The sequence below is a fragment of the Acinetobacter sp. COS3 genome, from assembly GCF_000475335.1.
GTDB classification, from domain to species: Bacteria; Pseudomonadota; Gammaproteobacteria; order Pseudomonadales; family Moraxellaceae; genus Acinetobacter; species Acinetobacter venetianus.
Map to the genome: position 1 here is coordinate 1 of NZ_AXCD01000023.1, position 82864 is coordinate 82864.

At 38.2% G+C, this 82864-nt stretch carries 78 protein-coding genes; 26 read left to right on the plus strand and 52 right to left on the minus strand.

What is annotated here, in order from left to right; translation table 11 throughout:
* Positions 1-99: 99 nt before the first annotated feature.
* Positions 100-570, minus strand: coding sequence for an Lrp/AsnC family transcriptional regulator (locus IO68_RS26110; protein WP_026094107.1), 471 nt, complete (start codon positions 568-570; stop codon positions 100-102).
* 109 nt (positions 571-679) lie between these two features.
* On the opposite strand from IO68_RS26110, the gene rarD reads away from it, so the two are divergent.
* Positions 680-1579: an EamA family transporter RarD gene (rarD, locus tag IO68_RS26115; protein ID WP_023013472.1), complete on the plus strand. Its 900-nt coding sequence runs from the start codon at positions 680-682 to the stop codon at positions 1577-1579.
* Between the two features lie 81 nt (positions 1580-1660).
* Here rarD and IO68_RS26120 read toward each other — a convergent pair whose 3' ends face one another.
* On the minus strand, positions 1661-2665 hold the full coding sequence (locus IO68_RS26120; RefSeq protein ID WP_023013473.1) for an AraC family transcriptional regulator: 1005 nt from the start codon (positions 2663-2665) through the stop codon (positions 1661-1663).
* A gap of 126 nt (positions 2666-2791) precedes the next feature.
* Here IO68_RS26120 and IO68_RS26125 point away from each other — a divergent pair, with 126 nt between their 5' ends.
* A complete protein-coding gene (locus tag IO68_RS26125) occupies positions 2792-3493 on the plus strand; it encodes an NAD(P)H-dependent oxidoreductase (RefSeq protein WP_023013474.1) in 702 nt (233 codons plus the stop codon).
* A gap of 65 nt (positions 3494-3558) precedes the next feature.
* On the opposite strand, the gene IO68_RS26130 is transcribed toward IO68_RS26125, so the two are convergent.
* Positions 3559-4305 carry a TenA family transcriptional regulator gene (locus IO68_RS26130; protein WP_004879466.1) on the minus strand — a complete coding sequence of 249 codons (747 nt, stop codon included), beginning with the start codon at positions 4303-4305 and terminating at the stop codon, positions 3559-3561.
* Between the two features lie 342 nt (positions 4306-4647).
* Between IO68_RS26130 and IO68_RS26135 the strand changes: the two genes are divergently transcribed.
* Positions 4648-5877 (plus strand): GGDEF domain-containing protein, encoded by a 1230-nt coding sequence (locus IO68_RS26135; protein WP_004879465.1) that lies wholly within the window; start codon positions 4648-4650, stop codon positions 5875-5877.
* Positions 5878-5978: 101 nt separating this feature from the next.
* Here the strand turns inward: IO68_RS26135 and aroC are convergent, their stop codons facing one another.
* The 7 genes from aroC to IO68_RS26170 form a co-directional block, all read right to left on the minus strand.
* A complete protein-coding gene (gene aroC, locus IO68_RS26140; protein WP_023013475.1) occupies positions 5979-7070 on the minus strand; it encodes a chorismate synthase in 1092 nt (363 codons plus the stop codon).
* 15 nt (positions 7071-7085) lie between these two features.
* Positions 7086-8096, minus strand: a complete 1011-nt coding sequence (gene prmB / locus IO68_RS26145) for a 50S ribosomal protein L3 N(5)-glutamine methyltransferase (protein WP_023013476.1) — start codon at positions 8094-8096, stop codon at positions 7086-7088.
* A gap of 124 nt (positions 8097-8220) precedes the next feature.
* Positions 8221-9426: a tryptophan synthase subunit beta gene (trpB, locus tag IO68_RS26150; RefSeq protein WP_019384427.1), complete on the minus strand. Its 1206-nt coding sequence runs from the start codon at positions 9424-9426 to the stop codon at positions 8221-8223.
* A gap of 36 nt (positions 9427-9462) precedes the next feature.
* Complete coding sequence (locus IO68_RS26155) at positions 9463-10650, minus strand: vWA domain-containing protein (protein WP_007483280.1); 1188 nt, start codon at positions 10648-10650, stop codon at positions 9463-9465.
* Positions 10651-10662: 12 nt separating this feature from the next.
* Entirely contained in the window at positions 10663-11514 is an 852-nt protein-coding gene (locus IO68_RS26160) for an AAA family ATPase (protein WP_007483281.1), read from the minus strand.
* Between the two features lie 35 nt (positions 11515-11549).
* Positions 11550-11936 carry a hypothetical protein gene (locus IO68_RS26165; protein ID WP_007483283.1) on the minus strand — a complete coding sequence of 129 codons (387 nt, stop codon included), beginning with the start codon at positions 11934-11936 and terminating at the stop codon, positions 11550-11552.
* Positions 11929-12234 carry a YcgL domain-containing protein gene (locus IO68_RS26170; protein ID WP_004879455.1) on the minus strand — a complete coding sequence of 102 codons (306 nt, stop codon included), beginning with the start codon at positions 12232-12234 and terminating at the stop codon, positions 11929-11931. Before IO68_RS26170 ends, IO68_RS26165 begins: the two co-directional genes overlap by 8 nt.
* Before the next feature lie 196 nt (positions 12235-12430).
* On the opposite strand from IO68_RS26170, the gene IO68_RS26175 reads away from it, so the two are divergent.
* Positions 12431-13165, plus strand: coding sequence for a class I SAM-dependent methyltransferase (locus tag IO68_RS26175; RefSeq protein WP_023013477.1), 735 nt, complete (start codon positions 12431-12433; stop codon positions 13163-13165).
* Positions 13166-13185: 20 nt separating this feature from the next.
* Here the strand turns inward: IO68_RS26175 and IO68_RS26180 are convergent, their stop codons facing one another.
* From IO68_RS26180 to IO68_RS26195, 4 genes are all read right to left on the minus strand, one after another.
* Positions 13186-14328, minus strand: coding sequence for a ribonuclease D (locus IO68_RS26180; protein ID WP_004879448.1), 1143 nt, complete (start codon positions 14326-14328; stop codon positions 13186-13188).
* A 291-nt stretch (positions 14329-14619) separates the two neighbouring features.
* On the minus strand, positions 14620-15216 hold the full coding sequence (gene recR, locus IO68_RS26185; RefSeq protein WP_004879447.1) for a recombination mediator RecR: 597 nt from the start codon (positions 15214-15216) through the stop codon (positions 14620-14622).
* A gap of 92 nt (positions 15217-15308) precedes the next feature.
* On the minus strand, positions 15309-15638 hold the full coding sequence (locus IO68_RS26190; protein WP_004662103.1) for a YbaB/EbfC family nucleoid-associated protein: 330 nt from the start codon (positions 15636-15638) through the stop codon (positions 15309-15311).
* Positions 15639-15650: 12 nt separating this feature from the next.
* Complete coding sequence (locus IO68_RS26195) at positions 15651-16838, minus strand: O-succinylhomoserine sulfhydrylase (RefSeq protein ID WP_004879445.1); 1188 nt, start codon at positions 16836-16838, stop codon at positions 15651-15653.
* Positions 16839-16973: 135 nt separating this feature from the next.
* Between IO68_RS26195 and IO68_RS26200 the strand changes: the two genes are divergently transcribed.
* From IO68_RS26200 to IO68_RS26230, 6 genes are all read left to right on the plus strand, one after another.
* Positions 16974-18059: an alpha/beta fold hydrolase gene (locus tag IO68_RS26200; protein WP_007483294.1), complete on the plus strand. Its 1086-nt coding sequence runs from the start codon at positions 16974-16976 to the stop codon at positions 18057-18059.
* A gap of 3 nt (positions 18060-18062) precedes the next feature.
* On the plus strand, positions 18063-18935 hold the full coding sequence (locus IO68_RS26205; protein WP_023013478.1) for an NAD(P)-dependent oxidoreductase: 873 nt from the start codon (positions 18063-18065) through the stop codon (positions 18933-18935).
* Positions 18936-19171: 236 nt separating this feature from the next.
* Positions 19172-19879, plus strand: a complete 708-nt coding sequence (locus IO68_RS26215; RefSeq protein WP_023013480.1) for a hypothetical protein — start codon at positions 19172-19174, stop codon at positions 19877-19879.
* Between the two features lie 225 nt (positions 19880-20104).
* Positions 20105-20374, plus strand: coding sequence for a YARHG domain-containing protein (locus IO68_RS26220; RefSeq protein WP_004879438.1), 270 nt, complete (start codon positions 20105-20107; stop codon positions 20372-20374).
* Between the two features lie 78 nt (positions 20375-20452).
* Positions 20453-20866, plus strand: coding sequence for an HIT family protein (locus IO68_RS26225; protein ID WP_004879437.1), 414 nt, complete (start codon positions 20453-20455; stop codon positions 20864-20866).
* Between the two features lie 248 nt (positions 20867-21114).
* A complete protein-coding gene (locus IO68_RS26230; protein ID WP_004879436.1) occupies positions 21115-22200 on the plus strand; it encodes a porin in 1086 nt (361 codons plus the stop codon).
* A 96-nt stretch (positions 22201-22296) separates the two neighbouring features.
* On the opposite strand, the gene IO68_RS26235 is transcribed toward IO68_RS26230, so the two are convergent.
* Both IO68_RS26235 and IO68_RS26240 read right to left on the minus strand, forming a co-directional pair.
* Positions 22297-22902 (minus strand): YidB family protein, encoded by a 606-nt coding sequence (locus IO68_RS26235; protein ID WP_019384419.1) that lies wholly within the window; start codon positions 22900-22902, stop codon positions 22297-22299.
* 147 nt (positions 22903-23049) lie between these two features.
* On the minus strand, positions 23050-23511 hold the full coding sequence (locus tag IO68_RS26240; protein ID WP_023013481.1) for a DUF6231 family protein: 462 nt from the start codon (positions 23509-23511) through the stop codon (positions 23050-23052).
* Between the two features lie 38 nt (positions 23512-23549).
* On the opposite strand from IO68_RS26240, the gene IO68_RS26245 reads away from it, so the two are divergent.
* A complete protein-coding gene (locus IO68_RS26245; RefSeq protein WP_004879431.1) occupies positions 23550-24419 on the plus strand; it encodes a DUF2797 domain-containing protein in 870 nt (289 codons plus the stop codon).
* A gap of 34 nt (positions 24420-24453) precedes the next feature.
* On the opposite strand, the gene lpxB is transcribed toward IO68_RS26245, so the two are convergent.
* On the minus strand, positions 24454-25629 hold the full coding sequence (gene lpxB, locus IO68_RS26250) for a lipid-A-disaccharide synthase (protein ID WP_023013482.1): 1176 nt from the start codon (positions 25627-25629) through the stop codon (positions 24454-24456).
* Between the two features lie 243 nt (positions 25630-25872).
* Between lpxB and IO68_RS33635 the strand changes: the two genes are divergently transcribed.
* The 5 genes from IO68_RS33635 (at position 25873) to IO68_RS26270 (ending at position 30232) form a co-directional block, all read left to right on the plus strand.
* Positions 25873-26166 (plus strand): hypothetical protein, encoded by a 294-nt coding sequence (locus IO68_RS33635; protein ID WP_081110075.1) that lies wholly within the window; start codon positions 25873-25875, stop codon positions 26164-26166.
* A 2-nt stretch (positions 26167-26168) separates the two neighbouring features.
* Positions 26169-27725: a PepSY-associated TM helix domain-containing protein gene (locus IO68_RS26255; protein ID WP_031234815.1), complete on the plus strand. Its 1557-nt coding sequence runs from the start codon at positions 26169-26171 to the stop codon at positions 27723-27725.
* Positions 27722-28018 carry a hypothetical protein gene (locus IO68_RS26260; RefSeq protein ID WP_023013484.1) on the plus strand — a complete coding sequence of 99 codons (297 nt, stop codon included), beginning with the start codon at positions 27722-27724 and terminating at the stop codon, positions 28016-28018. Before IO68_RS26255 ends, IO68_RS26260 begins: the two co-directional genes overlap by 4 nt.
* 115 nt (positions 28019-28133) lie before the next feature.
* Entirely contained in the window at positions 28134-29021 is an 888-nt protein-coding gene (locus tag IO68_RS26265; RefSeq protein WP_004879426.1) for a sulfite exporter TauE/SafE family protein, read from the plus strand.
* A 119-nt stretch (positions 29022-29140) separates the two neighbouring features.
* Positions 29141-30232: a 3-deoxy-7-phosphoheptulonate synthase gene (locus IO68_RS26270; protein WP_023013485.1), complete on the plus strand. Its 1092-nt coding sequence runs from the start codon at positions 29141-29143 to the stop codon at positions 30230-30232.
* 26 nt (positions 30233-30258) lie between these two features.
* On the opposite strand, the gene IO68_RS26275 is transcribed toward IO68_RS26270, so the two are convergent.
* Entirely contained in the window at positions 30259-30558 is a 300-nt protein-coding gene (locus IO68_RS26275; RefSeq protein ID WP_023013486.1) for a hypothetical protein, read from the minus strand.
* A 93-nt stretch (positions 30559-30651) separates the two neighbouring features.
* Between IO68_RS26275 and IO68_RS26280 the strand changes: the two genes are divergently transcribed.
* The 3 genes from IO68_RS26280 to IO68_RS26290 all read left to right on the plus strand — a co-directional run bounded on the left by IO68_RS26280 (position 30652) and on the right by IO68_RS26290 (position 34799).
* Positions 30652-31152: a hypothetical protein gene (locus tag IO68_RS26280; protein ID WP_031234816.1), complete on the plus strand. Its 501-nt coding sequence runs from the start codon at positions 30652-30654 to the stop codon at positions 31150-31152.
* Between the two features lie 71 nt (positions 31153-31223).
* Complete coding sequence (locus tag IO68_RS26285) at positions 31224-33335, plus strand: TonB-dependent receptor (protein WP_023013488.1); 2112 nt, start codon at positions 31224-31226, stop codon at positions 33333-33335.
* Between the two features lie 3 nt (positions 33336-33338).
* Positions 33339-34799 (plus strand): PepSY domain-containing protein, encoded by a 1461-nt coding sequence (locus IO68_RS26290; RefSeq protein ID WP_023013489.1) that lies wholly within the window; start codon positions 33339-33341, stop codon positions 34797-34799.
* A 54-nt stretch (positions 34800-34853) separates the two neighbouring features.
* Here the strand turns inward: IO68_RS26290 and IO68_RS26295 are convergent, their stop codons facing one another.
* From IO68_RS26295 to ybaK, 20 genes are all read right to left on the minus strand, one after another.
* Positions 34854-35594: an adenosylcobinamide-GDP ribazoletransferase gene (locus IO68_RS26295; protein WP_023013490.1), complete on the minus strand. Its 741-nt coding sequence runs from the start codon at positions 35592-35594 to the stop codon at positions 34854-34856.
* Between the two features lie 98 nt (positions 35595-35692).
* On the minus strand, positions 35693-37276 hold the full coding sequence (locus IO68_RS26300) for a histidine-type phosphatase (protein WP_031234817.1): 1584 nt from the start codon (positions 37274-37276) through the stop codon (positions 35693-35695).
* 99 nt (positions 37277-37375) lie between these two features.
* Complete coding sequence (locus tag IO68_RS26305; RefSeq protein WP_023013492.1) at positions 37376-37975, minus strand: histidine phosphatase family protein; 600 nt, start codon at positions 37973-37975, stop codon at positions 37376-37378.
* A complete protein-coding gene (gene cobT / locus IO68_RS26310) occupies positions 37965-39035 on the minus strand; it encodes a nicotinate-nucleotide--dimethylbenzimidazole phosphoribosyltransferase (protein WP_023013493.1) in 1071 nt (356 codons plus the stop codon). Before cobT ends, IO68_RS26305 begins: the two co-directional genes overlap by 11 nt.
* A gap of 1 nt (position 39036) precedes the next feature.
* A complete protein-coding gene (gene cobU / locus IO68_RS26315; protein ID WP_023013494.1) occupies positions 39037-39555 on the minus strand; it encodes a bifunctional adenosylcobinamide kinase/adenosylcobinamide-phosphate guanylyltransferase in 519 nt (172 codons plus the stop codon).
* A gap of 2 nt (positions 39556-39557) precedes the next feature.
* Positions 39558-40181 carry a 2'-5' RNA ligase family protein gene (locus tag IO68_RS26320; protein ID WP_023013495.1) on the minus strand — a complete coding sequence of 208 codons (624 nt, stop codon included), beginning with the start codon at positions 40179-40181 and terminating at the stop codon, positions 39558-39560.
* A gap of 78 nt (positions 40182-40259) precedes the next feature.
* A complete protein-coding gene (gene mtlD / locus IO68_RS26325; RefSeq protein WP_023013496.1) occupies positions 40260-42389 on the minus strand; it encodes a bifunctional mannitol-1-phosphate dehydrogenase/phosphatase in 2130 nt (709 codons plus the stop codon).
* Positions 42390-42733: 344 nt separating this feature from the next.
* Entirely contained in the window at positions 42734-43354 is a 621-nt protein-coding gene (locus tag IO68_RS26330; protein ID WP_004879402.1) for a GNAT family N-acetyltransferase, read from the minus strand.
* Between the two features lie 130 nt (positions 43355-43484).
* Positions 43485-43829 carry a hypothetical protein gene (locus IO68_RS26335; protein WP_004879400.1) on the minus strand — a complete coding sequence of 115 codons (345 nt, stop codon included), beginning with the start codon at positions 43827-43829 and terminating at the stop codon, positions 43485-43487.
* Positions 43826-45349: a PepSY-associated TM helix domain-containing protein gene (locus tag IO68_RS26340; RefSeq protein ID WP_023013497.1), complete on the minus strand. Its 1524-nt coding sequence runs from the start codon at positions 45347-45349 to the stop codon at positions 43826-43828. The genes IO68_RS26335 and IO68_RS26340 overlap by 4 nt, the downstream gene beginning before the upstream one ends.
* Positions 45349-45642 carry a hypothetical protein gene (locus IO68_RS26345; protein WP_007483345.1) on the minus strand — a complete coding sequence of 98 codons (294 nt, stop codon included), beginning with the start codon at positions 45640-45642 and terminating at the stop codon, positions 45349-45351. The genes IO68_RS26340 and IO68_RS26345 overlap by 1 nt, the downstream gene beginning before the upstream one ends.
* Positions 45643-45722: 80 nt before the next feature.
* On the minus strand, positions 45723-47975 hold the full coding sequence (locus IO68_RS26350; protein WP_007483346.1) for a TonB-dependent receptor: 2253 nt from the start codon (positions 47973-47975) through the stop codon (positions 45723-45725).
* A gap of 93 nt (positions 47976-48068) precedes the next feature.
* Positions 48069-48686 (minus strand): RraA family protein, encoded by a 618-nt coding sequence (locus IO68_RS26355; protein ID WP_023013498.1) that lies wholly within the window; start codon positions 48684-48686, stop codon positions 48069-48071.
* 9 nt (positions 48687-48695) lie between these two features.
* Positions 48696-49445: a (2Fe-2S)-binding protein gene (locus IO68_RS26360; RefSeq protein WP_023013499.1), complete on the minus strand. Its 750-nt coding sequence runs from the start codon at positions 49443-49445 to the stop codon at positions 48696-48698.
* Positions 49446-49454: 9 nt separating this feature from the next.
* Complete coding sequence (locus IO68_RS26365) at positions 49455-51368, minus strand: IucA/IucC family protein (protein WP_023013500.1); 1914 nt, start codon at positions 51366-51368, stop codon at positions 49455-49457.
* An 8-nt stretch (positions 51369-51376) separates the two neighbouring features.
* The gene (locus IO68_RS26370) at positions 51377-53218 is read right to left on the minus strand and encodes an IucA/IucC family protein (protein WP_023013501.1); all 1842 of its coding nucleotides are present in this window, start codon (positions 53216-53218) and stop codon (positions 51377-51379) included.
* 18 nt (positions 53219-53236) lie between these two features.
* Positions 53237-54664: a DHA2 family efflux MFS transporter permease subunit gene (locus IO68_RS26375; protein WP_023013502.1), complete on the minus strand. Its 1428-nt coding sequence runs from the start codon at positions 54662-54664 to the stop codon at positions 53237-53239.
* Between the two features lie 20 nt (positions 54665-54684).
* Positions 54685-56118 carry a lysine N(6)-hydroxylase/L-ornithine N(5)-oxygenase family protein gene (locus IO68_RS26380; protein WP_023013503.1) on the minus strand — a complete coding sequence of 478 codons (1434 nt, stop codon included), beginning with the start codon at positions 56116-56118 and terminating at the stop codon, positions 54685-54687.
* A complete protein-coding gene (locus IO68_RS26385; RefSeq protein ID WP_023013504.1) occupies positions 56111-57895 on the minus strand; it encodes an IucA/IucC family protein in 1785 nt (594 codons plus the stop codon). The genes IO68_RS26380 and IO68_RS26385 overlap by 8 nt, the downstream gene beginning before the upstream one ends.
* Before the next feature lie 323 nt (positions 57896-58218).
* The gene (gene ybaK, locus IO68_RS26390) at positions 58219-58686 is read right to left on the minus strand and encodes a Cys-tRNA(Pro) deacylase (RefSeq protein ID WP_023013505.1); all 468 of its coding nucleotides are present in this window, start codon (positions 58684-58686) and stop codon (positions 58219-58221) included.
* A 168-nt stretch (positions 58687-58854) separates the two neighbouring features.
* On the opposite strand from ybaK, the gene IO68_RS26395 reads away from it, so the two are divergent.
* From IO68_RS26395 to IO68_RS26410, 4 genes are all read left to right on the plus strand, one after another.
* Positions 58855-59160, plus strand: coding sequence for a hypothetical protein (locus tag IO68_RS26395; protein ID WP_004879367.1), 306 nt, complete (start codon positions 58855-58857; stop codon positions 59158-59160).
* Positions 59161-59353: 193 nt separating this feature from the next.
* Positions 59354-60727: an ABC1 kinase family protein gene (locus tag IO68_RS26400; RefSeq protein ID WP_004879365.1), complete on the plus strand. Its 1374-nt coding sequence runs from the start codon at positions 59354-59356 to the stop codon at positions 60725-60727.
* Positions 60728-60962: 235 nt separating this feature from the next.
* Entirely contained in the window at positions 60963-62249 is a 1287-nt protein-coding gene (locus IO68_RS26405; protein ID WP_171068574.1) for an acyl-CoA dehydrogenase family protein, read from the plus strand.
* A gap of 22 nt (positions 62250-62271) precedes the next feature.
* Positions 62272-63471: an acyl-CoA dehydrogenase family protein gene (locus IO68_RS26410; protein WP_023013507.1), complete on the plus strand. Its 1200-nt coding sequence runs from the start codon at positions 62272-62274 to the stop codon at positions 63469-63471.
* A gap of 69 nt (positions 63472-63540) precedes the next feature.
* Here IO68_RS26410 and gorA read toward each other — a convergent pair whose 3' ends face one another.
* A complete protein-coding gene (gorA, locus tag IO68_RS26415; protein WP_023013508.1) occupies positions 63541-64893 on the minus strand; it encodes a glutathione-disulfide reductase in 1353 nt (450 codons plus the stop codon).
* Between the two features lie 161 nt (positions 64894-65054).
* On the minus strand, positions 65055-66299 hold the full coding sequence (locus IO68_RS26420; RefSeq protein WP_019384387.1) for an alkane 1-monooxygenase: 1245 nt from the start codon (positions 66297-66299) through the stop codon (positions 65055-65057).
* Between the two features lie 189 nt (positions 66300-66488).
* On the opposite strand from IO68_RS26420, the gene IO68_RS26425 reads away from it, so the two are divergent.
* Positions 66489-67421: an AraC family transcriptional regulator gene (locus IO68_RS26425; RefSeq protein ID WP_023013509.1), complete on the plus strand. Its 933-nt coding sequence runs from the start codon at positions 66489-66491 to the stop codon at positions 67419-67421.
* 43 nt (positions 67422-67464) lie between these two features.
* Here IO68_RS26425 and lpxA read toward each other — a convergent pair whose 3' ends face one another.
* From lpxA to rimO, 12 genes are all read right to left on the minus strand, one after another.
* Positions 67465-68253 (minus strand): acyl-ACP--UDP-N-acetylglucosamine O-acyltransferase, encoded by a 789-nt coding sequence (lpxA, locus tag IO68_RS26430; RefSeq protein ID WP_023013510.1) that lies wholly within the window; start codon positions 68251-68253, stop codon positions 67465-67467.
* On the minus strand, positions 68250-68735 hold the full coding sequence (gene fabZ / locus IO68_RS26435) for a 3-hydroxyacyl-ACP dehydratase FabZ (protein WP_004879353.1): 486 nt from the start codon (positions 68733-68735) through the stop codon (positions 68250-68252). The genes lpxA and fabZ overlap by 4 nt, the downstream gene beginning before the upstream one ends.
* A gap of 6 nt (positions 68736-68741) precedes the next feature.
* Complete coding sequence (lpxD, locus tag IO68_RS26440) at positions 68742-69812, minus strand: UDP-3-O-(3-hydroxymyristoyl)glucosamine N-acyltransferase (protein ID WP_023013511.1); 1071 nt, start codon at positions 69810-69812, stop codon at positions 68742-68744.
* 3 nt (positions 69813-69815) lie between these two features.
* A complete protein-coding gene (locus tag IO68_RS26445; RefSeq protein WP_023013512.1) occupies positions 69816-70304 on the minus strand; it encodes an OmpH family outer membrane protein in 489 nt (162 codons plus the stop codon).
* Between the two features lie 41 nt (positions 70305-70345).
* Positions 70346-72937 (minus strand): outer membrane protein assembly factor BamA, encoded by a 2592-nt coding sequence (gene bamA, locus IO68_RS26450; protein WP_023013513.1) that lies wholly within the window; start codon positions 72935-72937, stop codon positions 70346-70348.
* A gap of 32 nt (positions 72938-72969) precedes the next feature.
* The gene (gene rseP, locus IO68_RS26455; protein ID WP_023013514.1) at positions 72970-74325 is read right to left on the minus strand and encodes an RIP metalloprotease RseP; all 1356 of its coding nucleotides are present in this window, start codon (positions 74323-74325) and stop codon (positions 72970-72972) included.
* Positions 74326-74330: 5 nt separating this feature from the next.
* A complete protein-coding gene (gene ispC, locus IO68_RS26460; protein ID WP_023013515.1) occupies positions 74331-75527 on the minus strand; it encodes a 1-deoxy-D-xylulose-5-phosphate reductoisomerase in 1197 nt (398 codons plus the stop codon).
* Positions 75528-76352 carry a phosphatidate cytidylyltransferase gene (locus IO68_RS26465; protein WP_004879340.1) on the minus strand — a complete coding sequence of 275 codons (825 nt, stop codon included), beginning with the start codon at positions 76350-76352 and terminating at the stop codon, positions 75528-75530.
* A 3-nt stretch (positions 76353-76355) separates the two neighbouring features.
* Positions 76356-77105, minus strand: a complete 750-nt coding sequence (gene uppS / locus IO68_RS26470; RefSeq protein ID WP_007482227.1) for a polyprenyl diphosphate synthase — start codon at positions 77103-77105, stop codon at positions 76356-76358.
* Positions 77106-77109: 4 nt separating this feature from the next.
* Positions 77110-77664: a ribosome recycling factor gene (gene frr / locus IO68_RS26475; protein ID WP_007482228.1), complete on the minus strand. Its 555-nt coding sequence runs from the start codon at positions 77662-77664 to the stop codon at positions 77110-77112.
* 75 nt (positions 77665-77739) lie between these two features.
* Positions 77740-78468: a UMP kinase gene (gene pyrH / locus IO68_RS26480; RefSeq protein ID WP_007482231.1), complete on the minus strand. Its 729-nt coding sequence runs from the start codon at positions 78466-78468 to the stop codon at positions 77740-77742.
* A gap of 64 nt (positions 78469-78532) precedes the next feature.
* On the minus strand, positions 78533-79876 hold the full coding sequence (rimO, locus tag IO68_RS26485; RefSeq protein WP_004879334.1) for a 30S ribosomal protein S12 methylthiotransferase RimO: 1344 nt from the start codon (positions 79874-79876) through the stop codon (positions 78533-78535).
* 328 nt (positions 79877-80204) lie between these two features.
* On the opposite strand from rimO, the gene glnL reads away from it, so the two are divergent.
* Both glnL and glnG read left to right on the plus strand, forming a co-directional pair.
* Positions 80205-81314 carry a nitrogen regulation protein NR(II) gene (gene glnL, locus IO68_RS26490; protein WP_004879333.1) on the plus strand — a complete coding sequence of 370 codons (1110 nt, stop codon included), beginning with the start codon at positions 80205-80207 and terminating at the stop codon, positions 81312-81314.
* Positions 81301-82797 (plus strand): nitrogen regulation protein NR(I), encoded by a 1497-nt coding sequence (gene glnG, locus IO68_RS26495; RefSeq protein ID WP_007482233.1) that lies wholly within the window; start codon positions 81301-81303, stop codon positions 82795-82797. Before glnL ends, glnG begins: the two co-directional genes overlap by 14 nt.
* Positions 82798-82864 lie beyond the last annotated feature (67 nt).

Genomic DNA, 82864 nt, shown 5'->3' on the forward strand with positions numbered 1-82864 from the left:
TACATTACTTCGTATAATGTATATTATGTTAAATAGAATATTTGAGACTGTAGCCTACACAACACTGTAGCTAGCTTATGACCAAATCTTTGTTCTTTATTAACTTTCAGAGTTTATATTAGGAACATCTAAAGATACTTTTACCCGATCCAATACAACCGTTGTCTTAAACCATTCGACATTAGAATTATTGTGAAATAATTCATCACAAACCTCCTGAAAGCGCTTCATACTTGGTACTAATAAAACAAGCATAAAGTCTGCTTCACCAGTGACGTAATAACATTGTTGTATCTCCGAACTAGAAAAACTTTCTTTAATTACATCAAGATCTGTATTATGCGTTTTATTAAGCCTAACTTCGACGATAACTGTGATCACTTGATTAAGTTGATCTGGATCAAGTACGGCAACATTTCCAACGATATAACTGTTTTCACGCAACTTTTGAATACGCCGTTGTACCGAAGCCGTTGATAAATGCACAGCTTCTGCTAATTCACGTAATGGAATCAAGCAATCCTTTTGAAGCAGTTTCAGCAATGAATAATCGAATTTATCTAAAACCATATTACTCAGCACCATGAGAAATTTTCTCATTTATCTTAAGAAATTAGAGCCTAATTATCAATAAAACTGAAATAAAATATCGTTTAAATAATTCAATTAGTACATATCTATGCATACTCAATCAAATACAGTTCTTGGCATAACATTTAATGTAATTGCCTCTTTATTATTTGCATTAATGTTTGCATATACCACCCTACTCCATTCATTACAAGGAAATGAAATCTACGGTTGGCGTATATTACTCACATTACCATGTCTGACACTTTTCATTATTGTTCAAGGAAATTGGTCGCAAGTCATTACTATTTACAAACGCCTATACAACGAACGCTACTTCTTTTTAACTCGTTTTTTATCGTCTTTTTTGATTGGAATACAGCTTTGGTTATTTATGTGGGCACCTTGCAATGGCTATGGGCTTGATGTTTCCTTAGGCTATTTTATCATGCCAATTACTATGGTGATTTTGGGTCGTATAGCATTTAAAGACAAAATGTCACGTTTACAAAAATTATCCTGCATTTTTGCAATACTTAGCATTATTAATATGCTGGTTATATCAAAAACATTAACATGGCCAACTTTACTCATTTGCTTAGGCTATCCAGTTTACTTTTGGTTAAGGCAAAAGACCAATACCAATAATATTGGTGGCGTTTGGTTTGATATGGTGTTCAGCCTGCCAATCAGTCTCTTTTTCATATTACAAGGTGGAGTTTTTTTAGGTGAATTAGGCTCTATTTTTGACACGCTTTGGCTGGTTTTAGGTCTAGGACTCATCAGTGCACTAGCTTTAGGATTCCAATCTCTTTCGGCTCCTCATCTCAATCTTAGCCTTTTTGGTCTTCTAGTATATGTTGAGCCAGTATTATTATTGATGGTTTCTATCTTGCTTGGCGAAACAATCAAGCCAGCAGAATGGCCGACTTATATCGGAATTTGGTTAGCGGTTTGTGCACTCGTAGCTGAAGGCATTATAAGTTTAAGAAAAAAGCGTTTTGTCTAATTTTCAGAACAGATAGCATTCAAAATAAAGGGCTAATCTGTTCTTTTAACAGAGAAAATTTAACTGAATCAAAATTAAAGCTTATGCTTTTCTATAGATTGTAGGTGTTAAACCTACCCACTTCTTAAATGCTCTTGTGAAATGAGAAATATCTGCATAACCTAAAATATTAGATATTTCTTGGATAGATAACCTTGTACTTTTTAACAATTTCTCAGCGTACTCTCTACGAGCCTCAGCTAACACAATCTGAAATGAGGTTTCTTCAGATGCAAGCTGACGCTGCAAACTCCTAACAGATGTTTTTAGTTCTAGAGCTACTTGGTTCAAACTAACACTATAATCTTGAGAACCGTGAAGTAATTCTTTAACTAAAATTTTCGTGCTGTTTAGCTTCTCTTTTTTTATGATTTGTCGTTTTACATCACGCTCACATTGTTCCTTTAGCAACCTAAAAACCATTTCATCTGCTGTTGGCAACTGATTGGTTAAAAATGCTTTATCGAATATCAAGCAATTACTTTCTTGACTAAAGTGAGACTCAAAACCTAACAATTGATTGATATTACTAGAGTAAAATACATCAACCTGTGTGAAATTGGCTTGAATTTTAATATCAGTTTTAAGCAAATCTTTAATTAAACTGGCAAATCCTAAAATGGAAAATAATAATCCATTGTTACTTAGATTTTCTGAAATGAATGATTGATCAAAATAAATGTAGGCTTTGTTCTCTTTGATTTTTAAAACAGGCTTGAATACCGAGCAATGTAGTCCTATAAATTTTTCAAGTATTTTGATTGCTTGCAACAAATTTTCAGCAGCTACAGCCGCAACCCCAACATGACCATAGCAAGAAGCTTTCATAGACTTCGCCATATGAATAATCAGCAACTGATCCTCAGTGAAAATGATCGAACTATCAATTAATTCATTGAAAACATTTAGATTTACATACCAAAATGGGGCTTCTATATCTTTCATTTCAATATCGAAGTCACTCAATAATTGCTCTACTGAAAGATTTCTGGCCCTTAACGCATCAACTAACAGATTGACATAAGTACCAGGCAATTTAGCAGACATTTTTCTTCCTTGGAATTTTAATTGGCATAAAATGGTAAAAACTGGCGGTTCATGAACTATGCCAGTTTTTACGACTACGGCATAGTATTAGGAGTCAAATAAATTAATTACGACGGTATTCTATCTATGAATATTCTTATTGTTCATGCTCATCCTGAATCAAAATCCTTCACTACTGCATTAAAAGATAAAGCTCAGCATGTATTTGAAGAACAAGGCCATACAGTTGAAGTTTCAGACTTATATGCGATGAACTTTAATCCAATCGCCTCACAGAATGACTTTGCAAACCTTAACCAACCTGAATATTTTAACTATGCCTTAGAACAAAGACATGCTTACAAGCAAAATTCCCTAGCACCAGATATTCAAGTTGAAATCGAAAAAATTAAACGTGCCGACCTACTCATCTTTAGTTTTCCACTTTATTGGACATCTGTACCTGCTATCCTAAAAGGCTGGATTGATCGTGTTTTTGTTTCTGGTCTGTTTTATGGTGGAAAACGTTTTTACAATCATGGTGGTATGGCTGGTAAGAAAGCGATGCTATGTTTCACTTTAGGTGGACGCGATTATATGTTTGGCGAAAATGCGATACATGGTTCAATTGCAGAATATCTATCTCCCATTCAACGCGGAACACTTGCCTACGCTGGTTTTGAGGTACTACCACCCTTTATTGCTTACCATGTTCCTTACATTTCAAATGAAAATCGACAAAATATACTTATAAATTTCGAAGCCTATTTAAATGATCTACAGAACTTAGAACCATTAACATTTCCTTTAATAGAAAATTTTGATGAAAAAATGCGACCATTGCCTTGATGAGTAAGTATAAAAAAACTGTCACATAGCCCCCAACTATGCGACAGTTTTATCCTTAAATTCTTTTAATTCTTATGCTGTAGTTTATAGCACTCATCCAAAGCCAATTCATAATATGCCAGACCATCTTGAGCTGCTCTAAATGCTTTTTTCTGCAATACAGGATCTTTGTCACACAATCTTTTGATAAGTTCCATCGCTTCATATGGATGTAAATCATCATAATGTGCATGAGCTCGTAACCAAGCTAAAGATCTTTTATTAATATTGACTTCAGGGTGCTCTGTATATGTCTGTATACCTTTATATACTTGAATTGTCCAGTCACCTGTCGCCCATTCAATTGCGAGATTTGTAGCTGCGATACTTTCCGCTAAAGTGCCACGAAAATTCATATCCCATAGAAAGTGATTTACTGCATTCATGGCTGCTGGAGGTCTTACTTCATTCAGCATTTCGACTGTTAAACCGAATCCCCCAGCCCAATCCTGATACCAGTTCAAGTGACGCTCTTCCACTTTAATATTTTGAATGAGCCAATCTCTAGTCTCAGTTACGCCATCTAACGAAAATGCTGTCGCTTTTGCTAAAGCCCCAGCCATATACGACGGAAAATGAGCGACCAAAGGATAAAAATTTAAAAGTGCTGAACGGAAACACTCAAGGCTTAAAGTACCATTTGCCATGTCTAAGAATAGAGGGTGTTTACTAACCCGTTCTTTAGCTGGCACAAGATCATCCCAAAAACGCTGGGACCATTCTGAATGAGTCGTAATTTCTAGTTTTGTTCCATATTGATTCATAGCAGTCATTGCGATGCATCCTATTTCGTATGACTTAATTCAATCACGTTCCATGATTGTTGCTTTTTTATAAATTGTATCCTAATACAGCAAATATACAAACAATGTTATTTAATTTGTAACAGTTTTTATTCGATTCACCTTTATCAGGTTGAATAATTATATTATTTAGATGTAAAGTCTAGGTATATATTCGAAAAGTATATAAATTTCTAATAATAAAAAGTTGATTTGGGTAGTAAATAAATATTTTTTATTATCTAATACACATTTTATTTAATTGGGTGTAACGTAGTAAAAAGTAATCCCTATTTTACATTTATAAAAACATTGGGAGTGGTGAGAGATAAGATGAAGTTGAAAGCTTCCAATATATTGGGACAAGAACAAATCGACTTACTAATTTCTCGCGGGCTAAATTTAGTTTGGTTTCCTAAAGAATTAGAAGTAATTTATCGAGATCAGTACAGAAATGAAGCTGCACATGAGTTTCGCTATCGTGCGCCAATTATCTTAGGTTTATATTTATATCTTAGCTTTGGTACCTATCAAGTTTTACCAGAAGACCTCCGACTGACTTGGGTTGCCTTTTATGGTTGGGTTGGGGTCATTATTTCGATCGCATGGGTCCTCGCCTTTGTTCCAAAACTCAATAAATGGTTTGACCATTATGTGGGTTTAGGATCTATGGGTGCAGTAGCCATTACGTTCACCCTAATTAACGTTTTAGAGCAAGGTCAGAACAATGTTCTATTCCATGCAGCTATGATGTATGCAGTTGTCATCATTTACGGCTTTGTTGGAATGAGATTCTATACTGCGATTATCGCGGGTTGGTGTGGTGGTTTGATTGGTGTGATTGCAAGTACAGCACTAAGTGGTTCTATTGATTGGACTTTCTTGAACAGAACTTATACATTTAGTAGTTTTCTCGGCATGGCACTGGCCTATGCCACAGATCGTCAACATCGAGAAAATTATCTACAAAACTGCATGCTTGAATTAAACCGTCTAGAATTAATGCGTCAAGCTCAACAGCTTTCAATCCTATCTCAACAAGATGCATTAACTGGGTTAGCAAATCGTCGCTATTTGGATGAAGTGCTTGAAAATGAATGGAAACGTGCCATTCGCCATGAAGTTCCAATTACGATCATGATGATTGATATCGACTTTTTTAAACTTTACAACGATACGTTAGGACATATTCAAGGCGATCAATGCCTTCGCAGAATTGCAATCCTGCTCGGCTCAATCGCATCAAGAAGTGGTGATCTTGCTGCGCGTTATGGCGGTGAAGAGTTTTTGTTACTGTTCTCCATGACAGATAAAGAACAAGCAATTATCCAAGTTCAACGTTTAATGGAACTTGTCCGAACGATTGCGATTAACCACCCGAAAAGCAGTGTATCCAAGCATGTTACGATCAGCGTTGGCGTAGCTACGATGACTCCACATTTAAATGATAGTCTTTCGGAGTTTGTATCACAGGCAGATCATGCATTATACATCGCGAAAAGTAATGGTCGAAATCAATACCATATTGCAACTTCAGATAATGTCATTTCTGAGGCACTATAATATTTTAATTATTATTTAAAAATATTTAATAATTTTTTTATTTAAATTAATTTATCATTAAAAAGACCCACTGATAATATTTTACCAATGGGTCTATTATATTAAGGCTCGATTGGTTTAAATGGTGACAATACGTCAGCATTTTGTGCACGATTTCTCATAAAATGATCCATCAGAACAATTGCTAACATCGCCTCAGCAATTGGTGTTGCTCGCACCCCCACACACGGATCATGACGACCTTTGGTGAGTACATCAGTATTTTCACGGTCGATTGTAATCGTCTTGCCCGGTGTGGTAATACTTGCCGTTGGCTTTAATGCAATCGCAACACGAATTGTTTGTCCACTTGAGATTCCACCAAGGATTCCACCAGCATGATTCGCAAGAAAACCATCTGTGGTGAGTTCATCGCGCGTTTCATGACCAAACTGACCAGCAACAGCAAAACCATCACCAATCTCAACACCTTTTACGGCGTTAATGCTCATCATGGCATGTGCAATGTCTGCATCTAAACGATCAAAGACTGGTTCACCCCAGCCTACAGGTACTTTTTCAGCAATAATTTCTAATTTTGCACCACAACTTGTACCTTGCTCACGCAAAGAAGTGACGAGTTGCTCAAAGCGAGGAACCGCATCCACATCACCACAGAAAAATGGATTATTCGGCACTTCTGTCCAATCTAATTTCTCTGCGACTTCATTACCGATTTGTGTGACATGTCCGCGAATATCAATACCAAACTTTTCAGCTAAATATTTCTTAGCAATCGCACCTGCTGCAACACGCATTGCAGTTTCACGCGCACTAGAACGACCACCACCACGATAATCACGGAAACCGTATTTATGCGTATAAGTATAGTCTGCATGGCCTGGACGGAAAGTTTGAGCAATATTGCCATAATCTTTAGATTTTTGATCTGTATTACGTATCAATAAACCAATCGATGTACCTGTCGTTTTACCTTCAAAAACACCTGAGATAATTTCGACTTGATCAGGCTCTTTACGTTGTGTCGCAAACTTTGATGTACCCGGTTTACGGCGATCTAAATCTTTTTGCAAATCTTCTTCACAAAGTTCAAGACCCGGCGGCACACCATCGACAATTGCCATCAAACCAACACCATGTGATTCACCACATGTTGTTACTCGAAAGAGTTGCCCAATACTATTCCCTGCCATATTTTAGCCCCTTACTTAATTTTGAACTGATTGCTGAAATATTTCTTTATAACGGCGGCATTGTTCAGCAGTTAATGCAAAAATACCTGAACCACCTTTCTGGAAAGTTAACCAATGGAAGTCAACTGTATTGAAGTTCTGACGCATTGCCCATTCAGAATTACCCACTTCAATTACAATCAGACCATCTTCAGTTAAATAATCGGCTGCTTGAGCTAACATTTTGCGAACTAAGTCCAAACCATCTTGACCTGCTGCAAGTGCGAGCTCAGGCTCATGTAAGAACTCTTCTGGTAAATCAGCCATATCTTCAGCATCCACATACGGTGGATTGCTAACGATTAAGTCATATTGATTTTCAGCTGGAATTTTTGAGAATAAATCAGATTCAAGTAATGCGACTTGATATTGTTTATCATGATGTTCTGCATTGATTGAAGCAACTTCCAATGCTTCTTTTGAAATATCAGTCGCATCCACTTCTGCATCTGGATAAGCATAAGCAAGCGCAATTGCGATACAGCCCGAACCCGTACACATATCAAGAATACGTTGAGGTGTTTTAGGATTTTGGTTTTCTGGTAAGCTATTTAAGGCTTCCAACATTTGACCATTTTCATCTAAGCAATATGGTGCAAAACGTTGTTCAATCAATTCTGCTATTGGAGAACGCGGAATAAGCACACGCTCATCCACATAAAATGGCTTACTAAAGAAATAAGCAAGGTTTAATAAATAAGACGTTGGAACACGCTCATTGATACGGCGTTCTAATAAGCTGAGGAATTCGGCTTTTTCACTTGGTAAAAGCTTCGCATCTAAGATTTCAGCATCAGCGTTCCACTCAAGTGAAAGCGTTTGCAAGACAAGCGCCGAACTTTCTGCAAAATAATCTTCTGTACCTTGACCTAAGTGTGCATCGTATTGGCGAAGTGCTGTCACACCGAAACGGATGAAATCTCGAATGCTGACTAGGTTTTCAGCCGCTTCTTGTAAATGTTCAGGGCTGATTGTAGGTCGCTCCACTTAGGCGTCTCCAAAATGCGAATTGCAAAAACGCTTTATTCTAACGGGATTCAGCCTTATTTAACAGTAAAAAAACCGCCGATGATTAAGGCGGTTTTCGAGTTAATATCGTGGAATATTAGACTTACAAGCCTAATTTTTCAGCAACATAATCTGAGTCTTTATCGCCACGCCCAGATAAATTGACTACGATCTTGATATTTTTATCTAACTTTGGCGCTTCACGTAAAGCCCAAGCAACTGCATGTGAACTTTCTAAAGCAGGAACAATCCCTTCAACACGAGAAAGTGTCATAAATGCATCTAAACATTCTTGGTCAGTCGCTGTTTCATACTGTACACGACCAAGTTCTTTAAGATAACTATGCTGTGGCCCAACACCGGGATAATCCAATCCCGAAGCAATTGAATGCACAGGCAGTGGTTCACCTTTTTCATCTTCAAGCACGTAACAAGCCATACCATGGATCTGACCGGGTTTACCTAAAGTTAGCGTTGCGGAGTGTTTATCTGTATCCAAACCATGTCCAGCAGGTTCAACACCTACCAGTTTTACTTCTGGCGTATTCAAAAAGGCCGTAAAAGCGCCAATTGCATTTGAACCACCACCAACACAAGCCACTACATAATCAGGATGTTGACCAAAACGTTCATTTGCCTGAGTTTTAATTTCATTACCAATAATTGATTGGAAATCACGAACCATTTTTGGAAATGGATGTGGTCCAACCACAGAACCGATTGCATAAATATAGTTTTTCGGATCTTTTAAATATTCTTCGAAAGCACTATCTACCGCATCTTTTAGTGTTGCAGTTCCTTGTGTGACTGAAACAAGCTTAGCACCCAAAATTTTCATTTTCACGACATTTGGATGTTCTTTTTCAATATCGACTTGCCCCATATGAATCTCACATGGGATACCAACCAATGCACAAGCCGTTGCCAACGCGACACCATGTTGACCAGCACCTGTTTCTGCTATGACTTTGCTTTTACCCATATATTTAGCAAGTAAAGCTTCACCAAGACAGTGGTTAATTTTATGTGCGCCTGTATGATTCAGGTCTTCACGCTTTAAATAAATTTGCGCGCCACCAAGTTGTTCAGATAAGCGTTTTGCATGGAATAATGGACTTGGGCGTCCTACATAATTTTTGAACAGATCATTTAACTCATTTTGAAATTCAGCTGTATGACGAATTTCTTCATAAGCTGTATTGATCTCGTCCATCGCCTCTTTTAAATGAGGTGGAATAAATTGACCGCCGAACTCGCCAAAAAAGCCCGCTTCATTTGGTAAAGCTATCCCGTTAATATGATGTTCCATTCCAATTCCTGTTTTTATAAAGTATTAATATAAATTTTAGCGAGATAAGTATCGCGTCATATCCTCAATGCCTTTTAAAGTCATCGGATACATATGATCTTCAAAAGTTTCTTTAATCCATTGAATCGTTTGCGTGTAATGCCAATAGCCTTCCATCTCAGGATTAAGCCATGCTGTTTTATCAAAATGCTGACGCAAACGTCTCAACCATACTTCCCCAGATTCTTCATTCATATATTCAACTGAGCCACCCGCAGACTTTAATTCATAGGGAGCCATACTGGCATCGCCAACTACGATAACCCGATAATCACGTCCATAAGTATGGAACAAATCCCAAGTATTCATACGGGTTGAACTACGGCGATGGTTATCCTTCCACACATAATCATACAGACAGTTATGGAAGTAGAAATATTCTAAGGTTTTAAACTCCGACTTTGCCGCACTGAATAGTTTTTCACACTCAGCAATATAGGCATCCATCGAACCGCCCACATCAAACAACATTAAAATTTTGATACGGTTACGACGTTCAGGCACGAGCTGTACATCTAAGATGCCTTGTTTAGCAGTTTCACGAATCGTACCGTCTACATCTAACTCTTCTGCTGCGCCCTGACGTGCAAACTTACGCAAACGACGCAATGCAATTTGCATCTGACGTGTACCTAACACTTGATCATCATCAAGATTTTGGTATTTACGTTGTTCCCATACTTTTACAGCTGAACGTTTACGGCCCGGCCCACCAATTCGCACACCTTCAGGATGATCACCAAAAGCACCAAAAGGTGATGTTCCACCTGTACCAATCATGCGATTGCCACCCTGATGTTTTTTATGTTGTTCGCGTAAACGCTCTTCCAACATTTTCATCAGTTCTTCAAGCGAACCTGCTTTTTGTAGTTCGGCACGTTGTTCAGGTGTTAGATGTTTCTCGAGTAATTCAAGATCAAACCAGTCTTTTGGTAACTTATGAACTTGTTTCAGCAATTCGTCTAAATCAAAAGTATCGATGCCATCAAAGTAATCTTTCATAGCACGGTCAAACTTATCAAAGAAGCGTTCATCTTTGACTAAAACTGTTTTAGCCAATTGATAGAATTCTTCCTGATCAGCAAATACAAGACCTGAAGCAACTGCCTGATTGAGATCAATGAGTTCCCGAGTTGTTACAGGTACACCATATTTGCGTAAGGTGTAAAACAATCGCACAAACATTGGCAAACACTCTTAACGGCGTGACATAAATGCTAAACGTTCAAGCAATTGTACATCTTGTTCATTTTTAATGAGCGCACCATAAAGTGGTGGAATTGCCTTAGATTTATCGTGATTACGTAATACATCTTCAGGCATATCATCAGCCATCAACAAACTTAACCAATCAATCAATTCAGACGTTGATGGTGGTTTTTTTAGATTAGGAATTTCACGTAACTTAAAGAAGACTTGTAATGCTTCACTGACCAAGGTATTTGAAATACTTGGAAAATGTACAGCAATGATGTCACGCATCGTTGCTTCATCAGGGAACTCAATATAATGGAAGAAACAACGGCGCAAGAATGCATCTGGAAGTTCTTTTTCATTATTCGATGTGATGATCACAATTGGGCGCTGTGTCGCTGTAATTGTTTCACCTGTCTCGTAAACATAAAATGACATTTTGTCGAGTTCATGCAGTAAGTCATTTGGGAACTCAATATCAGCTTTGTCGATTTCATCAATCAACAAGACACAGCGTTCTTCACTGGTAAATGCTTCCCACAATTTACCCGGTTTAATATAGTTTTTAATGTCGTAGACACGATCATCACCTAACTGACTATCACGTAAGCGTGAAACAGCATCGTACTCATATAAACCTTGCTGCGCCTTAGTCGTTGACTTGATATGCCAAGTAATGAGCTTTAAACCAAGACTTGTCGCAACTTGCTCAGCAAGCAAAGTTTTACCTGTGCCTGGCTCTCCTTTAACCAAGAGTGGTTTCTGTAGAGCACGCGCAGCTTTGACTGCGAGTTTTAGGCTATCGGTAGCAATATATTGATCTGTACCAGTGAAGTGTTGTGTATCAGCAGACATTTAAAAACCTTATTTTTCTATATTTAACTTTGTATCTAAACTGTACTTGCAGTTTTATTGATCGTGTATTTTGACCAACAGAAACCAATGAGCAACCCAACACCGATTACAAATAGAATCAATGATGCATTTGCCCAAATAAGTGACTGTTCTTTGGTTAACACGCCAAACAGCAATCCAAAAATCGCAGGAGCCAACTCTGAATTTGGACCTTCAGAAACCGTTGGGGTAACTAAAATCGCAAACACAATAATCCATAAAACCCCACCAATAGGATTTGGAAGACGTGTCATCAAACGATACCAGCACCACAATGCGATGAGTGTTCCTGTCACATAAACAATGATCGCAACATTTTCTTCAGGAAACTGATCCAGTACTGAAAGAATATGCGACCATATAGCTGTTAGTGTCTCAAGCACCACGCAGACCCTCTGGTTCAACCGCATTTGGATTAATTAATCCTTCAGGCGGCATTTGAATGAAAAAGCCTTTCGTTTGTAAAGAGTCCAAAACATGTAGGACATTTACACGAGCAAGCTTACGTTCTGTGTGGAGTTCCAAATGCATGACAAAAGTCGCTTTACCAAATGCGGTTAAGACAGTCTCAGGAATAATTTCAAATGGGTTTTCCTGTTCTTTGTCATCAGGATAGTTTGGACGAGCAATATACATATACATTTCATCTTTTTTGCTCGATCTATAAATATCGCAGTGCATGTTTACTCACATCTATTAACAATCAAAGACAGCATACATCAAAATAAAAATGGATACATTAAGGATTGTTAACGCTTTAGTCGCCTTTTTCTCCTCTATAGAGAAAACGTAGCCTATAAAGTGAAAACAAAAGCATACAACGCTCTTTTATGACAAATGTGATAATTATCAAGCGATTTTAATTTGAATCTCTGATATGCAGCAAAATAAATACGACGATCCAAACTTCTTCACTGAATATGCAAAAATGCCCCGTTCTGTAGAAGGTTTAAAAGCGGCTGGCGAATGGAGCACATTTCAAACACATATGCCTAATTTGAAAGATAAGCGTGTGCTTGATTTAGGCTGTGGTTACGGTTGGCATTGTCAATATGCGGCAGAACAAGGTGCCTTATCCGTGATTGGTATAGATCTCTCTGCAAAGATGCTAGAAAAAGCTAAACGAATCACTACATCAGATCGTGTCACCTACCAGCAAACAGCAATTGAAACATTCCAAGCAGATACAGCATCATTTGATACAATTATCAGCTCATTAGCACTTCATTATATTCAAGATATCGATGCGGTATTTCAAAAAGCTGCCGATCTATTGAAGCCATTAGGAGAGTTTTACTACTCGGTTGAGCATCCTATATTTACAGCACGTGCTCAACAAGATTGGTTCTATGATGCTGAAAGCGCCGCTTTACATTGGCCAGTAGATCATTACTTCGAAGAAGGTCAGCGAAATACTCACTTCCTCGGTGCTGATGTCGTGAAATATCACAGAACCATTGAGACGCATATCATCGGATTATTAAAAGCGGGATTTGAGATCACTGCACTCATTGAACCAACACCACCAAAAGAAATGATTGAGCAAATGGGTTGGCAAAATGAGCTAAGGCGCCCAATGATGCTGATTATTAAAGCAAAAAAAAAGAGCTAGTTAATTAGCTCTTTTTTATACTACCTAGAAACCTTCATTTGCGTAGCTAGATAATCAATGTCTTGCTGAAGTAATTCGATCATTGGTTTGGTTAAAATATCGTATCGCCAGCCCAGTAAATAAGGTGGTAGGTCTTGCTCATCTAAATGAAACACAACGTGTTCATAAATTGCATTCAACCACTTCTTACGTAGCAACACTTCTTTAGGAATAGATGTTTGAGCAACTATCTGCTCTATCAATGCATCAATTTTAGGAGCAATTTCTTTTGAATTGCTTTTCACTGGACGCGCTATTCTTAATGGCCACTCAGCTTCAGGGGGTAAAAACTTGAGTAGATCTAGAATCATTTTACCATGCTCACGCACAACATTCGGGCGAATATCTTTCACTTGAGCAAGTTGGAAGTTATTGCGAGGGTTCTTTTCAACCAAATCAATCATAGTTGAATTTCTAAGAATAAAACTACGTGGTTGATTTAATGCTTTGGTAATTTGTTCACGCCAGATACTCAGTTGTTGTAACTGCATTAACTCACGGCGAGAGTGGCGGTAATTTCCAATATCTGTATATAGCTCAGGAAGTGGTGTTTCCATCGCGATATCTTTAGTTAAATTTTGGCAATCTTCCAACACATACTGATATAAACCTTTTGTTTGCAGATCATTTTTAACGGCATCAGCAAGTTTTACCAAATATAAAACATCATTCGCGGCATAACTCATTTGCTCTTGGCTCAATGGGCGAGCTAGCCAATCTGAACGCGTTTGATCTTTTTCAATATCTATATTTAAATATGTTTTAAGTGCATTCTGATAACTTACCTGTAAACCATGCCCAAGAAATGCCATGGCAACTTGAGTATCAAATACATTTTTGAGCGGCTTTTGATCTGCATAATGATAAATCAAATCAATATCTTCGCCACATGCATGGAAAATATTTTGTTGAGCAGCAAATAATTTTTGCCAGAAATGCTCGAGGTCTAAAGATGTTCCATCTAACAATACAACCTGACCATTCAAATTAATCTGACATACCCCTAATTTTGGGTAAAGGGTATCCACCTTAATAAACTCAGTATCAAGTGCATATGTGGAACATTGTTCCATCTGAGTGAGGAGAACAGCTAAATCTTTTTGCTGCTGGATAAACTGAAACATATTTGCTCAAGTAAAAAATAAAAGAACTACTCGCAATAGAACTGTAGAATTGCAGTTATTGCTTAACACAAGATCAAATGCAAAAAAATTTAATCAGTATTCCACATGCAAAACATAAAAGTACTCCTAAATCCATTTAACAAAAGCGAAAGTCCTTTTCGCTCGCCAATAGTGCCATATTTTAAAGTAAATATATCTACGATAATGTAAGACAAAATGTAAAATTTAATTATTTGTTTAAATTAACAGCATGAATTTAATGTAAATAAATAAAAATATCCGACAAAAGTATTATTTCATACGCATGCGGTTATGAACCGCCTGACTCAAGGTATGGCTGTCCACATATTCCAATTCACCACCTTGTGGTACACCTTGTGCAATTCGAGTCATATGAATCGGTAAATGCTTAGTTGCTTCAACCAAATAATGTGCAGTCGCTTGACCTTCAACAGTCGCATTTGTTGCAAGAATGACTTCTTCAATCGTTCCTTCGCTTAGACGCTGAATTAAATATGGAATACCAATTTCTTCAGGACCAATACCATCTAAAGGTGATAAATGCCCACCTAACACATGATATTTTCCACGAAAACTACCACTTTGCTCGATTGCCATAACATCTGCTGGAGATTCAACCACACAAAGTAATTGTTCATCACGCTCAACAGAAGCACAGATATCACAAATCTCATTCTCAGTTAGAGAATGACAAATACGGCACTCATGGATATGACTCGATGCTTCATGCAAAGCATGTGACAAAGCAAAAGCACCTTCACGATTTTTCATCAGTAAATGCAAAGCCATACGCTGTGCTGATTTTGGGCCAACACTCGGTAAAATACGTAATGCTTGAACTAATTGTTCAAATCGTTCACTAAACACAATTAGATTACTCGGTAAATTCTCCCCTCAGTCGTAAATCCCTCTTGATTCAAGAGGGATTTAGGGGGATTTAAAAATTAAAAAATGATGAATTAGAATAAACCAGATAAGCCTGGTGGTAAGCCCATACCAGAGTTTGCACCTTGTAACTTCTCTTCAGAAATTGCTTCAGCTTGACGTGCAGCATCATTCATCGCCGCTGCAATCAAATCTTCAATCATGTCCGCTTCGTCTTGTAATAAGTCTGGGCTAATTTCAATACGCTTAACGACATTACGGCAAGTCATGGTGACTTTAACCAAACCACCGCCAGCTTCAGCATGAACTTCTGTATTCGCAAGCTCTTCTTTGGCTTTTTTAAGGTTTGATTCCATATCTTTTTGCATGCGCTGAGCTTGCTGCATGAGCATATTAATATTCATAAGTCTCTCTCGTTAAACTAAATCTAGACCGCGTGATAAGTCGCGAATAATATCATTAATATCTTCTAAACCAACAGACACACGAATCAATCCTTCTTCGATTCCTGCTGCTTGCTTGGCTTCTGCGGACATTCTACCATGCGAGGTTGTTGCTGGATGAGTAATCGTTGACTTCACATCACCCAAATTACTTGTGATTGACAAGAAACGAGTATTATCAATCACTGTCCAAGCACCTTCACGCGCATTCTTTACCACGAAGGATACAACACCACCGAAACCTTTCTGCTGTTTTTTAGCAAGTTCATGTCCTGGATGATTTGGTAAGCCAGCGTAATATACTTTCTCAACTTTTTCATGCTGAGCAAGCCATTCTGCAAGCTTTTGAGCACTTTCACAATGCGCTTTCATACGTAGGCTGAGAGTTTCTAAGCCTTTCAAGAAAATCCAAGCATTGAATGGGCTCATTGAATTACCCAAAGTACGGATAACGCCATTCACTTCTTCAAGTAAATCATGTTTACCAACAACGGCACCACCTAAGGCACGACCTTGACCATCAATATATTTAGTCGCAGAGTACAATACCAAATCAGCACCAAATTTAATCGGTTGCTGTAAAGCAGGTGTACAGAAACAGTTATCTACAGCAAATAAAGCGCCATGTGCGTGAGCAATATCCGCAATCGCTTGCATATCACCTACTTGAGCCAAAGGATTTGATGGTGTTTCAATAAAAAGAATGCGCGTATTTGGGCGGATCGCATTTTTCCAGCCATCAAGATCATCTAAATCAACGAAAGTGACTTCTACAGCAAACTTAGCAACGTATTTTTCAAATAAAGCGATGATTGAACCAAACACAGCACGAGAACAGATCACATGATCGCCAGCTTTTAAGTAAGCCATGCACATTGCATGCACAGCCGCCATACCAGAACTGGTTGCAACCGCACGTTCCGCCCCATCCAATACCGCTAGGCGCTTTTCAAAAGCCTGAACTGTAGGGTTGGTATAGCGAGAGTAAGTATTACCAGCAACTTGTCCAGAAAACTTAGCAGCAGCATCAGCAGCACTTTCACAAACAAAAGATGATGTTAAAAAAATTGGTTCACTATGCTCACCCTCAAAAGTACGGTCATGGCCCGTACGAATTGCAAGAGTATCTAGCTGATATTCTAAATCATCGCTTGGATTCATCGTTTTGTATGCCTTATGATCATCGTGGTCGAATATGCCAACATTTTGAGCGCCTAAGGTATTTAAGGTCAAGGCATAAGATATAATTATCGCTTAGACTTCGTGCAATCTTGACTCATGATGAGACTATTAAAGATGAAATCGCTTGTGGAACAGCAAAAAATAAATTTTAAACATCTCGCGATGCGTGTTTTTGAATCGGACAAACTCGTATTGTCACAATCAACACCATACCAAGTGATTGCTCAGTTTAAACAAACTCGTGTTCGTTTTTATGCTTCTGAGAATAAACGCTATAAAGAGCCTTTGGTTTTCGTAGCACCGCTTGCAATCAATATGGATATCTACGACTTATATCCGTATCGTTCTCTAGTTAAACACTTCCAAGAAAGTGGTTATGACGTTTATCTTATTGATTGGGGCAAGTTGACCTACAAAAATTATCAAATTAACTTTCTGTCTTTTATTGATAAATTTATTCCACGCTGTATAGAAGCCATTCAACAACATTCGAAATCACAAAAAATATCTCTACACGGCTGGAGTATGGCAGGCATCTTTGTGACTTTATATACGGCTCGTCATCAACCCAATGCTGTTAAAAACCTGATTGTTCTGGGCAGCCCGATTGATAGCTATGCGTCTGGCTATATTGGCAAGCTATACAAAACGCTTGCCTACGTTACCTCTCGCAATCCAACTGTTAAAGATTATATTTATAATCGCTTACCAAAGTTGATGATTCATTCCCCAGGTTTCTTAAACTCATTAGGATTTAAATTACTAGACCCTAAAGGATGGCTGGATGGCAACATTCAACTTTTAAAGAATTTAGATAATTTAAAATTAGTACAAGAAGACGCAACACTCAGTCATTTCTTAAACAATATGATTGATTATCCTGGGGGTATTAATCAAGACATGCTATTTAATGTCTGGATGCAAAACCCGCTGAAAAACGGCGCTATCACCTTAAAGAATAAAACCATTGAGCTAAAAAATATTGATTGTTCGTTATTTGTCGGTGCAGGTAAAGGTGATCAAATGGTTACAGCAGATGCTGCATTTCCATTAACTCAGTTGACAAGTAGCCGAGATGTCACGTTTACTCTTATACCTGGCGGGCACTTAGGTTTAATGTCTAGTCAAAAAAGTTCAATCGAGTTCTGGCCAACACTGACTGACTGGTTAGCAGAACGATCAACTCCAATAAAAAGGTAAACTATGACTCAATCTGTTGCATTTATCGGTTTAGGCGCTATGGGCTATCGCATGGCAGCTCATTTACCAAAGTATTTCGAAAAGGTTTTTGTTTGGAATCGAAACTTTAGTAAAGCAGAACAACATGCAACGGAATATGGAACAACTGCTGTCGAACTTGCACAAGCAGTACAGGCTGACATCATTTTCTCGTGTCTACCAACAAGCGATGATGTTGAAGCGTTAATCAGTACTGTACAGTTGAAAGCAGGTTCGATTTGGATTGACTGTACGAGCGGTGTACCTGACTCAGCTCGACGCTTGACAGAAAAGCTAAAATCTCAAGGTGTGGACTTCTTAGATGCGCCTGTGAGTGGTCAAACCATTGGTGCAGAGAATGCAACACTTACTGTCATGGTCGGTGGCGATGTACAAGCATTTGAACGTGCTTATCCTGCGATGGCGGCTGTTGGTAAACTCATTCAGCATGTTGGCGAGTCTGGTGCTGGATTTGCAGTTAAAGCGATCAATAATATGCTGCTTGCGGTTAACTTATGGTCTGTTGCAGAAGGCTTTAGTACATTAAAAGCACACGGCGTTAACCTTGATGCAGCATTGAATTGTATAAATGCGTCTAGTGGTAAAAGTATGGTCACGGAGACCATTTTTCCACAACGCGTACTCAGCCGTGAATTTCCAGTAACCTTTGCTCTACCATTATTGGCTAAAGATACAGGTATTGCTTTAGATTTGGTGCATGATGCTAAGCTTCCTGCCCCGATTCTTTCTCTAACACAAAGTTTAATTCAAGCTGCGAATCTAACTTCAGAGCCAAATAGTGACTTCTCAGCAGCAGTGAAAATGTATGAATCGTGGAGTAAAATCACGCTTAAATAAAGCTGCATATGCTTTAGATTCTTTTGATTTAGATAAACTTTTAATTAGCACAAGTGCAATACTCAAACAGAATATTGCACATGCTTTTAGTTCATATTCATTACGCTTAATACAAATTTTTAAACATATTCTATTCATTTTCCTACTTACTCAAACTTTCCGATAATCAACCTTATTGAATATCTAATAAGTTAGTAGAATTAATTACAATGAAAACAATTAGCTAGATCAACATTATGAAGAAAGTAAATCTTTTGCTTCTTTTCACTCTAATTTTAATGCCTTTTGCATTTCAAAATTTGTATGCAAAGCAATATGTATTTATTGGATATGATAGTTTTTGTGGCTTACCAATCTTTACGGGGCAAAACCCACAAATTGCCACAGCTGAAAAAGACAGCTATGGCCGACCAATTATTCACATTGATCCTACAGCATTAGCTAACCTAACAAGCTCTCGAATTTTTACACTTGCCCATGAATGTGCACATCATAAGTTAGGACATACCTCAAGATTAGGAGAAATGGAGCGCTATCATGGAGGAACACGCAAACAAGAACTAGAGGCTGACTGCTGGGCAGCAAAACAATTAAGCCGATATGGACAATTTACCGACCTGCAATTCCAAACTTTAAAAAATTTAGCTGAGGGTCATTTTATAGCAAATGGCTATCCTTCTGGAGTTGAGCGAGCACAAAACATATATTCATGTGCTACAGGAACAATTGTAAGACATGATGCCTCACCGCGTTGCTCCAAAAAATTAGTACCTCAAACCGTTGTCGTTACTACTTACCAGATAATCCCCACTCAAGTACCTTGTTCACATGTGAGAATGGGACCTTACGGCCCTTTCGCTATACATCAATTTGATCTTATTCCAAGAAAAGTACCTATTCAAACACCTACAACAAAGATGGTAGAAGTGACTCAATGCGAATAAATCAATATACCGTAATATCAGGAGATATCACTTAAGATATTAAAAACAATACATTTATAATTTAATTCAAAAGGAAATTCCGTACTAAAATTACATACTGACTATAGAGTTTCATTGAAATTTCATTAAGAAACCTTATATTGGTATATACGTAGCGACCAAGCGCCATATGAAAATACTGTCATAAAGCTTTGGTTTATACCTTTTTGATTAGAGGAACACCTCATGAATAAGTTTACGGTTGCAGTTTGTGCTGGATTAATTACCCTCACAGGATTTAATCTTCAAGCAGCTACACCAGAACAAGAATGTAAAAAGTTGCAAGATGATTACAACTTAATCTACGCTTCTAAAGGATTCTGTTTCAAAGACGCAGACGCTAAAGCTAAATATGGCAACGAAAACTGCCATACAACAAAGCCAAAATTTTCTGACAAAGAACAACAGCGTCTTGATCAAATTAAAGAACGTCAGAAAGAACTTAACTGCAAATAATCTTTTCTCTTAGCTTTTCATTTAATTAATCTCTAAATGAAAAGCTAAATTGTTTTATACCCTATTAAAGGACTAATCATGGCGTACGATGACCAAAATATTTTCGCAAGAATCCTTCGTGGTGAATTACCTGCAATCAAAATTTATGAAGATGATCAGGTGCTTGCATTTATGGATATCATGCCACAAGCAGATGGTCATGCTTTAGTTATTCCAAAAACCCCAGCGATTAGCTTACTGGACTTACCTGCCGATGCAGCAGCCTATACCATTCAGATCGTTCAAAAGATTGCGAAAGCGATTGAGACAGGCCTTGATGCAAAAGGTATTGTTCTTATGCAACTCTCAGGAACAGCAGCAGGTCAAACAGTTCCACATGTACATTTCCATCTGATTCCAAGTTCAGTACATGAATTAGGCCGGCATGCGGCACAAATGGGTGATCAAGAAAAGATTAAAGTGTTAGCAGAAAAGATTAAAGCAGCACTTTAATATTTCACTGATATAATGCGAGGTTCTTACCTCGCTTTTTATTTAATGGTAAATAAATCAATAATTAATCAAATTATTACCAAATATAAATCGTAATAAAACTGTCATTTTTCCTTCACTTCGTTGTAACAAAGTTTGCCGATACTGCATACAAGTCAGTGAGCTGTGTAACTTTTTGTACATAAGCAAGCTTATAACAGTAACTAAGGCATATGCCATTTACAAAAAAGTGTTTTGGAGAAATCTCAATGAAAAAATTGCTTCTTGCTGCTACTGTAGCAACTTTAGCCATGAATGCAGCGCAAGCAGCACCAACATTGTATGGTAAGCTCAGTGTGACTTTGGACAATATTGACAACAACGGCTTTAAAGATGAAAGCGTAACAAAAGTAAATTCAAATGCTTCACGTATCGGTGTTAAGGGCGAAGAAAAATTAACTGACAAATTATCAGCTGTTTACTTAGCTGAATGGCAAGTAAATACTGATGGTGACGGTACTGATCTTGGTATGCGTAACCGTTACATCGGTATTAAATCTGATGGTATTGCAACATTAAAAGTTGGTCGTTTTGATTCATATTTCAAAACAGCTGCTGGTAGCAACCAAGATATCTTCAACGATCACAACGAACTTGATATGACAGCTGTTCTAGTTGGTGAGGATCGTTTGAACAACGTTATTGGTTTTGAGACTGATAAAAAATTATTAGGTGGCTTAGCGTTCAACATCATGTTCCAACAAGGTGAAGAATCTTCTGCTGCTGATAGCGCATCTAAAGGTAAAGAAGGCAGCCGTGATGGTTTCGGTGATGGCGTTTCAACATCTCTTACATACGAAAATAAAGACATCGGTTTAGCAGCAGCAGTTGCTGGAAACTTCGGTGTAGCTTCTAAATACAATGCTTACAGCCTATCTGGTATCTATACTGATGCAGTACGTGTAACAGGTTCTTTAGACTTAACTCCAGCTGGTGTTGATGGTTTAGTATTCGGTGCTTTATGGCAAACTGCTCAACCAACTGACGATACAGTATCAACTACAGATGGTACGACTGTAACTTCTTATAAAGGTTTACAAGAAGATGCTTATGGCGTAACTGCTGCTTATAAGATCCCTTCTACACCAATCAAGTTAAAAGCTGAATATATCTCTGCTACAACTGAATCAAATGGTCGTGATGATCGTAAACAAGATATGTATGGTGTTGGTGCTGACTACCAAATCAACAAACAAGCACGTTTCTACGGTGTTGTTGGTCAACAAAAACGTGATTGGTTAGCTAAAAACGATACTAAGACTGTTATCGGTTTAGGTATGGAATATAACTTCTAATTTGAAGTTATAGGCTAAAACCAAAAAATAAAAGGGCAAATGCCCTTTTATTTTCATTTCTATTTTTAAAAACAACTAAATTCAGAAGTAAAAAAATTATTTTAAGAAGCCACTCACCATATTCAAAACATTTTGAATATCATTATTTGCTTCTTGTTGGCTGGTATTGCTACCTTGCGGCGTCAAAGAATCAATAACTTGTGGAAGAACTGAAGCAATTGCACCATAAATTGCTTGCTTAGGGGCTTGTGCTTGTTGAGCAACTTGCTCAACATCTTGATCGTCAAATAGGCTTTGAATATTTTGTGTTGGAACATCCTGTGCATTCTGTTGCTGTGGATCTACCCAACTTTGCACTTGATTGGCTAAGCCTGCATTTTTTAGTTTATCTAGCGCTCCTTGCAGACCGCCTTGCTTTTGAATCCACGCCAGAACCAAAGGTAAAACAGCAATTAATAATGTTTGAGCCGTATTTCCACTTGTTGCATTAGTTTGTGTAGAAGAACTTCCACCACCTAATTGACCCAACACAGAGCCAAGTATCCCGCCTAATCCACCTTGTTGATTTTGAGTATTTTGCTGACCACCCATTTGACCGAGAACAGAACCTAAAATTCCACCTAAACCACCACCCTGATTAGATTGCTGACCGCCTAAAGCTTGCTTTGCTAAAATTTCAACAATATTTGTTAAATCTGTCATGACCCATATGTTCCTATTGGAATTATTTATTCCAAAAGAATACGCTGCTTTATACGGCCATAACAAAGATGAATTGTTAAATTTTGCAAGAACTTGCAACAATCTAGCGCAACTTCTATCTGGATAAATTTAAAAGCGTTTAATCGCCTACCAGCGGAATTTATCCCAGTTTTCAGGGTTTGCCCAAAACTTAGAGTTAAACCAGTCAGGTACATGCTTATAGGTCAAAATATTGAATTGCCACAGTGCAAAATCACTGTCATGTGCTGTTTTATCAATTAACTGCGTAAACCCAAGTGAACGAAGTAGCTTTTCATCGCTTAATTTACTGACAACAACAATTCGCTTTGCCATCAAATCACGCAATTTCACCAGTAACTGTGCTTTTTGCGTGTCATTGATACTTTGCATTTCATCTGTATCAAATAATACAAAACCTAAATCATAACGCTGCGTAAATGGCAGACTTAAAAAGTCAGTTACGTTAAAATGATGCCATTGAATTGAAGCATTCTGGTCAATCTGCTGACCTATACAAAGTGCAGTATGAATGGGCTGTTCTTGAGATAAATCGTCTAGCATAGAAGTGATGACATTCTGTTCAGCCATAACTGCAACCCTTGATTGAAAAAGATGAGAGTTTATTAATGGAACTACAAGGCATTTGTCACAAAATGCATGCAGCGCTCAAAACGCATAGTGTAACTGATCAATCAACAAGCAAGGCAAATGTTGAATATAAATTTATATTAGATCGTTCAGAAACTGACCTACCTTTTGTTTTAGGTCAAGAAATTGAGATCGAATGGACGGGGAATATTTATTGTACCTCATGTGGCGCAAAAACACCGAAGTCCTATTCACAAGGACATTGTTTTAAATGTTTTAAAACAAAGGCTGAATGTGACCTATGTATTATGAAGCCTGAAACTTGCCATTATCATTTAGGGACTTGCCGCGAAGATCAGTTCGCACATGATGTCTGTTTCCAACCGCATATTGTTTATTTAGCCAATTCAAGCGCTTTAAAAATTGGTATCACCCGTATCGTAAATATGCCAACTCGCTGGCTAGATCAAGGTGCTACGCAAGCATTGCCAATTTTAAAAGTCGGCTCTCGCCGCTTATCTGGTCATTTAGAAACTATGTTTGGTACACAAATCGCCGATAAAACGGATTGGCGTAAATTACTAAAAGGTGAAGCTGAACCTTTAAACCTCGTTGAACAACGTGATCAAATTATTGAAGAGTTTGCTCCAAAAATTCAAAGTATTCGTGATGAGTTCAGCCAAAACCTTGAATTCAATGAAGGTCTTGAGTTTCTCGAAAATGAAACTCCGCGAGAGTTCATTTATCCAGTAGAACAATATCCTGAAAAGATTAAATCCCTCAACTTGGATAAAACGCCTAAAATCCGAGGTGTTCTGCAAGGGATTAAAGGTCAATACTTATTACTGGATATAGGTGTCATCAATATCCGTAAATACACAGGTTATGAACTGATCCTGCGTGCTTAAACAAAAAAGGTGGCTCAAGTGCCACCTTTTTCTATTACGATGATAAACAATTCAAAATGGCATGTACTGGATCTTCAGTATTCCCTGAGATCAGTTGTTTATGCATACTCAAATGCTGCATCATTTGAATATGTGCTGTTTCATGATCCATCAACTTTTCTATTTCTATCGCCAAGTGTTGTGGCGTAGCATCCGCTTGGATCAACTCCTCGATGACTTTTTTACCCGCAATGATATTCGGTAAAGAGTAGTACGGAATCTTCACTAAGAACTTCGCAATAATATAAGTTAACCAGTTCAATTTATAGAATGTCACCATCGGACGATGCAACAACATTGCCTCCAAAGTCGCCGTACCAGAGGCAAGCGCCACAATATCACTTGCATTCATGACCATACGACCCACTTTTGACTCTGAATCGGTATTTTCTAATACATAAATTTTGTCTTTTACCGTGATATCTAAGCTTTGAATACCCTGCTCAATTTGCTCTTTTCTTGCATCATTAATGGCAGGAATGAGAAACTCAAGATCAGGGTACTTTCGATGCAAAATTTCAGCAGCGCCAGTCAGCAATGGCAATAATCGCTCGATCTCACCTCTACGACTGCCTGGTAACAATGCAACATGTGTTTTATGAACAGGCAATCCCAACTGTTGTTTAGCCTCAACATTTGGATTCTTGAGTGGTAATTGTTTTGCTAATGGATGACCAACAAATGCCGCTGGCACGCCATGATTTTCATAAAATGTTTTTTCAAATGGGAATAAACATAATACGAGGTCAATCGTCTTCTTAATGCCATGAACACGGCCTTGTCGCCAAGCCCAAACTGAAGGGCTCACATATTGCACTGTTTTAATTGGCAAATTCTTTTCTTTGATGGTCTTAGACAGACGTAAGTTAAAATCAGGCGCATCAATACCAATAAAAATATCAACTGGATGTTCAGTCCATCGCTCAACTAACCCATCCCTCACCGCAAATAATTTTTTTAAATCTTTGAGAACCTCTACTATTCCCATAACCGATAGAATTTCCATCGGATAATAGCTATGAAAACCTTCTGCAATCATTTGAGGGCCACCAATTCCCTCAAACTCAGCCTCGATCCCTTGCTCGCGAAAACTGCGCATGAGTTTAACACCTAGAGTATCTCCAGAAACTTCACCCACGACGATTCCAATTTTTAGTTTTTGCTTTACCAAGACCAACGCCCCATTTAAATACTGAGTAATTCTAACAAAATGATTTTACATCGAATCATAACATAGGAATCAATTTGTTCTTGATTGGTGAAAATGCTCCACTATCTAATTTAACTTTTAAAATTAAAAATAATATCTATATTTACGATAGCTGAGTAATTGCTTGAGTTTTATTTAGATATTAATATTAACAAGAATCATTTTCATATGTGATTTATTTCTATTATTCCCCTAAGACATGTTATGGCTAAATCAACCTCAATTAGCATCATCTATCGAATCAGTGTGTTTTACCGTTTCGCTTTTACATTTGTGCTTGGTTATCTTTGCACGATGTATTTATGTTCAAGCCTAACGACTCTATTCGCAAAAATTTTAGCTAAAGCAGAGGCGATTTATCTTGCTGCATTCCTGTCTATTCTGTTCTATGTAGCATTCATCATTATTAGCTTCTGTATCAACTCTTTATGGAAAATCACATTGATCAGTTTGATACTCGTAAGCTGCTTATTTGGTCTATCAATAGGTGTAAATTAACCATGCAAAACAAAGGCATTCGCCAGTCTATGGCTTGGTTACACACATGGACAGGTTTAATTTTTGGATGGCTGTTATTTGCCATTTTTTTGATGGGAACAAGCGCTTACTATCGTCATCACATCAACCTTTGGATGCAACCTCAGCTCGCACAATATCGAATAAATCAGGATGTCGCGGTTAAAACGGCGGTTGAATATCTAAATAAAAATGCAGCAGATGCTAAATCTTGGTATGTCAGTCTTGCCAATCAAGAAAATCCCGTGAATAAAATGTACTGGGAAAAAGCAACTGGAGGGTACGAAAGCAAAACATTAGACGCCAACACAGGCGAAGAATTAAAGTTATCAAATACTAAAGGTGGTGATTTCTTCTATAATTTTCATTTTCAGCTTTATGGTATGCCCGTATTAATTGGGCGTTTAATTACCAGTCTTGCTGCATTTATTATGTTAATTGCACTCATTTCAGGAATCATAACGCACAAAAAAATTATCACCGATTTCTTTACATTACGAACTTTCAAATCACAGCGCTCATGGCTCGACTTTCATAATGTCTCATCTGTACTAGCACTGCCCTTTTTCCTGACCATCACTTTCACTGGGTTAGCAATTTTCTTTTACCTCTACTTACCATTCGGAATGAAAAAATTATATCCAGATAATCCTTTTCAATATTTCACTGAAATTAGAACGATCAGTGTCAATAATAATCATAATGCTGATCCAATCAAAACTGAAATGCTGCCAATTCAAACGCTCTTGGAAAAAGTAAAACAACAATGGGGCGATCAAGCACTTGCAACTATAGAAGTGAAAAATCCAAATACGGATCAAGCGACGATCAGTTTTAAACAATTAGAAGATCACTCGATCACCTTAAATCAGCCCCAAATTACTTTTGATGCGACAGGTAATATCTTAGGAAATACAAAAAATAACAGTGCTGTAGCGACTCTAAATGCAGGTGTATATGGTTTGCATATGGCAACTTTTGCGCAGCCTTTACTGCGTCTAGCATTCTTCTGCTCAGGGATTTTAGGATGTTTGATGATTGCATCTGGCTTATTACTTTGGAGTTTGAAACGTCAAATCCAAAATAAATCTAATCAATTCCATTTAGGGCATTATTTGGTTGATCGTTTAAATATCGCGACGTTTATAGGCCTGCCAATTGCCATGTTCGCTTATATGTTTGCTAATCGATTTTTGCAAATCACCGAAACTACACCAAATTATGAGATATACAGTTTCTTTGTTGTATGGACGCTAAGTTTAATCATTGCGCTTTTCACCAAGAAACAATATTTATGGCAATTTCAAGTTGCTATTTTAGGCTTAGTCGCGATTGCCTTACCGATTTATGATTTAATTTATCTGCTCAATCATCAACTTGTTACTGATTTTCAAAGTTATTGGGCTTTTTTAAGAGTAGATTTATTCTTTATTTTATCTGCTGGATTTGCTTTATTTGTTTATAGAAATATCCATCCGATCCAACAAAAATCGGCACAAAAAATCAAAACGAAATTGGCACACACTGAGGCAAGCGCATGATCGTACTCAGCTTTTTACTTATCTTATTCGGTATGTTTGTGCTTTATAAATGTAGTGCAAAACAGATTAGCCAAGCATCTCTCAAACAACAACAAAGATTAATTCGTTTTAAAATGCAGTTTAGAGGATGTGCATTTATCTGTTTCTTAGTTGCTGGTAGCTTGCTTGCGCTTACGTATGGCCGTTCTATTGGATTTGTGAGTTGGTGGATTCTAGCGACACCTGTTACTTTTCTTATGGTTCTTCGCATAAATAAGGTGATGTCAAAACCGCAGAAGAAACTGAAGAATTAATGTGTTTAGAATTTCTTTAGCTTTTTTTTGCATAAGTAAATCACTATTCATCACAACGAGTTATCTAAAAAAGGCATAAGATATGCTGGTTTTTGCATAATTAGGCATATTGTCGATGTTTGGTCCTATTGAATTTATTATGGCTGGTGTCCTCGTTGGCTTCTGTGTAGGTATTACAGGTGTTGGCGGTGGTTCATTAATGACTCCCATTTTAATTAGCCTTTTTAAGATTGAACCACATATCGCTATCGGTACAGATTTACTTTATGCATCTATCTCTAAATTCTGTGGATCGGTGGTACATGCCAAAAAGCTCAATATTGTTTGGCCAATTGTTCTTTGGCTAGCTTTAGGTAGTATCCCAGCTTCATTTGCAACGTCTTGGGTGCTTGAACACTATCTAAGTCAATCAACTCACTATAAAGCAGTCTTAACTACAGTATTGGGCTTCATGTTGACTTTGACTGGTATTTCAATTGTCTTCCGCACTCAAATTGAAAAGTTTTTTGACCGTTTCCGTAATCGTGAACAAGCGAATATGGAAAGTGAACAACATGCGTTACAACATAAACGCTTGTATATTCTGATCATGGGCATCGTGCTCGGCATCTTTGTAACACTATCGTCTGTTGGCGCTGGCGCTTTCGGTATCATGGCATTAGTGATCATGTTTCCAAATCTACCAATGATTCGTATCATTGGTTCTGATGTAGTACATGCGGTTTTATTGACAGCCGTTGCTGGTTTAAGTCATATGTCATCTGGCAATGTCGACTTTACATTATTGATGTGGCTACTGGTTGGTTCTATCCCTGCGATCGTCGTTGGTACACTCATCAGCTCTCGTATGCCAGAACGCTTGATCCGTAAGATTCTTGGTATTACCCTATTTGCCTTAGGTGTTAACTTTATGGTGAACCCGATTAAAGCAAAACCAAAGCCAGTTGAAACTCATCAGGCTGTTGTAATTCAACAAACAAGCCATTCAACAACAACGGTTTAAGCCAATAAATGTCGATTGTTTCTGCACAAATTATGCGATTCGCTAGTTAATCAGTCGACATTTCGTGCTATATTCGTAGACAAAATAACCTCTTCTTTTAGATTAAATTTGTGACAGCAATGAATACTCTACAGTCAAATCCAGTTTCTCAGCCAGATATCGACGACGTTAATATTAAAAGCATTCAGACTTTGATTACTCCAGCGGAATTGAAAGCTGATCTTCCTTTATCTGAAGCTGCTTCTCAAACTGTATTACAAGGACGTGCAACTATACGTAATATTTTAGACGGCAATGACAAGCGTCTTTTTGTCGTGATTGGCCCTTGTTCAATCCATGATCCTAAAGCTGCGCATGAATATGCTGATCGTTTGAAAGAGTTAAGCGAAAAAGTTAAAGATACGCTTTATCTTGTAATGCGTGTTTATTTTGAGAAACCACGTACCACCGTCGGTTGGAAAGGTTTAATCAATGACCCTGACATGAATGACTCTTTCAATATTGAAAAAGGCTTACATATCGGTCGTGGATTATTGATTGATTTAAATGAAAAAGGTTTGCCATGTGCAACTGAAGCACTTGATCCAAACTCACCACAATACTATCAAGACTTGATTTCATGGTCTGCGATTGGTGCGCGTACTACAGAAAGCCAAACTCACCGTGAAATGTCATCAGGCCTATCATCTCCTGTTGGTTTCAAAAATGGTACAGATGGTGGCTTAACAGTTGCAACCAATGCAATGCAATCTGTTAAACATGGCCATAGCTTCTTGGGCCTAAATGAAAATGGTCAAGTTGCAATTATTAATACTAAAGGCAACCCTTACGCTCACGTCGTATTACGTGGTGGTAATGGTAAGCCAAACTATGATGCAACTTCTGTTGCCGATGCTGAAGCAGCTTTGGCAAAAGCTAAAGTTAGCAACAAGATCATGATTGATACTAGCCATGCCAACTCAAACAAAGATCCGTACTTACAACCTTTAGTTTTGAAAAACATCACTGAACAAATTCTTGATGGTAACAAATCAATCGTTGGGATCATGGTTGAGAGTCACCTTAAAGGTGGTCGTCAGGATATTCCTGAAAACCTATGTGATCTAGAATACGGTAAGTCAGTAACTGATGGCTGTATTGATTGGGATACGACAGAAAAAGCATTACTCGAAATGCATGAAGCATTAAAAAATATTTTGCCAAATCGTTAATCTTTAAATAGATGTAAAGCAGGCTCTCATGAGCCTGTTTTTATTTTTAAATTTTCTATTAGTTGAGGATGGCTTACTAAATCTTGAATGACATTCTCAATGTTTCTCTTATTTACGTTTGGAATGACTATTAAATTTTCTTGTAAAAAATATTGGCTCGAATTTAAATCATCATTTATTGTTTGCATTAAACGAACAGGGTCATAGAAACTTAATTCATAATTTTCATTTTTATACGTGAATACTAAAATGATCCACCCTTTAGATTCTATTATCCATTCTTCATCATCGAAAAAATCTGGAAAATTTATACGGTAATCTTGCATATATCTATATTCCTTAAATATGGGATTTGTTTTGAACTGTAATATTTTTTTAATTATACTGCTGCCACATTTCTACTACGACGCTTTGCTGATATGCAATCCAGTTTCCGTCAACATTTGCTAAAGTGGCGTGCCTCCCTAGGCGCGGTAACTTTGCTTTGTTTACTCTGGCATATCTTCTTGCCCACAATGGTGCATATAGGTGTCGTACCTGCGCTCTATGCAATGCCAAGCCATTGCCAAGTTACAGATATACAAAATAGCTTGATGGCTTCAGAAACACATTCAATTCATCATCACACGATGCATCATATGCAACACGAACAGCATATGCAGCATGCTGAGCATTCACATCTTAGTGAACATGCACAGGCTGTTTTTGCACTTGCAAGTCAAATCATGAAACATTGTCCTTTATGTTCTCATGGTTTAGATGCTGCTGTGATCGTACCATTACTTGCTTTTGTACTTATCTTTCTTTTGGCGTGGTTTAGCCGTGTACGCTGCCTTTGCTATACATGGACGGAAGATTTACATATACCCCGTATCTTCTACACACTTCCCTTAAAACAAGCCCCACCACTCACTTTATAAACCGCATTTTTACATCGTGTCCAGTAAACCACTGTGGTACAGCCCTGTTTATTGCTTTTATAGAGTTCAACATGACTACTCAATTCCGTTTGTCAGTATTAACCGCTGCTTGCCTTTCTGCGAGCTATAGTTCAATCATTTTTGCTGAAGCTACACCTTCTGAACAACCGCAAACATTAGCCACAATTGTGATCACCGCAAACCGTGAAGGTGAATCAATCAACAATACACCTGCTGCAATCAGTAAAATTAACGCTCAAGATATCGAAGATAAACATGCAACATTCATTGGACAAGTGCTTAATCAAGCACCTGGCGTCCGTATGAATGATCTGGCGAATGAACAACACATGATGTCCATTCGCCAACCGATTACTACTGCTGCGGTTTATCAATATTTAGAAGATGGCTTATCTATACGTCCTGTGGGCGTGTTTAACCACAATGCGTTATACGAAGTCAATTTGGCTGGGATCGATAATATAGAAATCCTACGTGGTCCAGCGAGTAGCTTATACGGCAGTAATGCGATTGGTGGAACGATTAACTTTTTAACTAAAGCACCAAGTTTAACGCCTACAGCAAATATAGGTTTAAGTGCCAGTTCTGAGGGATACCGCCGTTTAGATGCAGGTGCATCCAATACTTTTGATAGCGCCTATGGTGAACATGGCTTAAGGATTTCCGCATACGCGAGTGATCGTGGTAATAGCTGGCAAGATCACGCCGAAAGTAATAAACAAAGTGTGACTTTAAGGCATGATTGGCATATTTCAGATGCAACACAACTGAAAAATATTGTCAGTTATAACCATCTCAAAGCGGATATGACAGGTAGTTTAAATACAGATGACTATAACAAACGTCCAGGTTATAGCTATCAAACATTTACCTATCGTGAAGTTGATGCAACTCGTATTTCCTCGCAACTCAGTCATAGCTGGAGTGACCAACAACAAAGCCAAGCGACCTTGTATTATCGTGATAATACGACAGATCAGAATCCTAGCTATAACATCCGCACAGATATCAAAAATGGTAAGCCAACTGGCACTTATAGCGGTCAAACAACTTATAATGCATTTCAATCTTATGGTTTGAATTTACAGCACTCGATGAACTTCGACCAAGTAAAGTTGATCGTTGGTGCGATGGCTGATCACTCACCGAATCAAGCCAAAACCAACGATATAGAAGTGTTCCGTGATCCAAACACCTTAGTTTACACAGGTTATAAACAACGCCAATTACTTCGCGATTTTAATGTCGATGTCAACAACCAAGCTCTTTACAGTCAGATAAATTGGCAGGCAGTAGAAAATCTAAAATTAGTTGCTGGCGCACGTTATGACTGGATCAGTTATGACTATGATAATAAATTAACCCCCTCTAAAGTCACTGGTGCGCCTGATGAAAAACGTAACTTTCACAAAGCCAGTCCTCAATTAGGTTTTGTGTGGAATATAACCCCTGATATGGACCTTTATAGCAACTGGTCACAGGGCTTTGTTCCTCCAGAAGTGAGTAGCTTATATGGTGCAAACCTCGTGACACCTGATCTAAAAGAGGCAACATTTAACAATATTGATGCGGGATTGCGCTTTAAGCTTTTTGATGATCGTCTTGATGGAGAAATCACTTTATATCGCTTAAATGGCAAAGATGAAGTCATTAGCTATACCAAACCTGATAATACACGCGAACCACGTAATGCGGGTAAAACGCTGCACCAAGGTGTTGAAATTGGTGGGAGATGGAAAATTAGCGACTTGTATGATCAACGCCTGAAACTTTCTGGTAGTTGGGCAAAACATGAATACAAAGAGTTTCAGCCATCTAGTGTTTTAGATTACAGCGGCAATACCATGCCAAGCGCGCCAAAAACCTTTGGAACAGTCGAATATCAAATCAAACCTACGCCTGAACTTTCACTTTCGGCTGAAGGTGTTTATGTTGGTGCATACTGGGTTAACGATGCTAATACCGAAAAATATGATGGACATACCATTCTAAATTTACGTGCGAATTACCGTAAAGCTGCATATGAAATTTACGGACAAATTCTAAATGCAACGGATGTTGATTATGCTGAAAGCACTTCGTTTAGTAATAACCAAGTCAGCTATACCCCAGCTGCGCCTCGAACGTACTTAGTCGGTTTAAGCTATCATTTCGGGAAATAGAATATGAATGCCAAGCAACTTAAGAAGCTATTGTCTCTGCACCGTAGTTTTGGAACAGTTCTCGGCATTTTAGTTTTATTGTGGGCTTTAACTGGTGTGTTGCATCCTATTATGAGTGCAACACAACCTCAGCCTGTAAAACGAATGCCACCATCTCAACAACTTGATTTGCATGCTGCAATACCAGCAAATCAAGTATTACAGCAACAAAACATTCAACAGTTTTCAGCATTACAAACCATACAACTGACACCTGAGCAAGTTACCTATCGTATATTGAAACCAAAGCAGAATATTGCTGAATACTACGATAGCCGAACTGGTCAAATCATTAAAAATGCAGAACAATTTAATGTAATTCGATTAGCCAATTGGTACACAGGCTTATCGAAACGACAGGTTGTTTCAGCACAAATCATTACGAGTTTTAGTGATGATTATCCAAGTGTGAACCGTCTGCTCCCCGTTTGGCGTGTCAATTATGATAATGGACTTAGAGCCTATGTTGATCCGTCGCAATCAAGACTTGCAACATTATCAAATGATCAAAAAATGTGGATGGCGAAAATTTTCCGTTTAGGTCATACATGGACTTGGGGTGATCAACCTTGGAAAGGTCAATCACTGATTATGCAGTTCACCTTGATTGGAATCTTGTGCTTAGTTTTTATGGGGTTTAGATTATTTTTTAAAATTCACAATCGTAAAAACCATCGACTACGTCAAAAACCGATTCGATTTTTACATCGTTATCTAGCGATTAGCTTAAGTACATTTATCTTGTTATGGGTAATAAGTGGTTTTTATCATATTTGGAATAAAAAGTCTGAAATACCTGTATTTAATTCTATTTTTCATGCACAAGATTTAAGTCCTGACGCGTGGAAACGAGCTACACAACATCCAGTTCAGGGTCTAAGCATTGTACCTATTACATTTGGTCTAGATCGTAGTCATGCAGCGTGGTTAATCCAATCGGCAGGCAAACCTCAGTTGCAAGGAAGTATGACCGCAGCGAATGAACATGATCATCACCGTCACTCAAACGATACGGCACCCGCGATTGAAATGATTGATGCGCAGAGTGCGGAAGATTTAGATGTCCTTGAGCAAAGTAAAAACTTAGCAGCAAGTTACTTAAATCTATCTATTCATCAATTCAAACAAGCAACTTTGATCACAAGCTTTGGTGGTGAGTACGGTTTTATTAATAAACGCTTGCCTGTCGTGAAAGTAGAAACGAGTTTGAGTAATCAACTTCGAGTCTATATCGAGCCAAGTAGCGGTGTGATCGCAGCTCAAGTCACGCAACAAGATGCTTTGGAAGGATTTAGCTTTGCTTATCTACATAAATGGACATGGTTGCCGATAGATAAGACACTAAGAGATATTCTTCTACCAACCATTGCTGGATTGATTGCGTTGCTCGTCATTCTCGGTTTTTTCATTCGAGCTAAACGCTAACACCTATTAGACTAATCTTTCTTTGATCAGGGAGATTAGTCACTAAACTCGCATCTAAATATAAAAAGAACTCATCACCACAGTCATGATCAATCCCGTTTCAACCAATTCAATCGCTGCACCAACGGTATCACCTGTAATCCCACCAATTCTTTTTATAAATAATGATCGCAAAATAATCAGCAGAAAAATCAAACAGATAAAAACTGCAAATCCCAACCATTTATACAGACAAAGAAATGATAATGTAATGACAAAAACTATCCAACCAGCTACTTTAGGTAGATAATCGGTCAAAGAGCGGCCCAAACCCTTTTCACGTACATATTGTGTTGTTAAGAAAAGGAATAAAGGAACACAACGCCCTAATACGGGAAATATCAGCAAAAAGTAATTTAAATGCTGTTCTAGTAGCACATATAAAGCTGCAAACTTTAAAAGACAAACAACAATTAAACTGAGTACACCCATCGGGCCACACGTTGGGTCTTTCATTATTTCCAATGTGCGTTCTGGATCACCAAAACCACCCACCCAAGCATCAGCAGTATCCGCTAAACCATCAAGATGTAAACCGCCCGTTAGCCAAATCCATAATACAAGAATGATACTTGCAATGAGTAAGGTTGGAAGTTTGACCAAGAGAATTGAACAAGCAAATAAAATAAGACCGATAAGTAGACCAATAACAGGATAAAAAAGAATGGCTTGACCATTTTGTTTTGCACTTGGCATCGTTTTTAGTTCAACTGGTAGAACCGTCAAAAATTGCAAGGCAATCCAAAAAGGCATCATATTTAATCAGCTTCATTCAATAATTTTTTAATAGACAGATTATGAAGAAATAAAATTGGGAATAGCAAGCCTATTCCCAATCAAAAAAGATCAGTTGGTTATTGCATTTGATAGCATTGTTTTAATTTCAAATAGTCATAGTAGAAACTATTTGAGTTAGTACGCGCATAATCACATGATGACTTAAATAAGGTTTCTTTCTCGTTGTAGAACATTTTGACCAAGGTGCTCCCCTGAGCATTTTGGTAAATATCCCACTGTAAATTTGCCGCCATAGGAGACACCATTTCACCTCGCCATGCACTGTTGTCATAGCTATAGGTCTGACGTAACGGCAACGGTTGCATCATGTTATTTAATTCCAAACTTGTTGCCAATGGAATAATAATTTCAGCATGAGCGAATCTCAAAACAGCAAGATGCGACTGTTTTCTTTCAATAACTGCATCAACTTGGCTAAACAAATCCTGTTTTAATCCTTGCGCCATCGCACTTGTAACACCATTTGATTCGGTAAAACTTGGGCCTTTAGCATAAAAATCATCGGCATCGTTGAACTCTGCATAAAATTTTGCGGCATCCGCTGGCATGTATTTATCAAAACTCACGCCTTTAAGCTCAGACTGCATTCCACCTGAGATCGAATACAACTCATAAATATAAGCAGCCGCATTTACAGCACTAGCAATCTTATTCTTTCCTTTACCATTTTCAGTCACGGTTTCACCTGATGGAGCAGTAACGGTGTATGAGCCAGTGTTCGAAAAAATATATCCGCTTGTACCTAATTTTTTAATAAATTCAGGTTTAAAAATCGGTATTAATACACGCATTGCAACCTGTTCAGCACGCGTATTTTCAGCCAGTTCATCTAATTTATTAGCTAAATCAGCATCTTCTTCCTCAAACTGTTGATAAGCCTGACTTGCATCATAAATCGCTTGTTGCTGTACAGATAAAGGCTGTGTTAAATCTTGTTCTTGGTTCAAGCTGTGAAAGTAAAGTTTAAAACGGTCTACACCACCATCGTCAATCGTTGGAACACTACCACTGGCTAAACTGGTATACGAAAGCGGTGTAATTTGGTTTTTAAGTTCAGGCTGTTGTTGAATCAATTCATTTGTAAAGAATTTAGCACTATCTATTGCGCGATCTACACCAGAACTTTGTACTAAAATAGACGCTGGTTGAGCAGCTGCGGTTTTAAATAATGTGGGTAAACGTTGTAATAAACGATCCGCAATACCGCGATGTTCTTGAATCCCAACCATTGTTTCATTGCCATAACCAAACTGACGAATACCATCAATACCATAACCCAGCAAAATATTTGCTTTCATCATTGCTTCAATATCTGCACCCAGTTGCTCACCTAAAGGCGTTAATGCATTCTCGGCTTTGGCTTGTTTCCATAAATTATAAAGCGCTAAATCATATTTAATACTTGATAAACCTCTAGAGCCATGACGAGCAACTAATTCAGTGAATACTGCTTGATAACCTTCAGGAATTTGCTCATAGGTCTTTATTTCTTGCTGTGGTTGGTAAGGTGTTTTGGTTTGATAAAATTTAGATGAGCTATCTGTATCAGGAGTTTTTTGCGAATTTTGAGAATCATCACTATTACAAGCCGTCAATAAAATACTGAGACATAACACACTGCTTTTAAATAATATCTTCATAATTAATTTACTTATAGATAAAGAAATGTCATGTATCTTAGGCAGTGACAATGACAGCTCTATTACATCGTTAAAATAAAAAATATTAAAGAAAAGTGCTTAATCACGTTCAATAAACATCAATTGATCTAATGATTTTAATAATTCAATTTGATATAGATTGCCTAATTCAGCTGGCATTTTTAATAAATCATTGAGGTGTTGCTCTCTAGCGAGGCAGGTTAATAACTTGATGACACCACCATGCGTCACAACTAATGCATTTTTCCAATCTTCTGTTTGCATTTGAATTGAAATTTCTTCAAAACCAATCATCACGCGTTGCTTAAATTGGGCTAAAGACTCGCCATTTGGCGCGTGGTACTGTGTTGGAAACTGCCAAAAATTTGCCAATTGCTCTGGAAAATTTTCATAAATATGCTGAGTAGCTAATCCTTCCCAATCACCAAAGTTCATTTCCTTGATGTTCGAATTAACGATGAGAGGTCGTTGTATTTTTACAGCTAATCGTTCTGCAAACAACTGACAACGGCGTAATGGCGAAGTAAAGATGACATCCCAAGACGAACCATTGTCTATATTGCTCTGAATGGTTGATTGCATCTGCAACCAACCTTGTTCTGTCAGTTCATCATCGGTGTGGCCACGCAAGGTATGACTTAAAGTCGTTTCTCCGTGCCGAAGTAAATCAATCAGCAACCTTATCTCCTGATACAGCTGCTTCGGCAAAAGTTGCCATTTGATTATGTAAAGCGCAAGCAAGTTGAATCATTGAAAGCGCTGAACCTGCACCACTGCCTTCACCTAATCTCAAGTTCATTTTTAAAATCGGTCGCGCGTCTAACTCTTTTAAAATGCGTTGATGACCATACTCAGCAGATTGATGTCCAAACAACATCCACGCCCTTGTCTGAGGCTGGATTCGAACAGTACATAATGCAGCAACAGAACTGATGAAACCATCAACCACGATTGGCATTCCAATCTGTGCACAACGGAGATATGCACCTGTCATTGCTGCGATTTCTAAACCACCTACAGCCGCAAGTATTTTTAAAGCATCATCAGCAACATGTGCTGCATGTAACTTGACTGCTTGATTAATGACAGAAACTTTATGTGCAAGCTGCTGATTATTAATTCCAGTGCCAACACCTGTTAGTTGCTCAGCACTTTCATTCAATAACAGACTGGCTAATGCTGATGCAGAACAGGTGTTCCCAATACCCATCTCACCAGCAATAAAGATATCCGCCGCTTTAGCTCGAGCAAGATCAACACTCTCTTTCCCTAATCGCATAGCTGCAATGCATTCTTGCTCAGTCATTGCGGCTTGCTGTGCAAAGTTCGCTGTTCCAGAACGAATACAATGACGCTCAACGCCAGTATATTGGTAAGGCTCACCTACTGTTCCGCAGTCAATCACTTGCAACTGAGCTTGATGATGTTTCGCAATTACACTAATTGCAGCGCCACCTGAAGCAAAGTTTTGCAGCATTTGACGTGTGACAGCTTGTGGATAGGCTGAAATATTTTCCTCTACAACACCATGATCGCCTGCAAAAATCGTAATCCAAGGTTGTTGAATCTGTGGATGAACAGTTCCTTGTAAACTCGCAAGCTGAATCGCAATTTGCTCTAAATCACCCAATGCACCTGTAGGCTTAGTCAATTGTAGTTGACGTTGCTCAGCTTGTGATTGTGCCGCGATATCAGGCTGTTGAATAGATTCTAACCACCAAGAAGCTTGTTCAGACATGTTATTTCTCATCTTTTAAAATCATCGGAAAACCTGCGACACAAAACATCACTTTATTTGCGATTTGGCCTAAAGCTTGGTGTAAACGCCCTGCTTCGTCGACAAAACGACGGCTTATTTCACCCATTGGGACAACACCCAGCCCTGTCTCATTACTGACTAAAATAATGTGTGATTTTAATTTCGGTAGCACATTTAATAATTTTTCTGTTTCTATCTGCTGTAAGGCGATATCTTCTGATAGCAATAGATTGGTTAACCATAACGTCAGACAATCAACCAAAATGACATGGTTTTCTTGATCTAGCAGTTGAAGCTGATCAGCGAGTAATATGGGTTCTTCACATAAATGCCAATCTGCTGGGCGTTGTTGTTGGTGATGTTGAATACGTTGTTGCATTTCCTCATCTAAGGCTTGTGCCGTCGCAACATAAGTAACTGTCAAACCAGTATCTTTTGCAATTTGCTCAGCCAAACGGCTTTTTCCAGAGCGAGCACCGCCTAAAATCAGTTGTAACATATTTAACCTAATCTAATTTGGTGATAAGGATAAAGTAATCCTTGTAAAATCTGAGCTTTATAATAGCCGAAAGTTAAATATTTCACCTGAATTTTAAATGGTTTTATGGCAATGCTTTGAATACGATCCAGCACTAAATCACTTTGCCAAGCATCGTTATACAAACCTAAAGTAATATGCGGACAATACTCAAGTGCAGCTATTTCATCTGAATATTGAGCGAGTTGCTGGCGAATCTTAGCTAAAATTTTATTGTTATTTTCAGCTTGTAAAAATAATGCACTGCTGAAGCTATCCAACTGGGTAATTTCAAGTTCGAAAGGTTCTATTTCCAGCGAGTTTAATGCCTGAATCTGCTGCTTTAATGTATTAATTTCAAAGTCATCATCATAATGTGAAGATTTTGGCGTTAGAAATCCACAAACGAATAAAGTGATGTGGTACTGCCGTTGATTGGAATCGATCAACAAGTCTGAAAATTTTGTTTTAATATGATCTAAATACTGAATAACTTCTACTTGATCTATTTCGATATACCACACAGCAAAATCTGAACGACCATGATGCCATTCAGAATAATCACGGCGTTCAGTTGAAATGAGCTGAGTAGATGCTTGTAATAACACAACTTTAAATACTTATAGAAAGTTGTGTTATTCAAACATAAATGACTTTAACAATTAAAGTGCTTTTCGTGTATCGCTTTAGGCATATTCAGGATTAAGTTCTAAACTCAAAAAATCGAATTGAATACCTGTTTCTTTCAGTTCATTTTGGATGCCTTGCACGACCAAGCCTGACAAAACTTTCTTCTGGCTATCCGTAATATCCATCTGAGCAATGTTTTTGTGAAGATGTTGTGCAACCTCTTCACCATCAAAATTTAAATTTTTAAGTGCATAAACATAACCATACACCGCACCTTTCAATAAATTTTGATAAGGAAGTGCTTGATGAATATGATTTTCAATGCTTCCAAACACACGCTCATTAAAGTTAAGCTTTCGCAGCGGATCACGCGCGACACGTTCACATGGATCTTTATAAGCTGATCGACACGAGTTCAGGAAACTTTCAGCCATACGATCTAGTTCTTTGGCTTGATTCGGTACAATATTAACCAAACCTAGTTTCACTTCATCGACAACCTGTTCCGCATATTTCTTGATCTTTGAATCAGCCATTGCAATACCAATCATTTCATGGCCGATGGTACTTGCATACCATGCTAGCATTGCATGACAACCATTCCATAAACGGTTCTTAATGATCTGAATATCTGAAATTTGATCAACCAAAATCATTTGGCGCATCTTACTCAATAATGGACTGCGATTTTCAACATAAATCGGCATATCCGTTTCACTATGGAACAAGATTAAGTCCATATTTTGTAAGAACTGACCTGCTTGGAATTGTCCACGCATATCTTCCAGACAGTTAGTAATTTGCTGTTCTTGCTTTTCCGTTAAAGCAGTTTCATCCGAAAGCTCGATGGTTTCATCATTAAGATCAGACTGATACTGCTTAAACAGACGATGCTTAATATTTAACTGGCGATATAAAGCTTGATCGGTGAGTTTTGAAACCATTCTGTTCACGACGGTGTCACAGAAGTAATGTTCACTTAAAATGTGCTCAGCAATATCTTCATCTGTAATTTCAAGCAAAGCTTCTCGAATATTTTTTAAGACCAAATACTTGGCACATACTTTATTGAGAATGATCAGGAATGTGATTGGCTCATTGTTCTGCATATCCTGAGACATAAAACGCGCCAACAGCCCTTTAGCAATAATTTTTGCTTCAGATGCAATCGCCTGTTCTGGGAGACAAAGTGCGATTAAACTCGATTGCATATACATCTCGAGCATTTGTTGTTCATTATCAGCGTCAATCACGCTTAGATTTTCAATACGCTCATCATAAGAAGACTGACCATATCGAATACTATAACTGCCAAAGCTATTTACAGATTCAAGATATAAACGATTTCGCGTAGATGCTAACATTCGTTTTGGACGTGTGTAGCCATCCCAATGCGATAAAATTTGGGCAATATAACCACCACCAATTGCCCCGAAGCCATGAATACCAATAGTAAGCTGATTCAAACTTTGCGGAAATGGTTCTTGTAAATGTGGCATACCGATTTCGGGAGTATATTCATCCAAAGCATTCAAAAATTCATACATGTCTTGATAGTAGAATTTTGCTTTAGACAACATTCGGTCATTTGGTTCTTTAATATCTTTAAATAAAATCGTGATACCGCCTGCATCACTCGCAGAACAAATACCATTTTCAGAATCTTCAAACATTAAACATTGTTGTGGCTGTAGATTTAGTTTTTGTGCCGCTTTTAAAAAGATTTCTGGATGAGGCTTACCACGCTCTACTTCATCTCCACAAACCAGTAAATCGAAAAACTTATATACATTTGCATTAATTAAATATTCTTCAGCGATTGCTCTACGACTTGAAGTCGCAACAGCCATACGCAAACCAGACTTGCGTAGTCGCTCTAATACCTGAATGAGACCTTTTTTAATCGGTACACCATTCATACGAACTGATTCTAACTCTAATTCATCAGCGCGCTTTCTTATTTGCGCGTAAGGTACATCCTCACCATAGAACTTTTTCGCTAGTTCTTCAGCAGTTCGAGCACTCAGTCCCAAACATTGCATTAAATAGTCATCAGAAAATTCCTGTCCAATGAGCTCTTCTGAAGCTTGTTTCAATGTTTGAAAACGTAAACGTTCCGTGTCAAACATCGTCCCATCCATGTCAAAGAGCGCCCCTTGAACAGGATAATCATGAAAAATAAGCATTTGTACTCCTTTCTTTTACTATCGCTTTTTATAGATTAACTAAAAAATGAGCATAAAATCCGAATTGTAAATAAATGAAATAAATTTGATCAAAAAAGAATCAAATCATTTCAAACCCGCACTATAATTGTAATTTATGGGGAAGTTGACTTGCATAACCATATAAAATATGAATGCTATTTGATCATATGGATCAATCTACAGAGAGATTAAATATCTAAGGACTTCAGTTAAATTATGTTGATTAGACTTTAAAAAGTAAATAAATATCCAAAGCTATGATTATCACTGAGACATAGTTAACCCCCATGTCTCAGTTGCAGCACCTATATTATTTACGAGATTTAGGCTGGTTGAGCCTCTGATTGTTGTTGTGAAGCTTTGAAATAGCTCTCGAACTTATTATAAAAAGTCTCTCGATAACAGTAGTACAACATCGCCGTTTTTTCTGGCATTGGAATTAACCGCTGGCTTTCATAACACATTTCTTCAACTACAGCCGCATACGGCTTAACGGTATGATCAGGTTCACCTACAATTTTTTTTGCTTGCGAATGTTCAAAAATATAAAAACTTAGTAAACGAATGGTTGGACGTAAGAAACCTTTACCAAAAACTGACTTATCACCAAACAGTAAGTGCCAACCTAGATCTTGCTCATCTCCTTCGTAATAACGGCCTAAACGATCACGTTTCCCTTCATAAATTTCGGTATAACCGACATCTTTACCGTCAATCCCGACAATCAATAAACGTTGATGATCATCTGCCAGCATCTTGTCAAAATAAACCTGTAAATCTAGTTCTGACTTATTCAATTGCCACTGAGGAATCACATGCGGTTCATGCATCCATTGGTGTAAAAGCGGAATATCTTGCGGGTATTGTACTTGACGCAAATAGTATTGCGTTCCGTCTTCATAGTATTCGAAATAGTCTGGAAGTTTTTGTGAAAGCGTAAGCATTATATAGTTCCTTGCTTTTACCATTAAATGATAATAATAATCGTTTTCATTAAATGGTGGAATTTATTTTTCTTGTTTTTTGTTAATTTAATTTATTTATAAGAGCGTATTCGCTTCTACCTTGAAAAGCTTAAATAAACGCTAAAAGCTCTAGTGCTGTAAAAATAAAAGCGAAAATGATCGAACCTAACCAAATCAAAATGAAATATTTTCTAAATAGATAAAAACTAAGTACTTGTAAAAAAAATGCTGTTGTTAGTATCACGAATAGCCATGTTAAAGGTCCAACTGAAGAACCTTCATAATGACAATTCATTAGCAATGAAATCATCAAGAATAAAACTGTTAGCCAAGGCAAAACTCTTTTAAGATTTTGATTTAACCCATCGTATTTCAGATGCTTCTGACCAAACTGACTCAACATACAGCCCTGCATCACGGCAGCTAAGGACCAAAACAATGCTGCAAAACTCATTTTATCTCTCCAGATACTTTAAACTTTTTGAGATAGAACAGGATTGCTGCGATATAAGCCAAAGCAAGCAATAGAAAAGCAAGATCAACACCTGCCAACCACCACTGACCATGAACTGTACTATTTAATAAAGATGCTTCAGGCACGGTGATAAAACTAATGATTGGAATCATGAGCAAGACCAATGCCGTAATGATCAACAAAGATAAAATCGCTTTGCGAACACTTAAAGTTAAGCTGAATAACAGGCTCAAAATCCAAATCATAAAAAAAGTAGACACTTCATAGCTGCTTCTGCTTTCAAACGTTGCAGGCAATATTCGCCCAGCGAATAAATAAGCTGCGGAAGCCAAAGGAAGCCCTAAAAAGGTAAAGAAATTCAATTGTTGTACTAATTTATAACTAAAATGATTTTGGGCTTTGATTCGCTTCTTTTGCCATAGCAATGCTCCAGCTATCAACATTACACAGCCAATAATACCCATGCACGACAAAATAAAACGCATCCACATCGATGCAAAATAACCAAGATGAATGCCATACGTCGATGAAGCCAACTGAGCCACAGCACTTAAGTTTCTTGGCTGCTCAAGTAACTCAGCCGTATTTGCCGCAAAAATATATTGAGGTGTATTTAAGGTAATAATATTTTTATAGTTATATTCAAAACTAATCACCGCATCCGCTGTATTGGGTTTTCTTACTTCAAATTTATCTAAAAATGCCCCTGTTTGTGTCTGAGCTGGTAATTGCTCAATAAATTTTTTAAACGGCTGCATTGTTTTAGATGACGATGATGTAGAGGGTTTCGCCATCTCTATATACTGCATTTCATTATAAAATTGAGGAATGCCAGCTTTCCCATAATGCTGCGACAGTCCCCACGGCAATACTAGATAAAATAGAATCAATAAGCCTGTAAACCCCATAATCAAATAAAAAGGAAACGTCACAATGCCCGTTATATGGTGTAGGTCGAGTAAAGATCGTTGTCCTTTATAAGATCGGAAAACAAAGAACTCCTTGATAATTTTCTTATGGGTAATAATCCCTGAAATCAGGCTAATTAAAAAAATAATTGAAATAATAGCGACAATAAAACTGCCAATTTTGCTGGGTAGCGGATACAAGGTGTAATGCAATTTAAAGAATAAATCACCACCCAAAGTATCACGTACTGGATTCAGTAACTCGCCAGTGAGTGGATTCTGTAATTGTTGATACCGTCCATTTTCATCTTGCCATTGTAGTAAATTGACAGGCATTCGCTCGTTTGCAACAGTGACTCTCCAACGTTTCGCATCTTCAGCGTGCTGGTTAAGATAATTAAAAGCAGTTTGAGCGGACTGTTGAGTAGATGGAATATGTTGAATACGACTCATCGCTTCAGGTTGCGCCCAGACATTCAACTCTGTACGAAAATAAGCGACGGAACCTGTAAAAAATATAAAGAAGATGCCCCATAAAACAACAATGCCAAACCAGCTATGCACAATGGCTTGTATTTGACGAAAATTCATTAGGTCATTCCCCATCTGTTTAATAACCAATAACCTGCAAGAAGTAATACTCCTAAACTATTCATACTCCAAAACCAAAGTTTAGATATCACCGCAGTGGCTAATACCACATAGAAAATGAAGAAAATAAAACTTAAAAATACGGCCAAATAGACGTTTTCTGCTGTCGCAAACGGTAACCAATTTGCCAAAACCAAACTTAGCCAAGAGCTATAACAATAAGCTGCAAGGCAGATGAAAAATACTCTGCGATAAGTCAGATTAAATTTTTCTTGTTTTTCAATTCGGCTCATCTTAATTACCTTGCACTCAAAAAAAGCTTACAGAGAAAGAAATACTCATTATCCAATCAATATTTCTTTCTCAAATTTTATTAGTAATTAATTGTATAGCTTAGTCCATAGGTACGACCTTCAGCAGGTAAACTTGATAACTTAGCAAATGAGACAGCCGATTGTTGGCTATATACAGTACGATAATCTTTGTTCCACACATTATAGACACCAAAGTCTAAGCGCCCTTTTCCTACAGGGAAATGTGTTAGCACATCCATGGTGGTATAACCTGTAATTTTTGCCGCTGAGTTTGGAAGGATATTATCGTCAGTTACAGCAACGAGATCATCTTTGGCTGCTTTATCCGTACCTTTAACCGCTAACATTTGTACGCGAACGCCATAACCCTCATCATTATTCCATTCACCAAATACCGTTCCTTTGGTCGGAGAAACTTGGTAAGCATTGAGTTCACGCCATTTCCCAGCAGCATCCTCGTATTGTCCGCGGGTATAACCAAGTGTTCCGCCGACTTTAAAGTTTTCCATGAATGGATAACTTGCTGTGAGCTCTGCACCATATACACGTTGATCTGCATCAGCCACACTAGCAGAACGGTTAGCATTAAACTGTACAACCTTATCGGACGTATTATAGAAGCCTGTTACACCAAGATTTAAACCATCATCTTGGTTTAAACGCCAACCCAATTCATAGCTATTCACTGTGATCGGTTCAATATTCGCTGTTGAAAGCGTATAAATCGCAACATCACGTAGCATACGTTGAACATCTGGATAACTGAAACCTTGTGAGAAGTTCGCAAAGACTTGCTGATCATCCGTTAATTTGTATACAGCACCTAAATTGAATAGAAACTTGTCTGAATTGGTTGAGTCACTTGGAATGACGGTCAAATCAGCACTTTGCCCTTGAGCTGCTCGTTGAGCTTGTCTTGATGGAATATAAGCATCTGTATCTGCTTTGATATATTGATAACGCGTGCCTGCTTGGATATTTAAACGATCCGTCAGTTCATAATCAGCTTGTAAAAAAGCACCGATATTTTGAATCGTTGTATCAGGCCCAGCACCATAACTTTTGCCTGTACTTGTATAAGTTAGACCATTATCCAATGCATTCAGTAAGTCATAGTATTGATGATCTTTTTCATGATCGTAATCTAAACCATACGTTAGTTTTAAGGCACGATCAGCAACGCTTAGTTCTTTTTGAAGTGTTGAGCGAAGCCCAGCAACTTCAATCTCAGATTGTGATTGGCTTGCAAATTGAGTCAGTGCATAAACAGGGAAAAAACGTGCATTTTCTTTACGGTAATATGCCTCAAGATTTAAGGTTTGTCCTAAAAACTCTTGATTTTGATATTGCGTATTTACTGCATAACGCTCAGTAAATGGTTGATTATCTAGTTTCAACCCTTTGACTGCTTTATATGAAGGATTGTTTACGACATCGCCCGTATAATCGCGTCCATATTCTGTGTCTTGCTTGTCTTTATAATATTGCGCACCAAAGCTCAAAGACTGTGTATCTGTTAAATCAATATTCACGCGACCATTTACATCGATTGTGTCGGTATCTTCACGGCTGGTCTGGTATGGATCGGTTGCGATACGCTCTCCCTTACCATCGAATTGAGAACCTCGACTGGTAAAGTTCGCACCTAAGAAACCATTGATATTGTCTTTATCGAATGAAACGGTTTGTCCAACTTCATAAGCTAAACCATCGCCACGGAATGTATCAGATGAAGTGATTCCAACTTTGGTTTCAAAGCTCAATGGTTTTGATGTATCAGCACGCTTGGTAATGATATTGATGATGCCACCTGTAGCACCAGAACCATAAATACTTGTTGCACCTGAAATGATCTCAATACGTTCAATCATACTCGGGCTAATACTATTGAGTTGTCGTGATACATCGCGCGAACCAGTCTGAGATACACCATCAATCATCACCAATACATTACGGCCACGCATCGTCTGACCATAGTTACTCGTAGTTCCACTACTTGGTGCGAGTGATGGAACAAGTTGCGCTAATACATCAGCAACTTTACGCCCCGCCGTTGCTTGCTGCGCAATTTGATTATGGTCAATGGTTTGAACAGTCCCCGCAATTTCTGCAATATTTTTTGGCGTACGCGTAGCTGTAACAACGATTTTCTCTAATTGTGCAACAGGTTTTTCCTTAGATTCTTCAGTAGCAACTTCATTTGAACTTGTATCTGCATAGACATGCTGAGCAAACATTGCCATGACAGCAAGACAACATGGTGTCATTTTAAACAGTACTTTTTTCGCCCCAAACTCATTCTTCGCTTTCATTTTCTCATTTCTCCAGAGCCCTAATATCACTCAAAAAATATCCAAAAGGCGACTCATCATACTAAATTTAAATATTAATGAGAATGATTTATATTAAAAATAGTATTCATTAATTTCATTCAGACGAAAAAAATTGTCTTTTTTGATTTTTTCCTCAGTTTCGAGATGTTGAAACTGCTCCAAATATTGATGTGCTGTCTCAATCGGCAAGACAAAAACTCCATCTGCATCAGCCACTAATAAATCACCAGAATGCACCGTGAACTGATTAATATAAATTTCTGTGTCCATTTCAACCAAGCTCTCACCTTCATTACGCGTGGTTAAGCAACTGACAGCATGTGAAAAAATGGGAAGCTTTAATTTTGATAACGCCTGTCGATCAGTAATAGCACCAAGCACGACAACGCCAGCTAAACCACAATGAATCGCAGCTACACTCCTTTGCTCCCCCCAACATGCACGTTGTAAATCATATCGTGCATCAATGATGAGGACTTCGTTCGACCGACAGCTCATTAAGACATCTCTTAATTTGCTTGCATTTTTTGACTCAAGCCGCGCTGTTCTAATCACACCGACTAGACTTTGTTCAGGAGACATTGGAAAAACATGTGGAATATGCCCTTCATCCAATACATGCCCAATGGTTGAGGTCGCGATATTTTTATACGCTGCTATAAGCGCTTCTAGGTTTATGTTCTGGTTCATAAAATGTTCTCATTTGATCTGTTTTAGCTGTGATGGACAGTTGCGACATAAAGTTTGACCAGCTTCCTCTAACTGAAAATACAAACAGCACTTTTTTCTCATATAGGTTGCAAACTCTGGATGCCAGTGACTCCAAAGACGAACAAAAGGATTTTCAGCTAAATGAAAACTTTGAGCTGAACGCATTTTGATGAGCTGTTGTTGTTGCTGTAATTTTTCTTGCATCTCAGGACTTATGTTTTGCTGTGTCCATGAGTGATAGAACTGCACCACACGAACCGCAGCATTTTCCCAAATCAAGGCATAAGACACTCTTCCAACCTTAGCGATCTGTTGGAACACACAATTGAGCTGATCAAACATTGCACCAACATCCTGCAAAGACATCACTTCAAGAGATAAAGCCTCAGAGTTTGTCAACTGCAATGTCCGATCCCAGTACCATTCACAGGGTAAGTTGACAGCTAAGATTGAACTCTGCCATTTCACAAAAGTTAAAGATGCCGCCTGGCAATAAAGAAAAGGTAAGATCCAAACAGTAGACCAATATTTGACAAATAAAGAGCTGGCACAGCTTAGGTTTTTAGCATGAATACGTTTTGCAAAGTCTTGAAGAGTATTTTCACAAATCGAATCATCAAGCAAATCTGCTAAAGTGACCGTCTTTGTGTCTAAATAACACACCTCCAGTTTCAGATGTTGCCGCAACACTGAAACTGGCGTGGTTAATCTTGCTTGATTAGCACAGTAACTATTCATTCATCGCTACTATGACTGATTGAAAACTTGCCAAAGTGGATTGCTCGTTTTTCCGATACCTGAAGGCATACTGCCTATTCGAGTCTCTTGTTCAAGCAACGGTCGAAGCAATTGTTTATAAGGCCAATGTGGTGACTCAAACAACAAACGTTGTAACTGCTTTTGAATTTCAGGCTGAAAATCTAATTGTTCCAGTATCTGTTGCAACTCAACAGCCAACACCTTCCAAAATTCACGCACTTCAATCTGATAATGTTTCGCCAAAGTCTCGACAATACAGCCAAGGTTGACTTGAATGCCTAAAGTCTGAATGTAGAACAATAATTCTTCGACTGAATCATGATAGAGCGTATTTCTAAAATCATGTGGACTTAAATAATCTGGATCATCCAAACCATTTTGTAATACCCACGGTAAGTAAATACGCAATGAGTCATGATCTCTAAACATCAAGCCATCAAATTGACCATCTTTAAGCACCAGACATAAATTTTGTCCATGAATTTCTCCCATCAAACCCAAACGGAACAGACGTAAATTCACTTCAAAAAAGCATGCACATAATTGGGCGAATTGCTCTAACACCTCGGCCGTTCCATTCGACAGCCCTTGTTGCTGCAAAATATAATCAAACACAGCCGGCTGACCTGAAATCTTGTGTCCCAGACTAGCCATTGGAATCAGTTGATACGGCTGCTGCAATAATTCAGGTGGAATACGACGGCGTTGAGCGGCTAAATGTGTCGGTTTCTCTACAAATAACCATTCATTATCAGCACTTCGATCTTGCTGTTTTTCAGGTAAATAAGACCACCATTGAGTTTCTTCACATAACCATAATTTTTGTTGCAGCACAGGATCTTTTTGCTGTGCTTGTAACAATAGTTTCTGGTTTTTCTCACCATTAATCATTTTTACGATCGGAAGAAAGCGTAATGAACCAAGTGCTTTAATCCCTATCGGCAATTTCAGACTTTCTTGTGGAATATACTCAGACAATAAACTTCGCATTGAAGCAGTGGCGTACATTCCTTTTGAAATAAAATTCAATGGCTGACAGATACCTACAGCTACATCCTCAGCAAAGAATTGTTCAAATAAATGCTTGAACTGCCACGGATGCACAGGCATGGCGATATGCGATTCACTCAATCCGCGCTGGAACATTTCCTGTTTCAGTTGATGTCGTTCGGCACGATTAATGAAAATTTGGCTAGGCTGTTGCGTAAAAATATCCTCAACACCTGCACCAAACATCATTTTGTCTTTATGTACCGCAACCCAGTGGATACTGAGTTCCTGCGCAAATTCAGGACAATATTGCAGGTATTCCTGTTGACTCAACCCTTCCTTCAACTTGGATAAAGGATGATAAGGACGATCCCGATAACCCGCATATTGCTCTAAAATACGAAATATCTGTGCGGAACTTTGATGCATCAACTCGTGTGTATTCACTTTGTGTTGTTGCAGCAAACGATATTGCTGCAAACACTTCTGGATCTGATCTGCAAAATTTTGAATTTTATTCGTCTGACAGTGCTGAAATACCCCCATATCTTGCAAATATTGGAATAATCCCAATAGTTCAATCGACTGAAGTTGACCCTGATCATTCATCTGATCTACTAAGAGAATTTCAGACTCAGCAAAAAAACACCAAGGTTGAGCAATACCTTGATTTACAGGAAAAAAGACACATCGCTTTGATTGCTGCTCAAGTAACAATACAAAGTATTGCTGCTCAAGTCGTTCATTAAAATATGGTTCTAGATCAATATCAAATCCACTGAGCTTTGCTTGTGCTGTTTCAAAATCAACAACATATTGCTCAGGAATCAACTCCTCGACCAATAAGGCATTCACAAAATCTTGTAAAATTGTTCTGTCTGTCAATTGATAGACAGGTTGCAGCGCATTCATAAATAACCTCACTTCACCTGAGCTTTAAAAGGTGCTAATGGGTTATCAACAAACTTAATTTGAATACGACCATCACCAAATAAGCGACGCTTGGTCAATGATTCAATACGTAACTTGTCGGCAAATACATCAAAGATTTGATAACGCTCAGTATGTTCAGGATGTTGTTGCTGATACTCCTGAATTACATCCGCTGCCCATTGCCAAAAATCTTGTTCTACCACCGCATAAGTTTGATTTAGAAAAATTGCAATGTCTGTCAGCGCCACAAAGAACAGACATGCACAACTAAAATCACGAATCCCATCCAAGTCGTCAGTCAAAATAAAAGACATACTATTGGTTTTGGCATGTTCAGGCGGCAATTGATCGAGTTCAGGCGCTAATTCTGGATGTGCCAAGTGTGCTGGGCTATAACGTACACCATCATGAAAATCTTTTAGCAACACTCGGGTTGGCCACCCTTTCTCATGTACCAAAATAATATTTTGCCCATGCGACTCCGTCGCAATACCTTCAGCAAATAGTAAGTGAATCAGCGGCGTAATCACTACTTTCAATAATTGACGTGTCCATTTTTCCATGCCGTATTGCTGTATCCACGGTGCAATTAAGGCTTGCCCATCTTTTTGAATATGGCTCACCCCATTCAATGGAATCGCATCTTCACCTTCACGTAAATATTGATGCACACTTTCACGCCACAAACAGCCAATCGTTCCATAGGCTTGTTTTGCATGTGAAGCAGGTAAACGGGTGAAATCTACACTCAAACCATAAACTTCACGCAATACCGCAAAATCTAATTTTTTCGCAGTTTCACTTTGATCAATCAAAGCTTGCAACCAGTCAGTAATGATTGGTCCATTCATCACTGTATGTTTTGCCAATACACGTGAACTCGATGTATTGGTTAAACTCATCGAAAGTTTGATATATGGTTTTTCTGGATGCTGAAGATTCGTCACAGTTCGTAAGGACTGCTGCGCCAAATAACGATCATGGCTGTGACCTAAATACATAATTTTTTGATCGGCAATTTCTTCGGCAAAAATTGAGATGAGATGATTTTCCCATTGCCAAGGATGAACTGGAATCCACACATAATCAGCGCTTTCTTTAACTTGATTTTTAAGTTTTTGCTGAAATTGGATTAGGTCTTGGGAATTTAGCTGTGCCTTAAAAAATTCTTTTGTATCAATACTATTGGAATGGTTTTCAGCAACAATATCTTTATGTATAGCTAACCAAACGAGCGCCATCGGCTGTGCAAATTCAACGCCATAATGGATATTATCTTGCAAACTGAAACCAACTCGTGACTTATAACAAGGATGATATGGATGACCATCCATTAAATAAGATTCGAGAATATCGTAAGGATATTGAATTGCAGGCAAGGCATAGTTTTCAAAACACACTTGTGACTGTAAATCGTGAATATATGTACGTTTTAATTCAAAAATGAAATCTTCAACTTTCGCGGCGTCTGTAATTGAACGCAGAATTTCATCTATGACTTGATTCAGACGAGCTGGTTGCTGCTTACCTTGCGCATCTTGGCGGAGAACATCTTGATCACGCGCCAATCGAACTAAGTTATAACTATATTGACGCTGACCAGACGCTTTATACTGCACCGTTTGCTGTTGGTGATCCTGCACCTGAACAATAAAACTTTCACCATCATGATCAGCGGCAATGATCTCTTCGAAAATAAGCGCTTGTAATAATTGTTTTATTACACGCTGTTCAACCGCTTTCGACTGTTCAGATTGTGGTTGTTGCCATGCTTGAAAGGTATTTTGAATCAGATGCGTATTTGATAAAACTGGATGTAATTGTCCCATTTTGATCTTCCTAAATATTTAATTCATTTTGTGTTGGTCTGGAAAACGCCATGCATAAGGCAAAGCGCACAAGATAAGCAAAGTACAAAAAATAAAAATTTCTTGAATGCCTTTAAATGTATCCAGCGCTGTATTTGAACTTGTTTGAAAAATGTCTTGGCGTAATTGCAGATATAAAGCAGCAAGTACCACGGCAACTGCAGCAAAAAGTCGACGGAACAGATTATTTAACGCAGCAGCCTGAGTGACCAAATGTTGCTGTTGCTGACGTAAACTATTTAAACCTGCTGTGGTTGAAGGCATATAAGACAGTCCCATTCCCAAACCATGCAACATCATGCAACAGATAATGAACCAGACATTTTGTACGGGTGCCCATGCAAGCAATGCAAAAGACAATGCGGTGATGATGAGACCAAAGCTCATGATTTTTGACGCGCCGTATTTATCGAGATATTTTCCCGCAGGCTGACTACATAGACCAGTCACAAGTGCGCTACTCATAAGGGCAAAACCCGTCCAGAGCGGACTCAGCTTTAAACTCTGTTGAATCCATAACGGTACAAGCAACATACCGATGAATAAACCAACCGTTTGTGCCACACAAATCATCAGACTAAATCGAAAGCCTTTTACATCGAACAATGCTGGTTCAATCAATGGACGAGTTTGAACTTTTTGCCTTCTAACAAACTGCCAGAATGTTAGGACACAAATGCCAAGCAACAACCAATAGATCGGTTGGACTAAATCTGCAAATTGATGAATCTGACTTAAAGTAACTAACAGCAAAATAATGCTTGTACTTAGATAGATGAATCCAAGCCAATCAAAGGACTGATTCATGTCGCCTTGTTCTTTAGGTAGATAAAGATAGCCCAACACTAGAGCGATACAGGCAATCGGCAAGTTGATAAAGAATAAAGCCTGCCAATCGAGCCAGACCAAAACTAACGCACCCAACATCGGCCCGATTGCCAAAGTCAGCATGATCATCGAACCCCATAATCCTGTAGTACTGCCTCGTTGTTCAGTCGGTGTAACCGAAAAGATCAAGCCCAGCGACAAAGGAATCATGAGACCGCTGCAAAAACCCTGCAAGGCTCTCGCGATAAGAACAGACTCAAATTGATTAAATAATCCACCAATTGTCGATGCCAAAGCAAAGCACAACAGTGCAGTTAAATAAGTCTGTCGTTTACCAAAACGTTGACTGAAATAACCTGCGAGCGGCAAACTGATGCTCATTGCCAATAAAAAAGCAACAACGACCCAACTCGCCCAAATCTCTCCAATTTGAAAATATTGCATCAATTGAGGAATTGCTGGGTTAAAACTACTATTATTTAAACTTACTGTGCCTGTTCCAAGCATCACAGTAAGTAAGACATAACGCTGCAACCCGACTTGAACAGATTGAGCGGTTGGTACAGAAGATTGCTCCATACACTTTTCCTCTGTACAACCTAGTCAATATGCTCTGATAGTTTTAACTGTGAGTAAAACGTTGGCGAAGTATGTCGACGCTGATCTGATTTCTGAGAAACACGCGACAGCGTTGAATCAGCTAACTGTGCATGATTCCGCACTGGTTGATCTAGTTTTATAGATGCAGCAACACCAAACTGTTGGTAAGACTGAGCCTGATCGAGTTTAAATAACTCCCTACCCAAAAGTTGATTGGCAATTGTCGCTGCTCGATATGCACCTAGACCGAGGTCAGGTGTTCCAACACCATGATGAAACACTTCCATATTCTGTAAGAATATCCGCCCATCACCTTGATAATTCACTTCAAAATCTGAGCTAACCTGCCAACGATCGGTCTGATCAAGTGAAATTAAAGACTGTAAATTTTGTAAAAAAGCAGGCTTTGGATAGCGATAGCCTGTAGCGGCAATCACACAATCTGCATCAACCAAATACTTCTCATTTTGCTGATGCTGTTCAAAACGCAAACGTAGTTTTTGATTTTCTAGCACTTCTGCATACTGTAGCTGATGGTGCCCTGCCAAAGTCACATCTGTATTTTGACCACCAATACTACGATGATAAAGTCGCTCATAAATATCGCGGATCGTTTTACTACTAATCCCTTTATATAAATTTGCCTGTTGAACAGGTAACTCTGCTTTCAGTGCGGTAGGTAAATGATAGAAATAGTGCATATAGTCAGGGCTAAAATGCTCAAGCCCTAACGGTGTATTTTCCATTGGGAAAAAACCCGCTGATCGAGTTAACCAATGTAAATGGAAGTTGGCTTTCACCTGCCCTTGTGCATATTGACGATCAAATAAGTCGATAAAAATTTCTGCCGCAGACTGCCCTGAGCCAATCAACACGACATCACCTTTCAGTTTTTCAGGGCAATTTTTCAAATATTCAGCTGAATGTAAACACTGTGTTGTTTGCGAATAAATATGCTGCAAACTTTCAGGTAAATGTGGAACAGTCCCGATTCCTAAAACCAATTGACGCGCACGATAGCACTGTATTTCGCCGTTGAATAAAACCTCAACCTCAAAACCACCTTTTACGGGTTGGACTTCAAGAACGCGACTATTAAATTGGACATTATCCAGTTGTTTTACAACCCATTGACAATAATGGTTATATTCTTGGCGTGGAATATATAAATTTTCACGGAAATAAAATTTATATAATCGCTGGTGATGTTTTAAATAATTGAGAAAACTATAGGGACTTGTTGGCTCGACCAAACTCACTAAATCCGCCATAAATGGGACTTGCAGTAAAGCATTGGGCAATTGCATACCGGCATGCCAGTCAAATCCATCTTTTTGTTCAAAAAATTGATATTTAAGCTCACTTTTCCCTTGCAAAAGACTAGCAAGACTCAGATTGAAAGGTCCTAACCCGATTCCAATAAAATCAAGCATAGCTCACATCCTTCTGCTCTACGAACAGTGGATTTTGCAGCTGTACATAAACAGACTGATGCTCAACAGGTGCGATCAGTTCATCAAGTTCATGTAAACGCGTTAGTAAATTTCCCTTATAAGGCAACGTCTCATTAAACAATAAACCTTGCAATAACGTACTTTCAGGATACTGGTGCAATAAATCTTGTAAGAAACCTTTAAGATGCTCAAGCAACTCATCTTCAGTGATATAACCCGTTGCACCAATTGCATTGATGATGCCAAACAAAGTATTGCCAAAGAAATAATAACTAAAACGCTCATCGACAAAATCTTTAGGTCCAACCGCAAACGCTTTCTCTTTTAGCTCTGGTAATACTTTTAAGATCTCAGTGGCAAATTCTTCAACGTAATAGAAACCTTGATTGTCACGTAGCCATAATGTTTTTGGAAAATTATTTTCCATTTCTAAGAGCACATTTTGCTGATGGGATTCAAAAGCCATACCATAACGATGATACAAATACATCAATGGCTCTAGGCTAACTTCCAGGAATCGATTGAACCAATCCAACGCAATTTCAGAAAAATCAGTGTCTGAATGCGTTTTTTCAATTTTTGCAAATAATGCATTAAAGCGATTTAACGATTTACTTGGATGATCTTGGCAAAGTGATGCAATACACGTCACTTGCTGCTGCGGATGGAAAGGTTGATCACGGAAAATACAAATACTTTCATTCACTACCTCATCATCTATTTTTAATGCCATCCAAGCTGGGTCGTTGACTGCTTTTAAACTTGGGCATTGTTTTAAAATATTCTGACCGTATTCACTGTGCCATAGGCGATGAGTTAACTCTCCACGATGACACTCTTTCGCCAAATTAACGCGGATTGAATTGGTAATCATCACAGAAAGTGAAGGTTTGACCATCCACGGTGCACTAAAGCTTGCTAAAGTACGAATCGATGTTGTCGGGAAAAATTGCCATCCTCGTAAACCAAGATCAATCAATTGACCCGTTTGCTTGAGTCGTTCAAACCACGGTTTGCTTTGTAAATAACGTGCTTGCCAAGGATGTAAAGGCAATAATTTATATTCAGTATGCGTTTTTAATAGATTGAGATCATTTTCAGACAGATACCATTGTAAATTCGTTTTAAGCTCTTCGGAAATTTCCTCGTTTGTGGCTGTCCCTTCCGCAATGTAATCCTGATGTACAAACCAATAATGAAGTTGGGTTTGTCCTTTATGTTCTGGCGAAAACTTCAACCAATCCTCATGTACAAAACCCGTTCGACTTTTAGGCGCGGGATGCATGCTATGCCCTAAAATCAAAGCTTGTTCGGTTTCAATAAAGCTTTGCCCTGCTTTCACAAGATCATCAAAATCATGTTCACGCTGCATTAAAAACTGCTGTAGTGCATCTCGGCTTTGAATCCACTTTTCAACTAGAGAAGCAGCATCTAAAGGAATTGATGATTCAAAGACAAGTTCTTCCAACAGCAAGCCCACGATTGCAACTGGGCTAAATGTTTTAATCTGTCCTTGAATCATTATTTGTGGGAGAGCATGTAACCGATGTCGCCCAACTCGACTGACATAACTTAATGGGAAATAGCATTGGGCTTGGATAGAGTGAATCGGAACTGATAACAGCGTCAAACCTTGGCTAAACGCTTGTTGTTGGGGACTCTGCTGACTTTTATTTAGCAAGTGACCTTTGCCAGTTTCTTGCGTGTAAGCGTTGACGAAGTGTTGTATCGCCAACCGATTGGCAAGTGATTGCATCAGACTGTATCCTCTTATCGAGAGAGTAGAATTTATTTTTCGTAATGTTTGAGCTCTAAACACACCTCAACCACAATTAATCATGATTAAGATTATGCTAATGATAATTATTATCATTTAATAATTCAATTTAATAAAACATCCTAAAAATACAGGCTTAAATATATGAATTAATTAGCTTAAATATAAAATTAAGATTAAAAAGGATACAAAAAGATAATAATTATTCTCATTAAATAAAATGATGGTTTTAAGATCCTCAATAGTTTTTACAGATAAATTAATATTTTAGCAATAACAGCTATTTAGCACATTTTACCCATTTAAATGTCTAATACATCACTAAATGAAGCACCAAGTAATTTGGCTAGATCATGAGGATTCAAACCTATATCTAAGCCCCTTTTCCCACCGCTGACATAGATTTTTTCAAGAGATTGCGCCGTTAAATCAATTACTGTTTTTAAACGCTTTTTCTGCCCTAATGGACTAATCCCACCGACTAAGTACCCTGTTAACCGCTCAGCGTCTTTAGGATTCGCCATTTGAAGTTTCTTACACCCTACTGCCACTGCAACTTTTTTTAGATTTAATTGATGATTTACTGGCAGTACTGCAACGTAGTAATTTTTTTCGTCTGTTACCATTAAAGTTTTGAATACTTCTTCTACTTTTAAATTTAATTTTTCAGCAGCTTCCAAGCCAAAACTTTTGGCATTTGCATCATGTTCATATTCATGAATTGAGAATGATATTTTATTTTTTTCCAGTAATTTACATGCAGGTGTCATTTTCTTTCGAACTATTCTTAATTCATTTAATAAGTGGTATTAGTGTAGCATTATTTATAAAAAATCTTAAACTTGCTTAGGCTATTTTAGATATAAATCTATTCTTGATATCTCGATCTTGAACCTCATATATTTTCTAATAGTGAAACGAATAGGCTCTATCAGTTAATGAGTTACAAGCATAATAATTTAATGGCAATGCGAGAAAGCTATTGGAATGATGAATCATCTTCTACCGTTCACGCTGAAAAACAGTTTCTGAGGAATACTTTGATTGAGGAAGGTATCTTTGAGAATGCGACTTTAGATGACACGAAGTATTTTTTCTTCACATTACCCAGTATTATTATCGTCAAAGCTCATGCCTTAGGCTTTCATCACAGTCATGTGAAACGTATGTTGATTAAACATATTCACAGCAACCGCGCTGCATTAATGCGTAAATCAGTACTGAAAATTCAGTTTAAAATATAGGACATCTGTATAGTTAAGCTAGATTTAGGATGAAAAATCTGCTTAGGCTATTTTAGATTATTGATCTATTTCACAAATTTAGACTGATAATTCAAGAGATTGAACTATTTTAATACGTTCAAAAGCTGTAATATCCTCTACACTTTATCTCTCGGCTTTCAACCATCCGATTTCAGCATAGGATTTTTCTTTCATGTCAGATCAGAACGATAAGCTTAAGAACCTAAAAACCTCGTCTGTGGATCGTCGCTTATCTATCGCTAAAGCCTCTTTACTTGCTGGAACACGCTGGGCAACTGCAAGTGCTACTTCCCTTTTCTCTAGTGAAGAAGAAAAAGAGAAGAAACGTAAAAAAGCTATGGCTGAACAAGCACATTATTTAGTTTCTGAAATTGGGAAATTAAAAGGTTCAATCGTAAAGATTGGACAAATGATGGCTTTATATGGTGAGCATTTCTTACCTGAAGAAATTACTCAAGCACTCAATACGTTGAATAATCAAACCGTTGCCCTTGCTTGGCCTGCGATTAAAAGTCATTTACAAGAACAACTCGGTTCTAAATTAGATGATTTAACGATCGATCATGAGCCGATTGGTACTGCTTCCCTCGCGCAAGTACACCGAGCAACGCGTAAATCAGATGGATTAGAGCTTGTTTTAAAAATTCAATATCCGGGTGTCGCAGAAGCGATTGACTCAGATATGAATCTATTCAAGAACATGCTGAAGCTTACCCGTATGGTGCCGCAAACTCGCGAATTTGATCAGTGGTTTGATGAAGTCCGTGAAATGATGCATCGTGAAGTCAACTACGATATTGAAGCAGCGACAACACGCCGTTTTGCTGAACGCTTGAATGATGATCCACGCTATATCGTGCCTCAAATTGTTGATGAATTCTGTGCTGAAAAAGTTCTATGTATGACTTTTGAGCGTGGTGTGCCCATTAATAGCCCTGTCATGCTTTCTTTGCCTCAAGAACGCCGTAATCAACTGGGTGAAGCTTCGCTTGAAATTGCTGTTCGAGAGTTATTTGAATGGGGTGAAATGCAAACTGACCCGAATTTCGGAAACTATCTTGTTCGTCTTGGCAATGGTGATGATCTAAAAGATCAAATCGTTCTCCTCGACTTTGGTGCAATTCGCCAATTCGACGACAATTTACTTACGGTTGCTCGAAATCTGATTCATGCAGGATATGACCACGATAAAACGGCGATGGTTAAAGCAATGACGGGTTATGAATTCTTTGACGGAATGCCAGAAAGTATCAAACCTGGGATGGCTGATGTTTTTCTAATCGCGACAGAAGCGTTTAGTTGCCCGAGCAATAATCCTGATATGCCAGCTGGCGTAATGGATGAACAAGATCGTTATGATTGGAAAAAAAGCCAATTACATAGCAGAGTCATGCAACAAGCTGCGCAGTCTATGGCTTCGCGCTATTTCTCAGTTCCACCTAAAGAATTTATGTTTATTAGCCGTAAATTTATTGGTGCTTATACCTTCATGACGGTCATTGAAGCAAAGACCAATGTTCGCAAAATGATTCGTCAATTTGCATAATTTTTCCTAGAAAGTCATTTTGACCAATCTGATTTGTCAGTTTGGTCAATTTTTTTGAGTTCAATTTTTTCATATTTTTTTTAAATCTTTTAAAAATATATACTTATAAAACAACCTATCCATAAATCACCCTTTATCATTCTCAAAACAGCACGTCAAAGAAGACATAGTTTTTTTACTGAGAGCATGTCAGCATAATTTTACAACCATCCTCTAGGATAAAGTCATGTCGAATATGATGAATAAAGCTCAAGGCTTCGGGCTATCTTTAATTACCAAAATCGCAGGAAGCGAAGTTCTTGATCAACTCAAATTAAGAAAATTTGTTGAAAAATCATTATATCAGGGTTCAAAAACAGGTTTTAAGGTACTCACTAAAACTCAGAAAGCATTTAAGCCACAACCGATTGATAAGCAACGCCTCCCGAATCAAGTCAATAAAAACCTATTTGACCTTGGCTTAACAGAAGAACAGCAAATGACGTGTGATGCAATGTCACAGTTCGCTGAAGAAGTGCTCTATACGCTCGCACATGATGCAGATCATAATGCGCAATTTCCTGAAGAACTCTGGCAGCATTTAGTTGATCTTGGGCTTAATTATTACGCTTTACCAGAAGCTTTAGGTGGTGTTGCAGCAGAACAAAATATTGTCAGCAATATCTTGATTGCTGAAAGCCTAGCAAAAGGTGATTTCAGCTTAACAGCAGGCTTACTCAGTACATTTAGCGTCATTAATGCGATTACACGTTGGGGTTCAACTCAAGTTCAATCTATGTATCTGCCTTGTTTTGCTGAAGATACAGATATCACTGCAACATTTGCATTTCAAGAAGCAACACCAGCGTTCAATCCATTCCAGCTTAAAACCACTGCAATCGAACAAAATGGTCAGTTTTTCATTAATGGTGAAAAGACCCTTGTGATATTGGGTGATACAGCCGATGTTTTCTTAGTCAGTGCTGAGTTAAACGGTAAACCTGATATTTTTGTTGTGCAATGCAATGAAACCATTTCAATCAAAGTAAATCCAGCAATGGGTTTGAAAGCAACAGAAACAGCAACACTTCAATTCAATCAAACCCCTGCTTTACGTTTGGGTGATACAGATTTTGATTACACCGCATTTATCGATCTTGGCAATTTAATGTGGTGCGCAATGGCTGTTGGTACATGTGAAGCGATTAAAGCTTACTGTATCAAGTATGCAAATGAACGTACTGCATTTGGTGAACCTATTTCTCATCGTCAAAGTGTGGCTTTCATGATCGCTGACATGGCAATTGAAATTGATGCGATGCGTATGTTGGTTCTCAATGCCGCAAGTTTGGCAGAAGCTGGAAAAACATTCCATCGTGAAGCGTATTTGGCTCGTCTACTTTGTGCTGAAAAATCTATGAAAATGGGTACAGATGGTGTGCAAATTCTCGGTGGTCATGGTTTTACCAAAGAGCATCCTGTAGAGCGCTGGTATCGTGATCTACGTGCAACCGCTATCTTACATTCTGGCTTACATGCTTAATTGACTATCAGAGGATCACAACATGAACTTACAAAGTCCTAAAAAATTCAAAATGATGGTCGATCAAGCACATGAAGTTGCGCTGAATGTGTTACGTCCTATTTCCCGTAAATACGATAAAGCTGAACATGCCTATCCCAAAGAATTAGACATGCTTGCCTCTTTAATTGATGGTATGAATGAAGGTGGTGAAGGTATTAATGCGGGTGCAGCTGTAGGCAAACGCGGTGAAACCGAGACTGGAAATAAGAATGGCAATAATATGTCAACAGCGCTTGGTATTATTGAAATGTGCTATGGCGATACAGGTCTATTGCTTAGCATGCCACGTCAAGGGCTAGGCAATTCGGCAATTGCAGCCGTTGCCAACGATGAACAACTCGAGCGTTTCAAAGGAACTTGGGCAGCGATGGCAATTACAGAGCCGGGATGTGGTTCTGATTCAGCTGCTATTCGCACAACAGCTACGCAAGATGGTGATGATTATATCCTTAATGGTGAAAAAATCTTCGTTACCTCTGGTGAACGTGCTGATTCAGTCGTCGTTTGGGCAACACTCGATAAAAAGCTTGGTCGTGCTGCAATTAAGTCATTCGTTGTACCTAAAGGTACGGCTGGTATGAAAGTTGAGCGTCTTGAACATAAACTCGGAATCAAAGCTTCTGATACTGCTGTGATTAGTTTTATTGATTGCCGAGTACCTGCCGCTAATTTATTAGGTAATCCTGAGATTGACGTGGCTAAAGGTTTCGCTGGTGTTATGGAAACTTTTGACAACACACGCCCACTTGTCGCTGCAATGGCAATTGGTTGTGCAAAAGCATCTTTGGAACGTATCAAAGAAATCTTTAAAGACCAACTTGATGCGGACTATAAAACCCCTTATTTACAAACCTCCAATCTCGCCGCACAAATCTATCGCATGGAGGCAGAATGGGAAGCTGCCCGCCTACTGATGATCAAAGCAACATGGATGGCAGACAATAAAAAGCCAAACTCTAAAGAAGCTTCTATTGCAAAAGCAAAAGCTGGACGTGTTGGCAATGACATCACTTTAAAATGCGTCGAACTTGCTGCAAGTGTTGGTTATGGCGAAGATGAATTGTTAGAAAAATGGGCACGCGATTCAAAAATTCTCGATATTTTTGAAGGTACACAGCAAATTCAACAATTAATTATTGCTCGTCGCGAGTTGGGTAAATCCTCTAGTGAATTGAAGTAATTTAAGTAAGTTAAATAAAAAGGACGTCTATAGTGGCGTCCTTTTTTAATAGTATCGTTAATTTTAACACTATCGCATCGTGACAAACTCTTCGGCTGAAGTTGGATGAATAGCGACAGTATTATCAAAATCGCGTTTTGTCGCACCCATTTTCAATGCGACTGCAAAGCCTTGAAGGATTTCATCCATACCGAATCCTATCCCATGAATACCCACAATTTTTTCTTCATCACCAACACATACCAACTTCATTTTAGTCGGCTGCCGATGTTGAGTAATCGCACTGTACATTGCTGTAAATGAAGAATTATAGATTTTCACCGCTTGCTGACCATATTTTTCAATTGCTTCTTGTTCAGTTATTCCAACTGTGCCAATAGGCGGATGGCTAAACACAACCGTTGGAATATTCTCATAATCCAAATATTCATTTGGCTTATTATTAAATAATCTTTCAGATAAACGTCGACCCGCTGCTACAGCGACAGGCGTCAATTCCATCTTTCCAGTAATGTCACCGACTGCATAAATTCCCTCCTGTGAGGTATTTTGAAATTGATCGACAGCGATATAACCTCGCTCATCTAATTGGACATTTGCTTTATCCAAATTTAAGTTTGCTGTATTAGGTTCTCTGCCTGTTGCCCAAATGAGACAATCAACAATATGTTCTTCACCATTTTCTAAATGCAAAGTCACTTTACCATCAGCATTTTTTGTCACTTTTTTGGGGGTTGATTGAGTATGTAACGTAATGCCATCAGTTTGCATAACGTCGACCAAAGTTTCACTCAGAAATGGATCAAATCGTCGTACAGGTAAATCCTTTCGAATAAATAAGCCAACCTGTGACCCCAAAGTATTCAGCACACCAGCAAGCTCAACAGCAATATAGCCAGAGCCAATGACTGCGACTGTTTGAGGTAAAGCGGATAACTCAAAGAAACCATTTGAATCAATACCATACTCAACACCATCTATATCAGGTAATGAGGGTTGCGTACCCGTTGCAATTAAAATATGGTCGGCAGTTAGGCGCTCACCATTTACTTCAATTGTATTTTCATCAATGAAAATTGCTGGCCCTTGAACCACATCGACTTTATTGTTACTTAGGCTATTTTGATAAGATTGATGAATTCGATCAATATAAGCTTGGCGATTTTTGACCAGTGTCTGCCAGTTAAAAGATTCAACTTGTACGTTGAATCCATAATCAGACGCATATTTTTGAATGCTCTCTGCTATATGCGCGGCATACCACATCACTTTTTTAGGTACACATCCTACATTTACACATGTACCTCCGATTTCTCCCTTTTCGATTAAGGCACATTTTTTTCCATACATGGCTGCACGATTTACAGATGCTATGCCGCCACTACCGCCACCTATCGCAATATAATCATAATGTTTTGTCATCATCGCCTCATGAATTATCTAAATCTGCAAAATTCTTGTTAGATCAAAACTATAGATATACAACAACAAGATATAGAAACCGATGATTTTTAATTTATTTAATACAAGAAAAAAGCACTGCTAATTTCTAAGCAGTGCTTTCATTTGATCATGTCTTTAAATTACTCAGCAGCGACGACTTCTGCTTGAGTTTGTTCTAAAGATTTATCAACCACACCAAACTTTTTAAAGATTTTTGCACGACGTTTAGGATAAATATTCGCTTTATTTAAATCACCCTTATAGTGATCAAATACACGCTTATCCATCATTTTTGACCATAAAGGTGGAATCAATGCAGGCAATAACATACTTGCATAGCCACTTGGTAATTCAGGAGCTTCATCAAAGTGACGTAAAGCTTGGAATGGACGTGTCGGATAAGCATGATGATCAGAGTGACGTTGTAGCTGATATAAGAACAAGTTAGTCACAATATTATTATTGTTCCAGCTATGTTCAGGCATGGTACGTTGGTATTTACCATTTTCATCTTTTTGACGCTTCAAACCATAGTGTTCAATATAGTTAATAATTTCAAATAAACTAATTCCATAGAATGCTTGTGTTGCTAAATATGGAATTACACCTTTACCAAAGATACCAACCATAGAAGCATGAAATGCAGCACTCATACCCCAACCTTGCAACAACTCATTGTCTGTAGACCAGAATTCTTTACCTTTACGTTTTAAACGTGTGGTTTCAATTTCTACAGCTGATTTGAATGAACCAATTACTGTACGAGGCCAAAACTCATAGAATGTTTCACCCATTTGTGAAGATGCTGGATCTTCTGGTGTTGCAGCACGTTTATGGTGACCATAAGGATGTTCTACACGGAAATGGTTATAGCCCGTTGGTACAAGTGCTAAATGCGATAAAATATGGTCAATACGATCATGCTTATGACTCAGCTCATGCGCAGTATTAATTGCAATACCGTTGATCGCACCCATCGAAATACCAAGTAAAATCTTATCTAAAAACGATGTTTCTTTACGACTTGTTAAATAGCATGCATAAAAATTTGCGGCATATTGCAATGGAATAAAGCTTTTTACTAAACGAGAGTAATAAGGATCTTTTTCAAGTAATTTAATGTCTTCATCAGTTGGATTATTTGCATCTTTACCAATAATCGTATCGATTGTTGGAATAACAATATGCAAAACAATTGGACCACCTAACGCAAAGATTTTTTTCAAAGGACGTGGTGCAAATTGATAGCCTGCTAAAATACCGATACCGATTACAGGCAAAGCTGGGCTAATTGCCCATAAATAACGTTTACGATCCAATTCAGTTTTTGATTTTGGAATGCTTACTGGCGTAAGTTCTTGCTCAACATTTACTGGCGCATTCATCATCTTTTCCATGTCTTTGTATATATATGTATATTTTCAGGAATTATGAGATGCATTACAGTTGCAAGCGTCCAAAAAACCTATGTGAAAGTCTTTGGCATCATCCACCCTGTTTTTGTCCTTAAAACACATATTGAGTTATTACATTAGCTCTCTATAATTTAAATGAACACACCGATAAAAAATCATATGGATGCTTTAAGTAAAATATTTGCCGATATTCATTTAAACCACAGTGAATATATCTATTTGAAAACGCAAGGAGAATGGAGTTTTATCTGCCAAGATCAAACTGCTTTAATTGTTCATATTGTTTTAGTTGGATCGGTATTTATACAGGTTGATGGACAAAATAGTCTGACAGCCAATGCGGGTGAAATCGTAGTTATCCCTTCTGGTAAAGCACATACAGGCGCTGACAATGCCATTACCAAGCTTGTTAATGCTGTAGACATATCTAAATTTTTTGATGGTCATAAAGAAGATGCTATCGAGTTTGGTACTGAATCATCCGAGAAAAATTTAATATTAACAGTGCGCTGTCAAATTGATACACTCATGGCACGCCCTTTTATTCAAGCGCTTCCGACTTTAATACACCTACAACATGGAGACACAAGTACTCCTGAATGGTTACAAATTGGTCTGCACTTTCTTGCCCTTGAAACACAAAATATTCAAGCAGGCCGAGATATTATTATTGACCATCTCGTAAATATTTTATTAGTTAAGTGTATTCGAGATCATATTCAACAAATTTCTGATCAATCAGGATGGCTGAGTGCATTCAATCATCCCGAACTCAGCAATAGTTTAGCCGCTATCCACAACCATCCTGAAGATGCTTGGACAGTAGAAACTTTAGCTGAACAATGTTGTATGTCTCGATCAAAGTTTGCAAGTTTATTCCATGAAGTCATTGGTGAATCACCACTAGCATACTTACAACAACATCGAATGCGTTTAGCGAGCCAATATCTACGCAAAAGTAATTATTCTATTCAGCAAATTGCAAATAAGGTTGGATACTCTTCTGAAACTGCTTTTAGCCAAGCATTTAAACGCACTTTTGAAATTTCACCTAAACAATATCGGCAGCAATATATTCAAAATGAAACATAAATAAAAAAAGACACTGATGTGTCTTTTTTTATTTTAGAAAATCTTAGCGTACGATGCCGCGTGTAGATTTTTCTAGGGAATCAATAAACAGCTGCGCTTCAGGCGTACTTTCTAAAATTTCATTACGAATTTTCTCGATTGCCTGCTCGGTTGTAAGGCCAGATTTATAGATCAACTTATAAGCTTCTCTAAGACCTTGAATGGTATTTCGAGACCACCCTTTGCGACGCATACCTTCAATATTCATACCAAAAGCACGCGCTGGATTACCTGATGCCATCACATAGGCTGGAACATCTTTAAGGATTAAAGCCGCGCCACCAATCATACTGTAAGAGTCAATACGGCAGAATTGGTGAATACCAGCATTACCGCCAACAATCACATGATCACCAACATTTACATGTCCAGCTACACCAACATTGTTTGCAAAAATATTGTGGTCACCAATGTTACAATCATGTGCAATATGGGTATTCACCATCAATAAATTATGGCTACCAATCTTTGTAATGCCATGATCCTGAACTGTACCTCTATGCAAAGTACAATGTTCACGAATAGAGTTATTATCCCCTATTTCTAACCACGTCTCTTCACCTTGATATTTTAAATCTTGGCAAATTTCCCCAATACTCGAAAATTGGAAAATATCATTATTTTTTCCAATTTTCGTAAAGCCACCAACTACAACATGCGAACGTAATTTTGTTCCTGCATCAATACTTACATTTGGTCCAATAATACAATATGGCCCAATTTGTACATCAGATGCGATTTCTGCAGATGCGTCAATAATTGCTGTAGGATGAACTAAATTTTGACTACTCATGTCTGCTCAATTTTCTGATGGGAAATAATAATCTCAGCTGCTGCTGCAATTTTGCCGTCAACACTAGCAGTACAATTGTACTTGTAAATGCCACGTTTTTGCATAACAAGCTCAGATTTTAAGATAAGCTGGTCACCAGCAACAACCTGTTTCTTAAATCTTATTTTTTCTGCGCCAGCAAACAAGAACAATGAACCTGCTTTTGGCTTTTGATTTGTTAATACAAAACCTAAAATACCAGAAACCTGAGCCAAAGCTTCAATAATCAATACACCAGGCATAATCGGATAAGTTGGAAAATGCCCCTGTAGAAACTCTTCATTAATAGATACGTTTTTATAACCGACAATGCTATTTTCAGTTACTTCTGTCACTCTATCAACTAACAAGAAAGGATAGCGATGAGGTAAATATTCACGGATAGTTTGGATATCCATTGGTAATTCAGGCATCGTGAATGCTGGAAATGTTGACTCAGTCATAATAAATTATTTACGTAACTTAAGGGTTGATTCAAGGGACTCTAATTGAGCTTGCATATGATCAAGCCTTTTCGTGAGTTGGGTCAATGGCACATCTGCTAATTGTCTCAAGCGTACAACCGTCCTTTTCCAATGACTATTTTCAAAGAGTCCAATTCCTGAAGAATAAGTTCCAGCCTCAGAAATATTTTTTGTGACCATTGACATTCCAGTAAGCGTGACATTATCCGCGATATTTAAATGCCCTGCAACCGCACTACCGCCTCCGATAATACAGTTTTTGCCAATACGAACACTTCCAGCGATAGCACAGTTAGCTGCAATCGCAGTATTATGACCAATTTGAACGTTATGCGCGATTTGCACAAGGTTATCAATAATGACACCATCTTCAAGAATAGTATCGTCCAATGCACCACGATCAATACAACAATTTGAACCAATTCTGACATCATTACCAATTAAAACTGAGCCAAGTTGCGCTATTCGATGCCATTTACCTTGATACGGAGCAAATCCAAAACCTTCTGAACCAATTGAAGTATTTGTATGTATACGAACACGATCCTTTAGCTTGGCTTCACCTGTAATCGACACATTTGCATCAATAAAACCATCTTTGCCCACTTCAACGTTGTCATCAAGAAAGACGTTTGCTTGAATAATTGTATTATTACCAACAACACAATTTTCACCAATAACAACATGATGTCCAATATATGCATCGTCAGCAATAATCGCAGAAGGATGTATCTTTGCAGTGCTTTCAATACCTCGTTGAGATATTTTTTTGTCGAATACATGGGTTAATGTGGCAAACGCCAAATAAGGATTATTAACAACAATAAAGTTTTTCTTACTGCCTAATAATTGTTTTAATGATTCAGTAACGATGTAAACACCAGCTTGACTTGCTTCAGCTTGCGCTAAGTATTTTTCACCATTTACAAAGCAAATATGGTGATTGTGAGCTTTTTCTAGACTTGCTAAATTAAAAATTTGAAAATCTTTTTCACCGAAATACTCACCTTTTACAAGGTGAGCGATTTCTTCTAAACGATAACTACGTCTATTCATTGATTATTTCATTGCATTAACCTTTTGAATCATTTTATCAGTTAAATCATACTGAGCGTCAGATGCAATCGTAGAATTTTTATTCAAAATAAAATCTAAATTATTTTCTTTACGTAATTGTTCTGCTGCTTGCTTTACACGATTCTCAAAAGTTGTGTTCATCGCTTGTAAACTAGACTGAACTTTTGTCTGTAAACCCTGCTGAGTAGAATTAAATTCATTAACTTTAGCTTGGTATTGCGCAGAAAGCTTTTGCAAATCAGCTTGATTAGCTGATTGGGCTTTTTGTTGCAAACCCTCAATTTCTTTACCCAACTGCTCTAACTTTGTTGAGGTTGGTTTTACAGTTTGACCTAAACTTGCATTTTGTTGTTTGAGATATGTACTACTTTCTACAACTTTAGCGAGATCGACAACAGCAATACCACCTGCATTCGCAGCTCCTGAAACCGTTAGACCTAAGCCAATCATAAGCATTGTTAATGTTTTCATTGTTTCATCCTTTTATATATTTTGAAAACCTAGAGTCGTACTTAGAAAGTACGACCAATTTCGAATTGAATAGACTTTGTATCATCGCCTTTCTTATCGTTAAGCGGATATGCATAACTGAGTGATAATGGTCCGATCATCGTAATCCATGTAAAACCAACACCAACGCTATAACGCATGTTGCCGAAATCTAAACCGTAATTATCTTTACAGTATTGTTTAACATCAGAAATTTTTTGCCCATTGATGATCATGCCTTTCTCACCATAAGCACTATTAGAAATATCACATTTCGTATCAAAAACTTGTGCACCTTCAGCAAACAATACAGGTCTAACCTGACGAGTCCAATCTCCTTTAAATGGTAAAGGCAGAGCCAGTTCAGTACCAAATTGAACCAAGGCATTACCACCAACTTCCTCTGGCGATGGATCATTTTTGCCAGTTTCTTGGAAAATAACACTTGGATATTTCGGACCTAATGAACTGTTATCATATCCGCGAACAGAACCATAACCACCCGCATAGAAGTTTTTATAGAATGGTAAATCGTTACCAAAACCTAACTTACCATAACCTCTCCATACAAACCCTTTAGGCAATGATTTAAATGCCTGTGCATCATAGGTAAACTTCTGATAATCGACATCACTTCCAGGTAAACCTATCTCTAAGCCGACACGGTGAGACATACCAGAAGTCGGGAAAATTGGTCGATTAAGCGTGTTATATGACCATCCTAAGTTCAATGTATATGTTAAGAAGTCTCCCTCAAAAGCATTCCCATACTCTGTTAAATCTTTTGCATTAAAATTATCATCTACACAATGTGTTGCTAAATCATAATCTTCTGGTATTGGACTAGGATCTGGATCACCTTTTTCATTATTAATCTCTCTTTGAGATTTGTATTCACCATCACAGAAAGAACTTGAACCTGTTTTTTTACCACCATTTGCTAACAAATAGTCACGAATATAAGTAGAAACACTTGGACCTGTTCTTACTTTAGTTTTATCAATACCAACAGAAGCACTCAAACTTTGATTTTCATCAATTGGATAACCAAAGCTTAAACTACCACCTAAACTATCAGTCACATAATTGTTAACGTTATAGTCTTCATTCAGTTTGGTCTTACGATAGTAAACATTATATCCACGACTCACACCGTCAATAGTGAAGTATGGGTCTGTTACACTCAGGTTATAATAATCTTGTGTTTCAGAACGCGACAAATCGATTGCTACTCGATTACCAGTACCCATAAAGTTTGTTTGACTCAAACCTGCTTGGAATGTGATACCACCATTTTGAGAGTAACCTACAGCAAGGGTTGTTGTACCAGAGTGCTGCTCTTCAACATCAACATTTAAATCAACTTGGTCTGGAGAGTTAGGTACTCGAACTGGTTTTACATCAACGGTTTTAAAGAAACCTGTACGCTCTAAACGAACTTTAGAAAGATCAATTTTCTCGTTACTTGCTAACGCACCTTCCATCTGACGCATTTCACGTCGTAAAACTTCATCAGCAGTTTTATTATTACCCGTAAAGTTAATACGACGAACTGTGACTTGCTGGCCTGGGTTAATATAGTAATTAAGATCAACAATTCCTGTTTGATTATTAATCTGAGGAACTACATTTACCTCTGCATAGTAATAACCAGCATTTCCGTATTTACGTAGTAAAAGTTGCTTAACAGCATTCACTTTTTCTTGCGAATAGGTCTCGCCATCTTTATAAAGCTTAAGTGCTTGCAGCTCTTCTGGTTTATAAAGTGCATCACCTAAAAACTTCGTTTCACCAAACTTAAACTGACTACCTTCATCAACAGAAACTTCAATAAAGATATGTTTTTTATCTTCACTAATATTCAGTTGTGAATTGATGATATTAAAATTAATGTAGCCTTTGTTTAAATATAGTGCACGCAATGCCTCTAAACTTGCAGCCATTTTTTCACGGGCATATCGGTCATTACGCGTAACAATCGATGCCCAACCGCTTTCTTTCACTGCAAAAGCTTGTTTAATATCAGCATCGCTAAAAACGGTATTACCAATGATATTGATATCAAACACTTTCGCAGGCGTACCTTCGTTGAAGTTTAGTTTTAACTCCACTCGGTTATTTGGGCGAGCTATAGTTTCTACTGTTACATCAGCATCGTAACGACCTTGCTGTGTATACTGTTGCTCAAGTTCAGTTTCAATAATCTGTAATGCAGATTTTTTGAATACCTCACCTTCAGCAATACCCATTTTCTTTAAGCCTTGTTCCAAAGCTTCCTTTGGAATAAGTTTATTGCCTTTGAATTCAAGCTTTGAAATGATTGGGCGTTCAACTACTTTAAAGACTAAGACATCATTTTCTTTAAAAGCTTTGATGTCATCAAATAGGCCTGAAGCATATAAAGTGCGAATTGCTTCAGCGACCATCGGATCGCTTACTCTATCGCCACTATTTATTGGTAACATTGAATAGATGCTTGCAGGTGTTAAACGTACAAGGCCATCAATTCGTATATCTCGTGCAAGAAACTCATCTGCTGCGTATACTTGTTGTACCGCTGCCATCGCACTAACAAGTGCTAAAGGCATTAATAAATGTGTGTGACGCATGCCCATATATTTTCCAGTAAGTTAAATTCCATTTGCGCTTATAAACGCATGAAGTCATTGAATAAAGCTAAAAGCATCATGCTACCGAGCAGTACCATACCAACTTTTAAACCAAACATCTGTATTTGTTCAGAAACAGGTTTACCACGAATTGCTTCAATAAAGTAATAAACTAAGTGACCGCCATCCAGCATTGGGATCGGCAATAAATTTAAGATCCCTAGGCTCACACTCATCAATGCCATAAAAGAGATAAAGGTTTGCCACCCCATTTCAGCACTTTGCCCAGCAACTTTAGCAATTGTTATCGGACCAGATAGATTATCTAGACCAATCAAACCTCGTATCATTTTTACGATTGAGTTTACAATCATACCTGAGAGCTGCACTGTTTTATCAGTCGCAACACCTAAAGCTTCAAGAGGTGAATATTGAATCGTTTGTTTATATTCTTGTGGAATAGTAACTTTACCAACATCACTTTTTACACCGAGAACACCCGTTGTATTGCCCATATTGTCTCGTTGACCTTGCGGCATAACTTGTAAATGCACAATCTTGTCATTGCGCATCACATCAATATTCAACAATTTTTCAGGTGAACCTTGTACAACTTCAACTACATCAAACCAGTCTTTCACCGTAACGCCATTAATTGCTACGATTTTATCGCCCTCTTTCATCCCTTGACGAATTGCAGCACCATCCGCACTTAACTCTTTTACAACTGCGGGAATAACAGGACGATAAGGTAAAAAGCCCAATGCATCTAGAGGTGATTGACTCTGATCTTTAAGAAAATCTTTAATCGGTAAATTAACTTGTTTTTCAGTACCCGCACGATCAACTAAAACAGAAACTTGCCCAGTTTCACCTACACGATTTACAAGCGCGTAATTAAGTTTTTCCCACGTTGGGGTCGTGTGACCATCAACCTCTAAGATCTTATCGCCAACTTTCAAATCAACTTGAGCAGCAGGTGTATTTGGTAGAACTTTACCAATACGTGTGTTCAACTGATCTTGAGCTGGTAGAAACAAAACCCAAAAGAGAAAAATAGCGAAAATTAAATTAATTAGTGGCCCAGCTGCGACAATAGCAATACGTTTCCACGGAGATTGCCTATTGAAAGCGTATGGTAAATCTTGTTCAGCGACATTGCCTTCACGCTCATCTAGCATCTTGACATAGCCACCAAGTGGTAGAGCTGAAAGCTGATACTGGATACCAGATTTTTTAGATTGCCATTTTAGTAAAGTAGGACCAAATCCGATCGAATAGACTAAAACTTTGACACCTAATTTACGAGCTACCCAGTAATGACCAAACTCATGAATGGCGATGAGAGGACCCAACAATAAAATCGCAGCAACGATCATGAACAATGCATTCATACGATTTAACCTCCCACTTCCATAACATACTGCTCTGCCACCTGTCTTGCGATCATATCAGTATGTAAAATGATGTCTATATTTTCTGCTTTAGCATTTTGTACAACTTGCAAAGTATTTTCGACAACTTGTGGAATTTCTGTAAATCTAATTTTATTATCCAAAAACGCAGCCACTGCTATTTCATTAGATGCATTTAAAATTGTTGGTGCTAAACCACCTGCTCGCATTGCTTGACGAGCTAAAGTAAGCGCAGGAAATTTAATTTCATCTGGCTTTTGAAAATTTAATTGCGCTGTTTCAAACAAGTCCAAAGCAGGAACATGTGTTGTTAAACGTTTCGGCCAAGCCAATGCGTGCGCAATCGGCGTACACATATCAGGGTTACCCATTTGAGCTAAAGTTGATCCATCCACATATTGCACCATTGAATGAATAATACTTTGTGGATGGACAACAACTGTAACAAAATGTTCTGATATTGAAAATAAATGACAAGCTTCGATTAATTCTAAGCCTTTGTTCATTAAAGTTGCAGAATCAACCGAGATTTTTTGCCCCATAGACCAGTTTGGATGCTTACATGCTTGTTGAGCTGTTACATCTTTTAATTGTTCAATTGAGTGATTAAGAAATGGGCCACCAGATGCAGTCAATAATATCTGAGAAACGCCGAGTTGCGGCTGTCCTGTTCTTTTTGCGTCTAGATAGTCATGCGGTAATGATTGAAAAATTGCATTGTGTTCAGAATCTACAGGTAGCAATAACGCCTTATGCTGTTTTGCCGCCTGCATCATAATGTCACCAGACATCACTAAAGCTTCTTTGTTTGCAAGCAATACTCGCTTACCTGCTTTTACTGCTGCGAGCGTTGGCAACAAACCAGCCGCACCAACAATTGCAGCCATAACAACATCAACATCAGGATGTTCTGCAATTGCTATTAATCCAGCTTCATCAGTCAAGATTTCAATCTGTTTGAGATTTTCATTATGTAGCTTTTGTTTTAGTTCAAAAGCTTTTTCACTCGGTATGACTACAATTTTAGGATGATATTTTTTGCAGATTTCTAAAAGTTCATCTAAACGACTATAAGCAGACACTGCAAAAACAGTGTACTGGTCTGGGTGTTGTTCCAATACTTTTAATGTACTTTGACCAATTGAACCTGTAACACCCAATATACAAACAGCTTGAGTCATTTAAAGATCTACACCAATAAGTTTTAATATGTACATACCCGCAGCAAAGATAGGTGCAGCGGCTAGTAATGAGTCGATTCGATCTAATACACCACCATGCCCAGGAAGCACTCGGCCTGAATCTTTGATACCAGCTCGACGCTTAATCATTGATTCAAATAAGTCACCTAACACTGAAGCAAAAACAGTGATGATTGAAAGAACTAAAAATAAGATAAGCTGTACTGCAGTTAAATTCAAATAAGAATATTGAACAATCATCATAATGATTACAGTTGTCGCAATACCACCATATAAGCCTTCAACCGATTTATTTGGGCTAACTGTTGGTGCTAGTTTCTTCTTACCAAATTTACGGCCAACAAAATAAGCGCCACTATCAGCCCCCCATACCAATAGGAATAAATACATCAACCACCACGGGGAGCTATGCCAGACTGCATATAAGGCTGTAACTGCCGCAGAGATTAAAATAAATCCGATGATATATAAGGAAACATTATACCAATTATCAGATTCAGGGAAATTTTTAACCCAATAAATGCTTCCAAGCCAAGTGAGAATTGATGCAGCCCATAAAAGCAAAGCCACATCATCAAAAAATAATGCTAGCGTCGAAACTGCTGCGACACATCCACCATAAACCCAAGCTTTTGGCTTTGAAACAACTGATGCAGTTCTAGGCATAAGCTTAAACCACTCATACCCAGCAACCCCAGCTGCTAAAATCATAAGCACAAACATTGGATAATGTGATTGCGTTGCAAACATGCAACTTAAAACAACAGCAACTAAAACCAATGCGGTAACAATCCGCTCTAACATTTATTAATTCTCTATTTTCGCTTGTTGAATCTGTTCAGAAGTTTTACCGAAACGTCTTTCACGTCCTGAAAAAACGTTAAATGCATAATCCAACTCTTGCACTGTAAATTCTGGCCACAAAGTATCGGTAAAATACAATTCTGCATATGCAGCTTGCCAGAGCAAAAAGTTAGATAAACGATAATCACCACCTGTACGAATTAATAAATCGACGGCAGGAAGATCGTTTAGACTGACATACTTATCAAATAAATCAACATTTATCTGATTGGTTTCAAGCCTGCCAGCGAGAGCCTCTTCTGCAATGCTCTTCGCAGCTTGAGCCATATCCCACATACCACCATAACTTACGGCAATCGTGAGTGTCATCGAATCAAATACTGCTGTTTTTTGCTCTGCATATTCCATTAACGCTCTCAATTTCGTCGATAAACGAGAACGATCGCCAATGAAACGCAACGCAATATTAAACTTTTCCATCCGAGGTAGTTGCTCATGAATTGTCTCTTCCAACAATTGCATTAACAAATCCACTTCGTATTGTGGTCGGTTCCAGTTTTCACTTGAAAAAGCAAAAACAGTTAAAGCACGAACACCGACTTTTTTACAATGTTCAACGATAGGATCTAGGACATTTTTGCCCTCGCGATGCCCATCGCCTTTTTGCATTTGCTTTTTTTTAGCAAAGCGATTATTGCCATCCATGATGATGGCAATATGCTGAGGAAGATTTTGCTCTTCTGATAATGTCATATCATTAGACTTTCATTAATTCCGCTTCTTTCGCTGCAAGACGCTTATCAACTTCTGCAACATATTTATCAGTGATTTTTTGGATATCATCACCAGCACGACGCTCATCATCTTCAGAAATTTCTTTTTCTTTCAACAATGATTTGATATCACCTAAAACATCACGACGAATGTTACGAATTGCAACTTTCGCATTTTCAGCTTCAGAACGCGCCACTTTCTGCATATCACGACGTGTTTCTTCTGTTAATGCTGGAAGTGGAACACGGATCGAGTCAGCAGTAATTGGGTTCAAACCCAAATCACTTTCACGGATCGCTTTATCAATTGCTGAAACCATTGTACGTTCGAAAGGTTGAACAATAAGCGTACGAGAGTCTTCTACACCAACGTTTGCAACTTGGTTTAGCGGAACATCAGAACCATAGTAAGGAACCATCACACCATTTAAAATTGATGGGTGCGCGCGTCCAGTACGAACTTTTGCAAAACCTTGCTCTAAAGAGTCAAGTGTTTTCTGCATACGCTGTTCGCTATCGTTTTTGAGATCGTTAATCATATGATCTTCCTTACTTATTCATTAGGTATTACAAAATATTTAGCGTAGTATAAAGAGCTTTCAGGCTCACGTACATTAGTTCGTAACGTGAGTCCCTTCTTTTTCACCCATTACAACAGAAAGTAATGCGCCTGATTTATTCATATCGAATACTTGCAATGGCACATTATGATCACGACACAAGCAAATTGCTGTAAGATCCATAACGCCAAGCTTTTCATCAAGCACTTGATCGAATGTTAAGTTATCGTACTTAACAGCATCATCATATTTGCTTGGGTCTTTATTATAAACACCATCAACTTTAGTTGCTTTCAAGATTAAGTTTGCTTCAATCTCGATACCACGTAAGCAAGCCGCAGTATCTGTTGTAAAGAATGGATTACCTGTACCTGCAACAAATACGCACACTTCACCTTGGCTTAAATGGCGAATTGCATCACGACTTGAGTATGACTCAACAACTGTACCAATTGACAATGCAGACATTAAACGAGTTTTAATGTTACGACGCACCAATGCATCACGCATCGCCAGACCATTCATTACAGTTGCCAACATCCCCATTTGGTCACCCGTAACACGACCAACCAAACCATCTTTTTGTAATTGGCTACCACGATATAAGTTACCACCACCTACAACAATACCAACTTGCACACCTAAACCAACTAAATGAGCAATTGAAAGTGACATTTGATCTAATACTTGGGCATCAATACCCATATCTTTATTGCCCGCTAAAGCTTCACCAGAAAGCTTTAGCAAAATTCGTGCATAACGTGGATTTTTAGAAGCTGACATACCTTTACTCCAAACCGACCAATCTCAAAATTTTCTTAATCTAATAAAAATGAATAATTCAACATCAAGCAGATTTAATCTGAATTAATTTCGCAAACAAATCGTATTCATCCGCGTCAGTAATTTCGACCTCAAGCAGATCACCCGCTTTAATCACACTCTTATCAATATCTTCAACAAAAACGTTACCATCAATTTCAGGTGCGTCAGCATAAGAACGAGCAACTGCTACTGGGAACTCTTCTTCTAAGCTATCAACAAGCACCGTCATTTTCTGACCAATACGTTTTTGTAGTTTTGCTGCGGAAATAGCTTGCTGAACTTCCATAAAACGTTCATAACGCTCTTGCTTGATTTCTTCAGGCACATGATCAGGAAGATCATTCGCTGTCGCACCCTCTACAGGTGAATAAGTAAAGCATCCAACTCGATCCAGTTGAGCTTCTTTCAACCATTCTAATAAGATTTGGAAATCTTCTTCAGTTTCACCAGGAAAACCAACGACAAAAGTAGAGCGAATCACCAATTCAGGGCATTTTTCACGCCACAATTTGAGGCGCTCTAATGTATTCTCACTATGCGCTGGTCGCTTCATCAATTTTAAGATGCGTGGACTGGCATGCTGAAAAGGAATATCTAAATACGGTAAGATTTTACCTTGCGCCATTAAATCAATCGCGGCATCAACATGTGGGTATGGATAGACATAATGTAAACGAACCCAAATTCCAAGTTGACCGAGTGCTTCACACATGTCATAGAATTTAGTTTTTACAGGTTGTCCATTCCAGAAATCCAACTTGTATTTCGTGTCTACACCATAAGCTGACGTATCTTGAGAAATCACTAGAATTTCTTTTACACCAGCACGTTTGAGTGCCGCCGCCTCATCCAACACTTTACCCACTGGGCGAGAAACAAGATCTCCGCGCATACTTGGGATAATGCAGAATGTACAACGATGATTACAGCCTTCTGATATCTTTAAATATGCATAATGCTTCGGTGTCAAACGAACACCTTGCTCAGGAACTAAATCAATAAATGGGTTGTGCTTTGGTGGTGCTGGTACATATTCATGTACAGCTTCCATTACATCTTGATAGGCTGCCGCACCTGTTACTTTTAGAACATTTGGGTGCATTTGACGAATCTTGTCTTCATCTTTACCTAAACAGCCCGTGACGATAACACGGCCATTTTCGCTCATGGCTTCACCAATCGCGTCTAAAGACTCTTGTACTGCAGATTCAATAAAACCACAGGTGTTAACAACAACCAAATCTGCACCATCATAATCTGATGCAACTTGATAACCTTCAGTCTTTAACTGAGTTAAAATTCGTTCAGAATCTACCAATGCCTTAGGACAACCTAAAGATACAAAACCGACTTTGGGGGTCTTCATGAATCTGCGCTCCACTAGAATCGGCGTATTGTATGTCTTTTCTTGGCTTACGCATAGCAGCAAAGACATCTCTTTGTGTAATGCACCAAAATACAACCAATATTTTAAATAAAATTCAACACTGCACCATTTTGAATCATAATAAAATATAGAAATAACCCAATGTATGTGAAAAATACCGTATAAATTAGACATTCTACGAATAAGTTATTGAAATTTAGCCAATACAAAGTTGGCTTATATTTTGCATTAAGTACAATCTATAAGTTAATGGCTATTCATTTATATTGATATTAATTGCGCCATTTTAAAACAGGACGATTCACAAATGGATCAACACAACACTATCGACTATCGACTACTTGTAGATAATCTGACGACTGCCATTTTATTGGTCGATAGTAATCTTAATATTTTTTATTTAAATTCTGCTTGTGAAGCATTATTTGATATCAGTTTGCTTCGCGCATCGGGCCAACCTGTACTCAATTTACTGCATGCACATGATGATACATTTAATACACACGAAGCATTAATCAATACATTACAAAGTGGACAACATTATACGCGACGAGAAGCTGTAATTAACGTGAACTTCAAACCAATTCATGTTGACTATACCGCCTCGCAATTAAATGCAGGAAAAAGCTACCACCCCTTACTTCTCATTGAACTCAATCCGATTGATCGTATGTTGAAAATTTCCAAAGAGGAAAATTTGGTTCAACAACATCATGTAGCTCGCCAATTGGTTAGAGGCGTTGCACATGAAATCAAGAATCCTTTAGCTGGTATTCGTGGCGCAACTCAACTTTTAGCACGTAGCTTGGGTGATGAAAGTTATCGAGAATTTACTGACATCATTATCAATGAAGTTGACCGCTTGACTAACTTAGCTGACACGATGCTCGGTTCGCGGCAATTACCTAGCTATGAACATGTTAATGTGCATGAACCACTAGAACGCGTTCGCTCACTTATTGCTAATCAAACCAAAAAGAAAATTAAGATTACTCGAGATTATGACCTTTCATTACCAGATGTTATGGCTGATCGTGATCAACTCATACAAGTCATGCTCAATATCAGCGTCAATGCTGTCCAAGCAATGACTGAGAATAAAGATTACTTTACCGACTCAGAGCCTGAATTAACATTAAGAACACGTATTCAACGTTTAGTCACTATTAATGGTGCACTACATCGCTCTACAGTCCGTATTGATATAGAAGACAATGGCCCTGGTGTGCCAGAAAGTATTTTAGAGTCAGTATTTTATCCACTCGTCACTGGGCGAGCTAAAGGAACAGGTCTAGGCCTAAGCATTGCTCAAAACATCATGCATCAACATAACGGAATGATCGAGTGTCAATCCGTTCCTGGAAAAACCGTATTTAGCTTATATTTACCTTGGGAGTCAGACCGTGTCACGAAATAAAATTTGGGTAATCGATGACGATCGTGCCATGCGCTGGGTACTCGAAAAAACTTTCAAAGAAGAAGGTTTTGACGTTACCAATTTTGAAGAAGCACAAACGGCACTTGAACGTTTACATGATGATGCACCTGATGTCATTTTAACTGACATCCGTATGCCTGGGATTGATGGTTTAACTTTTTTATCCAAAGTTAAAAATACGCATCCAGATCTACCTGTCATTATTATGACAGCGCATTCAGACCTTGAATCCGCTGTATCAAGTTATCAAACAGGTGCTTTTGAATATTTACCAAAACCTTTTGATATTGATGAAGCATTAGCACTGGTTAATCGTGCAATCTTGCATATCAATAAGTTACAACAACAAGAAGCAACTAAAGCAGCATCACCATTGCAATCAACCGAGATCATTGGTGAATCTCCTGCTATGCAGGAAGTTTTCCGTGCGATTGGGCGTTTATCACAATCTCACATTACCGTGTTGATCAATGGTGAGTCAGGCACAGGTAAAGAATTAGTTGCACATGCTCTACACAAGCACTCACCTCGTCGTGCTAAACCATTTATTGCACTCAATATGGCGGCGATTCCTAAAGACCTGATTGAGACAGAATTGTTTGGGCATGAAAAAGGTGCTTTTACTGGAGCAAATACACAACACCAAGGGCGTTTTGAACAAGCCAATGGCGGTACATTATTTCTAGATGAAATTGGTGACATGCCATTCGAAACTCAAACTCGTTTACTACGTGTGCTTGCAGACGGTGAGTTTTATCGTGTTGGCGGGCACATTCCAGTCAAAGTTGATGTTCGTATTGTTGCTGCAACACACCAAGATTTAGAAAAGCTAGTCAATGAAGGACGCTTCCGTGAAGACTTATATCATCGTCTGAACGTGATTCGTATTCACATTCCTAAACTTGCGCACCGCAGCGAAGATATTCCAATGCTTGCGCAACACTTTTTGGCACGTGCAGGTAAAGAGTTAGGCGTTAGCCCTAAAATCTTACGTACCGAAACGACAGATTACATGCAGCAACTTCCTTGGCCGGGCAATGTTCGCCAATTAGAAAACACCTGCCGCTGGTTAACTGTCATGATCACAGGTCGTGAAGTTTATCCAGAAGACTTACCTGCTGAACTGAAACAAGTTTCATTACAAAAAACTAATAATGATGCCTCAGCAGCAGCCCCAAACAGTGCAGCAATTGTAGATCGAATTGCAGTACATCATTGGGATGAGTTACTTGGTCAATGGGCTGTTCAAAAATTAAAAAATGGCGAAATGAAAATTTTAGATATTGCCACTCCGATGTTTGAACGTACTTTAATCAATGCAGCTTTACAACAGACTCGTGGTCGTAAACGCCATGCCGCTGAGCTTTTAGGTTGGGGGCGCAACACCTTGACACGCAAACTAAAAGAGCTCGGCATGGACTCAACAGAGGATGATGAAGACGAAGAAGTTCGCTCTGCATAATTACAGCCATTAAATATAAAAAGCGAGTAAAGATTTACTCGCTTTTTCTCTGTACACGACAAATTTC

Bases quoted from the DNA above. Each gene is read 5' to 3' on its own strand.
- IO68_RS26110 (WP_026094107.1), bottom strand. From the start codon at position 570: ATGGTTTTAGATAAATTCGATTATTCATTGCTGAAACTGCTTCAAAAG.
- rarD (WP_023013472.1), top strand. From the start codon at position 680: ATGCATACTCAATCAAATACAGTTCTTGGCATAACATTTAATGTAATT.
- IO68_RS26120 (WP_023013473.1), bottom strand. From the start codon at position 2,665: ATGTCTGCTAAATTGCCTGGTACTTATGTCAATCTGTTAGTTGATGCG.
- IO68_RS26125 (WP_023013474.1), top strand. From the start codon at position 2,792: ATGAATATTCTTATTGTTCATGCTCATCCTGAATCAAAATCCTTCACT.
- IO68_RS26130 (WP_004879466.1), bottom strand. From the start codon at position 4,305: ATGACTGCTATGAATCAATATGGAACAAAACTAGAAATTACGACTCAT.
- IO68_RS26135 (WP_004879465.1), top strand. From the start codon at position 4,648: ATGAAGTTGAAAGCTTCCAATATATTGGGACAAGAACAAATCGACTTA.
- aroC (WP_023013475.1), bottom strand. From the start codon at position 7,070: ATGGCAGGGAATAGTATTGGGCAACTCTTTCGAGTAACAACATGTGGT.
- trpB (WP_019384427.1), bottom strand. From the start codon at position 9,426: ATGGAACATCATATTAACGGGATAGCTTTACCAAATGAAGCGGGCTTT.
- IO68_RS26155 (WP_007483280.1), bottom strand. From the start codon at position 10,650: ATGTTTGTGCGATTGTTTTACACCTTACGCAAATATGGTGTACCTGTA.
- IO68_RS26160 (WP_007483281.1), bottom strand. From the start codon at position 11,514: ATGTCTGCTGATACACAACACTTCACTGGTACAGATCAATATATTGCT.
- IO68_RS26170 (WP_004879455.1), bottom strand. From the start codon at position 12,234: ATGCACTGCGATATTTATAGATCGAGCAAAAAAGATGAAATGTATATG.
- IO68_RS26175 (WP_023013477.1), top strand. From the start codon at position 12,431: ATGCAGCAAAATAAATACGACGATCCAAACTTCTTCACTGAATATGCA.
- IO68_RS26180 (WP_004879448.1), bottom strand. From the start codon at position 14,328: ATGTTTCAGTTTATCCAGCAGCAAAAAGATTTAGCTGTTCTCCTCACT.
- IO68_RS26190 (WP_004662103.1), bottom strand. From the start codon at position 15,638: ATGAATATTAATATGCTCATGCAGCAAGCTCAGCGCATGCAAAAAGAT.
- IO68_RS26195 (WP_004879445.1), bottom strand. From the start codon at position 16,838: ATGAATCCAAGCGATGATTTAGAATATCAGCTAGATACTCTTGCAATT.
- IO68_RS26200 (WP_007483294.1), top strand. From the start codon at position 16,974: ATGAAATCGCTTGTGGAACAGCAAAAAATAAATTTTAAACATCTCGCG.
- IO68_RS26205 (WP_023013478.1), top strand. From the start codon at position 18,063: ATGACTCAATCTGTTGCATTTATCGGTTTAGGCGCTATGGGCTATCGC.
- IO68_RS26215 (WP_023013480.1), top strand. From the start codon at position 19,172: ATGAAGAAAGTAAATCTTTTGCTTCTTTTCACTCTAATTTTAATGCCT.
- IO68_RS26220 (WP_004879438.1), top strand. From the start codon at position 20,105: ATGAATAAGTTTACGGTTGCAGTTTGTGCTGGATTAATTACCCTCACA.
- IO68_RS26225 (WP_004879437.1), top strand. From the start codon at position 20,453: ATGGCGTACGATGACCAAAATATTTTCGCAAGAATCCTTCGTGGTGAA.
- IO68_RS26230 (WP_004879436.1), top strand. From the start codon at position 21,115: ATGAAAAAATTGCTTCTTGCTGCTACTGTAGCAACTTTAGCCATGAAT.
- IO68_RS26235 (WP_019384419.1), bottom strand. From the start codon at position 22,902: ATGACAGATTTAACAAATATTGTTGAAATTTTAGCAAAGCAAGCTTTA.
- IO68_RS26240 (WP_023013481.1), bottom strand. From the start codon at position 23,511: ATGGCTGAACAGAATGTCATCACTTCTATGCTAGACGATTTATCTCAA.
- IO68_RS26245 (WP_004879431.1), top strand. From the start codon at position 23,550: ATGGAACTACAAGGCATTTGTCACAAAATGCATGCAGCGCTCAAAACG.
- IO68_RS33635 (WP_081110075.1), top strand. From the start codon at position 25,873: ATGGCTAAATCAACCTCAATTAGCATCATCTATCGAATCAGTGTGTTT.
- IO68_RS26255 (WP_031234815.1), top strand. From the start codon at position 26,169: ATGCAAAACAAAGGCATTCGCCAGTCTATGGCTTGGTTACACACATGG.
- IO68_RS26260 (WP_023013484.1), top strand. From the start codon at position 27,722: ATGATCGTACTCAGCTTTTTACTTATCTTATTCGGTATGTTTGTGCTT.
- IO68_RS26265 (WP_004879426.1), top strand. From the start codon at position 28,134: ATGTTTGGTCCTATTGAATTTATTATGGCTGGTGTCCTCGTTGGCTTC.
- IO68_RS26270 (WP_023013485.1), top strand. From the start codon at position 29,141: ATGAATACTCTACAGTCAAATCCAGTTTCTCAGCCAGATATCGACGAC.
- IO68_RS26275 (WP_023013486.1), bottom strand. From the start codon at position 30,558: ATGCAAGATTACCGTATAAATTTTCCAGATTTTTTCGATGATGAAGAA.
- IO68_RS26280 (WP_031234816.1), top strand. From the start codon at position 30,652: ATGCAATCCAGTTTCCGTCAACATTTGCTAAAGTGGCGTGCCTCCCTA.
- IO68_RS26285 (WP_023013488.1), top strand. From the start codon at position 31,224: ATGACTACTCAATTCCGTTTGTCAGTATTAACCGCTGCTTGCCTTTCT.
- IO68_RS26290 (WP_023013489.1), top strand. From the start codon at position 33,339: ATGAATGCCAAGCAACTTAAGAAGCTATTGTCTCTGCACCGTAGTTTT.
- IO68_RS26295 (WP_023013490.1), bottom strand. From the start codon at position 35,594: ATGATGCCTTTTTGGATTGCCTTGCAATTTTTGACGGTTCTACCAGTT.
- IO68_RS26300 (WP_031234817.1), bottom strand. From the start codon at position 37,276: ATGAAGATATTATTTAAAAGCAGTGTGTTATGTCTCAGTATTTTATTG.
- cobT (WP_023013493.1), bottom strand. From the start codon at position 39,035: ATGTCTGAACAAGCTTCTTGGTGGTTAGAATCTATTCAACAGCCTGAT.
- cobU (WP_023013494.1), bottom strand. From the start codon at position 39,555: ATGTTACAACTGATTTTAGGCGGTGCTCGCTCTGGAAAAAGCCGTTTG.
- mtlD (WP_023013496.1), bottom strand. From the start codon at position 42,389: ATGCTTATTTTTCATGATTATCCTGTTCAAGGGGCGCTCTTTGACATG.
- IO68_RS26330 (WP_004879402.1), bottom strand. From the start codon at position 43,354: ATGCTTACGCTTTCACAAAAACTTCCAGACTATTTCGAATACTATGAA.
- IO68_RS26335 (WP_004879400.1), bottom strand. From the start codon at position 43,829: ATGAGTTTTGCAGCATTGTTTTGGTCCTTAGCTGCCGTGATGCAGGGC.
- IO68_RS26340 (WP_023013497.1), bottom strand. From the start codon at position 45,349: ATGAATTTTCGTCAAATACAAGCCATTGTGCATAGCTGGTTTGGCATT.
- IO68_RS26345 (WP_007483345.1), bottom strand. From the start codon at position 45,642: ATGAGCCGAATTGAAAAACAAGAAAAATTTAATCTGACTTATCGCAGA.
- IO68_RS26350 (WP_007483346.1), bottom strand. From the start codon at position 47,975: ATGAAAGCGAAGAATGAGTTTGGGGCGAAAAAAGTACTGTTTAAAATG.
- IO68_RS26355 (WP_023013498.1), bottom strand. From the start codon at position 48,686: ATGAACCAGAACATAAACCTAGAAGCGCTTATAGCAGCGTATAAAAAT.
- IO68_RS26360 (WP_023013499.1), bottom strand. From the start codon at position 49,445: ATGAATAGTTACTGTGCTAATCAAGCAAGATTAACCACGCCAGTTTCA.
- IO68_RS26365 (WP_023013500.1), bottom strand. From the start codon at position 51,368: ATGAATGCGCTGCAACCTGTCTATCAATTGACAGACAGAACAATTTTA.
- IO68_RS26370 (WP_023013501.1), bottom strand. From the start codon at position 53,218: ATGGGACAATTACATCCAGTTTTATCAAATACGCATCTGATTCAAAAT.
- IO68_RS26375 (WP_023013502.1), bottom strand. From the start codon at position 54,664: ATGGAGCAATCTTCTGTACCAACCGCTCAATCTGTTCAAGTCGGGTTG.
- IO68_RS26380 (WP_023013503.1), bottom strand. From the start codon at position 56,118: ATGCTTGATTTTATTGGAATCGGGTTAGGACCTTTCAATCTGAGTCTT.
- IO68_RS26385 (WP_023013504.1), bottom strand. From the start codon at position 57,895: ATGCAATCACTTGCCAATCGGTTGGCGATACAACACTTCGTCAACGCT.
- ybaK (WP_023013505.1), bottom strand. From the start codon at position 58,686: ATGACACCTGCATGTAAATTACTGGAAAAAAATAAAATATCATTCTCA.
- IO68_RS26395 (WP_004879367.1), top strand. From the start codon at position 58,855: ATGAGTTACAAGCATAATAATTTAATGGCAATGCGAGAAAGCTATTGG.
- IO68_RS26400 (WP_004879365.1), top strand. From the start codon at position 59,354: ATGTCAGATCAGAACGATAAGCTTAAGAACCTAAAAACCTCGTCTGTG.
- IO68_RS26405 (WP_171068574.1), top strand. From the start codon at position 60,963: ATGATGAATAAAGCTCAAGGCTTCGGGCTATCTTTAATTACCAAAATC.
- IO68_RS26410 (WP_023013507.1), top strand. From the start codon at position 62,272: ATGAACTTACAAAGTCCTAAAAAATTCAAAATGATGGTCGATCAAGCA.
- gorA (WP_023013508.1), bottom strand. From the start codon at position 64,893: ATGACAAAACATTATGATTATATTGCGATAGGTGGCGGTAGTGGCGGC.
- IO68_RS26420 (WP_019384387.1), bottom strand. From the start codon at position 66,299: ATGAATGCGCCAGTAAATGTTGAGCAAGAACTTACGCCAGTAAGCATT.
- IO68_RS26425 (WP_023013509.1), top strand. From the start codon at position 66,489: ATGGATGCTTTAAGTAAAATATTTGCCGATATTCATTTAAACCACAGT.
- lpxA (WP_023013510.1), bottom strand. From the start codon at position 68,253: ATGAGTAGTCAAAATTTAGTTCATCCTACAGCAATTATTGACGCATCT.
- fabZ (WP_004879353.1), bottom strand. From the start codon at position 68,735: ATGACTGAGTCAACATTTCCAGCATTCACGATGCCTGAATTACCAATG.
- lpxD (WP_023013511.1), bottom strand. From the start codon at position 69,812: ATGAATAGACGTAGTTATCGTTTAGAAGAAATCGCTCACCTTGTAAAA.
- IO68_RS26445 (WP_023013512.1), bottom strand. From the start codon at position 70,304: ATGAAAACATTAACAATGCTTATGATTGGCTTAGGTCTAACGGTTTCA.
- bamA (WP_023013513.1), bottom strand. From the start codon at position 72,937: ATGGGCATGCGTCACACACATTTATTAATGCCTTTAGCACTTGTTAGT.
- rseP (WP_023013514.1), bottom strand. From the start codon at position 74,325: ATGAATGCATTGTTCATGATCGTTGCTGCGATTTTATTGTTGGGTCCT.
- ispC (WP_023013515.1), bottom strand. From the start codon at position 75,527: ATGACTCAAGCTGTTTGTATATTGGGTGTTACAGGTTCAATTGGTCAA.
- IO68_RS26465 (WP_004879340.1), bottom strand. From the start codon at position 76,352: ATGTTAGAGCGGATTGTTACCGCATTGGTTTTAGTTGCTGTTGTTTTA.
- uppS (WP_007482227.1), bottom strand. From the start codon at position 77,105: ATGACATTATCAGAAGAGCAAAATCTTCCTCAGCATATTGCCATCATC.
- frr (WP_007482228.1), bottom strand. From the start codon at position 77,664: ATGATTAACGATCTCAAAAACGATAGCGAACAGCGTATGCAGAAAACA.
- pyrH (WP_007482231.1), bottom strand. From the start codon at position 78,468: ATGTCAGCTTCTAAAAATCCACGTTATGCACGAATTTTGCTAAAGCTT.
- rimO (WP_004879334.1), bottom strand. From the start codon at position 79,876: ATGAAGACCCCCAAAGTCGGTTTTGTATCTTTAGGTTGTCCTAAGGCA.
- glnL (WP_004879333.1), top strand. From the start codon at position 80,205: ATGGATCAACACAACACTATCGACTATCGACTACTTGTAGATAATCTG.